General features: G+C 70.6%; 64 protein-coding genes, 2 tRNA genes and 2 pseudogenes (1 of these 68 running past the window's edge). 33 read left to right on the plus strand and 35 right to left on the minus strand.

Annotation, left to right across the window (positions count from 1 at the left end; genetic code table 11):
• On the plus strand, positions 1-1,845 hold the 3' portion of the coding sequence (locus ABZ928_RS14080; protein ID WP_361517976.1) for a S41 family peptidase. 1,440 nt of this gene lie to the left of the window's left edge; 1,845 of the gene's 3,285 nt are visible here — the last part of the coding sequence; its start codon lies beyond the left edge, outside the window; its stop codon occupies positions 1,843-1,845.
• Between the two features lie 155 nt (positions 1,846-2,000).
• On the opposite strand, the gene ABZ928_RS14085 is transcribed toward ABZ928_RS14080, so the two are convergent.
• The 4 genes from ABZ928_RS14085 to ABZ928_RS14100 form a co-directional block, all read right to left on the minus strand.
• Positions 2,001-2,174 carry a hypothetical protein gene (locus ABZ928_RS14085; RefSeq protein WP_361517978.1) on the minus strand — a complete coding sequence of 58 codons (174 nt, stop codon included), beginning with the start codon at positions 2,172-2,174 and terminating at the stop codon, positions 2,001-2,003.
• Between the two features lie 88 nt (positions 2,175-2,262).
• Positions 2,263-3,147: an SDR family oxidoreductase gene (locus ABZ928_RS14090; RefSeq protein WP_361517980.1), complete on the minus strand. Its 885-nt coding sequence runs from the start codon at positions 3,145-3,147 to the stop codon at positions 2,263-2,265.
• Positions 3,144-4,061: an alpha/beta hydrolase gene (locus ABZ928_RS14095; RefSeq protein WP_361517982.1), complete on the minus strand. Its 918-nt coding sequence runs from the start codon at positions 4,059-4,061 to the stop codon at positions 3,144-3,146. Before ABZ928_RS14095 ends, ABZ928_RS14090 begins: the two co-directional genes overlap by 4 nt.
• A complete protein-coding gene (locus ABZ928_RS14100; RefSeq protein WP_361517984.1) occupies positions 4,058-5,602 on the minus strand; it encodes an NAD(P)/FAD-dependent oxidoreductase in 1,545 nt (514 codons plus the stop codon). Before ABZ928_RS14100 ends, ABZ928_RS14095 begins: the two co-directional genes overlap by 4 nt.
• Positions 5,603-5,786: 184 nt before the next feature.
• Here ABZ928_RS14100 and ABZ928_RS14105 point away from each other — a divergent pair, with 184 nt between their 5' ends.
• Complete coding sequence (locus tag ABZ928_RS14105; RefSeq protein ID WP_361518916.1) at positions 5,787-6,407, plus strand: MerR family transcriptional regulator; 621 nt, start codon at positions 5,787-5,789, stop codon at positions 6,405-6,407.
• Positions 6,408-6,560: 153 nt separating this feature from the next.
• On the opposite strand, the gene ABZ928_RS14110 is transcribed toward ABZ928_RS14105, so the two are convergent.
• Entirely contained in the window at positions 6,561-7,364 is an 804-nt protein-coding gene (locus ABZ928_RS14110; RefSeq protein WP_361517986.1) for an exodeoxyribonuclease III, read from the minus strand.
• Between the two features lie 66 nt (positions 7,365-7,430).
• On the opposite strand from ABZ928_RS14110, the gene ABZ928_RS14115 reads away from it, so the two are divergent.
• Positions 7,431-7,907 (plus strand): GNAT family N-acetyltransferase, encoded by a 477-nt coding sequence (locus ABZ928_RS14115; RefSeq protein WP_361517988.1) that lies wholly within the window; start codon positions 7,431-7,433, stop codon positions 7,905-7,907.
• Positions 7,908-7,962: 55 nt separating this feature from the next.
• On the opposite strand, the gene ABZ928_RS14120 is transcribed toward ABZ928_RS14115, so the two are convergent.
• The gene (locus tag ABZ928_RS14120) at positions 7,963-8,622 is read right to left on the minus strand and encodes a response regulator transcription factor (protein ID WP_361517990.1); all 660 of its coding nucleotides are present in this window, start codon (positions 8,620-8,622) and stop codon (positions 7,963-7,965) included.
• Complete coding sequence (locus tag ABZ928_RS14125; protein WP_361517992.1) at positions 8,595-9,896, minus strand: sensor domain-containing protein; 1,302 nt, start codon at positions 9,894-9,896, stop codon at positions 8,595-8,597. Before ABZ928_RS14125 ends, ABZ928_RS14120 begins: the two co-directional genes overlap by 28 nt.
• Positions 9,897-10,075: 179 nt before the next feature.
• On the opposite strand from ABZ928_RS14125, the pseudogene ABZ928_RS14130 reads away from it, so the two are divergent.
• Both ABZ928_RS14130 and ABZ928_RS14135 read left to right on the plus strand, forming a co-directional pair.
• Positions 10,076-10,834: pseudogene (locus ABZ928_RS14130) on the plus strand (ABC transporter ATP-binding protein); the annotation flags it as partial.
• A gap of 188 nt (positions 10,835-11,022) precedes the next feature.
• Positions 11,023-13,770: an FtsX-like permease family protein gene (locus tag ABZ928_RS14135; RefSeq protein WP_361517994.1), complete on the plus strand. Its 2,748-nt coding sequence runs from the start codon at positions 11,023-11,025 to the stop codon at positions 13,768-13,770.
• On the opposite strand, the gene ABZ928_RS14140 is transcribed toward ABZ928_RS14135, so the two are convergent.
• Complete coding sequence (locus tag ABZ928_RS14140) at positions 13,730-14,464, minus strand: SDR family oxidoreductase (protein ID WP_361517996.1); 735 nt, start codon at positions 14,462-14,464, stop codon at positions 13,730-13,732. The genes ABZ928_RS14135 and ABZ928_RS14140 overlap by 41 nt on opposite strands.
• A gap of 142 nt (positions 14,465-14,606) precedes the next feature.
• Here ABZ928_RS14140 and ABZ928_RS14145 point away from each other — a divergent pair.
• Positions 14,607-15,441 (plus strand): annotated as a pseudogene (locus ABZ928_RS14145) (helix-turn-helix transcriptional regulator).
• A gap of 15 nt (positions 15,442-15,456) precedes the next feature.
• Here the strand turns inward: ABZ928_RS14145 and ABZ928_RS14150 are convergent.
• Positions 15,457-15,642 carry a hypothetical protein gene (locus ABZ928_RS14150; protein WP_361517998.1) on the minus strand — a complete coding sequence of 62 codons (186 nt, stop codon included), beginning with the start codon at positions 15,640-15,642 and terminating at the stop codon, positions 15,457-15,459.
• Between the two features lie 628 nt (positions 15,643-16,270).
• Between ABZ928_RS14150 and ABZ928_RS14155 the strand changes: the two genes are divergently transcribed.
• On the plus strand, positions 16,271-16,456 hold the full coding sequence (locus tag ABZ928_RS14155; protein WP_361517999.1) for a hypothetical protein: 186 nt from the start codon (positions 16,271-16,273) through the stop codon (positions 16,454-16,456).
• A gap of 370 nt (positions 16,457-16,826) precedes the next feature.
• On the opposite strand, the gene ABZ928_RS14160 is transcribed toward ABZ928_RS14155, so the two are convergent.
• The 7 genes from ABZ928_RS14160 to galU form a co-directional block, all read right to left on the minus strand.
• Positions 16,827-16,900, minus strand: a tRNA-Ala gene (locus ABZ928_RS14160).
• Between the two features lie 137 nt (positions 16,901-17,037).
• Positions 17,038-18,324 (minus strand): gephyrin-like molybdotransferase receptor GlpR, encoded by a 1,287-nt coding sequence (gene glpR, locus ABZ928_RS14165; RefSeq protein WP_361518001.1) that lies wholly within the window; start codon positions 18,322-18,324, stop codon positions 17,038-17,040.
• A 197-nt stretch (positions 18,325-18,521) separates the two neighbouring features.
• A complete protein-coding gene (locus ABZ928_RS14170; RefSeq protein WP_361518918.1) occupies positions 18,522-19,190 on the minus strand; it encodes a GNAT family protein in 669 nt (222 codons plus the stop codon).
• Entirely contained in the window at positions 19,187-19,723 is a 537-nt protein-coding gene (locus tag ABZ928_RS14175) for a MogA/MoaB family molybdenum cofactor biosynthesis protein (RefSeq protein ID WP_361518003.1), read from the minus strand. The genes ABZ928_RS14170 and ABZ928_RS14175 overlap by 4 nt, the downstream gene beginning before the upstream one ends.
• A complete protein-coding gene (gene moaC / locus ABZ928_RS14180) occupies positions 19,720-20,199 on the minus strand; it encodes a cyclic pyranopterin monophosphate synthase MoaC (RefSeq protein ID WP_289920438.1) in 480 nt (159 codons plus the stop codon). The genes ABZ928_RS14175 and moaC overlap by 4 nt, the downstream gene beginning before the upstream one ends.
• An 85-nt stretch (positions 20,200-20,284) precedes the next feature.
• Positions 20,285-21,607, minus strand: coding sequence for a gephyrin-like molybdotransferase Glp (glp, locus tag ABZ928_RS14185; protein ID WP_361518004.1), 1,323 nt, complete (start codon positions 21,605-21,607; stop codon positions 20,285-20,287).
• Positions 21,608-21,612: 5 nt separating this feature from the next.
• Positions 21,613-22,515, minus strand: a complete 903-nt coding sequence (galU, locus tag ABZ928_RS14190; protein ID WP_361518005.1) for a UTP--glucose-1-phosphate uridylyltransferase GalU — start codon at positions 22,513-22,515, stop codon at positions 21,613-21,615.
• 132 nt (positions 22,516-22,647) lie between these two features.
• On the opposite strand from galU, the gene ABZ928_RS14195 reads away from it, so the two are divergent.
• Entirely contained in the window at positions 22,648-23,232 is a 585-nt protein-coding gene (locus tag ABZ928_RS14195) for a 5-formyltetrahydrofolate cyclo-ligase (protein ID WP_361518007.1), read from the plus strand.
• Between the two features lie 101 nt (positions 23,233-23,333).
• Here the strand turns inward: ABZ928_RS14195 and ABZ928_RS14200 are convergent, their stop codons facing one another.
• Positions 23,334-26,087, minus strand: a complete 2,754-nt coding sequence (locus ABZ928_RS14200; RefSeq protein WP_361518009.1) for a penicillin acylase family protein — start codon at positions 26,085-26,087, stop codon at positions 23,334-23,336.
• A gap of 242 nt (positions 26,088-26,329) precedes the next feature.
• Between ABZ928_RS14200 and ABZ928_RS14205 the strand changes: the two genes are divergently transcribed.
• From ABZ928_RS14205 to mscL, 6 genes are all read left to right on the plus strand, one after another.
• Positions 26,330-27,865, plus strand: a complete 1,536-nt coding sequence (locus tag ABZ928_RS14205; RefSeq protein ID WP_361518011.1) for a potassium/proton antiporter — start codon at positions 26,330-26,332, stop codon at positions 27,863-27,865.
• A gap of 306 nt (positions 27,866-28,171) precedes the next feature.
• Positions 28,172-29,434: an MFS transporter gene (locus ABZ928_RS14210; RefSeq protein WP_361518012.1), complete on the plus strand. Its 1,263-nt coding sequence runs from the start codon at positions 28,172-28,174 to the stop codon at positions 29,432-29,434.
• Between the two features lie 67 nt (positions 29,435-29,501).
• The gene (locus tag ABZ928_RS14215) at positions 29,502-29,807 is read left to right on the plus strand and encodes an FmdB family zinc ribbon protein (protein WP_361518013.1); all 306 of its coding nucleotides are present in this window, start codon (positions 29,502-29,504) and stop codon (positions 29,805-29,807) included.
• Positions 29,808-29,906: 99 nt separating this feature from the next.
• Positions 29,907-30,740: an S-methyl-5'-thioadenosine phosphorylase gene (locus ABZ928_RS14220; protein ID WP_361518015.1), complete on the plus strand. Its 834-nt coding sequence runs from the start codon at positions 29,907-29,909 to the stop codon at positions 30,738-30,740.
• 157 nt (positions 30,741-30,897) lie between these two features.
• Complete coding sequence (locus ABZ928_RS14225; RefSeq protein ID WP_361518017.1) at positions 30,898-31,446, plus strand: hypothetical protein; 549 nt, start codon at positions 30,898-30,900, stop codon at positions 31,444-31,446.
• A gap of 138 nt (positions 31,447-31,584) precedes the next feature.
• Positions 31,585-32,058: a large conductance mechanosensitive channel protein MscL gene (mscL, locus tag ABZ928_RS14230; RefSeq protein WP_361518019.1), complete on the plus strand. Its 474-nt coding sequence runs from the start codon at positions 31,585-31,587 to the stop codon at positions 32,056-32,058.
• Positions 32,059-32,101: 43 nt separating this feature from the next.
• Here the strand turns inward: mscL and ABZ928_RS14235 are convergent, their stop codons facing one another.
• The 3 genes from ABZ928_RS14235 to pflB form a co-directional block, all read right to left on the minus strand.
• Positions 32,102-32,278: a hypothetical protein gene (locus ABZ928_RS14235; protein WP_361518020.1), complete on the minus strand. Its 177-nt coding sequence runs from the start codon at positions 32,276-32,278 to the stop codon at positions 32,102-32,104.
• A 67-nt stretch (positions 32,279-32,345) separates the two neighbouring features.
• Positions 32,346-33,173 carry a pyruvate formate-lyase-activating protein gene (gene pflA, locus ABZ928_RS14240; protein WP_361518022.1) on the minus strand — a complete coding sequence of 276 codons (828 nt, stop codon included), beginning with the start codon at positions 33,171-33,173 and terminating at the stop codon, positions 32,346-32,348.
• A gap of 12 nt (positions 33,174-33,185) precedes the next feature.
• Positions 33,186-35,486 carry a formate C-acetyltransferase gene (gene pflB / locus ABZ928_RS14245; RefSeq protein WP_361518024.1) on the minus strand — a complete coding sequence of 767 codons (2,301 nt, stop codon included), beginning with the start codon at positions 35,484-35,486 and terminating at the stop codon, positions 33,186-33,188.
• Between the two features lie 228 nt (positions 35,487-35,714).
• Here pflB and ABZ928_RS14250 point away from each other — a divergent pair, with 228 nt between their 5' ends.
• From ABZ928_RS14250 to ABZ928_RS14265, 4 genes are all read left to right on the plus strand, one after another.
• A complete protein-coding gene (locus tag ABZ928_RS14250; protein WP_361518026.1) occupies positions 35,715-36,938 on the plus strand; it encodes a low temperature requirement protein A in 1,224 nt (407 codons plus the stop codon).
• A 29-nt stretch (positions 36,939-36,967) separates the two neighbouring features.
• Positions 36,968-38,008, plus strand: coding sequence for a P1 family peptidase (locus ABZ928_RS14255; protein WP_361518028.1), 1,041 nt, complete (start codon positions 36,968-36,970; stop codon positions 38,006-38,008).
• Positions 38,009-38,407: 399 nt separating this feature from the next.
• Positions 38,408-39,628, plus strand: coding sequence for an Ig-like domain-containing protein (locus ABZ928_RS14260; RefSeq protein WP_361518030.1), 1,221 nt, complete (start codon positions 38,408-38,410; stop codon positions 39,626-39,628).
• 234 nt (positions 39,629-39,862) lie between these two features.
• Positions 39,863-40,609, plus strand: coding sequence for a DUF6227 family protein (locus ABZ928_RS14265; RefSeq protein WP_361518032.1), 747 nt, complete (start codon positions 39,863-39,865; stop codon positions 40,607-40,609).
• A 108-nt stretch (positions 40,610-40,717) separates the two neighbouring features.
• Here the strand turns inward: ABZ928_RS14265 and ABZ928_RS14270 are convergent, their stop codons facing one another.
• From ABZ928_RS14270 to ABZ928_RS14285, 4 genes are all read right to left on the minus strand, one after another.
• Entirely contained in the window at positions 40,718-40,969 is a 252-nt protein-coding gene (locus ABZ928_RS14270; RefSeq protein WP_361518033.1) for a hypothetical protein, read from the minus strand.
• A gap of 166 nt (positions 40,970-41,135) precedes the next feature.
• Positions 41,136-43,277 (minus strand): fructose-specific PTS transporter subunit EIIC, encoded by a 2,142-nt coding sequence (locus tag ABZ928_RS14275; protein WP_361518034.1) that lies wholly within the window; start codon positions 43,275-43,277, stop codon positions 41,136-41,138.
• A 502-nt stretch (positions 43,278-43,779) separates the two neighbouring features.
• Positions 43,780-44,727, minus strand: a complete 948-nt coding sequence (pfkB, locus tag ABZ928_RS14280) for a 1-phosphofructokinase (RefSeq protein ID WP_361518036.1) — start codon at positions 44,725-44,727, stop codon at positions 43,780-43,782.
• The gene (locus ABZ928_RS14285) at positions 44,724-45,485 is read right to left on the minus strand and encodes a DeoR/GlpR family DNA-binding transcription regulator (RefSeq protein ID WP_289920463.1); all 762 of its coding nucleotides are present in this window, start codon (positions 45,483-45,485) and stop codon (positions 44,724-44,726) included. Before ABZ928_RS14285 ends, pfkB begins: the two co-directional genes overlap by 4 nt.
• A 290-nt stretch (positions 45,486-45,775) precedes the next feature.
• Between ABZ928_RS14285 and ABZ928_RS14290 the strand changes: the two genes are divergently transcribed.
• From ABZ928_RS14290 to fxsT (ABZ928_RS14315), 6 genes are all read left to right on the plus strand, one after another.
• Positions 45,776-46,630: a toll/interleukin-1 receptor domain-containing protein gene (locus tag ABZ928_RS14290; RefSeq protein ID WP_361518038.1), complete on the plus strand. Its 855-nt coding sequence runs from the start codon at positions 45,776-45,778 to the stop codon at positions 46,628-46,630.
• 67 nt (positions 46,631-46,697) lie between these two features.
• On the plus strand, positions 46,698-49,136 hold the full coding sequence (gene fxsT / locus ABZ928_RS14295; RefSeq protein WP_361518040.1) for an FxSxx-COOH system tetratricopeptide repeat protein: 2,439 nt from the start codon (positions 46,698-46,700) through the stop codon (positions 49,134-49,136).
• A 73-nt stretch (positions 49,137-49,209) separates the two neighbouring features.
• Positions 49,210-50,070, plus strand: a complete 861-nt coding sequence (locus ABZ928_RS14300) for a toll/interleukin-1 receptor domain-containing protein (protein ID WP_361518042.1) — start codon at positions 49,210-49,212, stop codon at positions 50,068-50,070.
• A gap of 13 nt (positions 50,071-50,083) precedes the next feature.
• Positions 50,084-51,631, plus strand: coding sequence for a hypothetical protein (locus ABZ928_RS14305; RefSeq protein ID WP_361518044.1), 1,548 nt, complete (start codon positions 50,084-50,086; stop codon positions 51,629-51,631).
• A 47-nt stretch (positions 51,632-51,678) separates the two neighbouring features.
• Positions 51,679-52,665 (plus strand): MoxR family ATPase, encoded by a 987-nt coding sequence (locus ABZ928_RS14310; RefSeq protein ID WP_361518046.1) that lies wholly within the window; start codon positions 51,679-51,681, stop codon positions 52,663-52,665.
• Positions 52,662-56,477 (plus strand): FxSxx-COOH system tetratricopeptide repeat protein, encoded by a 3,816-nt coding sequence (gene fxsT, locus ABZ928_RS14315; RefSeq protein ID WP_361518048.1) that lies wholly within the window; start codon positions 52,662-52,664, stop codon positions 56,475-56,477. Before ABZ928_RS14310 ends, fxsT (ABZ928_RS14315) begins: the two co-directional genes overlap by 4 nt.
• A gap of 31 nt (positions 56,478-56,508) precedes the next feature.
• On the opposite strand, the gene ABZ928_RS14320 is transcribed toward fxsT (ABZ928_RS14315), so the two are convergent.
• Positions 56,509-58,305 carry an HEXXH motif domain-containing protein gene (locus ABZ928_RS14320; RefSeq protein ID WP_361518919.1) on the minus strand — a complete coding sequence of 599 codons (1,797 nt, stop codon included), beginning with the start codon at positions 58,303-58,305 and terminating at the stop codon, positions 56,509-56,511.
• Between the two features lie 424 nt (positions 58,306-58,729).
• Positions 58,730-60,286 carry an MFS transporter gene (locus ABZ928_RS14325; RefSeq protein WP_361518050.1) on the minus strand — a complete coding sequence of 519 codons (1,557 nt, stop codon included), beginning with the start codon at positions 60,284-60,286 and terminating at the stop codon, positions 58,730-58,732.
• 62 nt (positions 60,287-60,348) lie between these two features.
• Between ABZ928_RS14325 and ABZ928_RS14330 the strand changes: the two genes are divergently transcribed.
• Positions 60,349-61,314 (plus strand): WYL domain-containing protein, encoded by a 966-nt coding sequence (locus tag ABZ928_RS14330; RefSeq protein WP_361518052.1) that lies wholly within the window; start codon positions 60,349-60,351, stop codon positions 61,312-61,314.
• A 323-nt stretch (positions 61,315-61,637) separates the two neighbouring features.
• On the opposite strand, the gene ABZ928_RS14335 is transcribed toward ABZ928_RS14330, so the two are convergent.
• The 3 genes from ABZ928_RS14335 to ABZ928_RS14345 all read right to left on the minus strand — a co-directional run bounded on the left by ABZ928_RS14335 (position 61,638) and on the right by ABZ928_RS14345 (position 64,260).
• The gene (locus ABZ928_RS14335; protein WP_361518054.1) at positions 61,638-62,378 is read right to left on the minus strand and encodes a TetR family transcriptional regulator; all 741 of its coding nucleotides are present in this window, start codon (positions 62,376-62,378) and stop codon (positions 61,638-61,640) included.
• A gap of 56 nt (positions 62,379-62,434) precedes the next feature.
• Positions 62,435-62,683 (minus strand): hypothetical protein, encoded by a 249-nt coding sequence (locus ABZ928_RS14340; protein WP_361518055.1) that lies wholly within the window; start codon positions 62,681-62,683, stop codon positions 62,435-62,437.
• A gap of 581 nt (positions 62,684-63,264) precedes the next feature.
• Positions 63,265-64,260 carry a sigma-70 family RNA polymerase sigma factor gene (locus tag ABZ928_RS14345; protein ID WP_361518056.1) on the minus strand — a complete coding sequence of 332 codons (996 nt, stop codon included), beginning with the start codon at positions 64,258-64,260 and terminating at the stop codon, positions 63,265-63,267.
• Positions 64,261-64,443: 183 nt separating this feature from the next.
• On the opposite strand from ABZ928_RS14345, the gene ABZ928_RS14350 reads away from it, so the two are divergent.
• Positions 64,444-64,974 carry an N-acetyltransferase family protein gene (locus tag ABZ928_RS14350; protein WP_361518058.1) on the plus strand — a complete coding sequence of 177 codons (531 nt, stop codon included), beginning with the start codon at positions 64,444-64,446 and terminating at the stop codon, positions 64,972-64,974.
• A 51-nt stretch (positions 64,975-65,025) separates the two neighbouring features.
• On the opposite strand, the gene ABZ928_RS14355 is transcribed toward ABZ928_RS14350, so the two are convergent.
• Complete coding sequence (locus ABZ928_RS14355; RefSeq protein WP_361518060.1) at positions 65,026-65,817, minus strand: class III extradiol ring-cleavage dioxygenase; 792 nt, start codon at positions 65,815-65,817, stop codon at positions 65,026-65,028.
• Positions 65,818-65,927: 110 nt separating this feature from the next.
• Between ABZ928_RS14355 and ABZ928_RS14360 the strand changes: the two genes are divergently transcribed.
• Complete coding sequence (locus ABZ928_RS14360) at positions 65,928-66,497, plus strand: MarR family transcriptional regulator (RefSeq protein ID WP_361518061.1); 570 nt, start codon at positions 65,928-65,930, stop codon at positions 66,495-66,497.
• Positions 66,498-66,615: 118 nt separating this feature from the next.
• Here the strand turns inward: ABZ928_RS14360 and ABZ928_RS14365 are convergent, their stop codons facing one another.
• Positions 66,616-68,145, minus strand: a complete 1,530-nt coding sequence (locus ABZ928_RS14365; RefSeq protein WP_361518062.1) for an MFS transporter — start codon at positions 68,143-68,145, stop codon at positions 66,616-66,618.
• A 140-nt stretch (positions 68,146-68,285) separates the two neighbouring features.
• Positions 68,286-68,927, minus strand: coding sequence for a helix-turn-helix domain-containing protein (locus tag ABZ928_RS14370; protein WP_361518064.1), 642 nt, complete (start codon positions 68,925-68,927; stop codon positions 68,286-68,288).
• A 295-nt stretch (positions 68,928-69,222) separates the two neighbouring features.
• On the opposite strand from ABZ928_RS14370, the gene ABZ928_RS14375 reads away from it, so the two are divergent.
• From ABZ928_RS14375 to ABZ928_RS14385, 3 genes are all read left to right on the plus strand, one after another.
• Positions 69,223-70,509, plus strand: coding sequence for a M6 family metalloprotease domain-containing protein (locus ABZ928_RS14375; RefSeq protein ID WP_361518065.1), 1,287 nt, complete (start codon positions 69,223-69,225; stop codon positions 70,507-70,509).
• 117 nt (positions 70,510-70,626) lie between these two features.
• Positions 70,627-72,324 (plus strand): IclR family transcriptional regulator C-terminal domain-containing protein, encoded by a 1,698-nt coding sequence (locus tag ABZ928_RS14380; protein WP_361518066.1) that lies wholly within the window; start codon positions 70,627-70,629, stop codon positions 72,322-72,324.
• Positions 72,325-72,421: 97 nt separating this feature from the next.
• Positions 72,422-72,497, plus strand: a tRNA-Arg gene (locus ABZ928_RS14385).
• Positions 72,498-72,564: 67 nt separating this feature from the next.
• On the opposite strand, the gene ABZ928_RS14390 is transcribed toward ABZ928_RS14385, so the two are convergent.
• Both ABZ928_RS14390 and ABZ928_RS14395 read right to left on the minus strand, forming a co-directional pair.
• Positions 72,565-74,397 carry a glycoside hydrolase family 15 protein gene (locus ABZ928_RS14390; protein ID WP_361518068.1) on the minus strand — a complete coding sequence of 611 codons (1,833 nt, stop codon included), beginning with the start codon at positions 74,395-74,397 and terminating at the stop codon, positions 72,565-72,567.
• Between the two features lie 73 nt (positions 74,398-74,470).
• The gene (locus ABZ928_RS14395) at positions 74,471-75,709 is read right to left on the minus strand and encodes a hypothetical protein (RefSeq protein ID WP_361518921.1); all 1,239 of its coding nucleotides are present in this window, start codon (positions 75,707-75,709) and stop codon (positions 74,471-74,473) included.
• Between the two features lie 352 nt (positions 75,710-76,061).
• Here ABZ928_RS14395 and ABZ928_RS14400 point away from each other — a divergent pair, with 352 nt between their 5' ends.
• The gene (locus tag ABZ928_RS14400) at positions 76,062-76,904 is read left to right on the plus strand and encodes a YhjD/YihY/BrkB family envelope integrity protein (protein ID WP_361518069.1); all 843 of its coding nucleotides are present in this window, start codon (positions 76,062-76,064) and stop codon (positions 76,902-76,904) included.
• Positions 76,905-77,036: 132 nt separating this feature from the next.
• Positions 77,037-78,869: an endo alpha-1,4 polygalactosaminidase gene (locus ABZ928_RS14405; RefSeq protein WP_361518071.1), complete on the plus strand. Its 1,833-nt coding sequence runs from the start codon at positions 77,037-77,039 to the stop codon at positions 78,867-78,869.
• A gap of 26 nt (positions 78,870-78,895) precedes the next feature.
• Here the strand turns inward: ABZ928_RS14405 and chvE are convergent, their stop codons facing one another.
• Positions 78,896-79,981 carry a multiple monosaccharide ABC transporter substrate-binding protein gene (chvE, locus tag ABZ928_RS14410; protein ID WP_361518072.1) on the minus strand — a complete coding sequence of 362 codons (1,086 nt, stop codon included), beginning with the start codon at positions 79,979-79,981 and terminating at the stop codon, positions 78,896-78,898.
• A 457-nt stretch (positions 79,982-80,438) separates the two neighbouring features.
• Between chvE and ABZ928_RS14415 the strand changes: the two genes are divergently transcribed.
• On the plus strand, positions 80,439-84,567 hold a 4,129-nt coding region (locus tag ABZ928_RS14415), incomplete at its 3' end, for a tetratricopeptide repeat protein (protein ID WP_361518074.1).

Consider the following 84,567-nt stretch of genomic DNA (forward strand, 5'->3'; position numbering starts at 1 on the left):
GGCCGCTTCGAGGACGAGAACCCGGTCTTCACCAGGGACGGCCGCTACCTGGCCTTCCTCTCCTGGCGGGGCTTCGACCCGGTGTACGACGTCCACACCGGCGACCTGTCCTTCCCGCTCGGCTGCCGCCCGTACCTGGTCCCCCTGTCGTCGGCGACCCCGTCCCCCTTCGCCCTGACCCCCGAGGGCCGCCCGGCGGCCGGCGGCCTGGACCCGGCGGAGGACGAACCGGGCGACGGCAGCACGGTCACGGTCGAGGTGGAGGGCCTGGAGAGCCGGGTGACCCCCTTCCCGGTCACGGCCTCCAAGTACTCGGCCCTGTACCCGGTGTCCGGCGGCGGTCTGGTCTGGCTCCGGTGGCCGATCTCGGGCGCCCTGGGCGAGACCTTCGCGAACCCGGACGACACGACGGGCCGCCCCACCCTGGAGTACTTCAACATCACGAAGGCGAAGAAGTCCGAACTGATCGAGCACCTCGACTGGTTCGCGGTCAGCGGCGACGGCTCCCGCCTGGTCGTCGTCGACGAGGGTGACCTGCGGGCGGTCCCCGCGACGGAATCCGGCGACAGCGACTCGACGGTCTGGATCGACGCCCGCCGCATCCTCCACGACGTCGACCCGGGCGCGGAGTGGCGGCAGTCGTACGAGGAGGCGGGCCGTCTGATCCGCGCGTACTTCTGGGAGCCCGACATGTGCGGCATCGACTGGGACGAGGTGCTGGCGCAGTACCGCCCCCTGGTCGAACGGGTGGCGACCCCGGACGAGTTCGCCGACCTCCTCCGCGAGGTCCTCGGCGAACTGGGCACCTCGCACGCGTACGTCACCGCCGCCCGCCGCAACGAGGGCCCGCCCCACTACCAGCGCCGGCAGGGCCTCCTCGGCGCCAACTTCGTCCGCCGGGAAGCCGGTTGGACGGTCAGACGCATCCTCCCCGGCGACTCCTCCGACTCCAAGGCCCGCTCCCCGCTGGCCGGCACCGGCATCCGCGAGGGCGCGGTCCTCACCCATGTGGACGGCCGCGAGGTGGACCCACTGACCGGCCCGTATCCGCTGCTGGCGGGCGCCGGCGGTACGACGGTCGAGCTGACGTTCACCCCGGCGGAGGGCGAGGGCCGGGCACGCCGGGTGGCGGTGGTCCCGCTGACGGACGAGCGGCCTCTGCGCTACCAGGACTGGGTGGCCAAACGCCGGGAGGTCGTACGGGAGTTGAGCGGCGGCCGTTGCGGCTACCTCCACATCCCCGACATGGGCGGCTCGGGCTGGGCCCAGTTCAACAGAGACCTGCGCATGGAGGTCTCCCGCCCCGCCCTGATCGTCGACGTACGCGGCAACGCGGGCGGCCACATCAGCGAGCTGGTGATCGAGAAGCTGACCCGCACGATCCTGGGCTGGGACCTCACCCGCAACGCCCAGCCGGTGTCGTACACGTCGAACGCCCCGAGGGGCCCGGTGGTCGCGCTGGCCGACGAGGCGACCTCCTCCGACGGCGACATGATCACCGCCGCCTTCAAACTCCTCAAGCTCGGCCCGGTCGTGGGCCAGCGCACCTGGGGCGGAGTCGTCGGCATGACCGGCCGCCACAGCCTGGGCGACGGCACGGTGATCACCGTACCGATGAACGCGGCATGGTTCGACGCGTACGGGTGGGGGGTGGAGAACAGGGGCGTGACCCCGGATCTGGAGGTACTCCGGACACCGCTGGACTGGGCGGAGGGACGGCACGCCCAGCTGGACGACGCGGTGAGACTGGCGGTGGACCTGCTGTCGACGACGCCTCCGGCGACGCCGCCGGACTACACGAACGTACCGGACAGATCACGGCCGAAATTGCCGCCGCGAGCATGAAGCCGGGGGTGCGGTGATGCCGTCAGGGGCGCGGGGAACTGCGCGATCAGCCCCCACGGCCCGCACCCGGCAACGCACCCGACAACGCAAACGTGGGGCGCCCCCGAAGAACCTCGGGGCACCCCACGCTCAACGGCCGAAGCCAGGCGCAGCGACTACGCGTCGTAGTCCTGGTCGAACCGGTCCTGCTCCTCCTGCTGCATGCGCTCCGTGTCCTCGTCGCGCCGCTGGCCACGCTGCTGAGCCTGCTCCTTGGCCTGCTGGGCCTTCTGCTTGGCCTGCTCCTGCCACTGCTCGGCCTTGTCCTGGAACTGGTCCTTCTTACCCATGTGGGTTCACTCCCGATGCGGGTGAGGGGGAGGCCCCGAGCCGGGGCCTCGACCAGATTCACACGGCCGGACAATCACCGCATTTCGATCAGTTACGGCGAGTAGCGCGCGCCTCCTCGTCGGCCGCCCCGCCCGCACCGACGAGCCCCGACCGCATGCCCTCCAGCCGGTCCCCGAACCGCCGCATCTCGCGCACCCCGACGGTCCCGATGAGCCCCGGCAGATACCCGCGCACGCCCTGCATGCCCCGCAGCCACCACTGCCCGTACACATGACTCGACCGCCGCTCGATCCCGGCGACGATCCGGTCCACGGCGGGACCGAGCGGGTACGTCTTGTTGGCCGGCCAGGGCAGCCGCTGCCGCAACTCCCGCATGACGTCGTCCTGGTCGGCCCCGCGCACCATGTCGGTGTCGGTCCACGACAGATACCCGACGCCGACCCGCACGCCCTTGTACCCGACCTCGGCCCGCAGACTGTGCGCGTACGCCTCGACGCCCGCCTTGGACGCGCAGTACGCGGTCATCATCGGCGCCGGGGTGATGGCGGCGAGCGAGGCGATCTGGAGCAGATACCCCCGGCTCTCCATCAGCACCGGCAGGAACGCGCGCGCGGTCACCGCGGAGCCGATCAGGTTCACCTCGATCACCCGCCGCCAGGCGTCCGGATCGGAGTCGACGAAGGGACCGCCGGTGGCGACCCCCGCGTTCGCGACCACGATGTCGACCTTCCCGAACCGCTCCTTCACCTCCCGCGCGACCTGGGCCATCGCCTCGTGGTCGGTGACGTCGGCGTACCAGTGATCGCTGTCGGTGTGCAGCCGCTCGGAGACCTGCTTGAGCGCGTCCGGCTCCAGGCCGACCAGCGCGATCTTCGCCCCGCGCGCGGACAGCTTGCGGGCGAGCAGCTCACCGACGCCGCGCGCCGCTCCGGTGACGACGGCGACCTGTCCTTCGAGGCTGACCCTGCTCATGCGTCCTCCTTGATCGTTGCGTACGTCGTCACGAGCTCGCGGATCTTCCCTGTGACCAGCTCGGGCGCCTCGACGGGCGTCATGTGCCCGAGCCCCGGCAGCTCCGTGAGCCCGACGCACTTCGGGAGCGCCGCCACCAGCGCACGCGCGTGCACGGGCGGCGTCAACCGGTCCGCGGTACCGGTGACGACGGCCGTGGGGACGTCGAGGGACCGCACCCCGTGGTCGAGGTCGAGCAGATCGAGGACCTTCGACCAGGTGTACCGCACCTTGCGCGGGCAGGCGTGCACGATCCGCGCGCACGCCTCGACCATGTGCGGGGCCGAACCGGGGCCCATCGTCCCGTACTTGAGGATCCGGCGGGCAACCGGCGTGACCGGCCCGAGGGGGGCGCGCGAGCCCAGGACGCGCGCCGTCAGCCATGTCCGCAGCCGCCCCGGGCGCAGCGGTACGACGGTCGACTCGGCGACCAGCCGCGAGGAACCGGTGCTGCACAGCAGGACGGCGACGGCGTGTTCCCGGAACGCCGCGCGCTCGGCGGCCGCCATCACCGTCATCCCGCCCATGGAGTGACCGGCGATCACGGCCTTCTCTCCGGGCGCGAGGGTGGCCCGGAGTACGGCTTCCAGGTCGTCGGCGAGGGCGTCGGTACCGCAGGCCGGGCTCGCCGGGCTGCGTCCGTGGCCGCGCTGGTCGTAGGCGATGACCCGATGGTCGACGGCGAGGTCGCGTATCTGCGCCGCCCAGAAGGCGGTCGAGCAGGTCCAGCCGTGCGCGAGGACGACGGCGGGCGCACGGTCGGGCCCGTGCACCTCGACGTGCAACCGCGCGCCGTCGGCCGACACGGCGGTCAGTTCACGGGCGGGGGCGGGCGGGGCGTACGGCCCGGAGGCCACGCTCATGATCCGGCTCACGCGGTCACCTTCTTGTTCGTGTCCTTCTTGTTCGTGTCCTTCTTGTTCGTGTCCTGCTTCTTGATGTCCTTCTTCGTACGGAGGACTTGGTACTCGGTGAGGTCCACGCGCCGTGTCGCGCGCCGGAACTCGGTCGTCGTCCCCGGCCAGATGGTGGTGTTGCGGCCGCCCGCGTCGAGGTACCAGCTGGTGCAGCCGCCGGTGTTCCACACGGTCCGCCGCATGCGCTCCTGCACCCGCCGGTTCCAGGCGGCGACGGCGCTCGGCCGGGCGTCGAGGGCGGCGCGGCCGCCCAGGACGTCGAGCTGGCGCACGAAGTCGGCCATGTAGTTCAGCTGGGACTCGATCATCAGGATCATCGAGGAGTTCCCGAGCCCGGTGTTGGGGCCGATGATCGTCATCCAGTTGGGGAACCCGGCGGCGGAGGCGCCGCGCAGGGCCTCCATCCCGCCCGTCCAGGCCTCGGCGAGGGTCTTGCCCTCGGCGCCCACGACCCGGTCGGCGATCGGCATGTCGGTGACGTGGAAGCCGGTCCCGAAGATGATCGCGTCGACCTCGGCCTCGCTGCCGTCGGCGGCGACGAGGGTGGAGCCGCGGATCTCGCTGAGCCCGCTCGCGACCAGGTCGACGTTGGGCTGGGCGAGCGCCGGATAGTACGTGCTGGAGAGCAGGATCCGCTTGCAGCCGATGCGGTAGTCGGGGGTCAGCTTGGCCCGCAGGGCGGGGTCCTTGATGGCGCGGGCCATGTTGCCCTTGGCGAGCTTCTCGACGAACCCGAGCTCGTTGGGGCGCTTGGTGAAGGCCTGGACCTGCAACTCCCGGATGCCCCACAGGAGTCCGCGGCGGGCGTGGGCGGTGAAGGGAAGCGCCCGGTGCAGGGCCCGCTCGGCGCCGCTGATGGCCCGGTCGACGCGGGGCATCACCCAGGGCGGGGTGCGCTGGAAGAGGGTCAGCTCGGCGACCTGGGGCTGGATGGCCGGCACGATCTGGATCGCGGAGGCCCCCGTCCCGACCATCGCGACCCGCTTGCCGCGCAGGTCGTAGTCGTGGTCCCAGCGGGCGGAGTGAAAGACCTTGCCGGGGAAGGAGTCGAGCCCCGGAATGTCGGGGATCTTGGGATCGGACAGCGGCCCGGTCGCGGAAACGACGACATCGGCGGACAGCCGCCCGCTACTGGTCTCGATGTCCCAGCGCAGCTTCTCGGCGTCCCAGGTCATCATCTTCACCTCGGAGTCGAAGCGAAGGTGCGGCCGGAGCCCGAAGACATCGGCGACATGCTCCAGGTAGGCGCGGATGTGCCCCTGCCCGGAGAAGGTGCGAGGCCAGTCGGGATGGGGAGCGAAGGAGAACGAGTACAGATGGGAGGGCACGTCACAGGCGCACCCCGGGTAGGTGTTGTCGCGCCACGTACCGCCCACGCTCCCGGCCCGCTCCAGGACGACGAAGTCGGTGACCCCTTCGCGCCGCAGCCGCACGGCGGCCCCGAGCCCGCCGAACCCGGACCCGATCACCGCCACCCGCACATGCTCGTGCTCGGTCATCCCAAAGCCTCCCGCGTCGCCCTCACCGAACCGCGCCAGTGAACACTGGCGCAATGGGGAGAGTAGGACAGCCGCGTACCGATGGGTAGGGGTAGGAGGGAAGGACTGTGACATCAGCGGCTCCGCCGCGGGTACCGGCGGTACAACATAGGCTGCGATCGTGACGGAGAAGCGCGAGTACCGCATGGAGGAGCTGGCCAGGGAAGCCGGCATCACAGTGCGCACCCTGCGCTTCTACCGCGAACGCAAACTCATCCCGCCGCCCCGCCGCGAGGGCCGCATCGCCTGGTACGACGACCACCACCTGGCCCGCCTCCGCACCATCGCCGCCCTCCTGGAACGCGGCCACACCCTGACCGGTATCGCGGAACTCGCGGAGGCCCTGGACCACGGCCGCGACGTGGCCGACCTCCTGGGCGTCGAGGCCCCCTCCGAGGAGGAACCCGTCCGCCTCACCCCCGAGGAACTCGCCGCCCGCTTCGAGGGCCAGGTCACCACGGAGAACCTCGCGGCGGCCCTGGACCTCGGCTACCTCGGCACCGACGGCGACGAGATCGTCCACATCAGCCGCCGCCTCCTCGACGTCTCCTCCGCCCTGGTCCGCGAGGGCATCCCCCTCGCGGAGGTCCTGGCGGCGGGCAAACGCGTCCGCGAACACGTCGACGACCTCGCCGAGATGTTCGCCGCCCTCGTCCTCCAGTACGCCACCGAAGACGACCTCCACCGCCTCCGCCCCCTGGCCCGGAGCGTGGTGGAGGCGGAACTCTCGCTGGCACTGGACCGGCGGTTGCGGAAGCGGGACTAAGCGGACCCGGTGAAGTCGGCTGCGGTACGGCAGCGCCGCTAAGGGGCGCGGGGAACTGCGCGACCAGCCACGACGGCGCCGCAGACGAACGCCGACACGTCGCCGCACATCCAGCGGAGCGCTTAGCCGCCGGCCGCCGGGACCGACGGTCGGCTACAGGTCGTAGACCACCGTCACCGGCGCATGGTCCGACCAGCGCTCGGCATGCGTGGCCGCCCGCTCGACGAAGCCCTTGACGGCCTTGGCCGCCAGGCCGGGCGTGGAGAGGTGGTAGTCGATGCGCCACCCCGAATCGTTGTCGAAGGCCCGCCCGCGGTACGACCACCAGGAGTACGGCCCGTCGACATCCGGGTGCAGAGCACGTACGACGTCGACGTAGCCGCCGTCGGCCGGAGTCAGGACCCGCGTCAGCCACTCCCGCTCCTCCGGCAGGAACCCGGAGTTCTTCTGGTTGGCGCGCCAGTTCTTGAGGTCGGCCGGCTGGTGGGCGATGTTCCAGTCGCCGCAGACGACGACCTCGCGCCCGTCGGCGGCGGCGCGCTCGCGCAGGCCCTTGAGGTAGGTCAGGAACTCGGTCATGAAGCGGTACTTCTCGTCCTGGCGCTCGGTGCCGACCTCGCCGGAGGGGAGGTAGAGGGAGGCGACCGTCACACCGGGGAGATCGGCCTCGACGTAGCGGCCGCTGGTGTCGAACTCGGACGAGCCGAAGCCGACCTGGACGCGATCGGGCTCGCGGCGGGTGTAGAGGGAGACACCGGCGCGGCCCTTGGCGGCGGCGGGGGCGTGCACCACGTGCCAGCCGTCGGGGGTACGGACCTCCTCGGGCAGCTGCTGCGGTTCGGCGCGCACCTCCTGGAGGCAGAGCACGTCCGCGGAGGTGTCCGCGAGCCACTCCACGAAGCCCTTCTTCGCGGCGGCGCGGAGTCCGTTCACATTCACAGAGGTCACAGTGAGCACTCCGGCACGATACCGGCACACTGGACTGGATCCCGTTCTGGAATGTATTGACATACGGTAGGAAGCATGGATATCCGTCGCGTCTCGTTCGACCACCCCGATGCCGTCAAGCTCAACGACCAGGTCCAAGCCGAGTACGGCGTCCGCTACGGCGACGGCGGCGACGCCACCCCCATGGACCCGGCGGACTTCGACCCGCCGAACGGCGCGTATCTGATCGCGTACGACGAGAACGACAGCCCCGTCGCCACGGGTGGCTGGCGGATCCAGGACGCCAACGAGGAGGGCAACCTCGACGGCGACGCCGAGCTCAAGCGGATGTACGTCATAGAGCAGGCGCGGGGGCGGGGGCTCGCGCGCCGGATACTGGCCGCGCTGGAGGAGGACGCGCGCGCGGCCGGCCGACTCCGCATGGTGCTGGAGACCGGCGACAAGCAGCCCGAGGCCATCGCCCTGTACATCTCCAGCGGTTACGAGCCGTGCGAGAAGTTCGGCTACTACCGGCACTACGAGTCGAGCCGCTGCTTCGCGAAGACCCTGTAGGGCGTCCCGGCGGGGGCGGTGTGGGAGCTGGGAGTCGCCCCGGGGGAGCTGGAGGTCAGCTTCTGAGGTACGCCAGCACCGCCAGCACCCGCCGGTGGGTGTCGTCCGCCGGCGGCAGGTCCAGCTTGGTGAGGATCGAGCCGATGTGCTTGCCGACGGCCGCGTCCGACACCACCAGCGCCTTGGCGATCGCCCCGTTCGACCTGCCCTCGGCTATCAGCGCGAGCACCTCCCGCTCGCGCGGGCTGAGCCGGGCGAGCGGATCCCGTCGCCGGCGCAGCAGTTGCCGTACGACCTCGGGGTCCACCACCGTCCCCCCGGCCGCCACCTCCCGCAGCGCGGCCACGAACTCCTCGACCTGGCCCACCCGGTCCTTGAGCAGATAGCCGACGCCGGTGCCGTCGCCGGAGTCGAGGAGCTCGGCGGCGTACGCCCGCTGCACGTACTGGCTGAGCACCAGCACCGGCAGTCCGGGCCGCTCCTCGCGCAGCTTCACGGCCGCGTGCAGCCCCTCGTCCTGGAAGCCGGGCGGCATCCGGACGTCCGTGACGACGACGTCCGGTTCGTGCTCGGCGACCGCCGCGAGGAGCGTCTCCGCGTCGCCGACGGCCGCGACCACCTCGTGCCCGAACCGCGTGAGCAGCGCGACGAGTCCGTCGCGCAGCAGCACGCTGTCCTCGGCGAGGACTATGCGCAGGGCTCGGTCGGCCGGCAAGGGATCTCCACTCGCAGCAGGGTCGGTCCGCCCGGCGGGCTGGACAGGAAAAGTCTGCCATCGAGCACTGACACCCGGTCGGCGAGACCGGTGAGCCCGGTGCCGCCGGAGACGGAGGCGGAGGCAGATACGGAGGCAGTGGCGGAGGCGCCGCCGTGTCCGTCGTCGCGGATGTCGAGGGTGAGCCGTCCGTCCTCGTACCCGCCGCCGATGGTCACCCGGCTCGCCCCGCTGTGCTTGGCCACGTTCGCGAGCGCCTCGCAGACCACGAAGTACGCGGCGGTCTCCACGGGTTGGGGCAACCGCCCCGGGATGTCCAGCTCCACGTCCACCGGCACCACGCTCCGGTCCGCCGCATCCGCGACGGCGGCTTCGAGTCCGTAGTCGGCGAGGACCTTGGGGTGGATGCCGTGGATGAGTTCACGGAGTTCGGCGAGCACCTTCTCCGCCTCGCCGTGCGCCTTGGCGAGCTGTTCGGCGAGCGGGCCGCCGGGCGGGGCGTCGAGGCGGGCGAGGCCGAGGGCCATGGTGAGGGCGACGAGACGCTGTTGGGCGCCGTCGTGCAGATCGCGCTCGATACGGCGCCGTTCCGCCTCGAAGGCGTCCACCAACCGCACCCGGGAGCGCACGAGTTCGGTGACGCGCGCGCTGTCCCCGGGGGCGCCGAGCAGAGCTTTCGCAACCTCGGCGCGCGCCCCGGCGCCCAGCCCGAGCACGTACGCCCCCACGATCAGCAACACCACCCCGCCCGCCGCGGCCCCGAACGCGGCCGGCCAGGTGTCGACCGTCCACAGCTTGACGACCTTCGCCTCGCCATCGACGGCGACCAGCAGTGGCGTGGCGAGGAGGAACAGCGGAACCCCGGCGGCGAAGGCGACGACGAGCGCGTCCAGCGGCCACAGCACGAGGCCGAGCAGCACGGCGTACCCCAACTCCCGCCACGTGGCGGCCTCGGTGAGCCGAACGGTGAGCCACCTGCCGAGCCCGGGCGCGTCGGGCACGCGATGCCGCGCGAGCGGCACCGGTCCCACCCCGGCCAGCCGCAGCCGCCACCGCTCGACCGCGGCCACGGGGATCCCGGACAGCACGGTGAGCAGAAGCAACGGCAGCCCGACGAGTACGACGGCCAGGGCGCCGCCCACGACGGCCCCCACGACGATCACCACCAGCACGACCGCCCCGAACACCGCCCCGCTCACCAGAAAGCCGACCGCCCGCCACGGCCACGCCGACCCCAGGTATCCGCGCCTGCTCAGCGCCTGCCACACCGTCATGGAGATCACCGTAGGAGGCGGGTACGGGCGGACGGAATCCGTCCAGGGGGACATCCGGGGGTATGCCTGGCCCTACCCCAAGTCTCGGTCCTGCCGCACTGCTCCCGGGTGCGGCGGCGCGGTTTCGTGGAGCCCACTTAATGAGGGCCGTCGGCCTTCCTCGGACTTAATGAGGGCAGATGACAGGGCACGCGATCCGACTGACCTCCGTCATCAGGCGATACGGCGGCGGCGATGTCGACGGCTATGGCTACGGCGGCGGTGACGCCGGCGGCGGCGTGACCGCGCTGGACGGCGTCTCTCTCGGCTTCCCGCAGGGCACCTTCACGGCCGTCATGGGCCCCTCCGGCTCCGGCAAGTCGACGCTGCTGCAGTGCGCGTCCGGTCTCGACCGTCCGACGTCGGGTTCGGTGCGCGTCGGCGACACCGAACTGACCGGCCTGAGCGAGCGCCGCCTGACCCTGCTGCGCCGCGAACGCATCGGCTTCGTCTTCCAGTCGTACAACCTCCTCCCCTCCCTGACCGCCGAGCAGAACGTCGTCCTGCCGCTGCGTCTGGCGGGCCAGCGCGTGTCGAAGGCACGCGCGCGTGAGGCGCTCCGGCGCGTGGGGCTCGCCGAACGGGCCCGGCACCGGCCCACCCAGCTCTCCGGCGGCCAACAGCAGCGCGTAGCCCTGGCCCGCGCCCTGATCACCCGCCCCGAGGTGCTGTTCGCGGACGAACCGACGGGTGCGCTGGACTCCCGAACCGGGCATGAGGTGCTGGCGTTGCTGCGCTCCCTGGTGGACACGGAGAGCCGGACGATCGTGATGGTCACGCACGATCCGGTGGCCGCGGCGTACGCGGACCGGGTCGTGTTCCTGGTCGACGGGCGGGTGCACGGGGAGTTGGTGGGCGCGGGGGCGGGGGAGATCGCGGGGCGCATGACGTCGCTGGAGACGGGGGTGGCGGCGGTGGGTGCGTCGGAAGTGGGTGCTTCAGAGGCAGGTGCTTCAAGGGCCAGTACTTCAGAGGCAGGCGCTTCAGAGACGGGCGCTTCAGAGACGGGCGCTTCAGAGACGGGTGTTTCAGAGACGGGTGCTTCAGAGGCAGACACTTCGCAGGCCGGCGCTTCGGAGGCCCTCCCGTGCTGACCCTCACTCTGAGCACCCTGCGCTCCCGCTGGACCGCCTTCACCGGCAGCTTCGTCGCCCTCTCCCTCGGCGTCGCCCTGCTCACGGTCATGGGCCTCTCCCTCGCCTCCTCCCTCGACGCACCCGAACGCGCGCCGGAACGGTTCGCCGCGGCCCCGGTCGTGGTGAAGGGCCAGGACACCCTGCACGTGCCGACCCCGATCGGCGACCGCACCCAGAAGCTGGCGCAGCCCCGCCCGATACCGCCGAGGACGATCGCCGCGCTACGACGCCTCGGCAAGGTCACGGAGGACCGCACCTTCGCCGTGCACGGCGACCTGACGGGCGTGGGCCACCCCTGGTCGACGGCGGCCTTCGCACCGTACGAACTGACCGCGGGCCGCGCGCCCCTGGCGGCGGACGAGGTCGTGGCAACGGACGACCAAGCAACGGTCGGCCAACGTCTGCGCACCGGGCACGGTGTGGTGCGCGTGGTCGGCACGGTGGGGGCGCGCGGCTTCGAGAACGCGCTGTTCTACACGGACGCGCGCGCGGCGGAACTGGCGCCGGTGAGCACACAGTTGGTGGTCGAGGCGGACGCGGCGGCGGTACGGCGGGTGGTGAACGGCGGGCCGGCGACGGGGGCGACAGACGACGGCACGAGGGCCGAGGCAAGGTCCGCGGACCACGCCACAGGGCCGACGCCAGAGAGCGCGGACCGTCGCGCCGGAACAACGCCGACGACCGCTGACCGTCGCACCCGAGCAGCCGCAGGCACCGGCGTCCAGGTCCTGACCGGCGACGCCCGACGGCTCGCGGACGCCGACCCCGACCGTGACACGGAGGCGCTGACCACACTGAACGCCCTGTTCGGCACGGCGGGCGGGGTGACCGGGTTCGTGTCGGTGTTCGTCGTGGCGTCGACCTTCGCCTTCGCGGTGGCCCAGCGCCGCCGGGAGTTCGGCCTGCTGCGCACGGTGGGCGCCACGCCGGGACAGATCCGCCGGAGCGTGCTGACGGAGGCGCTGCTCGTCGGCGTGGTGGCGTCCGCGGCGGGTTGCGCGCTGGGGGCGTACGCCGCCCCCTGGCTGGCGGAACGGGTGGTCGACGGCGGCCTCGCCCCGGCCTGGTTCACGATCGGCGACCACGCGTGGCCGTACCACGTCGCCTTCTGGACGGGTCTGACGGTGGCGCTGTGCGGGGCGCTGGCCGCGTCCCGGCGGGCGGGGCGCACGGCTCCGACGCAGGCGCTGCGCGAGGCGGCGGCGGACGAACGCCCCCTGACCCGTGGCCGCCTGCTGTGCGGAGCGGCCCTCCTGGTCGCGGCCGTGGGCACGCTCGCGTGGGCGTTGCTGACGGACCCGGGCGACCTGCTGCACCGCAAGACGTACACGAGCCGCCCGATGCTCCTGATCACGGCGACGGCCCTCCTGTCCCCCGCCCTGGTCCGCCCCCTGACCGGACTCCTCGCCCCCTGCGGCCTGCTGGTCCGCTCGAACGCGGCCGCCGGGGTCCGTCGTACCGCCGCCGTCGCCGCCCCCGTCCTGATCACCGTGGCGCTGGCAGGCTCCCTACTGGGCGCGACGGCGACCCTGAGCGAGGCGAAAGCGACGGAGGCACGCGCGCGTACCGTCGCCGACTTCGTGGTGACCTCACCGACCGGCCTGTCGCCGGAAGTCGTACGCCGTCTGCGCGCGCTCCCCGACACCGAGATCTCGGCGACGGCGTCGACCGCGGTGTACGTCCTGGAGGACGGCGTCGCCCTCATCAGGTCCGAGGCCCGCGCCGCCGACCCCGGCGCACTGGCGGCCACCGCACGCCTCCCGCTCACGGCCGGCCGCGTCACCGACCTCGACGACGACTCGATCATCGTCAACGAGGAGTGGGAAGAGCACGAGGTCGGCCGACACGTCACCGTCTGGCTCGGCGACGGCACCCGCAGATCCCTCCGCATCGCCGCGGTGATGCCGGTCGGCACGGGCGACAACGGCGCGTACGTCACACCGGCCAACGCGCGCGGTGCGGCCGTCGACCGCGTGGAGGTGAAGGGGGCGGCGACGGAGGGGGAGTTGAGGGAGGCGCTGGGAGCGTGGACGGAGACGGCGACGGGCCTGAAGAAGGCCCCAAGGACAGCGCCTGGCCTAAGGAAGGCGCCGGGGAGGGCGCCGGACCTGGGGAAGGCCCCGGAGGTGACGGCGCCGGAGAGGGACTCGCAGAAGCCCCTGCGCGCCCCGGGCGCGACCCTCCACACCCGCGCCGAGTGGCTGCGGACCACCTACCCCACGGCCGGCTTCACGGGGGACGCCGACGAGCGGACCCGCCTCGGCTTCCTCCTGGTCCTCGGCATCGCGCTGCTCTACACCGGCATCTCCCTCGCCAACACCCTCCTGACGGCGACGTCGGACCGGAAGCGGGAGTTCGCCTCCCTGCGGCTGGCGGGAGCCACGACCGGCCAGGTGCTGCGGCTGGTCGCCGCGGAGTCCCTGCTGGTGGTGGCGATCGGCGCGGTACTGGGCCTGCTGGTGACGGCCCTCAACCTCACCACCCTGTGGAGCGCCCTGGCCCTGCAGTCCGTACGCTCCCCGATCCGCCTCCCCTGGCCGGAACTCGCCGCGACCACGACGGCCTGCGCACTCCTGGCCGTGGTCTCGGCGGTGCTCCCGGCGGCCGTGGCCCTGCGCCGGAACACCTCCGCGCGGACCCGCCGTCAGCTGCCCTGGGTCACTGGGCGCTCGCCGCGGGCCGTACGACGATCTCGTTGACGTCGATCTCCGCGGGCTGCGAGACGGCGTACGCGATGGCGTCCGCGATGGCCGAGGCGGGCAGCGCCACCGCGCGGTAGGCCTTCATGGCCTCACGGGCGACGGGATCGGAGATGCCGTCGGCGAGCTCGGACTCGGTCACACCCGGGGAGACGAGGGTGACCCGGACGTCCCCGGCGGACTCCTGACGCAGCCCTTCGGAGATCGCGCGCACGGCGAACTTGGTCGCGCAGTAGACGGCCGCGGTGGGCGAGACCTCATAGGCGCCGACGGAGGCGACGTTCACGAAGTGCCCGCCGCCCTGGGCCCGCATGACGGGCAGGGCGGCGGCGATGCCGTGCAGGACTCCCCGCACGTTCACGTCGATCATCCGGTCCCACTCGTCCGTCTTCAGCGCCTCCAGCGGCGAGAGCGGCATCAGGCCCGCATTGTTGACGACCACGTCCACCCGGCCGTAACGCTCCCGCGCGGCGGCCACGAAGTCCCGGACATCGTCGGCGTCCGTGACATCCAGCCGCCGGTACGCCGCCGTACCGCCCGCGCCGGTGATCTCCTTGGTCAACAGGTCGAGACGATCCGTACGCCGCGCCCCGAGCAGCAGACGGTGCCCGTCGGCGGCGAGCCGGCGCACGGTCGCCTCCCCGATCCCACTGCTCGCACCGGTGACGACGACGACCTTGGTTGTCTCGAGCATGCCTGGGTTCCTTCTCGATTCGGGGGGGGATCGGTCCTGCCCGGCGAGTCTGTGCGGGCCGAGGAGCCGCCACCAGGACGTGTGCTGCCTGGGTGCGCCACACCCAGGCAGCACACCGCGGCCGCGCCCTAGCCTGAGCCACATGACCGACAACCGCCTGGGCGAGTTCCTACGCGCGCGTAGAGCGGCCCTACGGCCGCAGGACGTGGGTGTGACGAGCCATGGCGTGCGCCGCGTCGCCGGTCTGCGACGGGAGGAGGTGGCCGTACTGGCCGGGGTGAACGCGGACTACTACACCCGCCTCGAACAGGGCCGCGAACGCCACCCCTCACCCCAGGTACTGGACGCACTGGCCCGCGCCCTACGACTGGCCCCCACCGCCCAAGCCCACCTGCACCGGCTGGCCGGGACGGCACCGGTGCCCCGATTCACGCCCACCACGGACCGCATCGCCCCCGTGCTACGCCGGCTGCTGGACGCCTACCCGAACGCCCCGGCGTTCGTCATCAACGGCACGCTGGACATCCTGGCCGCCAACGCCCTGGCCCAGGCCCTGCACTCACCGTTCACCCCGGCGGACAACCTGGCCCGCATGACCTTCCTCGACCCTGCGGGCCACCGCTTCTACACCCAGTGGAGCCGCACGGCAGAGGCCACCGTGGGCCACCTGCGCCAGGCGGCCGGCCTCGCCCCCGACAACCCTCGCCTGCACGAACTCGTCCACACCCTCACCGAGCACAGCCCGGACTTCACCCGCCTGTGGAAAACCCCACGCCGTCCACAACAAAACCCAGGACGCCAAGCACTTCCTCCACCCCGACATCGGCCCCCTGACCCTCACCTACCTGACCTTCGACGTCCGCGACACCCCAGACCACCAACTCGTCATCTACCAGGCCGAACCCACCGACCCGAACGCCGAGGCCCTCGCTCTGCTGGGCTCGCTGCACGCCACATCGAAGGGGACACCGAGCTAGCGCCGGGCCTCCCGATCACTCGGACGACTCCAGTGGTTCCGCCGCACTGCGGTCGTCGATGCCCTCGTGCGACCGTTTTTCCACCGTGAAGTCCGCGGGAAGCGTGGCGGGCAGAGTGAGCGTCCACGTGCCGTCCGGCAAGAAATGCGTCACCGGCGTGAGGTGGAACGACGGGCCAGCCGATCCCGCGACGAGATACACACCGCATCCCTGAGGCAGGTCAGGTGTCCGCCCCGTCACCACGGATCGGCCGCCCCGCGAGGCCCCGGGATGCATGTGCCAGTCCAGCTCCCCCGCACACGCCCCGGAGCCAGAGGGGGCCACGACTCCTGACGCCGGGTCAGCCACCTGCGTCCCGCCACCACTGCCCACCGCCGCGATCCAGGCCGCGACGACGGAGGCCAACGCCGCAACGGACGCTGCCATGAAGGGCTGCCACTCAAGCGTCCGGCGCCCAGATGCCCCACGGCCCTGGTCCTCACCCTCCGGCGGCACCGCAGTCCCCATCCACCGACCTCCCTCACCATGCGCGAGGCCACGATTACCAGACAGTGACCATCGGCATCCGAGGGCCCAGCTCACGCTCCGCCTCTCACCAAGGAGCCAACAGGCCTGATGACTCCTCGTGTTCAGCCCCACGGACTACGACAGGAAATTGACGCCGCCCACCCACCACAGGCCGACACGCCACACGCACCTGCCGCACGACGCAGAGCCGCCGCGGCCTGCAGGTTGGTACGGCGGCTGCAAGAGGACCGCAGCGATCGGCTACGGTCCCGGTGGTTGCCGTACTTCCTGCCATACGGCGGCCTCACAATCGGGGGGGATCATGGCTGCGCTGGGCTTCTTCTTCATCACCCTGCCGTGCCTCGCCATCATCGGTTTCACCTGCTTCGCGGCATGTCGAGCCCAGAGCCACAAGGTCTTCAAGGTGTTGGCCTACGTCTGCCTGGCCCTCGGCCTCGTATGCGGCCTCACGCCGATCGGGATTGTGATCTGGGCGTCTTCCTTGTAGGCGCCGGGCATCGAATCGTGCTGTCACGTTCCTGGTAAGCAGCGAAGACGCCAGTTCGGAAGATCGCGCAACTGGATCCGGGCCGGCCCCAGCCACGCCAACCCCGGTTGCAGAAACCGGACTTGGTGAAGCAAGCCGCCGGTGACCTGCGGACCGCATCCGACTTCGTGTTCACCACGCGCTATGGCACGCCGCACGAACCCCGCGACTTCAACCGACTGTTCGTCTCTCATCCGAGCCGACGCGTCGCGCGCCGCAGAAGCTCGGCAAACACCTCGGGAAACAAGATCGGAGGCAGTTGCTGTACTTCGCTGGAACACGGCATGCCAAAGCCCCCACCGGAGATCCCCGGTGGGGGCTTTGAGCTGCGTGGACCTGAGGGGATTTGAACCCCTGGCCCCCTCGATGCGAACGAGGTGCGCTACCGGACTGCGCCACAGGCCCTTGCAACGAGTGAAACTTTAGCACCCCGATCGGGGTGCTTGGAAATCCGTTCCCTGCCGCCCCGAGGGGACCGCCACAGGTGGGACGGGTGGCGGGGTGCCGCGCGCGGAGCAGAGGTGCCGGGACGTCGCCGACGGCTACTCGTTGGCCGCCCGCGGCCGCTCCCCGTCCTCGTACTGATCGAAGAGGGGCGTACGTCCCCGCTCCCGCGCCCGGCGTGCGGAGGCGGCCCGACGCGCGTCACTGCGCCCGTCACCTTCCTCCCTGTCCTCGCCCTCGGACGGCTCCCCCGCCTCGGCGTCCCTCACGGCACCGTCCTGCCCGGCACCGGCACCGGCCTCGGGGCCCGCGCCGCGCGCCTCCCGGTCCCCGGCGACCGAACTGGACCGCGCCGAACTCCACGCGTCCGGCGCCCCCAGATCCACGTCGGCCGTGGCCCGCGGAGCCACCGGCGCCGTCACATACGTCGGCAGCGGCACCGGCACCGGCTCCCAACTGTCCCCGTGCCCCGGCCTGCGCTGCCGCTCACGCTGCTGGTCGACCCACTCGGCGTGGTCGGTCTGCTCCACTAGGGCGCGCCGGTCGGCGGCCAGCGCCGACAGCCCGGGGTCACGCTCCGGCTCCGGTCCGCCCTCCGGCTCGTCCGCGTCGACGGCGGCCTCGGAGGTCACGCGCCGGCGCGGCTGGCGCGCGCGCTCCTTCAGTCGCTGCGCCGCGGCTTCGGCCCGTTGCCGGTCCATCTGGTAGGCGAAGCGGCGGCGTTCCTGGGAGCGCAGATAGGCGATGTACCCGCTGAGGAGCACGGCGGGCACGCCGGGCGCCCAGAGGAACGTGAGCCCTCCGACGGCGGCGACGATCGCGCCGAGCGTGAAGGCGAAGAAGAGCACCACGGTGGTGCGCCGACGGCGCGCGAGCGCCTTCGTGCGCCGGGCGCGCGCGGCAGCGGCTTCCGCCGAGGGCGTGCGCCGCGCGGCGGGCACGGGTTTACGCGCCGGCGCGGATCCGGATGCGGGCGCCGGTGCGGGTGCGGATGCCGGGGCGTGCGCGGCCGGATCGGCCACCCTTCCGCGCACCGGTTCACGCACCGCTTCCTTGCGCACCGGCGTCGGCGCCTGCCCCTGCTGCACATCCGCTCGCACCTGTGGGCGCGTCGGAGGCATGGCGAAGGCCCGGACGTCCACCGAATCGGTGACGGCATCCGGGTCGACGGCGCTGGGCTCCCCCTCGTCGGTGGAGCGCGCCCGCAGGTCCTTGGCGTACCGACGCTCCATCCCCGCCCGTCCGGACAGCAATCGGATGGCGGTGCTGAAGCGTTCCGTCGGACGGGCCTCGTTCAGCTCGTCCTGCCTACGGAGCCACATCGGCACCAAGTAGGCGGCCCAGGCCCCGACAATGACTGCGTAGATGAGGCCGCTGCTGCTCACGCCTCACACGGTAGAGGGATTCGCGTGAGGCCATCCGCCAATTGGGCCGGTGTGTCGCACGATCTGGCTGATATTTCGAGCTTTTTTTGTGACCGATGCGATCAGCAGGCCGCCGGGGCCGCGAATTTAATGCCCCGAGACGATCGCCGTCCGATCATTCTCGAACATTTATTCAATTTCTCGGGACGCTCCCCGGGCTATGCGGGATTCCCCGGCGTGTTCTGCGGGTTCCGGGGCGTGTGGTGCGGCGCGTTCTGTGAGCGTGCCCGCTGCCACCGCCCGAGCAACCCCTCCGGCACCTCTTCGGCGGTGAGCGCGAAGACGAGATGGTCGCGCCAGGCGCCGTCGATGTGGAGATAACGGGGCCGCAGACCCTCCTCGCGGAATCCGAGTTTCTCCACGACCCGGCGGCTCGGCACGTTCTCCGGCCGAATGCAGACCTCGATGCGGTGCAGACCGACGGTCCGGAAACAGTGGTCCACGACGAGCGCCACCGCCGTCGGCATCACTCCCCGGCCGGCCACCGCCTCGTCCACCCAGTAGCCGACGTGCCCGGAGCACATCGAGCCCCAGGTGATCCCGGCGACCGTCAACTGCCCGACGAGCCGCCCCTGGTACTCGATGACGAACGGCAGCATCCGGCCCGCGTTCGCCTCGGACCGCAGGTGCCGCACCATCTGCCTATACGTCGGCCGGTGCGCGATCGGTCCGCTGGGCGTGGGCGGCGGGATGGTCGCCTCCCAGGGGCGCAGCCAGTCGCGGTTGCGCCGGTTCACCTCGCGCCACGCCCGCTGGTCGCGCACCTTTATCGGCCGGAGGACGACATCGCCGTCCGCCAGTACGACGGGCCAGGATGGGCTGTTCAGCTCGCACCCCCAGTGCCGGAGCCGGGTCTCGGGTGGTCGCCGCCGCGGATCTGGTCGACGGCGTGAACCAGCAGGGGCTCCAGGACGGCCAGTCCGTCCTTCACCCCGCCGGTGGAACCCGGCAGATTGACGATCAGTGTCCTTCGTGCCACTCCGGCCAGCCCTCGGGAGAGCGCGGCGGTCGGCACCTTCTCCCGTCCGAACGCCCTGATGGCCTCGGCGATGCCCGGCACCTCGTAGTCGAGCACCGCGCGGGTCGCCTCCGGGGTGCGGTCGGTGGGCGAGATACCGGTGCCGCCGGTGGTCACGACGACGTCGTATCCGACCTCGACGGCGGCATGCAGGGCGGCCTCCACGGGGTCGCCGTCGGGCACGATCTGCGGCCCCTCGACATCGAAGCCGAAGCCGGTGAGGCCCTCAGCGATCAACGGCCCGCCCTTGTCCTCGTACACGCCGGCGGCGGCCCGGTTGGAGGCGGTCAGCACCAGCGCGCGGTACGGCGCGGGCGCGGCATCATGCGCCCCGGCGCTCACGCCCGGCTCCAGTCGCCCGACTTGCCGCCCGTCTTCTCCTCCACGCGCACGTCCGTGATGACCGCTCCCTTGTCGACCGCCTTGACCATGTCGATCACGGTGAGCGCGGCGACGGAGACCGCGGTGAGGGCCTCCATCTCGACGCCCGTGCGGTCCGTCGTCTTCACGGTGGCGAGGATCTCCACGGCGTCGTCCGCGACCGACAGATCCAGTTTCACACCTGAGACCGCCAACGGGTGGCACAGCGGGATCAGGTCGGGAGTGCGCTTGGCTCCCATGATTCCCGCGATACGGGCGGTGGCGAGGGCGTCGCCCTTGGGGACGCCCTCGCCGCGCAGCAGCTCGATCACGCGGGGCGAGACGAGGACCCGGCCGCTGGCGCGGGCGGTGCGCGCGGTCACGTCCTTGTCGGATACGTCGACCATGCGGGCGGCGCCCGCTTCGTCGATGTGGGTCAGTCGGTCCTGCGTACTCATGCTGTGCGGCGCTCCCGATCCCGGCCCTTCGCGGTGCGGCGCGCGGGCCTGTTGTGCGCGACACGGTACCGCCAACCAGGAGCACTCAGCCGAGCAGGACCACCTCGACCTCGGCACCGGGCTCCACGGACTCCACGTCCTCGGGTACGACGATCAGCGCGTCCGCGTGCGCGAGGGCGGCGACCAGGTGCGATCCGGCGCCGCCGACGGGGGTCACGGCACCGTCGGCGTACGTCCCGCGCAGGAACTGCCTGCGCCCCTTCGGCGAGGTCAGCGCCTTGCCGGCGGCCAGCGTCGCGCGCGTGCGCGGGCGGTGGACGTCCTGGAGGCCCATGAGGGTGCGGATCGCGGGGCGGACGAACAGTTCGAAGGACACGTACGACGACACCGGGTTGCCCGGCAGGGCCAGCAGCGGGGTGTGGTCGGGGCCGATGGAGCCGAAGCCCTGGGGCTTGCCGGGCTGCATGGCGAGCTTGCGGAAGTCGATGCCGCTGCCGGCCTCGTCCTCGTCGCCGACGTACGAGAGCGCTTCCTTGACGACGTCGTACGCCCCGACGCTCACGCCGCCCGTGGTGACCATGAGGTCGGCGCGGACGAGCTGGTCCTCGATGGTGTCGCGGAGGGTCTCGGCGTCGTCGGCGACGGCGCCCACGCGGTAGGCGATGGCGCCGGCGTCACGGGCGGCCGCGGTGAGGGCGAAACTGTTGGAGTCGTAGATCTGGCCGCTGCCCAGTTGCTCGTCGGGCTGGACGAGTTCGCTGCCGGTGGACATGACGACCACGCGCGGGCGCGGGCGCACGCGTACGGTGCCGCGGCCGATCGCGGCGAGCAGCGCGATCTGGGGCGGGCCGAGGACGGTGCCCGCTTCGAGGGCGCGGTCACCGGCCTTCACGTCGCTGCCCTTCGCGCGTACGTGCGCGCGTGCCTCGGCGGGCCGGTACACGTGCACGTGCCCTTCGGCGCCCTCGGGAGCGAGCGCCCGGGCGCGCATCCCGGCCACGGGCCCCTCGCCGAGCCCTCCGTCGGTCCACTCCACCGGTACGACGGTCTCGGCGCCGGGCGGCAGCGGGGCGCCGGTCATGATGCGGGCGGCCTGGCCGGGGCCCACGTGGAGCAGGTCGGCCTGGCCCGCCGCGACGTCCCCGACGACGTCCAGGACGGCCGGGAACTCCTCGCTCGCGCCGGCGACATCCGCGACCCGTACCGCGTACCCGTCCATGGAGCTGTTGTCGAACGGCGGCAGGGAGACCGGCACCGTGACGTCCTCGACCAGGACACAGCCCTGGGCGTCGAGGAGTTGCAGCTCGATGGGTTCGAGGGGACGGACGGTCGCGAGGATGTCCTCCAGGTGTTCGTCCACCGACCAGAGGTGGTCCTGGCCGGTGGTGCGGGGCGCGGCGCTGCTCAACGTTGCTACATCTCCTCGGCTACGTAACTGCGAAGCCAGGTCCGGAAGTCCGGGCCCAGGTCTTCACGTTCGCATGCGAGTCTGACAATGGCACGCAGATAGTCGCCCCGGTCGCCGGTGTCATAGCGGCGGCCCTTGAAGACGACGCCGTGCACCGGGCCGCCGACCTTCTCGTCCGCCGCGAGCTGCTGGAGAGCGTCGGTGAGCTGGATCTCGCCGCCCCGGCCGGGCTCGGTCTTGCGCAGTATGTCGAAGATGTGCGGGTCGAGGACGTAGCGCCCGATGATCGCGTAGTTGGACGGGGCGTCGACCGCGGACGGCTTCTCGACGAGATCGTGCACCTTGACCACGTCGCCGTCCTCGGTGGCGTCGACCGCCGCGCATCCGTAGAGGTGGATCTGCTCGGGCTCGACCTCCATGAGCGCGATGACGCTGCCGCCGCGCTGCTCCTGGACCTCGACCATCCGCTTGAGCAGCGGGTCGCGCGGGTCGATCAGGTCGTCGCCGAGGAGGACGGCGAAGGGCTCGTGCCCCACGTGCGGCGCCGCGCACAGGACGGCGTGACCGAGGCCTCTGGGGTCGCCCTGGCGGACGTAGTGCATCGTCGCGAGGTCGCTGGACTCCTGCACCTTGGCGAGCCGGCTGGCGTCCCCCTTCTTCTGAAGGGCCGATTCCAGCTCGTAGTTGCGGTCGAAGTGGTCCTCGAGGGGGCGCTTGTTGCGGCCCGTGATCATGAGGACGTCGTCGAGACCCGCGGAGACGGCCTCCTCGACCACGTACTGGATCGCCGGCTTGTCGACGACCGGCAGCATCTCCTTGGGAGTGGCCTTCGTCGCCGGCAGGAACCTGGTGCCGAGGCCTGCTGCGGGAATGACAGCCTTGGTGATCCGAGGGTGCGACTGAGTCATGCCCGCAACCTTATCCGGTGCCTTTGCTCGGAATCTGAGGCTCCGGTTAATTAGCTCTGATATGAGCGTATTGGAAGGGTACGGGTGCGACCTTTGAGCCACATCGGACGTCCGGCCGAGCCTGACAAGCGAATGTTGCGACGAGAGTTCCTCGCGGTGAGGAACAGGTTGACAGCCGATGACGTGCGGGAACACGCGACCGCGCTGGCCGGGCGAGCGCTCGCACTGCCCGAGCTGGGGCGGGCGCGCACGGTGGCGGCGTACGTCTCGGTGGGGAGCGAACCGGGCACGCTCGCGCTGCTGGACGCGCTGCGCGCGCGGGGCGTGCGTGTGCTGCTCCCGGCGCTCCTGCCCGACAACGACCTGGACTGGGGCGCGTACACCGGTGCGGGCGCCCTCGCGCGCGTCCAACACGGCGGAAAGATGGCCCTCTTCGAGCCCGCCGGCGAGCGTCTGGGTCCGGACGCCGTGACCGGTGCCGACGTCGTGCTGCTGCCCGGCCTCGCGGTCGACGCGCGCGGCATGCGCCTGGGGCGCGGCGGGGGGTCGTACGACCGCGTGCTCGCGCGCCTGGAGCGCGCGGGCGCACACCCGGCGCTGGTGGTGCTGCTCTACGACTCCGAGGTCGTCGAGCACGTCCCGGAGGAGGCGCACGACCAGCCGGTGCACGCCGTGGTGACGCCGTCGGGCGTGCGCCGCTTCCACGGCGCCGCGTGAGCCCACGGCACGGCGCGTGAGCCGACGGTGCGCCCTCAGGTATGCGAACGGGCCCTCCACGTACGCGTGGAGGGCCCGTTCCGCTGTCCGCCGTCAGCGGCTCACGGCTTCAGCACCAGCGTGTCGCTCGTGCTCTTGTCGACCGCGTCCTTCGAGAAGGACCAGTCGAGCAGTTCGCCCTTGACCCACTTGCTCGTCTGGTCGGTGTAGTGGGCGCTGTAGGCGTGCCCCGAGGCGCCGGTGAGGTTGATCCACTTCGACTTGTCGAGGTCGCCGAGGTTGACCACCATCCGCATGGACGGGACCCAGACGACGCCGTAGCCGCCGGCGGCGTTCCAGCCGGTGGCGTTGACGGTGGCCTCGCCGCCGCTGAGCTTCCAGGGACCGCGGTTGAGCATGTACTTCAGGAATCCGGGGCCTTCGGTGCCGAGGGTCTGGTTCTTCAGGAACAGGCGGTGCAGCCGGCCCCAGCTCCAGGAGTCGATGTCCTTGCCGAGCTTGGCGGTCAGCTCCCAACGGGCGTCGATCATGGCGCGCTTGAACAGTTCGTCGCGGTTGGTGGCCTCGGGGCGGTCACCGACGCCCTTCGGCGTCGTCCACCAGTCGCTGTCCTCGTCGTCCATGAGGTTGCGCACGACCTCGAACCAGCGGTCGCCGCCGTCCGGCTGCGCCTGGTCGGGGTCGCGCTGGCCGCACTCGCGCACCTTGGTGTCCTCGTCGGCCGGGCCGGTGGAGTCGGCCTTGTCGACCCACAGGCACTGGCCCTCGACGCGGAGTTCCTTGGGCAGCTTGTTGCCGAAGGCGAGCTTGAGGATGTTGCGCCAGACCGAGTTGAAATAGGCGGCGGCCGCGGAGTCGGCGTCCTGGGTGTAGTCCCAGCCCTCAAGGAGCTTCTGCGCCTCGCGGACGTCCTTGTCGTCGATGTCGATCTTCAGCAGCTTGGGCACGAGCAGCTTGGCGATCTCGCTGCTGTTGTCGACCTGCATCTGGCGCATGTCGTCGGTGGAGATCTTGCCGCCGTCGTCGATCTTCGACTGGATCAGGTCGGTGATCCGCTGGCTGCGGGTGCCGTACCCCCAGTCCGTGGTGAGCGTGTAGGGGTACTTGTCCGGGTCGACGACGGCCTGGTTGGCGGTGACGATGTAGCCGCGCTTCGGGTTGTACTCGTAGGGCAGTTCGTCCTGCTGGATCCAGCCGGTCCAGCGGTACTTGGAGTCCCAGCCCGGTGCCGGGATCGAGCCGTCGTCGCCCTTCGCGCGCGTGGGGATCTTTCCGGGCAACGTGTAGCCGATGTTGGTGCTGTCGGCGTAGACCAGGTTCTGCGAGGGCACCTCGAACAGGGCGGCCGCGGCGCGGAAGTCGGTCCAGTTCTCGGCCTTGTCCATGGCGAAGACGGCGTCCATGGTGGTGCCCGCGTCCAGGGCGGTCCAGCGCAGGGAGATGCCGTAGCCGTCACCGCGGTCGGGCGCCGAGGCGTCGACGGTGGCCTTCTTGCCGACCTTGACGAGTTCGTCGTCGCGGTCGGACAGCAGGGGGCCGTTGTTGGTCTCGCGGACGACGATCTTCTTGGGCGCGCCTCCGGCGACCTTGATGGTCTCCTCGCGCGTGGTGAAGGGCCTCACCTTGCCGTCGTAGAGGTAGCCGTCGCTGCTGATCTTCTCCAGGTAGAGGTCGGTGACGTCGACGCCGGAGTTGGTCATGCCCCAGGCGATGTCCTGGTTGTGGCCGATGACCACGCCGGGCATGCCGGCGAAGGTGTAGCCGGTGACGTCGTACTGGCACTTGCTGGAGACGGTGCGGCAGTGCAGGCCCATCTGGTACCAGACGGACGGCAGCGAGGCCGACAGGTGCGGGTCGTTGGCGAGCAGTGGGCTGCCGGTGATCGTGTACTTGCCGGAGACGACCCAGGAGTTGGAGCCGATGCCGTTGCCGTTCACGCCGACGGCCGTGGGGACGTCGTCCAGGACGTCCTGGAGGCCCGCCAGCTGGCTCTGGAGGGCCGAGGAGGCCGAGGAGGTGCCCGTGCCCGTCGTACCGCTCGTGGAGGCCGAGGAGGACGCCGAGTCGCCCTGCTCGAACGTCCCCGTCAGCTCGTCGTACTGGCCCTCCTGGACGATCGCCTTGTTGCGGCTGTACGGGTAGTCCGGGTACAGGTCGGCGATCTGCTTGGGGCCGAGACGGCTGGTCATCAGGGCGCGGTCGATCTCGTCCTGCATGTTGCCGCGCAGGTCCCAGGCCATCGCCTTCAGCCAGGCGACCGAGTCGACGGGCGTCCATTCCTCGGGCTTGTAGTCGTTGGAGAAGCCCAGGGCCGCGTACTCCAGCGAGATCTCCTCGCCGTCCTTGCCCTTCAGGTAGGCGTTGACCCCCTTGGCGTACGCCTGGAGGTACTTCTTGGTGGAGGCCGACAGCTTGGTGTCGTACTCCTCCTTCGCGACCCGGTCCCAGCCGAGCGTGCGCAGGAACTCGTCGTTGTCGACCTGGCCCTTGCCGAACATCTCCGACAGGCGCCCGGAGGTCATGTGGCGGCGCACGTCCATCTCGTAGAACCGGTCCTGCGCCTGGACGTAGCCCTGCGCCATGAACAGGTCCTCGTCGGAGGAGGCGTAGATCTGCGGAATGCCGTAGCCGTCGCGCTGCACGTCGACCGGTCCGGACAGGCCTTCGAGCGTGATCGAACCCTTGGTCTGCGGGAAGGAGGCGCGGACGGTGCTGATGGACCAGTACGCCCCGTAGGCGACGCCCCCGATGATGGCCAGCACCAGGACGAGGACGATCAGACGGGCTTTGCGCCCCTTTTTCCTGCCGGACTTGCCGGGCTTCTGACCCGATGAGGCGGTGGTGTTGGGGGGCATCGCTGTCCTTGCTGTCCTAACGCGAGCGGCAGGCGGGGCTGTGACTTTGAATGAGCGCTGGAGCAACCATAGGCGCAGGGCCCGACGCCACTTGACGCGGAGTCGGCTACCGACGCGGACGGGCGTTCGATCTTGCCTTGAGGAGTGTCAAGAAATCGTCAAGAGTTAGGTAAGGTAACGAAGTACTTGGGTGCGGAGGCCCGCCACTTCGTGTCCTATGTACGTGAGCCCACGCGCGCGTGATGTGTGTGAGCCAGGGAAGGGAACAGCCGCTGACCGTCCACGACCTCAACCAGCTCCTGCTCGTCTGCTCGCTCGTCCTGCTCGTCGCCGTCGCAGCGGTCCGGATCTCCTCGCGCAGCGGGCTCCCCAGCCTGCTCGTGTATCTGGGCATCGGCGTCGCCATGGGCCAGGACGGCATCGGCGACATCCACTTCGACAACGCCGAACTGACCCAGGTCATCGGATACGCGGCCCTGGTCGTGATCCTGGCCGAGGGCGGTCTCGGCACGAAGTGGAAGGAGATCAAGCCGGCCCTGCCGGCCGCCACCGCGCTCGCGCTGGCGGGGGTCGCGGTGAGCGTCGGGATCACGGCGACGGCCGCGCACTACCTCATCGGCCTCGAGTGGCGCCAGGCGCTCATCATCGGAGCGGTCGTCTCCTCGACGGACGCGGCGGCGGTCTTCTCGGTCCTGCGCAGGATCCCCCTCCCCGCGCGCGTGACGGGCACGCTGGAGGCCGAGTCCGGCTTCAACGACGCCCCCGTGGTCATCCTGGTCGTCGCCTTCTCCACGGCGGGCCCGGTCGAGCACTGGTACGTGCTGCTCGGCGAGATAACCCTGGAGCTGGCCATCGGCGCCGCCATAGGCATCGCCGTCGGCTGGCTGGGCTCCTGGGGCCTTCGGCACGTGGCGCTGCCCGCCTCCGGCCTCTACCCGATCGCCGTCATGGCGATCGCCGTGACGGCGTACGCCGCCGGCGCGCTGGCGCACGGCAGCGGCTTCCTCGCCGTCTATCTCGCCTCCATGGCGATGGGCAACGCCAAGCTCCCGCACTGGCCCGCCACCCGCGGGTTCGCCGAAGGGCTCGGCTGGCTCGCCCAGATCGGCATGTTCGTCCTGCTAGGCCTGCTCGTCACCCCGCACGAACTCGGCGACGACGTGTGGCCCGCCCTCGTCATCGGCCTGGTGCTGACGATGGTCGCGCGCCCCCTGAGCGTCGTGCTGTGCCTGACCCCGTTCCGGCTGCCCTGGCAGGAGCAGACCCTCATGTCCTGGGCCGGGCTGCGCGGCGCCGTGCCCATCATTCTCGCGACGATCCCCATGGTGAACGGCGTCGACAGCAGCCGCCGCATCTTCAACATCGTCTTCGTCCTGGTCGTCGTCTACACCCTGGTCCAGGGGCCGACGCTGCCCTGGCTGGCCCGCCAGCTGCGCCTGGGCGAGGGCGCGGAGGCCGCCGACCTCGGCATCGAGTCGGCGCCCCTGGAGCGACTGCGCGGGCACCTGCTGTCCGTCGCGATCCCCGAGGGCTCGAAGATGCACGGCGTCGAGGTCAACGAGCTCCGGCTGCCCGCCGGAGCCGCCGTCACCCTCGTGGTCCGCGATGGAAAATCGTTCGTTCCGCTGCCCACGACGGTGCTGCGGCGCGGTGACGAGCTGCTCGTGGTCGCCACGGATCCCGTGCGGGACGCCGCGGAACGACGGCTGCGCGCGGTCGGGCACGGCGGCAAGCTGGCGGGGTGGCTGGGCACGAACGGCGAGGCCCCGCAGCGCTGACGCGCGGCGCGCTCCGGGCGCCCGGATGTCGTTAAGGGCGCGTTTCGCACTGTTCACACCTTTGGTAATCGCAGGTGAACAGCTCCATGGGTGCTCATTTTCACAGGCGTACCAGGCGTGGACCCCTGTACGATGAAGGCACATTCTGATCGAACCAACTCTGCCTGACGCAGTGCTGGCGCGACCGTATGGCGGCCGAGAAGCCCCTTCCGCAGTGGGCGCCGGTATCTACCGCAGTCCGCGCAAGAGGACAGCTCTCGGCGCCCCCGCACAGGCGCGCTACCAGGCGGCAGAAAGGCACGGGCCGTGGCATCCACGGTCACCTCCCGCCCGGGATACGGACAGCTGCTGCGCACCCGCGGCGCCTGGACGTTCCTGCTCCCCGGCTTCGCGGCGCGCCAGCCGTTCGCGATGCTGACGATCTCCATCGTGCTGCTCGTGCAGCACACCACCGGCTCGTACGGCGCGGCGGGCGCCGCCGCGGCCGTCACCGGCGTCTCCATGGCGCTGTTCGCGCCCTACAGCGGCCGCCTCGCCGACCGCTACGGGCAGCGCGCCGTGCTGATCCCCGGCGTGCTCGTGCACACGGCGTCGGGTCTGACCCTGACGGCGCTCGCGCTCTCGCACGCGCCCCTGTGGGCGCTGTTCGCGGCGGCCGTCCCCACCGGCGCCTCGGTGCCGCAGATCGGCCCGATGGTGCGCGCCCGCTGGGGCGTGAAGCTCCAGGGCTCACCCCTCATGACCACCGCGGCGGCCTTCGAGTCCGTCACGGACGAGCTGACCTTCGTCTTCGGCCCGCTGCTGGCCACCGCCCTGTGCACCGCCGTCGACCCGGCCGCGGGCCTGCTCACGGAGGCGGCACTGACCCTGCTCAGCGGCCTGCTGTTCGCCGCGCAGAAGAGCACGCAGCCCCTGGTCACTCTCGACGAGCACGCACGCGTGGAGCACGGTTCCGCGCTGCGCGTGCCCGGCGTGCGCGTGCTGATCGTGACGTTCCTGGGCATCGGATCCGTCTTCGGTGGCATGCAGGTCTCGCTGGCCGCGTTCACCGAGTCCATCGGCGAACCCGGTCTGAACGGCGTCCTGTACGGCGTCTTCGCCGCGGGCAACATGCTGTCCGGGATCGTCTGCGGCGCCATCGCGTGGAAGGCGGGCCCGCAGCAGCGCCTCGTCGTCGGGTACGGCGCGCTCGCGCTGGCGGCCTCCGGGCTGTGGGCCGCGCACTCGGTGCTCGCGCTCGCCGGGCTCGGCCTCCTGGTCGGCATGTGCATCGCGCCCGCGCTGATCACCGGCTACACGCTGGTGGAGAGCCTGGTGCCGGCCGGCGCCCGCACCGAGGCCTTCACCTGGCTGACCGGCGCGGTGGCGCTCGGTCAGGCGGCCGCCGTCACGGTCGCCGGACAGCTGGAGGACCGCTTCTGGGACGGTGCAGGATTCCTGGTCCCGATGGTCGGCACGCTGCTCGCCCTGGCGACCCTGCTGGCCCTCCGGTCACGCCTTACGTCGCGCCCCCGGACCCGGACCGTCGCACGTGGCGTCGGTCACCGCGTGCCGGTGGCGGTGGACTGATCCTCGGGAATACGTCACTATGGACCCTCGTTAGCACTCATTGAGTGAGAGTGCCAGGAGGAAGACAGTGCCGACCTACCAGTACCAGTGCACCGAGTGCGGCGAGGGCCTCGAGGCGGTGCAGAAGTTCACCGACGACGCCCTGACCGAGTGCCCCAACTGCGGTGGCCGCCTCAAGAAGGTGTTCTCCGCGGTCGGCATCGTCTTCAAGGGCTCCGGCTTCTACCGCAACGACAGCCGCGGCTCCTCGTCGAGCAGCTCGCCGGCGTCGTCGAAGCCGTCGACGCCCTCCACGTCCACCTCGACGTCGTCGTCCTCGGACTCGAAGTCGTCGAGCAGCGGCACCTCCTCCAGCAGCACCTCCGCCGCGTAAGGACTCATCCGCAGGACCCCGCAGTCGTACGACGGCGGGGTCCTCGGTGTTTCCGGCGCCCCGCGCTGCCCGGCGTACGGGCCAGCTAGTGTGCGGGGCATGGCGAACGCAGAGATCGGCGTAATCGGCGGCTCGGGCTTCTACTCGTTCCTCGACGACGTGACCGAGATCCAGGTGGACACCCCGTACGGGCCGCCCAGCGACTCCCTCTTCCTCGGTGAGATAGCGGGCCGGCGGGTCGCCTTCCTGCCCCGGCACGGCCGCGGCCACCATCTGCCGCCGCACCGGATCAACTACCGCGCCAACCTGTGGGCACTGCGGTCGGTCGGCGCGCGCCAGGTCCTCGGACCGTGCGCGGTGGGCGGTCTGCGCCCGGAGTACGGGCCGGGCACGCTGCTCGTGCCGGATCAGCTGGTCGACCGTACGAAGTCCCGCGTGGGGACGTACTTCGACGGGCTGCCGCTGCCCGGTGGCGCCGTGCCCAACGTGGTGCATGTGTCGCTCGCCGACCCCTACTGCCCTGTCGGGCGGACGGCCGCGCTGAAGGCGGCTCGTGGGCGGGACTGGGAGGCGGTGGACGGCGGGACTCTGGTCGTGATCGAGGGGCCGCGCTTCTCGACACGCGCCGAATCGTTGTGGCACCGGGCGCAGGGCTGGTCGGTGGTGGGCATGACCGGCCATCCCGAGGCGGCGCTCGCCCGTGAACTCGAGCTCTGCTACACGTCGTTGACGCTGGTCACAGACCTCGACGCGGGCGCCGAGACCGGTGAGGGCGTCTCGCACGACGAGGTGCTGCGAGTGTTCGCGGCGAACGTGGACCGGCTGCGGGGTGTGCTGTTCGACGCGGTGGCCGCGCTTCCCGCGAACGAGGAGCGGGACTGCCTGTGCACGACTGCGCTGGGCGGGATGGATCCCGGGTTCGAACTGCCGTGATCCTGTGGAAGGCGGCACCCCTTAACGGGCGGAACTCATCGTTCGGGTGAGGGAGTTGTCCACAACCGGCCGGTGATCCACCTGTCCCGGCGGGCGGCGGCGCGAGGCCTCATCGTGGCCTTGCAAGCCGATCCCTCGTGACAGGTGGTGGTTCCCCGTGTCCTTCGCTCCGTCTCCCTTCCCTCCTCCCCCTCCTCTCGCTGCGAACCCGCCGGGCGGCGACGCTCCCGCTCCGTGCGAGGTGCCGCACTTCGCTCCCGTGCGGGTTCGCGGCGGGCGGTACCAACTGGCCCGGCTCGTACGGCATCGCAGGCGGGCCGTGGCGGCGGGCCTCGCCGTCACCGCGGCCGCGCTGGTGGCGGTCGGTCCGGGCGACTCGGACGGGGCCCGCGGACATCCCGTGGCCGCGCCGGTACGGGAGCGGCGCGCCGTCGAGATGGTGACGGCGCCGGTGCGGATCGCCGACGGCGCCACGGTGCTGCTGCTGCGGCCCGGCGACCGGGTCGACGTGATCGCGGCCGAGACGACGGCGACGGGCGGCGACGCCCGCGTGATCGCGCGCGGGGCGCGGGTGAAGAAGGTGCCGGAGCCGCTGGAGGGCGTGGCGGACAGCGGGGCGCTGGTCGTGCTCTCGGTGCCGCGCGCCACGGCCGCGCGTCTCGCGGGCGCGAGTGCCACGGCACGGCTGGCGGTGACACTGTGTTGAGCCGTGCGGTGCGCCTGTTGCGCGAATTTCTGTCAAGTCCCCCTTTCGAGCTACCCAATTGGACACGGTCGCCTCGCGTTGACGTAGGTTGCGGAGCTGTTTGTTCCACAACCTGTGCATGCGAGAAGAGGCCTCCGAGTGAGCGAGAAGAAGCCGAGCGTCCTGGAGGGCTTCAAGACCTTCCTGACGCGCGGGAACGTCGTCGATCTGGCAGTAGCGGTGGTCATCGGCGCCGCCTTCACCAACGTCGTCAACTCAGTGGTGAAGGGCATGATCAACCCGCTGGTCGGAGCGATCGGCACCAAGAACCTCGACAGCTACAGCTTGTGCCTGAAGGACCCGTGCAAGGTCGCGGCGGACGGCACGGTGCAGAGCGGCGTCCCGATCATGTGGGGTTCGGTCATCGGCGCCACGCTCAGCTTCGTGATCACCGCGGCCGTCGTCTACTTCCTGATGGTGCTGCCGATGTCGAAGTACCTGGCCCGGCAGGAGGCCCGCAGGAAGGCCAAGGAGGGGACGCACGAGGTCATCGAGATCACCGAGCTGGAGGTCCTCAAGGAGATCCGCGACGCGCTGGTCGCACAGCGGGGGTCCGGGCACGACGAGCGCTGACGGCCACGGCCCGTCTGGTCCGGCGGGCGGCCGTCCGGCTCGGTCAGAGGTGGTGGGGCGGCTTCTCGTCCAGGAAGCGCTTCAGGTCGGCCGCGCTGTCGGCGCCGGGCCGCTCGCCCCAGCCGCGGTCCGTGTCGTCCGACGACTGCTGGTCCAGCGGGTCGTCGAAGATCAGCGACGGCTTCGGGGCGCGCGGCTCGGGGTCGGGGACGGTGCTCATGCGTCCAGGGTACGGCCCTGAGGGCGGGCGGTGTTCAGGTCCTGGCGGGAGCGGATCTCGTCCCCGCTCACACGGCCCGGAGCCCGTGGGTCTCGAAGATGCTTCTGGCCAGGGAGACCTGCTCCGGGGTGGGGCTGGGGGTGTCGTGCAGGGCGAAGGGCCGGCCGAGCGCCTGCCACTTGGCCTCGCCCAGCTTGTGGAAGGGCAGTACGTCGACGCGGCTGACGTTGCCGAGGGAGGCGGCGAAGGCGGCGACGCCGGCAATGTTCTCCGGGGCGTCGGTGAGGCCGGGGACCAGGACGAAGCGGACGTGGACCTCCTTGCCGAGGTCGGCCAGGCGCCGGGCGAGGTCGAGGGTCGGGTCCAACGGGCGGCCGGTGACCCTGCGGTAGATGGCGCGATCCCAGGACTTGATGTCGAGCAGGACCAGATCGGTGTCGCGCAGCAGGGCGTCGGTGGCGCGGACGCCGAGGAAGCCCGAGGTGTCGAGGGCGGTGTGCAGGCCGAGTTCGTGCTTGAAGCGGTGCAGCAGTTCGCCCGTGAAGACGGGCTGGAGCAGCGGCTCTCCCCCGCTGACGGTCGCGCCGCCGCCCGCGGCCGCGATGAACCGCCTGTACTTGCCGGCTTCGGCGACGATCTCGTCGGCCGTGGTGCGCTTGCCGTCGCGCATGCGCCAGGTGTCGGGGTTGTGGCAGTACAGGCAGGTCAGCGGGCAGCCGGACAGGAAAGCGACGAAGCGGGTGCCGGGGCCGTCGACGCCGGTCGACAGATCCCACGAGTGGACCGAGCCGACCACCGGGCGCCGGGTCGCCGCGGCGGCGGGGGTGGCCGCCGCGGCAAAGGCGCCGCCGCCCGTCGCCGGCGTGGTCGGCGGGGACGGAAGAAGCGTGGTCATCGCCCTGCTCCCTTACAGCGATCCGTGGAAGGTGCGGTTGATGACATCGAGCTGCTGCTCGCGCGTGAGGCGGATGAAGTTGACCGCGTATCCCGAGACCCGGATCGTCAGCTGCGGGTACTTCTCGGGGTGCTCCATCGCGTCCTCGAGGGTCGCCTTGTCGAGCACGTTGACGTTCATGTGGAAGCCGTCGCTCCCCATGAAGCCGTCCAGGACACCGGCAAGGTTGCCGACGCGCTCCTCGGGGGTGCGGCCGAGGGCGTCCGGGGTGATGGTGTTGGTCAGCGAGATGCCGTCCTCGGCGTCGTCGTACGGCAGCTTGGCCACCGAGAGCGCCGAGGCGATGTACCCGTGTTCGTCGCGGCCGTTCATGGGGTTCGCACCGGGCGCGAAGGGGGCGCCGGCGCGGCGGCCGTCGGGCGTGTTGCCGGTCTTCTTGCCGTAGACGACGTTCGAGGTGATCGTCAGGACCGACTGGGTGTGCACCGCGTCGCGGTACGTCGGGTGCCGGCGGATCTTCGCCATGAACTCGTGGACGATCCGGCGGGCGAGGTCGTCGGCACGGTCGTCGTTGTTGCCGTACGCCGGGTAGTCGCCCTCGACGACGTAGTCGACGGCGAGGCCCGTTTCGTCGCGGACGACCTTCACGCGTGCGTGCTTGATCGCGGACAGGGAGTCGGCGGCGACCGACAGTCCGGCGATGCCGCATGCCATGGTGCGCAGGATCTGCCGGTCGTGCAGGGCCATTTCGAGGCGCTCGTAGGCGTACTTGTCGTGCATGTAGTGGATGACGTCGAGCGCGTGGACGTAGGTCTTCGCGAGCCAGTCGAGCATGGCGTCGTAGCGGGCGAGGACGGTGTCGTAGTCGAGGTACTCGTCGGTGACGGGCTCGAAGCCCTCGACGATCGTCTTGCCGGAGACCTCGTCGCGGCCGCCGTTGATGGCGTACAGCAGCGCCTTGGCGACGTTCACGCGGGCGCCGAAGAACTGCATCTGCTTGCCCATGGCCATCGCGGAGACGCAGCAGGCGATGGCGGTGTCGTCGCCGTACTTGGGGCGCATCAGGTCGTCGGACTCGAACTGCAGGGCGCTGGTGTCGATGGCGACCTGGGCGGCGTACTTCTTGAAGGCCTCGGGGAGGCGCGGGGACCAGAAGACGGTGAGGTTGGGCTCGGGGGCGGGGCCGAGGTTGTAGAGGGTGTTGAGGGCGCGGAAGGTGGTGCGGGTGACCAGGGGACGCCCGTCCTCGCCGAGGCCCGCCATGGACCAGGTGACCCAGGTGGGGTCGCCGGAGTAGAGCTCGTTGTACTCGGGGGTGCGCAGGAAGCGCACGATGCGGAGCTTGATGACGAAGTCGTCGATCAGTTCCTGCGCTTCGGTCTCGGTGAGCAGGCCGCGTTCGATGTCGCGCTGGAGGTAGATGTCGAGGAAGGCGTCGATGCGGCCGATCGACATGGCGGCGCCGTTCTGCTCCTTGACGGCCGCGAGGTAGGCGAAGTAGAGCCACTGGACGGCCTCGCGGCCGGTGCGGGCGGGGCCGGAGATGTCGTGGCCGTAGGAGAGGGCCATGGCCTTGAGTTCTTCGAGGGCGCGGATCTGCTCGGCGACTTCCTCGCGTTCCTGGATGACCTCCGCACTCGGCCACTCGACTTCGAGTGCGCTTTTGTCCGCGCGCTTCGCGACGATGAGCCGGTCGACGCCGTACAGGGCGACGCGGCGGTAGTCGCCGATGATGCGGCCGCGGCCGTAGGCGTCGGGCAGGCCGGTGATGATGCCGGAGGAGCGGCAGGCGCGGATCTCGGGGGTGTAGGCGTCGAAGACGCCGTCGTTGTGGGTCTTGCGGAGCTTGGTGTAGATCTCCCGGACGGCGGGGTCGGCCTCGTACCCGTACGCGTTGAGGGCGCTCTCGACCATGCGCCAGCCTCCGTTGGGCATGATGGCGCGCTTGAGCGGGGCGTCGGTCTGGAGGCCGACGATCAGGTCGAGGTCGGGGTCGATCCAGCCGGGCGCGAAGGCGTCGATGCGGGACGGGGTGCTGACGTCGACGTCGTGGACGCCGCGCGCGATCTCGTCGGGGAACATCGCGAGGAGCTTGTCCCAGACCTTGGAGGTCCGCTCGGTGGGCCCGGCGAGGAAGCCGGCGTCGCCCTCGTAGGGGGCGTAGTTGCTCTGGACGAAGTCGCGGACGGCGATGGCGTCGCGCCACAGTCCGCCCCGGAAGCCGTCCCAGGCCCCCTCCCCCGGCGTCGGCGTCTGCTGGGCCGTCTCCTCGGTGGGAGTGACGGTGGTGGTCTCCGCAGGGACGGCAGTCATGGTCCGCACCTTCCGCATCGCTTCGTCGGTACGCGTCCATTCCACGCCCGTCGGGGCGGCGCGGCGGGCCGCGTTGGTCCCGAGTTGCGGGACGTAGGTCCCTCCGAGGGTCGGTCCCGGTGGCGATCGATGCGACTGAGCTGGCGTTTTCTCCGGGCCTTTGGACCTTCTTTCGCTTGTGAATACGTTCACAAGAATTTCCGGCCGGTATCTGCTGTGCTTGGACTCATGACGTCCAGTTCTGCTCCGACGCCCTCGGGCGGCCCCACGAGCCGCAGACCACTGCGCAGACTCACCGCCCGGGGTCGTGACGAGGCCCATCGGGTCGCCTCGCCCCTGGAACTCTTCTTCGACCTGTGCTTCGTCGTGGCCGTCGCCCAGGCGGGCGTCCAGCTCGTGCACTCCGTGGCCGAGTCGCACGCGGGCGAGGGGATCCTCAACTACGCGATGATCTTCTTCGCCATCTGGTGGGCCTGGATGAACTTCTCCTGGTTCGCCTCGGCGTACGACAACGACGACGTCCTCTACCGGGTCGTCACGCTGGTCCAGATCGCCGGGGTGCTGGTGCTCGCGGCGGGGGTGTCCCGGGCGTTCGAGGACCATGACTTCCTGTTCGTCTGGTTGGGCTACCTGATCATGAGGCTCGCCATGGTGGCGCAATGGCTGCGCGTGGCGCGGTCGAGCGAGGGCGCGGAGAGAACGACGGCGCTGCGGTACGCCGGTGGCGTGCTGCTCTGCCAGGTCGGCTGGCTGGGACTGTTCCTGCCTGAGGACATGCGGCCCTGGGTGTTCCTGGTGATGGCGATCCTCGAAATGTGCGTGCCCATGTACGCGGAGAAGGACTTCGCCACGTCCTGGCATCCGCACCACATCTCCGAGCGCTACGGCCTGTTCACCATCATCGTGCTCGGCGAGACCATCGCCGCGGCCACCATCGCCGTGAAGACCGCCGCCGACGAGAACGACGCGCTCGACGAGCTCCTGCCGATCGCCATGGGCGGGCTGCTGATCATCTTCGCCGCCTGGTGGATCTACTTCGCGGTGCCCATCCACGGCCATCTGCGCTCCAACAAGCAGGCGTTCCTGTGGGGCTATGGCCACTACCTGATCTTCGCCTCGGCCGCCGCGATCGGCGCCGGCCTGGAGGTGGCGGTGGAACAGGCGGTCGGCAAGGCGCACATCTCCACGCTGGCCGCGTCGGCCGCGGTGACCCTGCCGACGGCGCTCTACCTGCTCACCGTCTGGGCCCTGCACTCACGCCACTTCAAGGTGGGCACCGCGCAGCAGCTGGTGCTGCCGACCACGGCACTGCTGGTGATCGTCTGCACCTTCCTCGGCGACTGGGCCGTGCTCGCGGCGGGCATCGTCTCGGCGCTCGCGGTGGCGACCGGCGTGACGCTGACGGCGCGCATGGCGGACCGGGAGCGCCGAGAGGCCACGCCGGTGGCGTGAGGTGCCGGTGCCTGGATCAAACTGGTCCCATGACAGTTGACGCCCTGACGGACGTCGCCGGCGTGCGTGTGGGTCATGCGACGCGCGTGGGCGACGGTTGGCTCACCGGCACCACGGTCGTCCTCGCCCCTGAGGGCGGGGCCGTCGCCGCCGTGGATGTGCGCGGCGGCGGCCCGGGCACCAAGGAGACCGACGCGCTCGATCCCCGCAACGTCGTGCGGAGCGTCGAGGCGATCGTGCTCACCGGCGGCAGCGCGTACGGGCTCGACGCCGCGTCCGGTGTGATGGCGTGGCTGGAGGAGCAGGGGCGTGGGGTGCCTGTCGGGGCGGACCCGGCGCACGTCGTGCCCGTCGTGCCTGCCGCCTGCATCTTCGATCTGGGGCGGGGTGGCGATTTCCGGGCCAGGCCGGACGCGGCCACCGGCCGGGCCGCGGTCGAGGCGGCCGCGGCCGGCGCGGTCGGCGCGCGGGTGCGGGAAGGGAGCGTGGGCGCTGGTACGGGCGCCGTGGTCGGCGCGATGAAGGGCGGCGTCGGCAGCGCGAGCACCGTCCTCGCCTCGGGGATCACGGTCGCCGCGCTGGTGGTCGCCAACGCGGCGGGCTCCGTGCTGGACCCGGAAACGGGGGTTCTGTACGGGGAGTTGTTCCAGGGGCGCGTGGACTATCCGGAGGCGCGTGTCCATGAGGCCGCGCGCCGGCGCCTCGCCGAGACCGCCTCGAAGAACGCGCCGCCTCTTCTCAACACGACGCTCGCGGTCGTCGCCACCGATGCCGAATTGTCGAAGGCGCAGGCGCAGAAGCTCGCCGGCACGGCGCACGACGGCATCGCGCGCGCCGTGCGGCCCGTACATCTGCTCAACGACGGCGACACGGTGTTCACGCTGGCGACGGGGCAGCGCCCGCTCGACGCCGAGCACCCGCTCGCGCTCAACCCGCTGCTGGAGGCCGGCGCAGATGTGGTGACGCGCGCGCTCGTGCGCGCCGTGCGCGCGGCGGAGTCGGTGGACGGGCCGGGTGGGGTGTGGCCGTCGTACGGGGAGTTGTACGGGGGCGGCGACGGGCGCGGGTAGCCGCGTCGGGGTTGGGGGCGGGGCCGGCGACAGGGCGCGTGGCTCGGCATGAGCTCCGCGCCCTGAGTCGCAGAGACGTCTGATCGCGGCGCGTGGCTGGCTCGACACGCCCCAACCGGCCTTCTTGTGCGGGCGTTGGTGGGGGCGCCCGGTGTCTGGCTTGCGGTGCGCCCGGTGTCTGGCCTGCGGTGCGCCCGCGCCCCACCCGGAGCGCACGCCCCGGAGCGTGACGATCCGGTCCCGCCGTGCCGTGGGTGGCGCAATTCGTACGGGGGATTGTCCCGGTTGTGTCACGTGATGTCGTTCACGGCGAGGGGAGGGAACCCGACCGGCCATGGATGCGCTCTTTCTCCACACATTGGAGCGGATCACGCACATCACACGAACCTGGAGCAGCTCGTGACAACGCCGGACATAGCAGCGCGGCGCGCACTCGGGGCCTGTGCCGTCCTGGCGGTCGGCGCCCTCACTCTCACCGCCTGTGGCAGCGGCGCCGGCGCCAAGAACGACGACGGGAAGGGCGGCGGGGACTCGCCGAAGACGTCCGAGGCGAAGATCGTCATCTCGGCGAAGGACGGTTCGACAGGCGCGTCGATCAACTCCACGGGGGTGAAGGTCAGCGGGGGTGAGCTGACCGACGTGAAGATGACGGTGGCGGGGACGGGGCAGGACGTGCCCGGCTTCATATCCGCCAACGGCGGGAGCTGGAAGCCCAAGGAGCAGCTGGAGCGGGGGACGAGGTACGAGATATCGGCGACCGCGAAGGACTCGGACGGGCGGAGCTCCGCGGCCGACTCGACGTTCACCACGGTCAGTAAGGCGAACAGCTTCATCGGGACGTACACGCCGGACGGCGGGACGACGGTGGGCGTCGGGATGCCGGTGTCGTTCAACTTCGACAAGGTGATCAGCGACAAGAAGGCCGTGCAGTCGCACATCACTGTCACGGCGAGCAGCGGGCAGAAGGTGGTCGGGCACTGGTTCGGGTCGCAGCGGCTCGACTTCCGGCCGGAGGAGTACTGGAAGGCCGGCTCCAAGGTCACGATGAAGATCGACCTGGACGGTGTCGAGGGCGCGAACGACGTCTTCGGGGTGCAGAAGAAGACCGTGAGCTTCACCATCGGGCGGTCGCAGGTCTCCACCGTCGACGCCGACACACAGACCATGACGGTCGTGCGGGACGGCAAGACCCTCAAGAAGGTGCCGATCTCGACGGGCAGCCCCGACTTCACCACGTACAACGGGCAGATGGTGATCTCCGAGAAGTTCACCAAGCTGCGCATGGACAGCAGGACGGTCGGCCTCGACAACGCCTACGACATCCCGGACGTGCCGCACGCGATGCGGCTGACGCAGTCGGGGACGTTCATTCACGGCAACTACTGGTACAACAAGAGCAACCCGCCCTTCGGCCGGCAGGCCACCAGCCATGGGTGCGTCGGACTCCAGGACGTGCAGGGCGGACAGGGGGACACGAGCGCCGCGTGGTTCTACGACAACTCCATGGTCGGGGATGTCGTGATCGTCAAGGACTCCCCCGACAAGACGGTGTCGCCGGACAACGGGTTCAACGGCTGGAACATGCCGTGGACGCAGTGGGTCGCGGGAAGCGCCGTGTGAGCGCCCGCCGAGCGCCGGGGCGCACCCGCGTGACGGTGCGCCGTCCGGGGCGCCAAGAAGCGGTAAGTGCCTTCTGACCGGCGGGTTTTGACGGATCTTCGGGTCGCGTGGGAACTTCTCACGCGGCCCGCGCGTTTTCTGTGCGCACGTTTTCTCGGTTCCCGGACATGATGTCCGACCGAGGGGCTACGGTATGCACCCACAAGGTGACATGCAGCAACGCCGGGAGAAACCTTGAGCGTTCCGTACGAGACAGCAGCGTACGAGCCACGCGAGTCGCCCGAGTCTCCGGAGGAGCACCTCGCGCGACTCCTCGGCCGCGCGCTGAACTCCTTCGAGCTGCCCGACGAGACGATACGGCGACTCGACTGCGCGCTCGCGCACGACAGCTCGCTGCACTCCGCGCACCACAGCGCGGGGCTGCACCGCGAGACGTACCGCCACACCTGGCTGCTGGCCGACGGCTCGGCGCTCACACTGTGGGAGCTCGTTCACAACACCGCGCCGGGCAGCGTCCCGCAGCACGAGGTGTACGTCGACGAGGAGGAACTGCGCGCCGCCACGGCGCGGCTGCCCCTGCCGCCTGACACCCCGGACTTCGAGCTGCCGGTGACGGTGCAGCTGTCGCCGGTCCCCGCGCCCCGGCACGCGTACGTGCCCGACGACTCGGCGGACCACGCGCGGCGGGTCCTGCGGCGCGCGGAGAACCCGGACCGGCCGGGCTCGGAGACGGCCGCACTGCTGACGACGGCGTTCGCGCACCAGATCACGCAGGCCTTCGGACGGCCGTGCCGGGCGGGACGGATCGGGCTGTGCTTCTCGCTCTACGAGCACGCGTTCCTGCTGCGTGACGGCAAGGAGATCTCCCTGTGGGAGGTCGAGCACACGGCCACGCCCGACGGGCGGCACATGTGCGAGGTGTACGTCTCGGAGGACGCGGCGCGGGATGCGATGGAGCGGCGCGCGGCGCGGGTGTCGTGAGCCCCGGTACGAGCCCTCGCGCGCGCCGTTCGGCGTGAGCCGCGCAGTCAGCCTCACGGCGTGAGCCCCGGCGCGCTTCTGCCTGCGGGAGCCGTCCCGGGCGCTTGGTCAGCGGCCGTTGCTGAGCTGTCGTACGAGTCCCGCGAACGCGTCCATCTCCGCAGGACTGAGCTGGACGGACTCCAGGTCGGGGCCGGTCTGCCGCTGGTACGGGAGGACCGGGAGCATGGCGGAGCGGCCCCACAGGGCGGCCTCGCGGCTGCGGCGCAGGACGCGGGTCAGGCCGATCGCCCAGACGACGGTCGCCAGGGCGAGGACGGCCAGGCCCGTCAGCTGGTAGATCGAGACGTGCTCAGGCATGCGCTCCAGTAGACACCACGGTCCGGGACTTTGGTCCCGGACCGTGACGTATCTCGCAGGTGCCGTGAACAACTCACAGCTTCCCAAAGGGACATACAGCCGTTGAAACGGCCCCGGCCGGTCGCGCGGGGGCGGGCCGCCTGGGCCCGCCCCGTCCTGCCGCCGCTTACGCGGCGACGGGCTGCTTCGCCTCCTCCGCGGGAGCCGCCGCGGGCTCGCCGGAGTCGGTGGCCGCGCCGCCCGGGGCCGTCTTGCGCAGGCCCTTGAGGACGATGACCAGGCCTGCCGTGACCGCGGTGCCGATGGCGATGGCCAGCAGGTAGAGGAACGGCTTGCCGATCAGGAACGTGACCCAGATGCCGCCGTGCGGGGCGCGCAGGGTCGAGCCGAAGGCCATGGTCAGCGCGCCGGTGACCGCGCCGCCCGCCATGGAGGCGGGGATGACTCGCAGCGGGTCGGCCGCGGCGAACGGGATGGCGCCCTCGGAGATGAAGGAGGCACCCAGCACCCAGGCCGCCTTGCCGTTCTCGCGCTCCGTCTCGGTGAACAGCTTCTTGCGGACGGTCGTCGCGAGGGCCATGCCCAGCGGGGGCACCATGCCGGCGGCCATCACGGCGGCCATGACCTTCATCGCCGAGTCGCTGGGGTCCTGTACGGCGATGCCGGCGGTGGCGAAGGCGTACGCGACCTTGTTGACGGGGCCGCCCAGGTCGAAGCACATCATCAGGCCGAGGAGGATGCCGAGGAGGATGGCGTTGGTGCCGGAGAGGCCGTTCAGCCAGTCCGTCATGGCCTTCTGGGCCTCGGCGATCGGCTTGCCGATCACGATGAACATCAGGAAGCCGACGACGATCGACGACAGCAACGGGATCACGACCACCGGCATGATGCCGCGCAGTACCGGCGGGATCTTGACCCGCTGGATGGCGAGGACGACACCACCGGCCAGCAGACCGGCGACCAGGCCGCCGAGGAAGCCGGCGGCGATGTTGACGGAGATCATGCCGCCGACGAAGCCGGGCACGAGGCCGGGCCGGTCCGCCATGCCGTACGCGATGTAGCCGGCGAGGACGGGGATCAGGAAGCCGAAGGCGACCCCGCCGATCTGGAAGAGCAGCGCGCCCCAGCTGTCGACCTGGCCCCAGTCGAAGTGCTCGGTGACGGACTTGGCCTCGTTGATCTGGTAGCCGCCGATCGCGAAGCCGAGGGCGATCAACAGACCGCCGGCGGCGACGAACGGGACCATGTAGCTCACGCCGGTCATCAACCACTTGCGCAGCTTGGTGCCGTAGCTGTCGCCGGCGTCGCCCGCGCGCTCGACCGGCGTGGATGCGGACCCGGGGGCGCCCGTCACCTCACCGCGCGCCGCCTTCCCGCGCACCTCGCCGATCAGCTCGGCGGGGCGGTTGATGCCCGCCTTCACGCCGACGTCGACGGTCGGCTTGCCGGCGAAGCGGTCCTTGTCGCGTACGGGGACGTCGTGGGCGAAGATCACGCCGTCCGCCGCGGCGATGACGGCCGGGTCGAGCCGGGTGAAGCCGGCCGAGCCCTGTGTCTCGACGACGAGTTCGACGCCCGCCTCGCGGCCCGCGTTCTCCAGGGACTCGGCCGCCATGTAGGTGTGGGCGATACCGGTCGGACAGGAGGTGACGGCGACGATGCGGAAGGGGCGCTCGCCCTCGCCGCGCGCGCCGCTCGCGTCCGTGGCGCCCGGCGCCGGGGCCGTATTACCCGTGGCGGTATCGGCGGAGGCCGCCCCCGACACCGCCACGGAGTCTGCAGAGGCGCCCGCGGGGGCGCTCCCGGCGCTCTTCGCGCCCTCGGCGGCGCTCGCGGAAGCGTCCGCGCCCCCCGCGTCCGCCGCTGGCGCGTCCCCGCGGATCAGCGCCGCCGCCGTCTCCGCGTCCCCCGCCGACCGCAGCGCGTCGGTGAACTCGGCGTTCATCAACTGCCGTGCCAGCGACGAGAGGATCGTCAGGTGGGCGTCGTCGGCGCCGGCGGGCGCCGCGATCAGGAAGATCAGGTCGGCGGGGCCGTCCGCCGCGCCGAAGTCGACACCGGCCGCACTGCGCCCGAAGGCGAGCGTCGGCTCGGTGACGTGCTCGCTGCGGCAGTGCGGGATGCCGATGCCGCCGTCGAGGCCGGTCGGCATCTGGGCCTCGCGGGCGGCCACGTCGGCGAGGAAGCCGTCCAGGTCGGTCACCCGGCCCAGGGAGACCATGCGTTCGGCGAGGGCGCGTGCCGCCGCTTCCTTGGTGTCGGCGGACAGGTCGAGATCGACCAGGTCCGCGGTGATCATGTCGCTCATCGCGGGCTCCTTCGCACGCGTATCGCCCGAGGAGAGAGGTGGGCGAGGGCGGGGGTGGGGACGGGGCGGTGGGGGGCTTTTCCGGGGGTGGTGGGGGCGGAGCCGGGGAAGCTCCGCCCCCACCGGGCGGCAGGGCGGCTCAGGTGGCCCTGCCTCCCGCAGGCCGCGGCGAGTAACGGGGAGCCTCGCCGCTTCATGGCCGGTTCATGGGAGGGTGCGGCGCACGCCAGGGGCGCAGGCAGCGTCGTGGCCGCGCCGCGCACCAGGGGCGCCGGCGCCTTCGTACGTGCGCCGCGCGCCACGGACCCCGTGCCACGCACCACGAGTACCGACGCCCTCGTCCGTGCGCCGCACGCCACGGACGCCGATGCCCTCGCGCCTGCGGCACACACCGCGGGCACCGGACCGCTCGTACCTGCGCCGCGCGCCGTCGGCGCCAGCACCCTCGTACGCGCGCCGCGCACCACCGGCGCCGACACCGCCGTACGAGCCGTCGAATCGTTCATGACACCGGCTCCTTCAGTACGCGGTCCACCGGGACCTCCGCCGTCACCGAGACGGCGGTCGGGTCGAGGTCGGACGGGGTCGGCATCACGCTGCCGGGCAGTTGGACTGCTGCGGCGCCGTGGGCTACCGCTGAGGCCAGGGCGTGGGGGCCGGTGCCGCCGGCGATGAGGAAGCCGGCGAGGGAGGAGTCGCCGGCGCCGACGTTGCTGCGGACGGTGTCCACGCGGGCGGTCGCGAACCAGGTGCCGGCGCCGTCGACGAGGAGCTGTCCGTCGGCGCCCAGGCTCGCGAGCACGGCGCGTGCGCCCATCTCACGCAACTCCTCGGCCGCCTTCACGGCGTCGCCCACGGTGGACAGGGGGCGCCCGACGGCTTCCGCGAGCTCCTCGGCGTTGGGCTTCACCACGTCGGGGCGTTCACGCAGGGCTTCCAGGAGCGCGCGCCCCGAGGTGTCCAGCGCGATGCGCGCGCCCCCGGCGTGCGCCCGCGCGACCACATCGGCGTACCACGACGGCGCGAGCCCCCGGGGCAGGCTCCCGCAGCACGCGATCCAGTCCGCGTCACGCGACTGCGCCCGCACCGTCTCCAGGAGCAGCTCCTGCTCCTCCGCCGAGAGTTCGGGGCCCGGCGCGTTGATCTTCGTGAGCACCCCGTCCGCCTCCGCGAGCGCGATGTTCGAGCGGGTGGCACCCGCGACCGGGACCGGCGCGACCTCGATGCCCTGCGCGTCGAGCAGATCCGCGACGAGCGCCCCCGGCGCACCACCCAGGGGCAGAACCGCGACCGTGCGCCGGCCGGCGGCCGCGACGGCGCGCGAGACGTTCACGCCCTTGCCACCCGGGTCCATGCGCTCGCCGGTGGCGCGGATGACCTCGCCGCGGTCGAGGGAGGGGACCTCGTAGGTACGGTCCAGGGACGGGTTCGGGGTGACGGTGAGGATCATGCGCGCACTACTTCCGTGCCGCCGCGCTCGATGGCGGTGGCGTCTTCGGGGCTCAGCCCGCTGTCGGTGATCAGCAGGTCCACGTCGCTCAGGTCGCCGAAGCGGGCGAAGTGCTCCTGGCCGTGCTTGGAGGAGTCGGCGAGCAGCACCACGCGGCGGGCGGCGGCCAGAGCGGCCCGTTTCACCGCGGCCTCGGCGAGGTCGGGCGTGGTCAGACCATGATCGGCGGAGAAGCCGTTGGCTGCCACAAAAAGGACATCGGCCCGGATCTCGCCGTAAGCGCGGAGCGCCCAGGCGTCGACGGCGGCGCGCGTACGGTGCCGTACGCGCCCCCCGACGAGGTGGAGCTGGATGCCGGGGTGGTCCGCGAGGCGGGCCGCGATCGGCAGGCTGTGGGTGACGACGGTGAGGGAGGCCTCCAGCGGGATGGCGGCGGCGAGGCGCGCGACCGTCGTACCGGCGTCGAGGACGAGGGTGCCCTCGGTCGGGAGTTCCGCGAGGGCGGCCTTGGCGATGTGGTCCTTCTCGTCGGCCGCCGTCGTCTCGCGCTCGGCGAGGTCCGGCTCGAAGTCGAGGCGCCCGGCGGGGATGGCACCGCCGTGCACCCGGCGGAGCAGGCCGGCGCGGTCGAGGGCCTTCAGGTCGCGGCGGATCGTCTCCGCGGTGACCTGGAACTCCTCGGCCAGCGACACCACGTCCACCCGCCCGCCGTCACGCGCGAGCCGGAGGATCTCCTGCTGCCGCTCCGGTGCGTACATGTCCGTTCGCCTCCGACTTGAGTATCCGGTCGTTCGTCCGGCTCAATGTCCGGTCGTTTCCGACCTGTGCCCGAACTTGTGGTTTCGCTCGGAGGCTACGCCTGGATTTCAGGAAAGTAAACACAAGCGGGTGACATTCGGGCACGATCAGACATCACAGCAGGACGTCACAACTAGCTGACCCGGAGTCACGAACCCCTTACCCTGAGCAGGTAGAGGCGCCTCGTGAAGGCGTCGGGGCACCTTATGGAGGCGTCTCGGAGGCGTCGCGGACATTCCTCGGGGGCGCTGTGAACGAGAGTGACGGCGCCGTCGGCGACCGCCCGGAGCGTGGCTGGCAGTCGGACATCGTCGAAGCGGTGCTGCGCACCGACGTGTTCGCCGATCAGCATGCACGAGCGCTGCTCAGATGGCTGATCGACGCCGAGCTGGCGCACCCGCTGCCCGCCGAGGACATCGGCGACCACGTCACCGCCCTGCTGCAGTGCGTACGGCTCGTACGACACTGCGCCCGTCTCCCCGGTGGCCTGCCCGCACTCGCCTCGGTGATCGGCCTGCTGGAGCCGGACGGCGCATCGGCCCGGCAGGTCATGGGCCTGGTCGAGGCCCGTGACACACGCCGCCCCTGCACGGCCGCCCCGGACGGTACGGCCACGGCCGAGGCGCCCTCGGCGCCGGTCACACCCGGTGTCCTGCGCGACAGCGGCCGTGACTTCTTCCTCTCGTACTCCGGCTCCGACCAGCGGTGGGCGGTATGGATCGCGTGGGAGCTGGAGGAAGCCGGTTTCAGTGTGCTGGTACAGGAGTGGGACTTCGTCCCTGGCAGCAACTGGCAAGACGGCAGGGAAAAGGGGGTCGGCGAATGCGAGCGGGTTGTGGCCGTGCTCTCCCCCGCCTACCTGGAGTCGGTCTACGAGCGTCTCGAGTGGCAGACGGCCCAGGGTTCCGATCCGGCGGGCTTCGCCCGTCGGCTGGTACCGGTACGGATCGCGCCCTGCCGGCCGAGGGGGCTGCTGGCAGCACTGGTCTTCATCGATCTGGTGGGGCTGAACGTGACTCAGGCGCGGGAAAGGCTGCTGAGCGGCATGACCGGCGTACTCGCCGGGCGTTCGAAGCCGACGGTGCCTCCGGAGTTTCCCCCGTGAGACGTCGCGCGGCCCACGCGCGCCCGATCACCCGTCCAAGGACGCTCCCCGATCGTGGAGGGCCACCATGCCGTACGACGACAGCGAGGGCCGCATCCCCGACGTCTGGGGGAACGTCCCACTGCGCAACCCTGACTTCACAGGCCGCGAGAGCCTTCTGGACGACCTGCACGAACGGCTGACGCGGGACAAGGGCGCCGCCCTGGTGCCGCACGCCCTGCACGGTATGGGCGGTGTCGGCAAGACGTCGATCGCCGTCGAGTACGTGTACCGGCACATGGACGAGTACGACGTCGTGTGGTGGATCTCCGCCGAGCGCACCGCACAGATCGCGCACGCTCTGGTCGAGCTCGCCCCGCGGCTCGGCCTCGTCCCCGCCGCCGACGCGACCTGGACCGTCACAGCCGTACTGGAGGCGCTCCGCACGGGCCAGCCGTACCGGAAATGGCTGCTGCTGTACGACAACGCCGAAAGCGCCGACGCCGTACGGCAGTTCCTGCCCGTCGGCGGACCCGGCACCGTCCTCGTCACATCCCGCAACCCCCGTTGGGCGGGGATCGCACGGACGCTGCAGGTCGATGTGTTCCAGAGGGAGGAAAGCAGGAGCCTGCTGCACGCCCGCAGCCCCGAGATCGGCCGGCACGACGCGGACCGCATGGCGGAAGCACTCGGCGACCTGCCGCTCGCCATCGAGCAGGCAGCTGCCTGGCACACCGAGACAGGCATGCCCGTCGACGAGTATCTGCGCCTGCTCGACGAGAAGACGGCCGAACTGCTGCGCGACACCGCTCCCCCGGACCATCGGCACCCGGTCATCGCGGCCTGGAACATCTCCCTCGACCAGTTGCGGGACACAAACCCGGCGGCTCTCCAACTCCTGCAGATCTGCTCGTTCTACGCGCCCGAGCCGATCCCCCGGCTGCTCTGGGCGCGGGCGCCGCAGGGCTCCGTCACTCCGGAACTGGAGGCCGCCTGGGCGGATCCGATACGGCTCGGTCAGGTGCTCCGGGACATCGGCCGGTACTCCCTGGCCCGGTTCGATCACCGTACTCAGAGCCTCCAGATGCACCGTCTGGTGCAGGCCGCCGTCTCGTCGCGCATGACGAGCGGACAGCAGTCCGTCATGCGGCGCGGCGCGCATCTGCTGCTGGCCGCGAACGACCCCAACGACCCGGACAACGCCGAGCACTGGGAGCGGTACGGCCTGCTGCACCCTCACGTCGTCTTCTCCGGAGCGGTTCGCTCCGACGACAGCCGGGTGCGCCGTGTCGTCGTCAACGAGATCGTCCATCTGCAGCGTTGGGGCGACTACGACTCGGGGATCCAACTCGCCCGCACCGCGCACGAGACCTGGTCCCGGACCCTGGGCGCGAATCACCGCGAGACTCTCCAGGTCGCCCGCTGGCTCGGCTTCCTCCTCTGGTGCACCGGCAACTACCAGGAGGCCGCCGATCTCAATGCCACGACTCTGGCCGCCTATCGGCGGACCATGGGGCCCCATGCCCAGGACACCCTCGACCAGCTCGGCAACGTCGCGATCGACCACCGGGCCCGCGGCGCCTTCGCCGACGCCCTCAACCTCTCCGAGTCCGTGCACCGCAAGTACGAGCGGCTGCTCGGTCCGGAGGACCCCGAAACCCTGCGCGCCGCCCACAACCTCGGCGTCAGCCTGCGCCTCGTCGGCGACTACGCCCGGGCCCGCGACCTCGACCAGCAGACCTGGCACGGCCTGATCGGGGTGCACGGCATGGACCATTTCAACTCACTGCGCACCTGGCTGGCACTGATCCTGGACGTGCGTGAACTCGGCCAGTACGACGCCGCGTTGAGATACATGCGGGACATCACGGAACGAGTCGGGGACGTGCTCGGGGCCGACAATCCGCTCACTCTGTCCTGTGCGCGTCACCTCGCGGTCACCCTCAGAAAGGCGGGCGCGGAAGACGAGGCGCTGGACACGGCACAGCGCTCCCACACCGCCCTGCTGCGGCGCTTCGGCGAACGCCAGCCCGAAACCATCGCCGCCGGACTGGAGTTGGGCGTGCAGCTGCGGCGGGCCGGTAGGCCGGCGGAGGCACTTGTGCTCTGCACCGAGACCTGGCACCGGTACGAACAGACCTACGGCCGTCCGCATCCGCACACCCTGTCGGCGGCGGTGAGCCTCGCGCTCACGTATCGCGCGCTGGGCAACCCGGCGGCCGCGCGACGCATCGATACGCTCGCCCTGTCGGGCCTGGTCTCGGCGCTGGGCGAACGGCATCCCTCGACACTGGCGTGCCGAAGCGCCCTGGCCGGTGACCTGCTCGCGCTCCACGAGACGTCCGCGGCATACGAGATGGACTCCGAAACTCTGCGCCGGTCACGGGAGATGCTGGGCGAGGAACATCCCTTCACACATGCCTGCGCCGCCAATCTCGCCGTGCAGCCGCGCGGACCTTCCCGCGCCGATACGGACTGCGGGGTGCGCGAAAGGATCGACCTCGACATCGATCCCATGCCGCTGTGAGTCACGACAGACCGGGGACAAGGGGTACTCTCCGGATCCACCAGAACTCCGCGAGGGACCCTGACGGAGTGTCATGGCACTCGTATCCTGGTTTCGTACACAGCTCTTTGGGGGTGTTGTGGACGGGGACGACCGTAGCCGCCTCGCCCGGCCGGACCATGACTGGCAGCAGAACATGGCCCGGACACTGATCGGCTCACCCACCCTGGGTGACCGACAGGCCTTCGCCTTTCTGATCGAACTGATCGAGGAGCGGCTCGGACAGCGCGTCTCCCTGCGGGAACAGCCCACGACATGGCTCCGGTTCATGGAGCTGGTGCGCTTCTGCGATCGCGAGGAGAACGGGCTGACCGCCCTCTCGTCCGCCGTGTCGACGGTCGAAGGGCACAGCCGGACCTCCGACCGGGTCAGCGAGATGGTGCGGGAGCACATCGTGGCGAGGTCCGGCCCGCCACCGTTCCCGCAAGCCTCGGTCGCACAACTCGACGACGGCACACGGGACTTCTTCGTCTCGTACACCTCCGCCGACCGCGGCTGGGCAGCCTGGATGTCCTGGCAGCTGGAAGCAGCCGGCTACAGCGTGCTGGTGCAGGAGTGGGATTTCGTGCCCGGCAGCAACTGGCCGGTCGGGATGGAGCGGGGGGTCACCGAGTGCCGCCGCACCATCGCCGTGCTGTCTCCCGACTATCTCAACTCCGTCTACGGCCGCCAGGAATGGCAGGCCGTGCAGTCCAAGGACGCACTCGGGCTGTCCCGCAAGCTCGTACCGGTACGGGTCAAACCGTGCGAGCCACCGGGGCTGCTGGCCAACCTGGTCTACATCGATCTGGTGGGCCAGGCCGAGGAGGAGGCCCGCAAGACCCTGCTCGACGGCATCGGCGGCGCCGAGTCCGGTCGCTCCAGGCCGGCCCTGCCACCCGATTTCCCAGGCTGAACGGGCCGCGCCGATGGGGGACCACAGCGGCCGTGACGCCTTACGCATCCGCGAGCGGATCAGCGAGGAAGCTCTCGCCGCGCTCCTCGCGATGCGCTCACTCGGCGACCGCTACGCGCGGGCGCTCCTCGTCGACCTCGTCTCCGACGCCCTGGGCACCCCCGCCGATCTGCGCGAACAAGCCACTGTGCCCATGCAGTTGCTGGAGCTGTTCCGCTTCTGCGTCCGACACCAGGACGGACTGACGACTCTCGCCCGCAAACTGCCCATGCTGGAGCCGGGCTGTCCGCAGGCCTTGATGGTGCAGCGGCTCGCCGACGAGTGGACGGCCGTCGACTCGCTGGCAGGGCCGGGCGACGTCACCGGGTCCTGGCCGTTCCTCTCGGACGCGCTCGGCACTCTGCCGATGACGCGCCGGATGCGGACCGCGCTGATCCGCACGGCCACCCAGGCGCGGGTACCGGAGCCGCCGCCGCATGCCGAGAATCCCTGGCACGACTTTCTGCACATGGCCGGGCAGGGGGCCCCGCGCGACGGGCTGCCGCCATGGATGCTCTACCTCGACCGCAGCACCGACGAGATGAGCCCTCACCTGGCCGGGGAGGTGCTGGCCCGCAACCGGCAGTGGGCGCTGCGCTGGGGCCTGGCCGAACGGCTGGACGCGGAGCGGCGGGATCGGGCGCGGTCACCGACGGTGCCGGTACGGCCGCACCAGGAGTACCTTGCCATCCACATCGAGCGCGACCCACTGGACGACGGGCACTACCTGGTATCGCACTCCTTCATGTCCCTGGCCCGTAGCTCTGGTTGGCAGCACAGTGAAGCGCCGTCCCGCGTGCCGTTGGAGGGGCTGGAGGCCGCAGTGAGCCGGATCATCCGGATGGTCGAAGAGCGGGGCGGGGACCGGTCCGCACAGCTGTGGCTTGAGTTCGTCCTGCCCTTCGAACTGCTCAACCTGCCGGTCGACTGGTGGCCCAGGGACATGGGCGAAGTGCCGCCCGTACCGCTGGCCGTGGACTATCCCGTCGTCATCCGCAGCCTGGACCGGTTGCAGACCAGTGCCTGGCACAGGTTCTGGCGGCGCCGCTGGCAACAGCTCACGAACGACGAGCAGCCCCCTGCGGGCTCGGTGCATGTCAACGTGGCGGGTCAGGACGGCGGTCATCTGCGCGGGCTCGGTGCCCGCCTCGGCGACAACGAGCATCTTGTCGCCGCTGTGCTGAGCGGGCCTCCGCTTCCCGGGCAGGGGCATGGCAGTCAGGAGCTGGAGGCGGCTCTGCGCAGTGGACTGCCCGTGGTCATCTGGCATCGCACCAGCCGTTCCACCCCTGAGTTCCTGGACGCGGTGGGCTGGTTGATCGCCGACGGCTGGCAGCGTTTTCCCACGAAGGTGGCCGCCTACCGACGCCAGGCAGCGATCCAGGACGCCGACGGCCAGGACACCACCGGCGAAGGCGCGGAAGGTCGGAACACCGACAGCCAGGGCGCTTCCCCCCTGGGCGCCAACCTCACCGTTCTCTGGGACGACCCCGACCGCAAACCCGTGGTGCCGAACGCCTGAGCGCCACCGCACCTCCGCAAGCCGAGTACCGCAGCACCATCCGCATCGTGGCGACCGCGCCTCGCGGCCGCAGCAGCCGTCAGTTCGGAGGGACGCCGCTCATGACGCCGAACAGCAAGCCCTGGGGGATCTATCGTGGCACCGGGCAGCCCGGTACCGGCACGGCCGTCCTGCCCGAGCCGCCGCCCTGGCGCCGCTTCGCGGGTGGTCCCGATCTTCCCGAGCCTCCCCCCGACGACATGTACGGGCTCCGGTTACTGGGCGACGAGGCCGTACCCCCGCCGTCCGGCGCGGACGAGGTGGGCCGGGTCAACGCGGCGCTCTCATTGCGGCGTCCGCTGCTCGTCACCGGCGAACCGGGCTCCGGCAAGTCGGCGCTGGCCTATCGCATCAGCCGGGAGCTGGGGCTCGGACGGGTGCTGCGATGGCCGATCACCAGCCTGAGCACACTGGCCGAGGGTCTGTACGACGGTGCGGCACGCCTCGGGCCGCTTGGTACCGCCTTCCTCCCGTACCGCAGGCCACGGGTCCTGCTGATCGACCAGCTGGACCGGGCCGAGATCACGCTGCCGGAGGACCTGTGCACGGTGCTCGACTCCGGCGGCTTCGCCGTGCCGGGCCACGTTGAACGGGTGACGACGGATGACGACCACCAGGCCTCGGTGGCACTGCGGGGCGGGGAGGTCCTCTGTCACGCCTATCCCGTCGTGGTCGTCACCAGCAGCGGGGCCCGGGATCTCGCACCCGCGCTGGTACGGCGTTGCGTCGGACTGCGGATGCCCCGGCCCGCCTCCGGCACGCTGCGGGACATCGTCGCGAGCCGTTTCGCCACAAGCGGGCCCGGCCTCCCGGCTGACGTGCTGGAAGCCTTTCTCGACCGGGCCGCCCACACCGACGGCCCTGCCGTGGAACGCCTCCTGGACTCGCTGCAACTGACCCTCTCCGGAGCCCTGGAAGCGGTCATCGACGGAGACGGAGACCGGCAGAAGGCCTTCGACACGATCTGGCGCTGGACCGCCCCGGAAGAGCCATGAGCGCCGGCTTCTGGACCGAGCTTCCCTCGGAGCTCCCGGAATCCCTGCGCCGCGTGGGCAACGCGCTCAGGCACGGATCACCCCGGGCCGTGGAGGTGGCCGTGGTCGCGGACACCGGGCCGACGATGGGCCTGTGGCGGGACACGATCGGCGCCTTCGCTCTCCAGGTGCACCGATCGGGCGCCTTCGGCCGGATCACCACCCACCGGCTGTCTGAAGGCCGCTGCGCCGACCCGGCAACGCTGCCGCGGCGCGCCGCGGGAGTCCGGTTGACCGTGCTCCTGACCGACGGCGCCGGGCCACGCTGGCGCACCCGTGCGATGGAACCGCTGCTGCGCCGTTGGAGCCGGAGCGGTCCGGTCGTGGTGGTCCATCTATTACCGCATCCGGTTTGGCCGGTCACCTGGCTGCGGACCTGGCAGGTCCTGCTGCGCACGCCGGCCGCCGCCATGACGAACGACCGGCTGCACTGGCAGGCGCGCGGGCTCGGTCCCGATCTGGACGGCAGACCGTCCGACCGCCGTACCGGCGTACCAGTGCCCGTGCTGGAGCTGACACCCCGCTGGTTCGCCGCCTGGTCGGAACTGTTCGGAGCAGGGCCTCCCGGATGGCTGCCGCTGACGGTCATGTTCCCCCGGCCCGACGCGGCTCCGGACGACGAGGCCCAGGTGCCGTCAGCGCCCGCCGCGGCTCAGGTGGCGCGCTTCCGGTCCGCGGCCACCCAGGATGTGTTCACACTGGCCACCCTGCTGGCTGCGGTACCGCTCACCCGGCCGGTGATCTCGCGGGTGCGGGACGCGCTGATGCCGGCCGCCTCGCTCGCCGACTTCGCGCAGCTGCTGGTGCACGGTCTGGTCCGGGAGACGGACGGCGGCAGGGACCCGGCGTTCGAGTTCGCACCTGGCGTACGAGAGGAACTCCTCGCCGCCGGACGCCGTACCGATCTCGTACGAGTTGTCGAACTCGTGGGGGATCGCCGGGGATCCGGCGGGGAACACTTGTGGCGACTACCCCGGCTCCTGCGCGGGGCCGCAGTGTCCGAACTTCCCCCGGTGGACGAGGAGTCCGCACCATGGCTCGCCGTGGAGAGCGCTGTTCTCCACGCGCTGTCCGGACCGTTCCTGAACCCGGCGAAAGTGGTCGACGCCGCGGTCACCGCATACCGGGAAGGCCTGCACCGCACAGCTTGTCGCACCACCGCGCCCAGCCAGTCCGTCGCCCGGCCCCCGGGTGACACCGCCCGTCCCACGACCCACGACCAGAGGAGGCCGGTGATGCCCCAGCAGGCCCCGGCGGGCAGTGCGAGCACAGAGCGCACCCGGAACACCCCGACCGTCTGGGGGAACATCCCGCCCAGGAACCCGAACTTCACCGGGCGCGGAGACCTACTCGAACAGCTCCACCAGCGGCTGCTCCAGGAGAAGGCGACCGCAGTCCTGCCGCACGCGCTGCACGGCATGGGTGGCGTGGGCAAGAGCCTGCTCGCGGTGGAGTACCTGTACCGGCGGATGACCGAGTACGACGTCGTGTGGTGGATCCCCGCCGAGCGCACCGCACAGATCTCACTGTCCCTGGTGGAACTCGCCCCACGCCTCGGACTGACGCCCGGCAGCGATGCCTCCTCGACAGTGGCAGGCGTCCTGGAGGCGTTGCGCGTCGGGGTTCCCTACGCGAACTGGCTGTTGGTCTTCGACAACGCAGAAAGCCCGGAAGCAGTACGGCAGTTCTTCCCGGCCGGCGGCCCCGGCAACATCCTCATCACCTCCCGCAACCCGCAATGGGCCTCCATCGCACGCCCGTTGGAGGTCGACGTGTTCCTGCGAGAGGAGAGCAAACAGCTGCTTCGGCTGCGCGGACCGGAAATCAGCGACAAGGACGCCGACCGGCTGGCGGAGGCGCTGGGAGATCTGCCGCTCGCCATCGAGCAGGCGGCAGCCTGGCACGCCGAGACCGGTATGCCCGTCGACGAGTATCTGCGCCTGCTCAACGAGAAGCGCGTGGACCTGCTGCGCAGCACTGCCCCGCTGGACAATCAGCATCCGGTCATCGCGGCCTGGAACATCTCCCTCGACCAGTTGGAGACCAAGAACCCGGCCGCCTACCAACTGTTGCAGGTGTGCTCGTTCTACGCGCCCGAGCCCATCTCCCGGACCCTGTTCGCACGGATGCCACGCGGATCCATCGCCCCGGAGCTGGACTCGGCACTGGAGGACCCGATCCGGCTCGGGCAGGTGATCCGGGAGATCGGCCGCTACTCGCTGGCTCGCTTCAACCACCGTAACAACTCCCTGCAGATGCACCGACTGGTGCAGGCCGCTCTGCTGTACCGGATGACCGACGAGGACCGGTCGACCATGCAGCGCGGCGCCCATCTGCTGCTGGCGTCGAGCGATCCCAACGATCCGAACAACATGGTGCGCTGGGAGCGGTACGGCTCGCTGTATCCGCATGTGCTGGTGTCCGAGGCGGTCCTCTCGGACGAGAGCTGGGTGCGCAACCTCGTCGTCAACGAGGTCATCTACCTGTTGCGCTGGGGCGACTACGAGTCCGGTCTCGATCTCGCTCGCACCGCCCACGAGACCTGGTCCCGAACCTTGGGCGCGGATCATCCCCAGACTCTGCAGGTCGCCCGCTGGCTCGGCTTCCTGCTCTTCACCACCGGCAGTTACGAGGAGGCCGCGACACTCAACGCCATCACCCTTGAGGCGTACCGGGAGTCGATGGGCCCTCAGGCGCAGGACACGATCGACGCGCTCGGGAACGTCGCCACCGACCACCGTGTCCGCGGCGCCTTCAGTGAGTCGCTCAGCCTGTCGGAATCCGTGCACCAGCAGTATCTGCGCCTGCTGGGCCCGGAAGACCCGGAGACCCTGCGCGCCGCCCACAACCTCGGCGTCAGCCTGCGCCTCGTCGGCGACTTCGGCCGGGCCCACGACCTCGACCAGCAGACGTGGCACGGCTGGACGCAGATCTTCGGCCAGGACCATGTCGACTCGTTGCGCACCTGGCTGGGGCTGATCCTGGACATCCGGGAACTGGGCGACTACGGAGCGGCGTTGACGTACCACCGGGAGATCGTCGAGCAGGCCATCACCCTCCTGGGTGGTGACAATCCACTCAGCCTCTCCTGCTTCCGACATCTGGCCGTCGCCCTGCGCAAGGCCGGCGAACACCCGGAGGCGATGGCGACCGCGGACCAGGCCCGCACCGATCTTGTCCGCCGGTACGGCCCGCACAATCCCGAATCCATGGCCGCCACCCTGGAACTGACGGTCCATCACCGCCACAGCGGCAACCTTCCGGAAGCCCTGCGTCTTGGCACCGAGATCTGCGAGCAGTACGAGAAGACGTACGGCAGGCGGCATCCGCACGCGCTGTCCGCCGCCCTGAACCTGGCGATCACCCATCGGCTGCTGGGCAACCCCGCCGCCTCGCAGTACATCAACCTGGTCGTCCTGGAGGAATTCTCCGTCGCGCTGGGCGAACTCCACCCGTCCACGCTGGTCTGCCGGACCAACCTCGCCAGCGATCACTTCGCTCTGGGAGATCCGGCCGCCGCGCACGAACTCGACACGGAGACGCTGCGCCGTTCACGGGAGGTCTTCGACGACGACCATCCCTCCACTCTCGCTGTGGCGGCCAACCTCGCCATGGACCTGCGGGCCCTCGGCCGCGGAGAGGAAGCCGATCTGCTCCACACCGACGCCAGCGAGCGCCTCAGCCGGAAGCTGGGCAGCAGTCACCCAGCGGTCGCCCAGTCGGCGGACTGGGAACACCGGGCCGACTGCGACATCGACCCCATGCCCCTGTGACCGGCCCTGGCAGGCTCGGCAGCGGCGGTGGCTACCCCGCCAGCCAGCGGGCCAGGGCTACCGGGTCCGGAGCGGGGCGAAGGGCCCTGCTGAGGGCGGCGACACGTTCGGGGTACTCGATGAGGACGGCTCCGGCGGCCTCCTCACCTGTCTCGGTCAGGGCCAGCCCGAGTCCGGCCCAGGCGGCGGGCCTTGGGTCGGGTTCGGCGAGCTCGTCGGCGTAGAGCTTGACCGCAGCGTGGACGTCGCCGTCCACCAGAGCCAGGTCCCCGGCGCCGGCGCCGGGGATCCGCAGGGCTGGGGCGGCCAGGGACCGCAGATCGTCGAACTCCTGGCCGTTGATCAGGCTGAGGCGTGCCAGCAGGGCGAGGGTGTCGAGCCGGCAGGCGTGCGGGTCGGTGCGGAGGACCGGGTCGAGGGCGGGGGCGGCCGGTGCGGGGCGCGAGTCGCTCCACGCTCGCGCCGCATCAGCGATATAGGAGGGATCCGCGTACAGATGATGTGCACGCCAGGTCGCGTGGTGATGCACCGCGGCCAGGCGCGCGAGGTGTGCTTCCCGCGCCCCCACCTGCTCGTGCTCCCAGACCTTGGACTGCTCGCTGAGGGAACGGACGACTTCGCGCCCCAGATCGGTCAGCGCCGGATGCTCGCCCAGCGTGCCGAGAACCTCGCGCACGGCGTCACGCCACAGTGCGAACTCGAAGCCCGCGAGCCTCTCTTGGCCCCTCGTATGCCAGTAGTGCGTGACGCCCGAGAACGCGTACGCACCGTGGACAAGTCCACCGAGCGGGCGCGGGTCGTCCCGCCAGGGAGCGTGAAACAGCTCGTCGTGGTCCTCGAACAGCGGGACGAGGAAGATCAGGCCGTTGAGCAGCGTGTGCCGGAACTCGTGCACCAGGGCGACCCCGAGTTGCGCCGGAAGCACCTCCTCGTCCGGGTCGGGGTCGGACAGCAGGACGCATCCGAAGGCGTCGCTCGAGGAAGCGGCCCGGGCCCGCAGTCGCTCGCCGCGCGGCAAGGGGACAATGGACCGCAGTCCCTTGGACAGAGCGAGCGCGTTTGCCCTGTGATCATCCACCAGGACCGCCCACATGCGGTCGAAATGCCTCTGCCAGACCCGGAACTGGGAATCCGTCAACCGCCCCGCCGTCAGCAGTGGTACGGCCGCGCGAGGCCCCAGATCGTCGAGGACGAGGCTGAGCGCGACGCCGTCATGAACGGCGCGGAGCCGACGCAGGCCCTGCCAGCCCGGTGCGTCGGTCTCCCGTTCGGCGGGCAGTGTGACCAAGGGCCCGGTGCCGGCGACCTCCACCACGCCGTTGTCCCCACGCACCTCCGCGCTGCCCCACGCGTCGCGGGCGTCACCCACCAGCGCCTGCCCGAGCCCTGGCAGGAAGACGGCACCCGACCGGACTGGCACCCGGATCCGGAAGTCGACACCCGCGACGACGGCCACGGTCGCCGCCAGCTGACCGAGGAAACCGAACTCCACCCACAGAGGCGCCTCGTCGGGCCCGGCTTCGTTGTCCGCTGCCGGAGCGAAGAGCCTGCGAAAGAGTGCCGCGCCCCACAGTCCCACTTGAGGATCCAGCAGAACCTCGCGGAAGACCTCGGGCTCGACGCGCTCAACCGACTCCAACAGGCTCCAGGCTTCCGTGACTTCGGCGGTGCGAGCCTCGGGAAGCCGCGCCGCTACGTCCATGATCGCCCGCATCATCAGCAGTCGACGGCTCGTCTCCGTGTCCACGAGGGTGGTGACGGCGTGCTGGTCCTCGGTGGTGGAGATCAGTGCCCGCAGAACGGAGGCGGAGAGGTGGTGAAGGCGCATTGGCACGATGTTTCCTCATTCACACGGCAATGGCGTGCCGTGCACCCTACAGCGGAATCAAACCGCCGACTCCGGACTCAGCGACAGCGCCTAACTGCCGCTGGTCCCCGCGATGGTGGACAACGGGCGGGCCGAGCTCCGGAGATGTGCGACCGACGGCTGGAGGAACGATGCGTCCACGGCCTTGAGTTCGCTGAGGGAAAGCCCGGAAAGGGCGGGAAGCCAACACGACCGCACCGCTTCCGGCGCCGCCACCTCGGTCACAGTGGCTTGTTCCGTCGTTGCCATGACGTCCGCTTCCAGGATGTGCACGGAGCTCATGCCCGCGCGCGCGAGGTTGGGTCAGAGATTACGCACATTACAGGGTGTGCGGCGTGAATGCCCGCCGCCGTACACAGGCGGCGACGGGCACTCGTTCGAGGAGTTACGGAACCGGCGCCGGCTCGGTCTCGCGCGCGGGCGCGGCCGTCTCCCGCGAGGCGCGCGTGCCCCCGTCGTGCTTCGTCCGGGGGGCTTCCCGCCCCGGCAGTGCGAACATCAGCAGGAAGATCACCAGCATCACGGCCGCGACCCATCCCAGCGCGTGCTGGAAGGCCGCCACGAATACCGGACCCACCTCGTCCGGCCGCAGCCCGTCGGGGATCTGGTTGAAGAAGACGACCGACACCAGGCCGAGGCCGAGCGCGTTGCCCATCTGCTGCATGGTGTTGATGAGGCCGGACGCCGAGCCGGAGTGCTCGCGCGGTACTCGCGACAGGACCATGTCCGTCAGCGGGGCGAAGATCAGGCCCATGCCGAGGCCCATCACGATCAGGGGAAGGGACATCTGCCAGGGGGCGATGGACATGCCGTAGCGGTCGGCCTCCCACAGGTAGAGCAGGACGCCCGTCGCCATGGTGAGCGCGCCTGTCTGGAGCACCCTGCGGCCGCCGACGCGCGGGACGAGCTTCTGGACCGACAGGCCCGCCGCCAGGGAGACCGCGATCGAGAACGGGACGCCGGTCAGGCCCGCCTTCAGGGGGCGCCAGCCGAGGCCGGTCTGCATGTAGAGGGTCCAGACCAGGAAGAAGATGCCGAGGCCGATGCCGAAGACGGTCTGGACCGCGATGCCGGCCGCGAAGCTCTTCACCTTGAACAGGGACAGTTCGACCAGCGGGGAGCCGTCACGGGCGGTCTTGCGCTTCTCGTACGCCACCAGCGCCGCGCCCACGACGAGCGCGCCGGCCATGGACACGTACCCCCACAGCGGCCAGCCCAGCTCACGGCCCCGGGTCAGGGGGTAGAGCAGCATCAGCAGGCCCAGGGTCACCAGCGCGACGCCGACCAGGTCCAGCTTGAGGGCGCGCGGGGCCCGGGACTCGGTGATGAAGCGGCTGCCGAGGATCAGGCCCGCGATGCCGACGGGGAGGTTGATGAGGAAGATCGGGCGCCATTCGAGGCCGAACAGGTTCCACTCCGTCAGCAGTGCGCCGAGCAGGGGGCCCGACACCGCGCCCAGGCCGACGATCGCGCCGAAGAGGCCGAAGACCTTGCCGCGCTCCTCCGCCGGGAACGTCGCGTGCACGATCGACAGCACCTGCGGCACCATCATCGCCGCCATACCGCCTTGCAGGATCCGCGCGGCCACCAGCATCTCCGGGTTCGCGGCGAAGCCGCACAGCGCGGAGGCAAGAGTGAAGCCGCCGATGCCGATCAGGAAGAGCCGCTTACGGCCGTGGATGTCGCCGAGGCGTCCGCCGGTGATCAGCCCGGCTGCGAAGGCGAGCGCGTAACCGGCCGTTATCCACTGGATCTGGCTGACGGTCGCGCCCGCCTCGGCCTGGATGGACGGGATCGCGATGTTGACGATCGTGACGTCTACGAGGTCCATGAAGGCCGCCGTCATGATGATCGCGAGGGCGAACCAGCGGCGGCGGTCGGGGGCCCCTGGAGTCGAGGACGCCGGGGATTCCATGGGGTCGGGCGTTGCGGTGGAGGTCATGCATCGAAGCTACGGCCCCATTAGGTCAGATCATGTCCTAGTGGTACGGCATCCTCGAACTCATGACGACGGACACTCCGGGCAGGCTGCTCCAGCTCCTCTCCCTCCTCCAGACCCCGCGGGAATGGCCGGGCGGCGAGCTCTCCGAACGGCTCGGTGTCTCCCGCCGCACCATCCGGCGGGACATCGACCGGCTGCGTGAACTGGGTTATCCCGTGCAGGCGACGAAGGGCTCCGACGGGGGCTACCGGCTGGTCGCGGGCAAGGCGATGCCGCCGCTCGTCCTCGACGACGAGGAGGCGGTGGCCATCGCGGTCGGGCTGCGGGCGGGGGCCGGGCACGCGGTCGAGGGCGTCGACGAGGCGTCGGTGCGGGCGCTGGCGAAACTGGAGCAGGTGCTGCCGTCGCGGCTACGGCATCGGGTGTCGACCTTGCAGGCCGCGACCACACCGCTCACCAGCGGGGACGGGGCGAGTATCGCGCCGGAGACGCTGACCGTGATGGCGTCCACCGTCGCCGGGCGGGAGCGGTTGCGGTTCGCCTATCAGGCGCGGGACGGGGTCGAATCGCGGCGCGTCGTCGAGCCGTATCGGCTGGTGTCGAACGGGCGGCGGTGGTACCTCGTCGCGTACGACCTCGACCGGGGGGACTGGCGGACGTTCCGGGTGGACCGGGTAAGTGAGCCGTTTGCCACGGGGGCGCGGTTCGCTGCGCGGGAGTTGCCTACGGGGAGTGCGGCGGAGTATCTGCGGCAGTCGATGTATCGGCGGCAGGAGACATACGAGATCGACGTCGTCTTCGAGGCGTCCGCCGCATTTGTCGCGGCTCGGGTTCCCAAGTGGGCTGGGGAGCCTGAGGAGTTGGGGGACGGGCGGTGCCGGTTGCGGGGGGAGGTGGGGGACGCCGTGGAGTGGATGGCGGTGCGGCTTGCGATGGTGGACTGCGAGTTCGTTGTGCGGGGGCCGGAGGAACTGGTGCGGTGTGTGCGGGAGTTGGGGGGCCGGTTGAGTCGGGCGGGGGGTGGGTGAGGGGGGGTTCGGCGGGGGTGCTCGGCTCGGCTGAGTTGGGCTGGGCTGGGTTTGTGGGTTGCCGGGGTGGGGGTGCCGTCGGTGGGTGCGCTCGCCCGCGCTGGCGGGGTGCCGCCTCTCTTTGGGTCGGGAGCCGCCCCTAGCGGTACGCCTGCCCGCAGACGGCGCGGAGTCGAGGGTGCCGGCTGCTCGGGTGGGCGCCGGCCTTAACGGCACGCCTGCCCGCAGGCGGCGGGGGCGAGGGGTGGCGGCTGCTCGGGTGGGCGGCGCCCCTAGCGGTACGCCTGCCCGCGGGCTAGGTCGGAACGGCGGCTACCGGCCTCCTACGCAGCCCCGGCCCCCGCACCTCCCTCCCACGGAAATCCCCCCACCACCCCCAGATTCCGCAACGCCAACCCCGCCGGCCCCCGTTCCCCGCCCGCCGGGGCATCCCCAGCGGCCCAGGCCTCCACAGCCGTCCGTACCGCCGCGCTGGCCACCGCCGCCGCGAACCGGAGGTCGGCCGAGACCAAGGGCGGCGCCGGAGTCGGAGTCGGAGTCGGAGTCGATGGCTCGGCAACGTTGTCAGCAGTACCCGCGCCCTGCGACTCCGTCCGCTCCCCCAGCACCCCCGCCAGCATCCGTTCCGCCCCCTGACACACCTCGGCCCACACCTTCCGTAGCGCGGGGCTGCTCTCGGCCAGACGGATCAGTGTCCGTACCCACTCCCACGACGCCGCCGAGACACCGGCGCCCGGCGTGAGAGTGCGGCGTACCGCGTGTTCCAGGGCCTCGGCGACCGACAGTTCCGCCGGGGCCTCGCGTACCGCTTCCGCCCAGCGTTGGGCGCCGGCGGCGTACAAGGGCGCGACCGCTTCCTCCTTCGTGGCGAAGTAGCGGTAGAACGTGCGGGGTGCGATGCCCGCGGCCTGGGCGATGTCCTCGGCTCGGGTGGCTCGGAGGCCGTGTTTCACGAAGAGTCCTGCCGCCGCGCGGGCGATCTCCATCCGGGTTTCGGCCTTACGCCGCTCGGTCAGGGAGAGAGGGGCGGCGGACGAGGGCTGTGCGGGGGTGGGGCTGCTCACATCGGCAGGGTATGTCCATGTGACACAATCTGCCATCCGGCGGGTCTCCCCGGGGTTCAGGTACGGGGTGGCCCGCCGTCCAGCATGCCCCGGGACGAGCGAGGCCGACCCTCGAAGGCCCTCAGCACCCCGGACCTGCCGGAACCCCAGGCTCCCCGGAGCCCCCGGAACTGGCGGAACTCCCGGATGCGCCAGGAGCGCCGGGCGCGCCAGAGCCGCCAGAGCCGCCAGAGCCGCTGGAGCCGCTGGAGCCGCTGGAGCCGCTGGAGCCGCTGGAGCCGCTGGAGCCGCTGGAGCCGCTGCAACCCTAGGCCCCCGGAACACCCGGGACCCCAGAAAGCCCCATCTCTCTGCCTCCCGCTCCCCGCTCCCCGCTCCCCGCTCCCCGCTCCCCGCTCCCCGCTCCCCGCTCCCCGCGAGAAAACCCGCCCCCGCCCCCAACCGCACCCCCGCCTCCTCCCCCACCCCCTCGACACAAAAAGAGCCGGACCCCGACACCCGGGGGGAGGGTGCCGAAGTCCGGCTCGGGGAGAGTCCCGGCGCCGGGGGGGATTGCGTCGGGACTTGGTTTCGCGGGTCCCGGATCGTCGCCGTCCGGGACTCGAACACTTGGACCCTGAAGTCTTGTTCCCAGGGTTCTGCCTGTTGAAGCGGTCTGACACCGCCGTGTTTGCGCCGCTTTCGCGACCCGGCGCACGCGGGCACACACCTCTCGGCGAGCTCCCACACACGCCCCTCAGCAAGCCGCCCCGCACACCGCTGCGCGAGCAACCGCGACGCACACCACCCGGCGAGCACCCGCCACGCACGCCACCCGGCGAGCAACCGCGACGCACTACACCGCCCACCACTGAGCAGCTGCCCCGCCCCCGCCCGGCATTCCCCCTTACGCCGCCGCGTCGAACCCGGTGTCGCGAGCCAGCTTCTTCAGTTCGAGGAGGGCGTGCTTCTCGATCTGGCGGATGCGTTCGCGGGTCAGGCCGTGTTCCTTGCCGACCTCGGTCAGCGTGCGCTCGCGGCCGTCCTCGATGCCGTACCGCATCTTGATGATGGAGGCCGTCCGCTGGTCGAGGCGGCCGATGAGGTCGTCCAGTTCCTCGCTGCGCAGCAGGGTGAGGACCGACTGCTCGGGCGAGACCGCGGAGGTGTCCTCCAGGAGGTCGCCGAACTGGGTGTCGCCGTCGTCGTCGACCGACATGTTCAGGGAGACGGGGTCGCGGGCCCAGTCCAGGACGTCCGAGACGCGCTCCGGGGTGGAGCCGAGCTCGGCGGCGATCTCCGCGTGCTCGGGGTCCCGGCCGTGTTCGCGGTTGAACTCGCGCTGGACACGGCGGATCCGGCCCAGCTCCTCCACGAGGTGGACGGGGAGCCGGATGGTGCGGGACTGGTCGGCTATCGAGCGAGTGATGGCCTGGCGGATCCACCAGGTCGCGTACGTCGAGAACTTGAAGCCCTTGCGGTAGTCGAACTTCTCCACCGCGCGGACCAGGCCCGCGTTGCCCTCCTGGATCAGGTCCAGCAGGGGGAGGCCGGCCCTCGGGTAGCGGCGGGCCACGGCGACGACCAGTCGGAGGTTGGAGCGGATGAAGACGTCCTTCGCGCGCTCGGCCTCGGCGACCAGCGCCTCCAGCTCCTCGCGGGTGGCGTCCGCCCGGGACTCCTCGTATCCGTCGAGGACCTGTCGTGCGAACACACCCGCCTCGATGATCTGTGACAGCTCGACTTCCTTGGCGGCGTCGAGCAGCGGTGTGCGCGCGATCTCGTCGAGGTACATGCCGACCAGGTCGCGATCGGCGATCTCGCCGCCATGGGCGCGAACACTGTTTGCCGCGGCAGTCCCGCCCTTGGCGGACTGACGACGGGCGACGGCACGGGTTGCCATGCGTGCTCCCTTGCGATGGTGGGCTGGCGGGTGGTCCTTGCGGAGCCTGGCACCGTCTTCGGCACTGTCCTCGGGTGCCCTGCTTCCGATGGAAACAACGACTGGAATCAGGACAGAATTCCCAACCCGCTCCCCTATTTTTCTGATCATGCAGTACCCTGTGCGGCCACACGGGGAGGCCGAATGCCGACGGAGAGTACAGAGGTGCAGGTCAGGCCGGGAGTCGAAGGTGACCTCGCGGCCCTCACCGACATCTACAACCACTACGTACGCGAGACGCCGATCACCTTCGACACGACCGTCTTCACTCCGGAGGAGCGCCGCCCTTGGCTGCTCTCCCACCCTGTAGACGGTCCGCACCTCCTAAAAGTTGCCGCGAACGCGGACTCGAACACGGACTCACAGGAAATTCTCGGCTACGCCACATCCAGCCCGTTCCGGGCGAAGCCCGCCTACGCGACCTCGGTCGAGGTGACGATCTATCTCGCCCCGGGCGCGGGCGGGCGCGGGATCGGCACGCTCCTCTACAAAGCCCTCTTCGAGGACCTGGCGGGCCAGGACATCCACCGTGCCTACGCGGGCATCGCCCAGCCCAACGAGGCGTCCGTGCGGCTGCACGAGCGCTTCGGGTTCCGGTACGTCGGCACGTACAGGGAAGTCGGGAGGAAGTTCGGGCGGTACTGGGACGTGGCCTGGTACGAGAAGGAGCTCTAGCCGCGCCCCCTCCGCAGCCGCGCCCCCTCCGACCCGGCCCCCATGGAACCGTCAGCCGAACTGCACCGACCGCTTCGCCATCCCCATCCAGAACCCGTCGATCACGGACCGCTGCGCGTCCAGCTCGCCGGCCACGTCCGCCGCGCCCATGGTGACGAAGAGGGGCGCGAAATGCTCGGTGCGCGGGTGGGCGTAGCGGCCCGCCGGGGCCTTGTTCAGGAAGTCCAGCAGGGAGTCCACATCACGCGCCTCCAGTGCCCGCCGGCCCCAGTCGTCGAACTCCGAGGACCAGGTGGGCACTCCCCCGCCGGTGTGACGGAGGGCGGCCAGGTTGTGGGTGAAGAACCCGGAGCCGACGATCAGCACGCCCTCGTCGCGCAGCGGAGCGAGCTTGCGGCCGATCTCCATGAGCCTGACCGGGTCGAGGGTCGGCATGGAGATCTGGAGGACCGGGATGTCGGCCTCGGGGAACATCTCGACGAGCGGGACGTAGGCGCCGTGGTCGAGGCCGCGGTCCGGGATGTCCTGGACGGGGATGCCGGGGGCGCGCAGCAGTTTCCGTACGGACTCGGCGAGTTGGGGGGCGCCGGGGGCGTCGTACGTCACGCGGTAGTAGTGCTCGGGGAAGCCCCAGAAGTCGTAGACGAGGGGGACGGGGTCGACCGCGCCCAGGGCGAGGGGGGCCTCCTCCCAGTGGGCGGAGACCATGAGGATCGCCTTGGGGCGCGGAAGGTCCGCGGACCAGGCGGCCAGTTCGCCGGGCCAGATCGGGTCGTCGGCGAGGGGCGGGGCGCCGTGGCTGAGGTAGAGCGCGGGCATGCGTTCCTGGGTGGCGGCGGACATGACGGCGGCTCCCTCCGAGAGGTGTTGCTTGAAGTCTAAAACTCCCTGTCCAAAAAAGTGTAGGCCGAACTTGTTTAATTTTCAAGGAGAGCTCTCGTACAGTGGGACACATGAACACGGCATCCCCTTCCACCGCGACCAAGGCCACCACCGCCGCCACGACCACAGCCACAACCACCACCGCCACGACCGCCGAGGAGCCTCGCTGGCTCAGCCCGGAGGAGCAGCTGGTCTGGCGTTCCTACGTGCACGCCACCACGCTCCTCGAAGACCACATGGACCGCCAGCTCCAGCGTGACGCGGGCATGCCGCACGTCTACTACGGCCTTCTCGTCAAGCTCGCCGAGTCCCCGCAGCGGCGGCTGCGCATGACCGAGCTGGCCATGCACGCCAAGATCACCCGCTCCCGGCTCTCGCACGCCATCGCCCGCCTGGAGAAGAACGGCTGGGTACGGCGCGAGGACTGCCCCTCCGACAAGCGCGGCCAGTTCGCGGTGCTGACGGACCAGGGCGCGGAGGTGCTCGCGCAGGCGGCGCCGGGCCATGTGGCCGTCGTACGCAACGCCGTCTTCGACCGGCTCACCCCGGAACAGCAGAAGTCCCTCGGCGAGATCATGCAGATCGTCGCCGAGGGACTTCAGCCCAACGAAGCGGGTGCGGACCTGCCCTGGCTCCGCTGAGCCGCTCACTCAGCGGAGCCAGGGGCAGGTCCTCAGGGTTCGTACGTGCGGAGCGTCCCCATCCCCGTACGTACGAACGGTCCGAAGGGGTACGACCTGACGGTCGTCGTCGGTCCGGTCAGTGCGCGACCACCGGGACCGCGATCTCGGCCCCGTCCTCGTCGGATCCCTCGCCCGAACCGGTGACCGCCGACATGTCCGGCTTGCCGGCGTTGACGAAGGTCAGGGCGATGATCCCGGACAGGACCAGGATGCCGACGGCGAACCAGATCGCGTTGGTGTAGCCGTGCACCATGCCCTCCAGCTGCACGAGCTGCTGCTGGGTGCGGGACGAGGCGCCCGCGATGTGGTCGGCGATGTAGGACGTGGTGGCCGACGCGGCGATCGTGTTCAGCAGGGCCGTACCGATCGCACCGCCCACCTGCTGCGAGGTGTTGACCATCGCGGAGGCGACACCGGCGTCCTGCGGGCGGACCCCCTGGGTGGCCAGGGACATGGCGGGCATGAACGCCGTACCCATGCCGAGGCCGAGCAGCACCATCGCCGGGAGCAGCAGGGCGGCGTAGGAAGAGTCGATCTTCATCTGGGTCAGCAGCAGCATGCCGACGGCGGCGACCAGGAAGCCGGGGCCCATGAGCAGGCGCGGCGCGACCCGGGTCATCAGTCGGGTGCCGATCTGGGTGGAGCCCACGATCATGCCCGCGATCATCGGCAGGAAGGCGAAGCCGGTCTTGACCGGCGAGTAGCCCTTCACGATCTGGAGGTAGTAGGTCAGGAAGAGGAACAGGCCGAACATGCCGATGATGGCGAGACCCAGCGAGAGGTAGATACCGCCGCGGTTGCGGTCGGTGATCACGCGCAGCGGCAGCAGCGGGGCCTTGACCTTGGCCTCGACCAGGACGAACGTGGCGAGCAGGACGCCGGAGGCGACGAACATGCCGATCGTCACGGAGTCGCCCCAGCCCTCGGACTCGGCGCGGGTGAAGCCGTAGACCAGCGCGACCAGGCCGAGCGTGGAGAGCAGGACGCCGGGGATGTCGAGCGGGTTGCGGTTGCGGGCGCCCTCGGGCTCACGGATGACGAACCAGGCACCGGCGGCGGCGAGCACCGCGAACGGGATGTTGACGAAGAACGTCCAGCGCCAGTCCAGGTACTCGGTGAGGAAGCCGCCGAGGATCAGACCGACGGCACCGCCGGCACCGGCGATGGCGCCGTAGATGCCGAACGCCTTGGCGCGCTCCTTGGCGTCCGTGAACATCACGGCGAGCAGGGAGAGCGCGGCGGGCGCGAGCAGGGCGCCGAAGACACCCTGGAGAGCGCGGGCGCCGAACATCATCGCCTCGTTGGTGGCGGCGCCACCGAGCGCGGAGGCCCCGGCGAAGCCGACCAGACCGACGACGAAGGCGTTCTTACGGCCCCACAGGTCGGCGATCCGGCCGCCGAACAGGAGCAGACCGCCGAAGGCGAGGGCGTAGGCCGTGACGACCCACTGCCGGTTGCCGTCGGAGATGCCGAGGTCCTGCTGGGCGGAGGGCAGGGCGATGTTCACGATGGTCGCGTCAAGGACGACCATCAGCTGGGCGAGCGCGATGAAGAAGAGCGCCTTCCAGCGATTGGAATCGGGAGCCTGTACGGCTGCTTGAGACATGGGGGTACCCACTTCGGGACTTCGTGACGGAAAAAGGGAACGAAAAAGCTGCTACTGGGGACTGCTCAGGTGCTGGGCACCGAGCACTGAGTACTGAGGCTGACTGCTGAGGTGCGCTGAACTAATCGGTCACTGGCCGGTCATGCCTGGCGGAGGTCCTCCATGGTCATGGCCGCGCCCGGCAGGACGGAGCGGGCCGGGGCCCGCAGCCCGTCCAGGAACAGCTGCAGATGGCGGTGGACGAACCGGTCGGCGTTGAGGCAGGCCGTCCCGAACGGGGGGCGGCTGAGCTGAGCGACGACGATCATCAGGTCGCCGGCTGCCACGTCGGCGCGGAGCTGACCGGCCGCCTTGGCGCGGTCCATCAGCTTCCCGATGAGTTCCTCGCACCGCACGCGTGCGGCTTCCAGGTCCGGGTGGTTCTGGTCGAAGGTGCTCTGGATCATCGGGCACAGCGCCGTGATCCGCTCGTCGGCGGCGGCATGCACGAAGCGTTCCAGAGCCTCGAAGGCGTCCCCGGTCTCCATGAGCGCGAGTTCGGCCGCCTCGGTCGTCCGGTCCATGACGGAGCAGACGACCTCGCGGACGAGTGCGTCGCGGTCGGGGAAGTTGCGGTACACCGTGGCGTTGCCGACACCGGCGCGGCGGGCGATCTCGTCGAGCGGCACATCGGGGCCGAACTCGGTGAACATCTCCCGGGCGGCTGTGACGATGCGCTCCCGGTTGCGCAGGGCGTCGGCGCGGGGCCGGGGCACCTTCTTCTGCACAGTGGTCGCGGTCACGGCGTACTCCTCGGATGGCTGGCTTGTGGGGGCTGGTCCGGCGATCCGGGGAAGCTCTCCCCGTTTCGCGCGAACACCCTTCTAAACGGGGAGACGCTCCCCGCTTATTTCAGGTTGACGGAGAGATTTCATGTGACCTGAGTCACAAGCCTCACCGGGCCCCCGATCCGAGAAACCCACGTTCGGTCTCCTCCAGCGCGCGCCCGCGCATCCCTCGACACAGGGTGATCGAAAGGGTGCAGCCGGTGGACCTGCGGCTGCCGTGGACAGAGCCGTGGACAGAAGAGGGCCGTGCATGCAGCAGACGCAGACCAGCCGTCGGATACGCCCGCGCCGCACCGCCGCCCTCGTGTCCGTGACCGCGCTGACCCTCGCCGTCTGCACCTCGGCGGGCACGGGACACCTCACGGCACCGCCCGCGCCCGCGGGCGCCGGCCCGATCGCGCTGGCCCGCTCCTCCGCCCACGGCCCCTGTCTGATCCGGGGCGGCGACGCCGTCCAGATGTCCGAGGGCGTCCCCACCCCCGGCGGCTACTCCCGCTCCACCGGCACGGTCCGCGCCCTCACCCTGATGATCGACTTCTCGGACGCGCCGGGCCGCGGCAGCGCCCTCGACCGCTACGACGAGTTCTTCCCGCAGACCCAGGACTGGTTCCGCACCAGCAGCTACGGCCGCCTGCGCTACAGCGCCGAGACCCCGATCCCGACCTGGCTGCGCATGCCGAAGCCGTTCAAGGCGTACGGCATAGAGCGCGGCGCCCCCTTCGACCCCGGCTACCGCGACCTGGTCCAGGACATCGTGGCCGCCGCCGATCCCAAGGTCGACTTCCGGTCGTACGACTTCCTGAACGTGCTGGTCACCCCGAACGCCGGCCCCTCCGCGCTGGACACGGTCCTGTCGGTGACCTTCGCCGGGAACCCGGACGCCCCGGTCGCCGACGGCGTCCCGGTCGCCAACGCGTCCTTCGTCTACTCCCGCCAGGACGACGGCTCCGGCTCCTACGGCCGGACCGGCTACCGGGTCCTGCCCCACGAGAACGGCCATGTCTTCGGCCTGCCCGACCTCTACACCGCGAACGGCGGCGGCTCGGTCGGCCACTGGGACATCATGAGCGAGGACTGGGGCGCCAACAACGACCTCCTCGGCTGGCACAAATGGAAGCTGGGCTGGCTGGACGCGTCTCAGGTCAGCTGCGTCACCACCCCCGGCACGACCGAGTACACCCTCACCCCGCTGGCCCGCACCGGCGGCGCGAAACTCCTCTTCGTCCCGGTCAGCGGCCGCACCGGATACGCCGTCGAGCTGCGCACCCGCGAGGGCAACGACGAGGCGGTGTGCCGGCCGGGCGTGCTGATCTACAAGGTCGACGCGGACGTGGACACCGGCATGGGCCCGGTCCGCGTCTACGACTCCGAGCGCGACAGCGGCGGCTGCACCCGCAGCCCGAACGTCCACGCGGAACTGTCCGACGCGCCCTTCGCCCCGGGCGAGGACTTCGAGGACCGCAAGAAGGGCATCCGGATCACGGTGGCGGGGGCGGACCTGGACGGGGACTACCGGGTGCGGGTGACACGGCGGTGAGCGGCTTCACCGGCAGCACGGCCGCCTCCGTGACCGCCGTACCGGACGACAGCGGGCACCCGTGACCGCCGTACCGGATTACGGTAGGCCCCCTGTGACCGCCGTACCGGAGAGCCGATGCCCGCGAACACCACCCTGGACGCCGTGACCGGTTCCGCCGATGTGCCCGCCGAGGCGGTCACGCCGCTGATCCGCGGGATCGCCGTGCTGCGGGAGCTGACGGAGGCGGGCGGCAGGCTCAGCCCGAGCGCGCTGGAGCGGGCGACGGGCCTGGCGCGTTCCACGGTCGACCGCATCACGGCGACGCTCGGCCGCATGGGATACGTCCGCCTCGACGGCCGTGACGTGGTCCTGTCCCCCCGTCTGATGGAACTCGGCAACGCGTATCTGTCCGCCCTGCGCCTGCCGGCCCTGCTCTCCTCACGGGCGGACGCGCTCGCCGACGACCTGGACGAGTCGGTGTCGCTGGCGGTCGCCGACCGCGACGGCATCCGCTTCATCCACCAGGCCACCCGCCGCCGCGCGATGTCCCTGAGCTTCCGCATCGGCGACCTCCTCCCGGCCGAACGCACCGCGCCGGGCGCCCTGTTCGCGACCGAGTGGACGGAGCCGGAGTGGGCGGCCTGGCGCGCACGCCGGGCGGCGGACCCGCGGGACCGGGGCTTTCCCGCCGTACCGCCGCGTGAACAGGCGGCTGTGGAAGCGGAGTTCGAGAAGTTCGAGGCACGGGTCGCGGAGGCGAAGGCCGAAGGCCGGTCCCTGGACGACCAGTTGATCGAGCCGGGTCTGGTGGCGGTCTCGGTGCCGGTACGGGACCCCCGTACCGGAAGGATCGCGTGCGCGGCGAGCGTCGTGAGCCACACCAGCCGGCACACCGCGGCGGGCCTGCGGGACACGCTGCTGCCGAGGCTGCGAGCGGCGGTGGCGGAGATGGAGACGCATATGGAGCGGGAGCTGCGGGAAGCGCCGGAGCCTTCCGCGGCCGGGGGCCCGTCGGGTCTTGCGACCTGGACCGGGGCGTCCAAGCAGGAACTGGGCCGGGAGTTCATCGAGTCCTTGGCCCGCGGTCTGACCGTCCTGACCGCCTTCAGCGAGGGCCGGGCGTCCCTCACCCTCACGGAGGTGGCGAAGGCGACGGGCCTGGCCCGCGCGACGGCCCGCCGCGCGCTGATCACCTACGAACACCTGGGCCTGGTGACGGCGACCCCGCACCGCACGTTCACCCTGACCCCACGGGTCCTGTCCCTGGGCTTCCCGCCCCTCTCCCGCACCACCCTCTGGGAGATCGCCACACCGCACCTGGCCGAACTCGCCTTCCGCATCCACGAGTCGGCGTCCCTCGCGGTCCTGACACCGTCCGGCGAGGAGATCCAGTACACGGCCAGGGTAGCGACCAACCGCGTCATGAGCGTGAACCTGACGGTGGGCACCCGCCTCCCGGCCTACGCGACCTCGATGGGCCGAGTCCTGCTGGCCGACCTACCGGAGACCGACCGCGCCCTGGGTGAGTTGCGCCCCCTGACCTCCCACACCGTGACGGACCCCAAGACCCTGACGCACGCCCTCGCCGAGGTCCACACCCAGGGCTACGCCCTCGTCGACGAGGAACTGGAGGAGGGCCTGCGCTCGATCGCCGTCCCCGTCCGCGACAGCACGGGCCGCGCGGTGGCCGCCCTCAACACGGCGATGCACACGACCCGCCGCACCCCCGCGGAGTGCGTGACCGACCTGCTGCCGGAACTCCGGGCGACGGCGACGGCCATCGAACGCGACTTCCACACGGCGGGCCGCTTCACACGGGTACCGGTGGCGTGAGGGGCCGGCCTCCGCCCACGGACCCGCTGATCGCCGGGCCGCCACCCGCTACACTGACCGCGGTGGTACGGCTCGACGGCCGCACCCTGCCTTCATTGCCTTCGTAGCTCAGGGGATAGAGCACCGCTCTCCTAAAGCGGGTGTCGCAGGTTCGAATCCTGCCGGGGGCACCAGCCGAAAGCCCCGGACCGATCTTGGTCCGGGGTTTTTCGCGTTCGGGGGTGGGGGTGGGGGGTGAGGTCAGGGGTCGGTTCGGGTCAGTTCCTCGTCCAGGGCCAGGGCTGCGGTGATCAGGGCGAGGTGGGTGAAGGCCTGGGGGAAGTTGCCCAGTTGTTCGCCCGTCGGGCCGATTTCCTCGGCGAAGAGGCCTGCGTGGTTGGCGTAGGTGAGCATTTTGTCGAAGGCGTAGCGGGCCGGGGCGAGGCGGCCGGCGCGGGCGAGGGCGTCGACGTAGAGGAAGGTGCAGAGGGAGAAGGTGCCCTCGCTGCCGCGGAGGCCGTCGGGGGAGGCGGCGGGGTCGTAGCGGTAGACGAGGCTGTCGGAGACCAGTTCGGTGTCCATGGCGTCGAGGGTGGAGAGCCAGCGGGGGTCGCGGGCGGTGATGAAGCCGACCGCGGGCATGAGGAGGAGCGAGGCGTCGAGGACGTCGGTGCCGTAGTGCTGGACGAATGCCTGGCGTCGCTCGCTCCAGCCGCGGTCCATGATCTGGCGGAGGATGGTGTCGCGGGCCTCGGTCCAGGCGGGCAGGTCGGCGGGGCGGGCCAGGGTCTGGGCGACGCGGATGCCGCGGTCGAAGGCGGTCCAGCACATCAGGCGGCTGTAGGTGAAGTCCTGCCGGCCGCCGCGGGTCTCCCAGATGCCCTCGTCGGGGCGGTCCCAGTTCTTCAGGAGCCAGTCGAGTACGCGGGACAGGGCCGTCCAGCCGTCGTAGCCCATGTAGTGGGCGAGGTCGTCGGTGCTGGTCAGGGCGTGGACCGCTTCGCCGTAGATGTCGAGCTGGAGCTGGTCGGCGGCGCCGTTGCCGATGCGGACGGGGGCCGAGCCGCGGTAGCCCTCCAGGTGGTCGAGGGTCTCCTCGGTGAGGTGGGGGTCGCCGTCGATGCGGTACATGATCTGCAACGGCTCCCCCGTCACCGTACGGCCCTCGCGCAGGCGGTCGCCGAGCCAGTGGCGGAAGGCGTGCGCCTCCTCGGCGAAGCCCAGTCCGAACAGGGCGTGCAGGGACAGGGAGGCGTCCCGGACCCAGGTGTAGCGGTAGTCCCAGTTACGTTCGCCGCCGAGCTGCTCGGGCAGGCCGGCCGTCAACGCGGCGATCGGGGCGCCGGTGGGGGCGTAGGTGAGCAGCTTCAGGGTGATCGCGGAGCGGTTGACCGTCTCCTGCCAGCGGCCCCGGTAGCGGCTGCGCCGGATCCAGCCGTACCAGAAGGCGCGCGTCGCCTCGAACTCCGCGTACACGGCCTCGGGGACCGGCGGCGGTGGCGGCTCGCCGCCCGCCGCGCACGTCGTCAGCACGGCTGCCGCCAGCTGTCCCTGTTCCAGGTCCACGACGGCTCGTACGTCGTCGCTGTCGCCGTCGCGTTCCAGGCGTACGGGTCCGGCGGGCTGGAGGTGGAGGTCGGTGCCGGGGCCTTCGAAGTGCGCGGTGCCGTCGTCGTGGAGGGTGAGGCGGTGCGGGGCTCGGGCGTAGTCGAAGCGGGGGCGGCACGTGAGGGTGAAGCGGATCCGGCCGCGGGTCACCCTCATCGCTCTGACCAGGCGGTGGCGGTCCGTGGCGGTCTCCGGGCGGTCCACCGGCATGAAGTCCACCACCTCCCCCACGCCGTCGGGGGTGAGGAACCGGGTGATGAGGATGGCGGTCTCGGCCAGGTACAGCTGGCGGGTCGTCACCTCCGCGCCCTCCACGGTGATCGCGAAGTGGCCGCCGCGGTCGTGGTCGAGGAGCGCGGCGAAGATGCTGGGCGAGTCGAAGCGGGGGGCGCAGAACCAGTCGATGACGCCGTCGGAGGAGACGAGCGCGGCGGTCTGGAGGTCGCCGACCATTCCGTGGTCCGCGATGGGCGGGTAGCGCCGCATGGTGTTCCTTCCTTCCGGGCCGGGCTGGCATGGCCTGGCCTGGCCTGGCCTTCCAGGGGGCTGATGACCCCGGTCAGGCGGGCGTCTCGGCTGACGGTGATGTCTGCGGGCCCGCCAGGAACTCCACGATCGCCAGCACGAACAGCAGGGCCAGGGCGAGGCCGATCACGACCCAGCCGGTGGGGTACGACCAGAGGAGGTAGGAAAGCAGGGCGGCGGCCACCAAGATCCAGGTGATCCAGGTGCGGTAACGGCGTACGAAGGGGCCGACCGGGCCGGTGCGCAGGCCCGCCTGGTCGGCGGTGGTGCGGACCGCGCCGATGCCGGTGGTCCACAGCCGGCGTACGAGGCCCGCGCGGCGGCCCGGTCCGGTGAGCCAGGCGGCGAGGGCGATGACGACGCCGAGGGCGACGACCATCCGGACGGTGGTCGTGAGGAGGTGGGTGACGGTGTCGTAGACGGCGCGGGCCGCGTCCTGCGAGACGTCGGCGGGGAGACGGTCGAGGTAGATCACCCGGAAGACGCGCAGCCCGATGCCGAGCAGGCCGACGGTGACGGCGGCGGCGAGACAGCCCGTGATCAGGGCCCGGCGGCGACGGGTCGCGAGGAGGACGCCGATCGCGATGAGGAGGGCGGCGAGGACGGGCAGCCAGTTGCCGGCGAGCTGGAGCAGCCGGACGTACGTCTTGGCCTTGCCGATCTGCTCGGATCTGACGAGCGTGAAGTCCGTGTGGAACTCGGGGATCTTCGCCACGGCGGTCATGCCGTCGTCGACGAGCCGCTGTTTGACCCGGTCGACGACGGGGCCGAGATCGACGGTGACGGTGTCGTTCTTGAGCTGCACGGCACCGCCGCCGCTGCCGGTGAGGGCCTTGTCGAGGGCGGCGTGCGCCCGGCGGTTGGTGTCGGTCCAGATCTTCTCGAACGCGTCCGAGCCGACGAACGCCCGCGCCTTGTCGTGCACGAAGCTGCGTACGGCGTTCTCCAGGGAGTCGCCGAGCCTGCCGCCCAGCGCCTTCTCCAGCCGGGGGCGGTCGGCGGGTGCCGCGTCGGACAGCAGGGTGGGGATGTCGATGCGGGACATCAGGGCGTTGGTCGCCCGGTTCGCGACGGCGTCCTGGATGTCGGAGTTCGAGGCGAGGGGCGCGACGGTGTCGACGTAGCGGCCGGTGTCCCCGACCACGCCCGAGGCCCAGGCGGCTACGACGGACAGCGGGGCGAGGAGACAGCCGAGTGTGATGAACAGGGCTGCGAGCAGGGACCGGCCTCGGCCTCGGTGGCGTTCCGGCCGTGCCCCCCGCTCGCTTTCCAGGGCGGCGACGCGGGCGCGGAGCTTCTGGAGTTCCGCCGGGTCGGTGGTGCCGACTGGGTCGGTGGTGTCGGCCGGTTTGGCACTGTCGTCTGCGGCTGCTTCGCCGTCCGCCACGCGTGCCTCCTCGTCGATGGGTGCGGTGGTGCGTTGGTGCTCCGGTACTCCCGGTGCCCCCGGTGCTCCGTAGTCAGGGCATCGCTGTCGGGTCCGGTGCGCGAGTGGGGTTGGGCCGTCCGGGGGAGGTATGCCGTTTCGGGTACGGGCCCGATCGGCTCAGCAGCGTTCGACGGCGGCGTGGGGGGCGCTTTGACTGGGCTGGACGGCGCGGCGGACGGGGCAGGAGGTGGCGGCGGTGGCGTGGAGTGCGCGGCTGAAGCTCCTGCGCACCCAGACTGAGCAGCGCTTCCCCGTCGTGACCGAACTGACGGGCCGGCTGCTGTCCGGGAACCTCCTGGACGCGGGCACGAGGCTCGCGGCGCAGGCGTTCCTGGCGGCGGTCCCGCTGCTGTTCGCCGTCGCCGCGTTCACTCCGCACAGCGTCCGCGACCAGCTGCGCGAGTCCCTGCGCGCCATGTTCGGCCTGACCGGAGAGGCGGACCAGCAGCTGGGCCAGGTTCTGGGGAGTTCCTCCGACGAGCAACTGCGCGAGACCAGCGGCGCCATCGGTCTGGCCCTGGCGCTGGTCTCCGCCACCAGCTTCAGCCGCGCCATGGCGAGGGTCTGCGAACGTGCCTGGCGGCTCCCGAAGGCGGGCACCAGGATCGCGGCGTGGCGGTGGGTGGTGTGGCTGCTCGCGATGCTGCTGGTCGTCCTCCTCCAGGGCCCCATCCGCAACGGCTTCGGCACCGGCCCGTGGCTCGGCGCCGTACTCCTCTTCCTCCTCAGCACGGTGGTGTGGCTGTGGACGCAGCACCTGCTGCTCGCCGGCCGCGTCCCCTGGCTGCCGCTGCTCCCGGGGGCGGTCCTGGCCGCGGCCGCCGCGACCGCCCTGGGCATGACCGCCCGCCTCTACATGCCCACCGCCCTCAACCGCGCCCTCGCCGAGTACGGCTCCCTCGGCCTCGTCCTCACGCTGTTGTCCTGGCTGATCGTCCTGTGCGGTGCCGTCACGTTCGCGGTGACCATCGGGGCGGTGCTGGCGGAGGAACCGCCGCTGAACCGGTTCCTGGCGTTCGATCGCGGCACGGTCGAATAAGCGGCACGGTCGAATAAGGGGCAGGGTCGAATAAGGGGCGGGGCGGTAGGCAGCGAGGAAGGGTGGCGTCCGTATGTTCGAGAAGACGTACTAACCTGATTGCCTTCAACTTCAACTACTTGAAGGTGACCGGTGATGCTGAGCCCCGACGATCCGGAGTCCATAGGCGGCTATACGTTGGTCGGCCGGCTCGGCAGTGGCGGCATGGGGGTCGTCTACCTCGGCCTCTCGGAATCCGGACGGCAGGTCGCGGTCAAGGTCGTGCACGCGCAGTACGCGCAGGACCAGGAGTTCCGGACGCGGTTCCGGCAGGAGGTCGCGGCGGTCCGCCGGGTGAGCGGGGCGTTCACGGCACCGGTGGTGGACGCCGATCCCGACGCCGTACCGCCGTGGATGGCCACGCTGTACGTGCCCGGCCGCACGCTCTCCGACATCGTCGTCAAGGACGGGCCCCTGCGCGGACGCGAGTTGCGCACACTCGCGCTGGGCCTCGTCGAGGCGTTGCGGGACATCCACCGGGTGGGTGTGGTGCACCGGGACCTCAAGCCCAGCAACGTCCTGATGGCCGACGACGGCCCCCGCGTCATCGACTTCGGCATCTCGCACGCCGTCGACAACGAGGCCCTTACCGTGACCGGGCGGCTCATCGGGACCCCGCCCTTCATGTCTCCGGAGCAGTTCGCCTCGCCGCGGGATGTCACACCGGCCTCGGATGTGTTCTCGCTGGGGTCGCTGCTGGTGTACGCGGCCAGCGGGAACCGGCCGTTCGACGGCAGCAGCCCGTACTTGACGGGGTATCAGGTGATGTACGAGGCGCCGGACTTGGAGGGGGTCGAGGAGCCGCTTCGGAGCATCGCCGCCCGCTGCTTGGACAAGGATCCGGGGGCTCGGCCTGAACTGGCTGAGTTGCAGGGGTTGTTGCGGGGGTTGCCGGGGGCTGTGGTGTCGGCGGCATCGGCGGGCTCGGCGGTCTCAGCCGTTGTACCGGGGTCGGTGGTCGTACCGGGCCCGGATGTCTCGGACTCGGCCGTACCAGGCCCGGCTGTTGGGCCCCGGGAAGCCGACACGGCGGAGTCCCCGTCCCGGATCGCCCCGCGGCGCGGACGTCGGGGGCGGGCCGTCCTCGTCGGTGTGGCGGCGGCGGTGGCCGTCGCCGGGTTGAGCGTGGCGGCCATGAACGGCGGGTCGGAGGACGACGACGGTTCTCCGTCACCCACCGCTCCCGTCACGGCCTCCGCCTCCACCTCCACCGCTGCGGTGACCCTGCCACCGAAGCATGTGCCGTGGGACTACCAGATCGGGGGTGCGTACAGCCTGCCGACCGGGGTGCGGGTGGTGAGCCGTAGTTACGAGGACGCGGCCGCGCCGGGGGTGTACAACATCTGCAACATCAACGCCTATCAGGCGGAGAAGGGTTCGGAAGGGGACTGGGATCCCGACCTGTTGCTGCGCGGCACGGGCGGGGATGTCGTCTACGACAAGGACTGGGGCGAGGCGGTCCTGGACATCCGTACGGCGGCCAAGAGGCAGCGCATCGCGGCCAAGTTGGAGACGTGGATCGACGAGTGCGCGGCGGGCGGGTACAAGGCCGTGGAGCCGGACAACTACGACTCCTTCACCCGCTTCCCGAAGTACCTCACGGGCGATCAGGCCAAGGCACTGATGAAGGAGCTGGTGGCGCACGCCCACACGAAGGGGCTCGCCGTCGCACAGAAGAACACGGCGGAACTGGTGCGTGACCGGGCCTCGGTGGGGCTGGACTTCGCCGTGGTCGAGGAGTGCGGTCAGTGGGACGAGTGCGGGGTGTTCGCGGAGGCCTTCGACAACGATGTGTTCGTGGTCGAGTACACGGCGGAGGGCCTGGCGAAGGCATGCTCCAGTTGGGGCGGGCAGCTGAGCATCGTCCGCCGTGACCAGGATGTCTCGGCCAGGGGTGCGAGCGGATACCTCCGCAAGACCTGCTGACCGAGACAGCGTGGGGGCTGGGCTGGCTACTTGAGCTCGTCGGCGGTGAAGTACTCGTCCGAGATCAGGATGTCGTAGTTGGACTTGTCGACGCTCGTCGGCTGGAGCAGGCGGGCGGGGACGGGCTTGACGCCGTTCTTGTACGTCACGGAGTCGTCCGTCGACACCACTCTGTCGTTGAGGAGGTCGTCGATCATGTTCGAGGCGGCGTCGGCGAGGAGGCGGACGTCCTTGTAGACGGTCTGCGACTGGCCGCCCGCGATGATCGACTTCACCGACGCGAGTTCGGCGTCCTGGCCGGTGACTACGGGCAGGGGCTTGAGGCCGGTGCCGTAACCGTCGGAGTTCAGCGCGGCCAGAACACCCCTGGAGATGCCGTCGTACGGCGAGAGGACCGCGTCGACCGTCTTGCTGCCGTAGGACTTGCCGAGGATGTCGGTCATCCGCTTCTGCGCGGTGGGTCCGTCCCAGCGCAGGGTGGTGATCTGGTCGAGCTTGGTCTGACCGGAGGGGACGGCCAACATGCCGTTGTCCAGGAAGGGTTGCAGGAGTGCCATGGAACCCTGGAAGAAGTACTTCGTGTTGTTGTCGTCCGGGGAGCCGGCGAACAGCTCGATGTTGAACGGGCCTTTGCCCTTGTCCAGGCCGAGCTTCTCGATGATGTGGTGGGCCTGCATGCGGCCGACCATCTCGTTGTCGAAGGAGACGTAGTAGTCGACGTTCTTCGTACCGAGGATGAGCCGGTCGTAGGCGATCACGGGTATCTTCGCGTCGGCGGCCTGCTGGAGCACGCCGTTCAGGGACTTGTTGTCGATGGCCGCGATGATCAGCGCGTCGACGCCCTGTTTGACCAGCTTCTCCAACTGCGCGACCTGCGCCTTCGGATCGTCGTCGCCGTAGACCAGTTGGGTCTTGTACCCCCTTCCCTTCAGGTCGTTGACGAGCGTCTTGCCGTCGGTCAGCCAGCGCTCGGAGGAACGGGTCGGCATCGCGATACCGACCGTGGCGCCCTCGGAGCCGGCCGTGGAGGTGCCCGCGCTGTTCGTGCCGCAGGCGGTCAGGGTAAGGGCGAGTGACGCGGCTCCGGCGAGGACGGCTCTTCGATTGAGCATGGTGATCGGTCCTTGGTCTTCTCGTCGTTGAGGGGGGTACCCGCTACCGGGCGATGTCCAGGAGCAGTTCGCGCATACGGGTGCCGCGGCGGGTGGCTCCCCGGGCGCTCTGGACAGGCCGAACTTCGGACAGGGCCGTGCGCCGGGACGGAGATCTCGGGGCGAGTGAACAACCGGTGGACCTCACGTGTTCGAAATGTCGTCAGACGTTCGGAAGTAGGCGTGAGAGTAGGGGGAGGGGGAGGTGGTGTCAACGGTGTGAACAGGAACGGTTACAGATTGCTGTGACTGGTGGGGTGGGTGGGGCGGTGCCGTGAGGGGAGGCGGGGCGCTCCGTACTCGTCACCAATCTCATGACGAATACGTCGTTTCTGGCGCGTGGAGACGCTGGTTGTCCTACTGTTTGGCCAGCTTGAAGGCCCGTTGCCGCGGTGGGTGTTCAGTTCGGGGGTGCGGTGTGGTTGAGGCCGAGCGTTGCGCCGAGCGTAATGACGAGCGTTACGACGTGTTCGTGTCGTACTCGCACAGGGATGAGCCGTGGGTGGCTCCCCTTGCGGAGAATCTGCAGCGGCTCGGGTTGTCGGTGTGGCTGGACCGGTGGGAGATGGTCGCCGGGCAGCTGGTGGCGTCCCGGTTGCAGGAGGGACTGGGCGGGGCGCGGGCCGTGGTCGCTGTCGTCAGTCGGCAGTGGGTTGAATCCGGGTGGTGCGCCGAGGAGTTCGCGGCGTCCGTGGCGGGGGCGGTGGCGGGGCGGCAGCGGTTGATTCCGGTGCTGCGGGGTGAGGTTGAGTTGCCGCCGTTCATTGCTGGCCGGGTGTATGTGGACTTTCGGCATGTGGACTCGCCGGGTGAGTACGAGAAGCGTGTACGGCAACTTGGGCGGGCTGTACGGGGATTGCCGGTGGCGGAGCGGTCGGATGGCATCGGCGGGGGCGGGGGTGGAAGCGGGCTGGTCCTACCTCCGGGGATGGGGTATCGGCCGGACGGGCCGTCGTATGCCGAGTTACGGGTCGGCGAGGGGGCGGTTGCCTTCAACACCGCTGATTCCGAGGTCAGTTGCTCGTCGCTTGGTGTCGACCGGGGGCTTGAGCAGCAGTTGTGGACCTTGCAGCGGGTTCGGGCTCGGGTCGACGGCGGGCTCGTCACTCGGCAGGCGCCTGTCGGGGACGAAGGGGGCGCCTCGGCGGGGGTGGCGGGGGCGTTGGTGGCCGTGGGCAAGGCTCTGGGTGAGCGGTTCGTGCATGGCGATGTGGCCTCGGCGCTCGTGAGGGAGGCTGAGCTGGCGCGCGGGCGGAACGCGCCGTTGCGGATCGGGGTGGCGGTGGATGATCCGCGGTGGGTGGATCTGCCGTGGGAGACGCTGGTGGTGCCGGGGGCGGGGGCTGGGCAGCCGTTGGTGCTGGCCGAGCATGTGCAGCTGTATCGCAGGGTGCAGCGGGAGAGTGCGCCGGTCGCGTTGCCGGTGCCGGGGCCGTTGCGGATTCTGGCGGTGGTGGCCAGTCCGGAGTCCGGTGGGGGTGAACTTCTCGACTACGAGCGCGAGTTGGGGAGGATTCTGGATGCCGTGGATCCGGCTCGGTCCGGGCAGGGCGCCTATGTGCGGGTGCTGAACTGGGGCAGCCTTGCGGAGATTCGGGCGGCTCTGGAGCGGGAGCAGTTCCATGTGCTGCATCTGTCCTGTCATGCCGGGCCCGGGGTGCTGGTGCTTGAGGATGAGCGGGGGCTGGTCGACCGGGTCGATGCGCGGCGGTTCATGGCGGAGGGGTTGCCCAGCGGGCGGGGGGTGCCGTTGGTGGTGTTGGCGGGGTGTTCTACGGCGCGTACGCCGTCGGAGGGGGCGGCCGGGGCGGGCGGCCAGGAATCGGACGGGCACTCCGATCGTCCTGAGGGGCGCGCTCGGGCCGATCTGGCGCGGGAGTTGCTGGCAGGTGGGGTGCCTGCGGTGCTGGCGATGACCGAGGCTGTCACGGACCCCTACGCCACCGAGCTGGCGGCTTCCATGTACTCGTCGCTGGCGCGGGCCGAACACCCTGATCCGCTGACCGCGCTCTCCCAGGCTCGGCGTGATGTCGAGGTCTGGCGTGGGCGGTTGCCGGACCAGCATCCGCTTGCGGCGTGGCCGGAGTGGGCTACGCCGGCGCTGTTCCTGTCGGGGCCGCCGTTGCCGTTGTTCGACCGGTCTGCGCTTGGCTCTGATGGAGATGAAGTGCCTGGGGTGCCCGACGCGGTGCTCGATGAGGCGATGGTGGTGCGCAAGGTCGGTGAATTCGTCGGGCGGCGGGGGGAGTTGCGGCGGCTACTGGCCGTGTTGCGGGATCCGCAGCGCGCCGGGGTGTTGGTGCATGGGATCGGTGGGGTGGGGAAGTCCACGCTGGCCGCCGAGTTGTTGCATCACTACGGGGCCCAGGGGCGGCTGATCGTGCCGGTCGCGGCGTCTACGGCTCGTACGGTCGATGCGGTGCTGGAGGTGTTGCGGCAGCGGTTGCGGGCGTACTGCGTGGCGCGGGGGTTGCCGGAGAGCGATGCGTTGCGGCAGGTCGTGGTGGCGTTGGCGGATGCCGGTTCGCCGTGGCGGGAGCGGTGGGAGCTGATACGGCAGCTTGTGTTGCCGCGGGTTCCGGTGGTGATGGTTCTGGACAATGCCGAGGATCTGCTGGTTGCGGTGAGTGGCGGCGGGCGGGAGTTGTCCGATCCGGCGTTGGCGGATCTCCTGGCTGCTTGGACGGGGGCGAGCCCTCGGACTCGGTTGTTGATCACCAGCCGGTATCCGTTCGCCCTTCCGAAGCGGGCCCATAAGCGGCTTGTCGCTCATCATCTGGGGCCGTTGTCTCTGGCCGAGACACGGAAGTTGATCTGGCGGTTGCCTGGGCTGGATGCGTTGTCGGCGGCTGAGCAGTATCGGGCGTACACCGATGTGGGGGGTCATCCTCGGGCGTTGGAGTATCTGGATGCGCTGCTGCGGGGTGGGCGGGCGCGGTTCCCTGATGTCGCTGAGCGGATGGAGGCGGCCCTGGAGGAGCGGGGGGTTGCTGATCCGGAGGGGTGGTTGGAGGGGGTGGCCGGTGATCTGGACACCGCGCTGGCTGAGACCGTGACGCTCGCTGTGGATGATGTGCTGCTCGATACGTTGCTGGAGCAGATCGAGGGGGTGGCTGGGGCTCGGCGGTTGTTGGACGGGCTGGCGGTTTATCGGACTCCGGTGGATTGGGTGGGGGTTGCTTGGCAGTTGTCGGATCTTGTTGAGGCTCCTGAGGGCGATCCCGCTCTCTGGCAGCGCCTCCAAGCTGTGAACACGCTCATTGCCGAGGCCCAGGCGGCGGCTGGAGCAGGCCCGGGGAGCGACATCGATCTGCCGCCGGAGACGATTGCCGAGCACCGCGCGGTGTGGGGTGAACTTCGACGTTCTCCGGTCGACATGGACCATGACACCGCGAACGCCTTGAAGCGGCTGCTCGAACTCGGGTTGGTCTCTCCGGCCCCCGCGCCTCAGGACGAGGCGGGCAGCGAGCCGACCGGATTCACGGTGCACCACTGGACCGCCGCCGCCCTCCGGCACCGTGCACTCGCTGACACTCTTGGCGCCGGTCACCGTCGGGCTGCCACCTATTGGCAGTGGCGGGTCAATGTATGGCCTCAATCGCGCGCGGACGACGTCACACAGCTCATCGAAGTACGCCATCACCTTCATCAGGCGGGTGACTTGGATGGGGCCGATGCTGTCACTCGGGAGGTGTGCTCCCAACTACATGTCTGGGGAGCCTGGGAATGGGAACAACGCCTGATTGGAGAGACCCTCGGCTGGTTCGACGCCAACTCGCGTGCTGCGGCCCCTCACATCCACCAGCTCGGCATGATCGCTCAGCTTCGAAGCGACTACCAGCAAGCCGAAGACCACTACCGCACCTCCCTCGCCATCAGCGAAGAACTCGGCGACCGCTCCGGCATCGCCAGCAGCTACCACCAACTCGGCAGGATCGCTGAGCTTCGGGGCGACTACCAGCAAGCCGAGAACCACTACCGCACCTCCCTCGCCATCAGCGAGGAACTCGGCAACCGCTCCGGCATCGCCAGCAGCTACCACCAACTCGGCATGATCGCTGAGCTTCGGGGCGACTACCAGCAAGCCGAAGACCACTACCGCACCTCCCTCGCCATCGACGAGGAACTCGGCAACCGCTCCGGCATCGCCAGCAGCTACCACCAACTCGGCATGATCGCTCAGCTTCGAAGCGACTACCAGCAAGCCGAAGACCACTACCGCACCTCCCTCGCCATCAAGGAGGAACTCGGCGACCGCTCCGGCATCGCCAGCAGCTACCACCAACTCGGCAGGATCGCTGAGCTTCGGGGCGACTACCAGCAAGCCGAGAACCACTACCGCACCTCCCTCGCCATCAGCGAGGAACTCGGCAACCGCTCCGGCATCGCCAGCAGCTACCACCAACTCGGCATGATCGCTCAGCTTCGGGGCGACTACCAGCAAGCCGAAGACCACTACCGCACCTCCCTCGCCATCAGCGAGGAACTCGGCAACCGCTCCGGCATCGCCAGCAGCTACCACCAACTCGGCATGATCGCTCAGCTTC

Origin of the sequence: Streptomyces sp. NPDC046909, assembly GCF_040644695.1 — a bacterium.
Classification (GTDB): Bacteria; Actinomycetota; Actinomycetes; order Streptomycetales; family Streptomycetaceae; genus Streptomyces.

Coding starts and splice junctions, on each gene's coding strand:
- ABZ928_RS14085 (WP_361517978.1), bottom strand. CDS start 2,174: ATGGGTAAGAAGGACCAGTTCCAGGACAAGGCCGAGCAGTGGCAGGAG.
- ABZ928_RS14090 (WP_361517980.1), bottom strand. CDS start 3,147: ATGAGCAGGGTCAGCCTCGAAGGACAGGTCGCCGTCGTCACCGGAGCG.
- ABZ928_RS14100 (WP_361517984.1), bottom strand. CDS start 5,602: ATGACCGAGCACGAGCATGTGCGGGTGGCGGTGATCGGGTCCGGGTTC.
- ABZ928_RS14105 (WP_361518916.1), top strand. CDS start 5,787: ATGGAGGAGCTGGCCAGGGAAGCCGGCATCACAGTGCGCACCCTGCGC.
- ABZ928_RS14115 (WP_361517988.1), top strand. CDS start 7,431: ATGGATATCCGTCGCGTCTCGTTCGACCACCCCGATGCCGTCAAGCTC.
- ABZ928_RS14125 (WP_361517992.1), bottom strand. CDS start 9,896: ATGACGGTGTGGCAGGCGCTGAGCAGGCGCGGATACCTGGGGTCGGCG.
- ABZ928_RS14140 (WP_361517996.1), bottom strand. CDS start 14,464: ATGCTCGAGACAACCAAGGTCGTCGTCGTCACCGGTGCGAGCAGTGGG.
- ABZ928_RS14155 (WP_361517999.1), top strand. CDS start 16,271: ATGGCTGCGCTGGGCTTCTTCTTCATCACCCTGCCGTGCCTCGCCATC.
- moaC (WP_289920438.1), bottom strand. CDS start 20,199: ATGAGTACGCAGGACCGACTGACCCACATCGACGAAGCGGGCGCCGCC.
- galU (WP_361518005.1), bottom strand. CDS start 22,515: ATGACTCAGTCGCACCCTCGGATCACCAAGGCTGTCATTCCCGCAGCA.
- ABZ928_RS14195 (WP_361518007.1), top strand. CDS start 22,648: ATGTTGCGACGAGAGTTCCTCGCGGTGAGGAACAGGTTGACAGCCGAT.
- ABZ928_RS14200 (WP_361518009.1), bottom strand. CDS start 26,087: ATGCCCCCCAACACCACCGCCTCATCGGGTCAGAAGCCCGGCAAGTCC.
- ABZ928_RS14205 (WP_361518011.1), top strand. CDS start 26,330: ATGTGTGTGAGCCAGGGAAGGGAACAGCCGCTGACCGTCCACGACCTC.
- ABZ928_RS14220 (WP_361518015.1), top strand. CDS start 29,907: ATGGCGAACGCAGAGATCGGCGTAATCGGCGGCTCGGGCTTCTACTCG.
- ABZ928_RS14235 (WP_361518020.1), bottom strand. CDS start 32,278: ATGAGCACCGTCCCCGACCCCGAGCCGCGCGCCCCGAAGCCGTCGCTG.
- pflA (WP_361518022.1), bottom strand. CDS start 33,173: ATGACCACGCTTCTTCCGTCCCCGCCGACCACGCCGGCGACGGGCGGC.
- pflB (WP_361518024.1), bottom strand. CDS start 35,486: ATGACTGCCGTCCCTGCGGAGACCACCACCGTCACTCCCACCGAGGAG.
- ABZ928_RS14250 (WP_361518026.1), top strand. CDS start 35,715: ATGACGTCCAGTTCTGCTCCGACGCCCTCGGGCGGCCCCACGAGCCGC.
- ABZ928_RS14255 (WP_361518028.1), top strand. CDS start 36,968: ATGACAGTTGACGCCCTGACGGACGTCGCCGGCGTGCGTGTGGGTCAT.
- ABZ928_RS14270 (WP_361518033.1), bottom strand. CDS start 40,969: ATGCCTGAGCACGTCTCGATCTACCAGCTGACGGGCCTGGCCGTCCTC.
- ABZ928_RS14275 (WP_361518034.1), bottom strand. CDS start 43,277: ATGAGCGACATGATCACCGCGGACCTGGTCGATCTCGACCTGTCCGCC.
- pfkB (WP_361518036.1), bottom strand. CDS start 44,727: ATGATCCTCACCGTCACCCCGAACCCGTCCCTGGACCGTACCTACGAG.
- ABZ928_RS14285 (WP_289920463.1), bottom strand. CDS start 45,485: ATGTACGCACCGGAGCGGCAGCAGGAGATCCTCCGGCTCGCGCGTGAC.
- fxsT (WP_361518040.1), top strand. CDS start 46,698: ATGCCGTACGACGACAGCGAGGGCCGCATCCCCGACGTCTGGGGGAAC.
- ABZ928_RS14300 (WP_361518042.1), top strand. CDS start 49,210: ATGGCACTCGTATCCTGGTTTCGTACACAGCTCTTTGGGGGTGTTGTG.
- ABZ928_RS14305 (WP_361518044.1), top strand. CDS start 50,084: ATGGGGGACCACAGCGGCCGTGACGCCTTACGCATCCGCGAGCGGATC.
- fxsT (WP_361518048.1), top strand. CDS start 52,662: ATGAGCGCCGGCTTCTGGACCGAGCTTCCCTCGGAGCTCCCGGAATCC.
- ABZ928_RS14320 (WP_361518919.1), bottom strand. CDS start 58,305: ATGCGCCTTCACCACCTCTCCGCCTCCGTTCTGCGGGCACTGATCTCC.
- ABZ928_RS14325 (WP_361518050.1), bottom strand. CDS start 60,286: ATGACCTCCACCGCAACGCCCGACCCCATGGAATCCCCGGCGTCCTCG.
- ABZ928_RS14330 (WP_361518052.1), top strand. CDS start 60,349: ATGACGACGGACACTCCGGGCAGGCTGCTCCAGCTCCTCTCCCTCCTC.
- ABZ928_RS14345 (WP_361518056.1), bottom strand. CDS start 64,260: ATGGCAACCCGTGCCGTCGCCCGTCGTCAGTCCGCCAAGGGCGGGACT.
- ABZ928_RS14350 (WP_361518058.1), top strand. CDS start 64,444: ATGCCGACGGAGAGTACAGAGGTGCAGGTCAGGCCGGGAGTCGAAGGT.
- ABZ928_RS14355 (WP_361518060.1), bottom strand. CDS start 65,817: ATGTCCGCCGCCACCCAGGAACGCATGCCCGCGCTCTACCTCAGCCAC.
- ABZ928_RS14360 (WP_361518061.1), top strand. CDS start 65,928: ATGAACACGGCATCCCCTTCCACCGCGACCAAGGCCACCACCGCCGCC.
- ABZ928_RS14365 (WP_361518062.1), bottom strand. CDS start 68,145: ATGTCTCAAGCAGCCGTACAGGCTCCCGATTCCAATCGCTGGAAGGCG.
- ABZ928_RS14375 (WP_361518065.1), top strand. CDS start 69,223: ATGCAGCAGACGCAGACCAGCCGTCGGATACGCCCGCGCCGCACCGCC.
- ABZ928_RS14380 (WP_361518066.1), top strand. CDS start 70,627: ATGCCCGCGAACACCACCCTGGACGCCGTGACCGGTTCCGCCGATGTG.
- ABZ928_RS14390 (WP_361518068.1), bottom strand. CDS start 74,397: ATGCGGCGCTACCCGCCCATCGCGGACCACGGAATGGTCGGCGACCTC.
- chvE (WP_361518072.1), bottom strand. CDS start 79,981: ATGCTCAATCGAAGAGCCGTCCTCGCCGGAGCCGCGTCACTCGCCCTT.